Genomic DNA, 102,780 nt, shown 5'->3' with positions numbered 1-102,780 from the left:
GAAGGCGTGCTGCGTATTCTACTGATTTCGCCAACAGTGTCAAACACTTTTTGCATTTTTTTAAAAAAATGTGATATTTGTTGTAGTTCCACTCGAGAGAGAACTATATATTAATGAATAGAATATTATGAATTTCATTATAACGAGGATTCATATTTTTACTTATGCGAATTAATGTTTGTTATTTTCTTCTCATTTCTAAAGCACAGACGCCTACATGCTATTTAACAATAATTTTAATAAGCTTAATGTATCGTCATTCACCGATAGATGCATCTGTCTAAATTCTTTCTCATGCGATAGCTCAGGGATGAAATTAAAGACAGCTTAAACGTCAGAGATATAAATTCGCCGAGTAAATTAAGATTTACTGGACTCAATATGAATAGAACGCTTAATTTTTAAAGTTAAGATATTATTGTTATGTTTTATCCGAATATCTCGTGCACAAGAATTATTGATAAATTATTTTTTGCCAAGTCTGGCTATCCCCTCTTTTTTTTGTTAATCTTCGCCATTCAACTATGGTGGCTCTATTGGTCCCTTCGCGGCGATAGATCGTGAACCCCGTCAGGCCCGGAAGGGAGCAGCGGTAGCGATTGATTCGAGCGCCGGAGTGTGGCTCTTAGAGCTGCCGCCCAACTCGTGAAAACATGTATGAGCTATCTGGCACTTGCCCGTAAATGGCGACCACGCACATTTTCCCAACTGGTTGGCCAAGACCACATAAACAAGGCATTGATCAACGCGCTGAATCAACAGCGATTACACCATGCCTACCTTTTTACCGGCACTCGCGGTGTAGGTAAGACCAGTATCGCTCGCATTTTAGCTAAATCACTGAATTGTGAGAAAGGCATTAGTTCAGAACCCTGTTTACAGTGCACTATCTGTAATGCAATAGAGCAGGGCCGATTCATTGATTTAATCGAAATTGATGGCGCATCTAAAACTCGGGTTGAAGATACTCGCGATGTATTAGATAACGTCCAATATGCACCCGCTATTGGTCGTTTTAAAATCTATTTAATTGATGAAGTACATATGCTCTCGCAGCATAGTTTTAATGCGCTGCTCAAAACACTGGAAGAACCGCCAGATCATGTTAAATTTATTTTAGCTACAACAGATCCACAAAAGCTTCCTGTCACCGTCTTATCTCGTTGCTTACAATTTAATCTGAAGCATTTAGCGAAAGAGTTGATCAGCCAGCATTTGCAACTGATTCTTAAAGAGGAACAACTTGGTTTTGAAATTGAGGCTGTTGATATATTGGCTCAAGCTGCTCGAGGCAGCATGCGCGATGCCTTAAGCCTTTTGGATCAAGCGATTACAGGCTGCGATACCCAATTACGCGCAAATGATGTCAAAATGATCCTGGGATATACCCAACAAGATTATGCCTTGCAATTAATATATGCCATGGCAGAACAAAATGCCGCTGCTGTATTAAAAATTAGCCAATGCATTTCAATTGAAGGCGGACATTTTCAATATGTATTGGATGAATTACTTAACTATTTCCATCAACTAGCCGTATATCATGCCATTGGAGATAATAATCCTCTAATTAGCCCTCCATCACAAATAAAAACTCTAGCGCAACACATTTCTGCCGAAGACACCCAACTGTTTTATCAAATTGGACTTAAAGGGCGTGAAGAAATTCATCTTGCTCCTACGTTAATCATCGGCTTCAATATGACCATATTGCGCATGCTAACGTTTAGACCAGCACCTAAAGAAGCCCTTCCTCCTTTAGCATCCTATAAAACGCTGTTACCATCTGAACAACCATCTCTTGCATTGCAAGAGGTACCTGAGCAGGCTCCAGAAATGCCAGCTCGAGAGTTATCGAATCCAACAGCAAATTTAGATGATGAAGAACAAGAAGAACAACCGCAGGTTGTTAATCAAGAAGCGAGCGACTGGGCAAGCATTATCCCTCATCTCAAACTCACTGGTTTAGCGCTCAACGCAGCAGAAAATGCTGAATTACTCGCCAAAGATGGACGAGAGGTTACTTTACGTGTGGCCAAAGGGCATCAATCTCTATTTACGCCAACAATACTCTCGCGCATTGAAACAGCCTTGAGTCAATATTACCAAAATCAAGTAAAAATTACGTTAAACAGTGATGAATCAGTTCAATGTTCTCCGGCACAGCAAAAAGAGCAGGCAACTCAACAGAAACAACTGAAAGCAGAAGCCGCGTTAAAAAGTGATCCTATGTTCCAACAACTTCAACAAGAATTTTCAGCAGAATTGGTCAAAAATTCTATTGTCCCGCTGAAAGATGACTTATAATATATCGAATTTAAATCTAAACATATGAGGCCTTAATAATGGATATGAATCAAAATCTTGGCAACCTGATGAAAGAAGCGCAAAAAATGCAACAACGTATGCAAGAAGCGCAACAACAATTAAGTCAATTAGTTGTTACAGGTGAAGCTGGTGGTGGCATGGTAGTTATTAAAATGAATGGCCGACATGATGCCACTGAAGTTAAAATTAAACCTACCATGATGGAAGAAGATGTAGAGATGTTGGAAGATTTGGTTGCTGCAGCAATTAATGATGCCGTACGAAAAATTGAAAAAGCATCTAAGGAAAAAATCAGTCAATTAACAGCAGGTCTAAACATTCCAACTGATTTAATGGGCGGTGATAAGGAATAATCCTAACGATGGATATGTTAAACCGCTTGGTAGAAGCGCTCCGCTGTCTACCAGGCGTAGGTCCAAAATCGGCACAACGTATGGTGTTTCATTTGCTTCAGCATCAAAGACAGAGAGGATTACACCTTGCATCATGTCTTGAGCAAGCAATGAATAATATTCACCATTGTGAACGTTGTGCTAACTATACAGAACAAAGAATTTGTACCCTTTGCCAAAATCCAAATAGGGACTCTTCCTTGCTATGTGTTGTGGAAAGCCCAGCTGATGTATCTGCTATAGAACAAAGCAATGCTTTTCAAGGTAAGTATTTTGTTCTCATGGGAAAAATATCCCCACTTGATGGCTTAGGCCCTGAGGACATAGGGTTACCTCGACTTAAAAATCTCATCATTCAAGAAGAAATCAAAGAAGTGATATTAGCGTTAAGCCCTAGCGTAGAAGGGCAAACTACCATTCATTTTATCCATCAGCTTTTGTGTGATTTATCAATTAACATTACTCAATTGGCGCACGGAATTCCCTCTGGAGGAGAATTAGAGTTTTTGGATGGCAATACTATAGGGAACGCCCTTCGCAATAGAGCAATAATTCATGTTTAAAATAATGTACCGCAATAAATACATTCTCATATTAATGCTTCTCATTTCAGGACTAGCAAACGCCTCATTTTACAAAAGTTTATGGCCCAAATGGGAAGTCAATAACCCGTTATCAAAAGAAGTTATTTCACATCAACTTTGGCAAAATTTTCTTAATCGCCGCATTGTCACCAATGAAGAAAATATCAATTTGGTTGATTATGCACATATGACACAAATAGATTTAAACTTGCTTAAAGAGTATTTAAAAAGCATGGCAGAAATCGATATTAATAATTACAATCGTAATGAGCAATTGGCATATTGGATTAATTTATACAACGCTTTAACCGTGCAGATTATAGCCAATTATTATCCAGTTACTACAATTCAAGAAATTAATATTTCCCCAGGATTATTCAGCATAGGCCCATGGGGCGCGAACCTCATTACTATTAAAGATACATCTTTAACTTTAGACGACATTAATAATCGCATTATTAGAGCGATTTGGAATGATCCCCGCACTCATTATGCCATAAGCAACGGCACTATTGGCGCTCCCAATCTTAGTAGAAAAGTCTACCAGGGAAAACTTCTTGAAGAACAATTAAACCAAGCTGCCACAAATTACATTAACTCCCTGAGAGGAGTAAGCGTTATCGAGGGAAAACTGATCATCTCTAAATTATACGATTGGTTTGAAGAGGATTTTGGCGGGACCAAGCAGGATATTATTTTTCATTTATTACAATTTGCAAAAGAGCCATTGCAAAGCCAACTTAAGCACATAAATACCATCGACAGTTACATCTATAATTGGCATATCAATAGCCCTTCCACTGATCACGAATAAACGCATTATAAAAAATTGTTTGAACTCCTTCACACCGAGAAAAACAATAGTATACTCGCCCTATTTATCATAAGGGTTAGAATAATGAATCGTGGTGGATTTTCATGGAAAAGACTTATTGGGATCTCTGCTTTAAAAGCTAAGATTTCGCGAAAAATAGGCATTCCACTCACGCAATCGGGAAGAGAAAGAAAACTCGGTGCCTTAATCATTAAGCAGTTACGCTCGTTCTTCTTGGAAGCGAAAAAGAAAGAGCGCTAGTTACTCAATTATTCTTCGATAGACTGGAATAATTGTTCAATAACATCGTCGTGGATTGTATTAATGTGCTTATAAATTTTAAGCACTCTATATACTGCATCACGATTACGATTGTCTATTTCCAGATTTGAGTCCGCTAAATCATACGTATAAGGTTCAGTGAGGAAATGTCTATTTCCCAATTCGATACGCAAAGCATTCATAACACTACATAAGGCATCAAAAACCTCAACTACCGCGGCTTGTTCTTCATTATTAAGTAACGGCAACCAATCAAAAGTGCCTCTGTGAGTGATGTTAAAGAAGGTATAGAGTAAAGACTGTGTATCATTATTAGCAAAGTAGCCATATAAATCCACACATTCGGAAGTAGTTAGTTGGCTATACAATGACACCAATTTTTCTTGAAAAAGAATTGGGCCCTTTTCTGGCTCTATACCCCCTGACAACAAATTTTGTTTTAATACCATCACCGCATCTATTAAACGATTTGGGTTAAACCAAAATTTATACGCCTTCCTCAGATCTGATACGTAATCAATGGTCTCTCCGTTTACGTGAGTTGAATTAGAGTTGAGTTTTAACCGCTTAACTGCTGATTGAATCATTTGTCTATATTCTTCACTTGTCTTGACTCTAATACCTTGAGGTAAGTCCTCATCATGCAAAAAATAGTCGATCCCTAGGGTTAATCCTTTTTGAAAAGCAATCTCATACAATTTTTGTTGCATTAATTCGATATAATAATGCAATAACCCTAGACGCATCTGTACCGAAATTAACTTTTGAGGATGAATCACATCAGCAAATAATTTATCCGGGTGTATCTTATAGAAGAAAATTGCATTCACCAAACCAGCGAATGTGGGATTAGCAAGGTTATCCAATGCGACTTGCTGTTGTTCAATACTCCAGTCATAATATACAGCTCCCAACTCCCTATGATTCGTATCACTTTTATTCCAAAAATCAACAAATCCTTCCAACCATAAATTATACCTATCAAGATCATTTTTCGTCATTTTAAGTTCGCTTTTGACCAAAGCCTTTGCTCGCTCATTGTCTGTTACAAACCAACTTGAAAACTGAGTTCTATTTTGTGTCATCCCTTCTCCTCAAGCATCGCCCTGATATAACTGTACCAGCTGGAAAAAATGTAACATGCTACTTTTGAGGATCCAGTAAGATTTTAAGATAAGCAGCATCCCAGCGAGACGTAGAAAATAGAGCCAATAACTCCTAGAATAATATCGAAAATAATTGCAAGTCGATACTAATCTTGCCAAAATTACGACGAATACAGCTTAAAAACAATGGGAATAAATTAATGCCGCAACCCAGTTATCTTTTATTCATCGATAACGATCCTGTGAGTGAGGATCTCAAGAAATACTTTGCACAATTTAATATTAAAATTGTACAGCAAAAGCAATTATTTGCTCCCATTCAAAGTGGAGTAGGAAAACCTATGGCCATTTTAATTCATTGGTCTATTTTGCAAAATGACCTCCAAGCAATTCATCAATTTTATACAAACTATCCTGTGCCTTTATTGATTTTAAACGATACTCCAGATGAAGATGCCTGTATTAAAGTACTCGAAGCGGGAGCAGATGATTTTATTGTAAAACCATTATTACCAAGAGAGCTCCATGCACGAGTCAGCGCAATTAACCGACGTGTCTTACGTGCACGCCAACAATCTGAGCAGGAAAAAGAAGTTCTAGTTTTTTCCAATTGGCGACTCTATCCTGCTTCCAGGCAAGTATTTCGTGATAATACCAATGAAGAATTACTGTTAAGTGCTGGGGAATATGATTTATTACTTACCTTTGTACTGCAACCCCAACGCATCCTGGACCGGGAGCTCCTGCTGCAAATCACCAAAAATAGTGATCTAAATCCTTTTGACCGAAGAATTGATGTGCAAATAAGCCGACTACGCCAGAAAATTGAAGTTGATGCAAAAAAACCGGCATTAATCAAAACCATTCGCAATGGTGGTTATATGTTTACGGCACAAGTGATCACTTTAAAAGAAAGTGATACAAAATAGCTTCATTATTTGCGCCTCTTGCTTATTTTGAACATTTTTACACTTTTAATTGTATTGTCGCCGACTCTTAGTATTTCCATCCGATAGTTCTCTATAGTTAAACATGAATCAGCTGGAGGAATATAGCCAAGATGCTCGACAATTAATCCGCTTAACGTTTTTGGCCCTATCATCGGTAATTGCCATCCCATTAATCGGTTTAGATGACGTAATGTTATGCTTGCATCAACAATAACTGAGCCATCGCTTTGCGGAGTAATATCTCGACTTAGTGCAGCCACATCTGTAGTAAATTCACCTACAATTTCTTCAAGTATATCTTCCATTGTGACTAAGCCCTGAATATCTCCATATTCATCAACTACAAAGGAACTTCGTCTCTTCATTTTTCTGAAATTTAATATTTGAATATTAAGCGAAGTAGCCTCAGGAATATAATATGGCTCATCCGCTGCTTTCAGTAGACTTTTAAGATCCAACTCATTATCTATAGCCAAATTTAATACATCACGCACATGGATCATTCCTACCAGATCATCAATGGAATTGCGGTATAAAGGCAAACGGGTATGTTTTGCTGTTTCTAATTGATACAGAATTTCCGACCAAGGCTCTTCGATATCGATACCAACAATATCCGATTTAGGAATCATAATATCTTCTACCGTAGCTTGCTCCAAATCTAGAAGACTAATCAACATACTCTTATGCTCAACTGGTAATAGCCCCCCTGCTTCATGTACCACTGAGCGTAATTCTTCATTCGTCAAGAATTCCTTTTGTATTTTGTCAATTGAGATCCGAAATAAACGTAATACACCGTTAGACATAGAGCTGCTGATGTATACCAAGGGGGCAAAAATCAATTGAAGTATTTGTAGTGGCAATGAAGTAGCAAATGCAACTTTTTGTGGATAAATTGCTGCGAATGTCTTGGGTATCATTTCAGCAAATACTAAAATCACCAGCGTTAAAATGATGGTTGCTATAGCAATACCCGCATCACCATAAACACGCTGACCAATCAAAGTTGCTATGGTTGATGCAAGGATATTAGCCAGAGTATTACCGATTAAGACAACGCTCAATAGTCGATCGGGTCGAGAGAGTATTTGATTCACTCGCGTTGCTTGTTTATTCTCTTTCTTGACTAGATGTTTTAACTTATAGCGATTAATCGACATCATACCAATTTCAGTGGCAGCAAAAAATGCAGCCAAGAGAATTAAAAAAAGCAATATAAGAAACAATGTAGAAAGATGGTATGTCACCGAATTACCTCATGCTTTTATAACACGAAATAAAGTATCATATGGCTTCAAAGAAAGCGAGATTCAATATTTGATTCAACCTTATTAGCATTGAGGGTAGGGCATTGCTATACGATTCTAAAGTTGATTCTTATATCACTATATTAATTTTTTCTAAAATAAATGTTACACGTTGTTCAACAGATAGCTTCGGTACTTCAATTAAATCGTAGTTTGCACTAATAAGTGCTTCTTTGACTATGTCATAAGCCAAAACAGCTTGTTCAAAGGTATGCACCCGTTCTTCATCGGTTGTATATATTTCTTGCCATGGAGGAAATATAAATACGCGTTGATTATATCTATATTGTTTATTTACAAGCACAATATCTTTAATCAGGTTATCCCAAGCTGCTCCACTGGCGATTGACTGATAACCTAATAAATCAGGTAGTCCTCGGTCAAAAAAGACGGGGGAAACGAACTCGGAATACTCCAAAAAATCGTGCAAACATTGTTGCAGCATTAATTGACAAAATTTAAATCGATTATCAACTTGTATCGCATTGTGTCCCTGCTGTTTTTGCTCTTTTATAATTGTTCTTGCTGCTTCACTAACTACGGTGAATGAATTCATTTGTAACAATTTTATAACAGAACTTTTGCCTACGCCTGGACCACCTGTTATTAAATAAAAATTGGATTTTAACAATTTTTGCTCCATTTGATTCAGCTTAAAAGTTGTCTCTTATCTTCATGCCACAACTTAGAGCATCAATTGATAGTAAGGGTGAGCAGACCGATAAATGCAACACTTCCGTTTTAATGCTGTGTAACCCAACACTAAAGTCGCACTATATTATGTTTCAGGGGTCTTGACCGTATGTCTTCGCCCAAACCCCACGAATATTTCTTTCATCGGAAAAAATAAATTTCAACTAATTTTGCTCATTATTATATCGAGCTACGCTGGCCTTAATCTCTTCGAACGCCGCGTCTGGACCAACCCAACCATCCAGTTTAACCCATTTACCTTCTTCCAAATCTTTATAATGACTGAAAAAATGTTCCAAAGAGTTTAATAGATGCTGCGGCAGATCTTCATATGATTGAATCGATTCATAAATTTTAGTTAGCTTATTCGTAGGAACCGCTAAGATTTTAGCATCTACGCCTGACTCATCAGTCATTTTTAACATACCTACGGGTCGACATGGAATAACCGATCCACCTACAAGAGGAACTGGAGTCACAACGAGAACGTCAACTGGATCCCCGTCTTCTGATAAAGTGTGCGGAACATAACCGTAATTGACTGGATAAAACATGGGAGTCGTTAAAAAGCGGTCAACAAATAATACTCCGGACTCTTTATTTACTTCATACTTTACAGGCTCACTATGCATAGGGATTTCAATAATTACATTAATTTCCTTTGGTAAATCACGACCACTGCTAATTCTCATTAAACTCATTTATTCTTCTCCCCTCTTAATAGAATAAAAATACAGTAAAACGATAAGACATAATATATCCTTGATAATTCGACAAACGCCGTCCTTTAGGGCGCAAGCCGGTTCTAACAGGAATAAGTACTCTCACCATTATGGGTTTACTTTAAATAAAAATCTTGGTACGAATGCAAATTTGCAACATAAAGCGGCTATTATGCGAAAAAACACGTTAAAAGGCAAAGAGAAGCTGTCGCATTATAAGTAATGCAATGTATAATAGTCTTTTTTAATCACAATGAGATTGCTTATGAATTGCTTGTTTTGCAAAATTGCACAAGGTGCAATTCCTGCATCAGTAGTTTTTGAAGACGATGAGATAATGGCTTTTCGTGATCTCAACCCGCAAGCTCCTAAACATCTGCTGATTATTCCGAAGCAACATATTGCTACGCTGAATGACGCCAGCGATGAAAACCAGGCCCTGTTGGGAAAAATGATTTTAGGGGCAAAAAAAATTGCTCAAACTGAAGGAATAAGTGACGCAGGATATCGATTAGTTTTTAACATTAATCCCGACGGTGGCCAAACAGTATATCACATTCATTTACATTTGCTGGGCGGACGTCATATGACTTGGCCCCCTGGGTAGGAAAGAACAATGGAAAAACTATATAAAGAACTGCTAATACAATTAGGTGAAGACATAAGTCGCCAAGGGTTGATTGACACTCCTACGCGTGCGGCCAATGCCATGCGTTATTTGACTAAAGGCTATAATGAGAGCCTGGATGATATTATTAATGACGCACTTTTTGATTCTGATATGAGTGAAATGGTTATAGTCAAGGATATTGAAATGTATTCCATGTGCGAGCACCATTTACTTCCATTTCTTGGCAAATGTCATGTTGGATACATTCCTAATGGAAAAGTAATAGGTTTATCGAAAGTAGCCCGAATTGTTGATTACTTTGCGCGACGCTTGCAAATACAGGAACGGCTAACTTCAGAAATAGCGAACTGCTTAGAGTCAATTACCGGTGCACGAGGTGTAGCTGTAGTAATTGAAGCCAAACATCTGTGTATGATGATGCGCGGCGTCGAAAAGCAAAACTCAGTAATGACCACTTCAGTAATGCTTGGTGATATGCGAAATAGCCCAACAAGTCGAGCCGAATTCTTAACCTTGACTCACAATAAGTAATCCTGCTTTCCATCTCCATTTTCTAGCATTATAACCTGGGTGAAGCAAAGCGTAACCCGGGAGGCTATATTAGTCATATTTTTGCTTCACTCGGGTTACAACTAAAAATCTTTCTTCCACACCTATATATGCGGAAGAATGGATAGTTTCTTATTCTTCTTCTCCTTCACTAATACCTTCATTTGCTGCTTCACTAGGCTCTTTTTCATGATGAGCTTCTTCAGCAGGAGTGGCTGTTACTTCTTCTGCTTGTGGTCTATCTTTCCACTCAAGCTTTACACGACCTTGCTTATCAATTCCCGCAACAAATACTACAATATCTTGTCCTTCTTGCAGTACTGCTTCGACTTTTTGTGAACGATCGCTACAAATTTGAGAAATATGGAGTAATCCATCTTTACCAGGTAAAAGATTGATAAAGGCGCCAAAATCAACGATCTTACTTACTTTACCATGATAAGTTTGGCCAACCTCTATTTCAGCAATTAATGCCTTAATTTGCTTTTGTGCTTCTTCCAATGCATTCATATCTGGAGAAAATAATTGAACAACACCTGTATCATCGATATCTATAGAAACACCGGTACTGTCAATTAATCCTTTAATTGTTGCACCACCTTTACCGATAATAGTGCGGATCTTGTCTTCAGCAACTTTCATTGTAGTAATGCGAGGTGCATGCTGAGATAATTCGTCCCGATGCTCTGATAATGCATTATTCATTACGCCTAGGATATGCAAGCGACCAGCTAAGGCTTGGTCTAAAGCTTGTTCCATAATTTCATTGGTAATACCATGGATTTTAATATCCATTTGTAATGCTGTGATTCCATGTTCAGTACCTGCTACCTTGAAATCCATATCACCTAAATGGTCTTCATCACCTAATATATCAGTTAATACTGCGTAACGATCCCCCTCTTTAATCAAGCCCATCGCGACTCCAGCTACAGGTGCTTTTAAGGGAACACCTGCATCCATCAGCGCAAGACTAGTGCCACATACTGTAGCCATCGAACTTGAACCATTAGATTCAGTAATTTCAGAAACAACTCTTAAAACATAGGGAAATTCATTTGCCTCGGGCAAAACAGCCATGATTGCACGTTTTGCTAGGCGACCATGTCCAATCTCTCTACGTTTGGGACTGCCAACCATACCGGTTTCCCCAACCGAATAAGGAGGGAAATTATAATGCAGCATAAAGCGGTCTTTCGATTCACCGGTAATATTATCTAGGATTTGTGCATCACGCTCATTACCCAAAGTAGCAACAACAATAGCTTGGGTTTCACCACGAGTGAACAAAACGGAACCGTGTGTTCTTTCTAGCAGTTTTGTACGAATCGCAATTGGACGGACAGTTTTGTGGTCACGACCGTCGATTCGTGGCTCACCATCAAGAATGCGATTACGTACAGTAGCACGTTCTATTTCGACAAACATATTGCCAATTACATCGGCTTTTAACTCATCATTCTCTGCTTGCAGTGCTGATATTGTTTGTTCTTTTAACTCATTCAAACGTTGGTAACGCTCTTGTTTATCTTTAATCAGATACGCTGCTTCAACATCTTGTTTCACCATATCTGAAACTCGTTCTTGTAAAGAAGTATCCACTTCAGGAGCTGTCCACTCCCAACGAGTTTTTCCACCTTGTGCTGCAAGCTCTTCTATTGCTTTGATCACATTTTTCATCATTTCATGACCAAACATAATTGCGCCGCGCATAATGTCTTCACTTAATTCTTTAGCTTCTGACTCGACCATTAAAATCGCATCTTTAGTTCCTGCAACTACTAAATCAAGTTTGGATTGCTCCAGGTCTTTGCGGCTTGGATTCAATAAGTAAATACCGTCCTTATAACCTACACGAGCAGCGCCAATTGGACCGTTAAAAGGAACCCCAGACAGAGCTAATGCTGCAGAAGAGGCGACCATTGCAACAATATCTGCAGAAACTTCGGGGTTTAGAGAAAGTACCGTAACAATGACTTGTACTTCATTGCAAAAACCTTCAGGAAATAATGGACGAATAGGGCGATCAATGAGTCGTGAAGTTAGAGTTTCATTATCTGATGGTCTGCCTTCGCGTTTATTAAATCCACCAGGTATTTTACCTACTGCGTAAAATTTTTCCTGGTAATTTACTGTTAATGGGAAAAAACCATTTTCTTCACCACCTTCTTTTTTACCAACTACTGTAGCTAATACTTGAGTGCCATTCATACTGGCTAATACAGCTCCATCCGCTTGTCGCGCAATTTCACCAGTTTCCAATATAAGCGTGTGGTCACCAAATGCTATTTCTTTTGTAAACTTAGCCACGTAATCTTCCTCTTTAAGTAATTATAACGAAAAAAAGGCGCAGAAAAATGCGCCTTTATTTAAAGTATTTTTTGTAAAGTACATTCGTAAAGAAATGTATTTGCTCAGCAATCAATAAGAATCTCTCAGTTCCAGACTTTGGATCAATGTTTGATAGCGAGCTTCATCGTTACGCTTTAAATATTTCAACAGCTTACGACGCTTATTAACAAGTTCTTGCAGTCCACGTCGAGAATGAAAATCTTTTTTGTGTTCTTTAAAGTGCTCAGTTAAATATTTAATACGGCCAGTAATAATAGAAACCTGAACTTCAGGCGAACCAGTATCTTTATCGGTACGCTTGTATTCATTAACAATTGCTGCTTTATCTGCGCTGCTTAGCGACATTATACACTCCTGGAACTACTAAGTATTCATTTAAAGGCGAACATTCTACCAAGGCATGTCCAACGAAACAAGTACTGAAAATTATTTTTGTGCAAAAAATTTCATATTTAGCGGTAATCACTCTTTTAATATATAAAAAGAATTAAAAAGAAAGTAATCGTTTCGCTTTAATATCACCTTGGATATTTCGTTCACCTAACCCAATAAACTGTGCATTCTCATCATAAAGACGAACACAATCTTCTCTTTCTACACCTATTTTATTTGTAACTACTCTACCTTGACGAATTATAACAATTTCTTCGCTCAAAAGAGTCACTTTTTCCAAATGACTAATTGCTCTATCCATAGGAATTAAGCAAGCTTTTCGTTCTGAAATAGTCATTTCCTCTAATTCATCCAGAGAATACATAGGCATATTTTCTAAACCTGACGTATAAACCCGATGTAACCGAGTTACATGAGCCCCAACACCTAAAGCATCACCAATATCTTCAACTAAATTGCGAATATAGGTTCCTTTACTGCAAGTTACGGTTAATGAAAATTGATTACTGTCAAATGCATTAAGTTGCAAATTACTAATCAGGATCTCACGTGCTTTTCTCTCGATATGAATCCCTTCTCTGGCCAAACGATAAAGAGGTGTTCCATTATGTTTTAAAGCGGAAAACATCGAAGGCACCTGCTTTATATGACCTGTATGTTGCATTAATACATCAAGCAAATTAGCCTCTGAAATTTCAAATACTTCAGTACGAGCGATTATGTCACCTGTTGCATCAGCAGTATTAGTTTTAATGCCTAATAAACCCGTAGTTTGGTAACATTTATCTGCATCAAGCAAAAATTGACATACTTTGGTCGCTTCGCCGAAACAAAGAGGCAACATACCCGTGGCGAGTGGATCTAAACTTCCAGTATGGCCAGCTTTCTTTGCACCTATCAGCCTCTTTGCTTTCTGCAACGCAGTGTTCGAGGTCATTCCTTCTGATTTATTCAGCAATAAAATTCCATCTAATGCTGAAGGATTAATTGCTTTCATCATCTTCGGAACTTGGCGGATTCACTTTATCGATAAGACGGCTTAAACGTTCTCCATACTCTATTGATTCATCATATACAAAATGAAGTTGAGGAACTGTACGCAAAGTAATACTGCGTGCCAATGCACTACGTAAATAACTAGCAGCCGCATTTAAAATAGTCGCCGTTGTTTCTTTATCGTCATTAAGAACGGTAAAATATACTTTGGCATGTCCCAAATCAGCAGCAACTTTTACTGCTGATATGGTAACAAACCCTGTCAAGCGCGGGTCTTTTACTTCCATAGGAATTATCTGCGCTAACTTTCGCTGAATCATCTCAGCGACTCGATCTGTACGTTTAAAATTATGACCCATCTTTATAAATCACGCTTAATTTCAACTGTTTCATATACTTCTATTAGGTCACCTGGTTTTACATCGTTGTAATTTTTGACCCCAATACCACATTCAAACCCTTGGCGAACCTCGACCACATCATCTTTAAATCTTCGCAGAGATTCCAAAGTTCCCTCATAGATAACCACATTGGCACGCAGTACGCGAATAGGATTGTTACGTTTAATAACACCTTCGATAACCATACAACCTGCAATCGCACCAATTTTAGGTGATTTAAACACATCTCGAACTTCAGCGATACCAATAATTTCTTCTTTAAATTGCGGAGCAAGCATGCCAGTTAAAGCGCCTTTAATCTGATCGACAATGTCGTAGATGACGCTGTAATAATGTAGCTGAACTGATTCATGCTCTGCCAATTTCTTCGCACTGCTATCGGCTCTCACATTAAAGCCCACCAAAATTGCACTAGATGCTATCGCCAAGTGAACATCTGATTCAGTAATACCACCCACACCACTTGAAATAACTTCAACTTTGACTTCATCAGTAGATAACTTAACTAAAGCATCTGAAATTGCTTCAAGAGAACCTTGAACGTCAGCTTTAAGTACCACATTAAGGACCTTAGATTCTCCAGCAGCCATATTCTCCATAATGCCTTCAATCGTTGATTTCTGGCGTCTTGCAAGTTTTACATCGCGGAATTTACCCTGACGGAACAAAGCAACCTCTCTTGCCTTTTTCTCATCAGGAACAACAACTGCTTCATCTCCAGCATGAGGAATAGCTGATAAGCCAAGCACTTCAACTGGAATCGATGGTCCAGCAGAATCAACCATATCTCCATTATCACCAACAAGGGCACGTACGCGACCGTACTGGAATCCAGCAAGCAAAATATCGCCTTTATTTAGTGTTCCACTTTGTACTAATACGGTTGCTACAGGACCTCTTCCTTTATCCAAGCGTGACTCGATGACTACCCCTTTTGCAGCACCATCAGTTACTGCCGTTAGTTCTAAAACTTCGGATTGCAGTAATATTGCATCAAGAAGATCGTCAATACCCATACCGGATTTAGCAGAGATATTGATAAACATCGTATCACCACCCCAAGCTTCTGGAATGACTTCATGTGTCGTCAATTCGTTCATGACACGCTCAGGATCTGCATCTGGCTTATCCATTTTATTAATTGCAACAATAATTGGTACTTTTGCTGCTTTCGCATGTTGAATTGCTTCTATAGTTTGTGGTTTAACACCATCATCAGCAGCAACGATCAACACAACAATATCAGTGGCCTGTGCTCCACGAGCTCTCATTGCTGTAAATGCAGCGTGGCCAGGGGTATCTAAGAATGTAATATCACCTTTAGGGGTACTTACGTGGTATGCACCAATATGTTGTGTAATACCACCTGCCTCACCAATAGCTACTTTGGTTCGACGAATGTAGTCCAGTAAAGAAGTCTTACCATGATCTACGTGCCCCATAATCGTAACTACAGGTGCTCTGGACTCAGTACGACTACCTTTAGTAATCGACTCACCTAATCCCACTTCAATCGCATCTTCTTTAATAACGCGTGCTTTATGACCCATTTCTTCAACCACGATAACCGCAGTTTCTTGGTCTATAACCTGGTTAATAGTTGCCATTGCACCAAGAGACATCATTACCTTAATTACTTCTGCAGCTTTTACAGACATTCTTTTTGCCAATTCAGCAACAGTAATCGTTTCTGGTATTAAAACCTCTTTTACTACAGGAGAAGTTGGTAATGCAAAACCATGTTTTAGTGACTCTTCAGCTTCTTTAAGTTTTTCGGACTTCTCTACACCTTTACGCTTTTTGAATTTACTGCGCCCACCACGTCTATGACCTTCTTGATCTTCGTCATCACGCTCAAAAGATGCTTGTTGATATTTGGGCTTTTTCTTAACCTTTCTAAAGTCTGCTGCATCAGGTTCAATTGCTGGCTCTACATGCTTCTTTTTAGCCTGCTTTTCCAATTTATGCTCTTCTTTTATGGAAATATCTTCCATATTTTCAATCGCATTTGTACTTTCAAGAACTTCAGGTGTTACGTTTTCAAGAATCTCTTCGCTTTTTTCACCCTGTAGCGTTTCTTCTACCACAGGTTCTTCGTTTGTTTCCGCAGTTGTTTCAACAGGTTCAGCAGTTTGCTCAGCTGATTCAATGGGTGTTTCAGACACTGGTGGAATCTCAGAAGCAACTTCAGCGGGATGCTGTTCAGGTATCGCCTGATTTTCTTCCGGCATAACAGGTTCTTCAGCCTCAGGAAGCTCTACTATTGGGGCACGTTTTACAAAAACCTTTTTCTTCCGTACTTCAACGTTTACAGTTTTACCGCTATGAGCATCATGACCAACGGTGACTTGTGATAAGCTTTTTCGTCTTAAAGTAATTCTTTCAGGCGAAACATTCACATCACGCAGAGAGGTTCTCTTCAAATGATTGAGTAAGATCCGCTTTTGCTCTTCATTCACAGTCTGTTGGTCATCAGTAAAAGATAACCCTGCTTCCTGTAACTGGTTCAATAAGCGTTCAACCGGAATACCAACGACTTGAGCTAATTGTTTAACCGTCACATCCGCCATATTTTAATCCCCTTTCAGCAGCTGTATTCTTTACCTAAAAAGAAACTGCATATTTGCACTACATTAATTTATAATAAATCCATGGCTTTATAAAAACCATGGTTCTCTGGCCTTCATAATTAAAGCCCCGGCCTTTTCTTCAGTCATTCCTTCAATTTCTAACAACTCATCTACAGATTGCTCAGCTAAATCTTCCATGGAAGTAATTCCTTTTGCAGCTAATATATTAGCTAACTCTTCGGTCATACCATCCATTGAGAGTAATGATTCGTCAGGTGTACCAGATAGCTCTTTACCAGAAGAAAGAGCCATTGTGAGTAATTTATCGTTTGCTCTATTTCTTAGTTCTTCTACAATTTCTTCGTCGAACTCCTCAATAGCTAGTAATTCTTCTTTGGGAACATAAGCGATTTCTTCAAGAGAAGAAAATCCATGCGCTACTAGTAATGTAGCAATTTCTTCATCAATTTCCAGTGCCGAAGTAAATAATTTAACAATTTTACTTGATTCTTCCAAATTTTTATTTTCGAACTCATCCGTAGTCATGACATTCAAAGTCCAGCCTGTTAATTGGCTTGCTAAACGAACGTTTTGACCATTACGACCAATTGCCTGCGATAATTGATCCTTTTCTACTGCCAGATCCATAGTATGAGTATCTTCATCAACAACAATAGAAGAAATTTCTGCAGGGGCCATCGCATTAATAACTAATTGAGCAGGATTATCATCCCATAAAATAATATCCACACGCTCGCCACCAAGTTCGCTAGAAACGGCTTGAACCCGAGCCCCGCGCATACCAACACAAGCTCCGACAGGATCAATTCGTCCATCGTTTGTTTTAACAGCGATTTTGGCTCTATTTCCTGGATCCCGTGCAGCAGCTTTCACTTCAATTACATTCTCACCAATTTCAGGTACTTCAATGCGGAAAAGCTCGATGAGCATTTCATTACGAGTACGGCTTACAAATAGTTGTGGTCCACGTGCTTGGGGTGTGATTTCATATAAATAAGCACGGACTCTGTCATTCGGTCGAAACATTTCATGTGGAAGCATTTCTGTGCGTGGCAAGAATGCTTCTGCTTTACCACCTAAGTCAATAATAATATTATCTCGGGTTACTTTCTTAACCGTTCCATAAATCAATTGACCTAGCTTGCTTCTGAATTGATCAATTACCAGCTCACGCTCTGCTTCTCTAACTTTTTGCATAATCACTTGACGAGCGGCTTGTGCTTCAATTCTCCCAAATTCAATCGAAGGAATTGACTCTTCTATACGATCATTAATGTTTGCAGATGGATTACGCTCTTTTGCTTGTTCAACAGTTAATTGGCGTTCTGGGTGCTCTATCTCATCCTCGTTGACTACATCCCAATATCTAAAGGTTTCATAGTCACCTGTACGTGGATCTAATTTAATTCGTACCCCTATATCTAAACCAAAGATTTTGCGAGTTGCGGACTCCAATGCAGCCTGAATGGCAAGTATAATAACATCCTTACTTACACCTCTTTCGTTTGATAACGCTTCTGCAACCAGTAACAATTCTTTGCTCATTGTTCGCCTCTCTATACTGTCAAACTTGCTTTCACAATATTTGAAAAAAGTAATTCTTTATCTTCATTATTTATTTTGAGTACTAAAGCGTTCTCAGATACTGAGACAATAGTGCCTAGTAATTTACGTTTACCCTCAATTGGCTTAAAAGTTTTTATTTGTACTTCATGGCCTATATAACGTTGATATTGCCAATTTTTAAATAAAGGTCTTGGAATGCCAGGTGATGATACTTCCAAGCTATAATTCCCAGAAATTGGATCTTCAACATCCAGAAGAGCACTGACTTGATGACTTACTGCTTCGCAGTCTTCAATCCCTATTCCATCAGCCTTATCAATGTATATACGCAATAAAGAATGCTTACCTTGCGAAAGGTACTCGCATCCCCAAAGCTCATAGCCCATATCATTAATTGTAGGAGCTAATAAATGTTCCAATTCATCTTGTATCATAGTATTAACAAACAAAAAAGGGCACGAATGCCTAATACAAATACGATATAGTAACCTAAGTTCGGGAAAGAGCTAGGCTCTGGAAGTGATTTCTCTAAAACAATTATTTCCGAGCTGATCTTTGCTTCACTGGCTACTACTGATTTTAGTGCAGTTACAAATTGTACATAATAAAAAACCCCATAAATGGGGTTCTTAATAAGTGGTAGCGGGGGCAGGATTTGAACCTACGACCTTCGGGTTATGAGCCCGACGAGCTACCAGGCTGCTCCACCCCGCGTCAACTGATGGCAAGTATACTGAGAGTCTGTACTCTTAGCAAGTACTTTCGTTCAAGAATGTAAATAAATATGTATTCTGCATCAAAAAAATGGTTTTTTATCTAATGCAGAACAAAGTTTGAACAATTTTAAGAGCCGAAAGCATTCATACAAGCTACAATTAAGGTACCTGGAAAAATACCTAAATAAATTAATGATAAACAATTCAGTGAAAGCACTAAGACATTTCCTTTATTCATAACCACAGGGTCAGTGTGTGTCGGTTTATCAAAATACATGATTTTAACAATTCTTAAATAGTAATAAGCTCCAATTACTGTAAAAAATAGCCCTACTACCGCAACCCATGTCATTTGAGCATCGACCAACGCCTTCAGCACAAGCAATTTTGTAAAGAAACCAACCGTAGGCGGAACTCCTGCTAGAGAAAACATAATAATTAGCATCATAAATGCGAGCCAAGGATTTCTTTTGTTAAGCCCTTTTAAGTCATCAACGTTATCTATTTCCATCCCGTGGTTAGACATTAATACAATTAAACCAAAGGCTGCAGCTGAAGTAATTGAGTAAACTAAAATATAATAAAGAGCAGAGGAATATCCTGATGCAGTCGCTGCCAAAATACCAAATAAAGCGTATCCAATATGCGATATAGCAGAATAAGCTAATAAACGTTTAATACTGGTTTGGACTACTGCAAATAAATTTCCCAAACCTGTGGAGAGTAAAGTAATTACCAACAAAATTTGTTGCCACTGTGAACTAATATCTACTAGGCCAATTGTCAGTAATCTAAAAGCCATACCAAGTGCAGCGACTTTGGGTGCAGCACTAATAAATAAAGTAACTGAAGTCGGTGCTCCCTGGTATACATCTGGTGCCCACATATGAAAGGGAACTGCTGCTAATTTAAAAGCAACCCCGCAGAGGATAAAAACCATCGCAAAAGCGAGCAGCGTACTTTGTTGTTGCCAGTTCGCGGCAATAACATTAGCCACTTCGAGTAAATCCAGTTTTCCAGTTGCCCCGTAAATTAGGGAAATACCATATAAAAGCATTGCGGAAGCAATCGACCCCATTACAAAGTACTTCATTGCTGCTTCAGAAGCATCACTATCTGTTCTGCGAATAGCAGTCATTGCATATAAGGGCAATGATAATAATTCCAAACCAAGGAAAATCGTAAGCAGCGAATGTGCTGAAACAAGAAGCATCATCCCTAAAGTAGAAAACAATCCTAAAATATAGTAATCACCAGAAGGCATCTGACGCTCATCTATATAATTTTTTGAATAGATAAAGCTCAGCAACACACTAATGTATATAAAAAATTTCATTAAATTGGCAATATCATCACTAATGAATAAGCCATTGAGTGTAATAATTTTATACATACCAATATAAAGAAAACTAACAACAGCAGCTAAAACTAAACCTACACAGGAGATGAAATAAGAAACTGATTTATACCGATGCCGTAAAAATAGATCAGCAAGCAATGCAATGCATGCGGTGGCGAGCACAATCATTTCCGGAATGGCTACATGGATATTTTCAAGTAATGCTGTCATATTGGTTAACCTTGATTACAATTTTGATTGACTTGCTAATGCCAGAGTATGGCTTACTGTTTGATGGATGTACTCTAGAAACGGCTTGGGATAAACACCCATGGCGATAACCATCAAAGCAAGTAAGATATAAGCACTTAACTCATAGCCCGAAAGATCTTTTAGTTCTGCAACTTTTTCATTTGCTATAGGTCCAAAAATTACTCTTTTATACATCCAAAGATTATAACCTGCTGCAGTTATAAGTGTGGTTGCAGCCCAAAATGTTACCCAAAAACCGGCTTTAAGTGACCCTAGAATTACCATAAATTCACCAACAAAACCGGAGGTTCCTGGTAAACCCGCATTTGCCATACAGAACAGCATGAAAAAAGATGCAAATATTGGCATTGTATTCACAATCCCTCCGAAATCTGCTAAACGTCGGGTATGCATACGATCATAGATAAAACCAACACCAGCGAAAAGTGCACTTGAGACAAACGCATGTGAAATCATGACTACAATTGCACCCTCTAAGATTAGGCCAGCTGCGCTTAATCCAGATTGTTTTGCAATCGCAAAAATAGCAAAACTGCCCAATGTCACAAATCCCATGTGTGAAATTGAAGAATATGCAATTAATCGCTTCATATCTTTTTGAATAATTGCGACCAATGCAATATAAACAATCGCGATTAAAGATAAGGCAATCATAATCCCTGCATAGCGACTACATGCATCTGGAACAATGGGTAAAGAGAATCGGATAAATCCGTAAGCTCCGAGTTTTAACAAAATAGCAGCCAATACAACCGAGCCGCCCGCCGGAGCCTCAGTATGGGCATCAGGCAACCAAGTATGTACTGGAAACATCGGGATTTTGATTGCAAAACCAAGGAAAAATGCAATGAAGATCAATGTTTGAGCTGTCATACTTAGTTTAATTGCATAAAACGCTTCTATACTAAATGAGCCCGCGATATAGCCCATGTATAAAAAGCTAGCTAACATAAGTACGGAACCTAAAAAGGTATATAGGAAAAATTTAATCGCTGCATAAACTCGATTCTCTGATCCCCAAATACCAATAATCAGATACATAGGTATTAGCGTTGCTTCCCAGAAGATGTAAAATAAAATCGCATCTAATGCAGAGAAAACTCCAACTAAAAGTCCCTGCATAATCAAAAATGCAGCTAAATATTGAGAGACGCGGTTAGTAATACTTTCCCAAGTTGCCAGTATCACCACTAAATTCGTAAATATACTAAGCACTATTAGGAGTAAGGACATACCATCGATACCTAAGCTATAGCTAATGCCTAGTGCTGGCATCCATGAGAATTCCTCCAAATATTGCATTCCTAATACTTTAGGATCAAAGCCTGCAACAAGAGGGATACACAGTAGCAAACAAAGTATTACGGTAAACAATGCCAAATAACGCGAAATATTCGGGCTACGATCATCTCCAGCGAGAAGAACAAAAACACCGCCTATTACTGGCAACCAAATTAGTAAATTGAGCAAATAATGCATACCTTCACCCTATATTCAGCCGAGTATCAACCAGCATAAAAATCCAAGCAATCCAAAAATCATTACTGCAGCATAATGATACAGATAACCACTTTGTATAGCGCGACCTTTAGCTGATAACCATCTAACGAGTCGACTGCTGCCATTCACAACCATCCCATCGATCAATTTCTGATCACCCACACTGTAAAATACAGTTCCTATCCCCTTAGAACCTTTTACAAAAACTAAATTGTTAAATGCATCAAATCCATATTTATTAACGAGTATTTTATAGATGAGTGAAAAACGACGTGCTAAATAGCCTGGAATCGATGGTACAGCTATATAACAGAGCCAGGCAATCGCAATTCCCGCCAAAGTAATCCAAAAAGTGAGCGAGTATATCGAATGCATCATACTTGCAAAAGGTGATGTAATTTCGTGCGCAAGCTCTGCCAACACATTATGTTGAGGAAGTATAAATAAAGATGAGCTTAAAATGGATGGATTATCAAATAGCATAGGCATATACAATATGTAGCCTAAAATAATTGAAGGAATAGCAAGTAGAACAAGTGGCAACCAAACTACCCATGGTGATTCATGAACATGACTTAAAGTATGTTCATCCATGCGAGGTTTACCATGAAACGTCATAAACAAAGATCTAAAGGTATACATCGCAGTAACACCCGCGCCAAGAACAACACAGAAATAGGAATAACCACTTCCTGGAATCTGTGACAATTGTACCGCTTCAATAATTGTATCCTTTGAATAAAACCCTGCTAGTGGAGGAATAGCGCACAGAGCTAGAGAACCAATAACAAAGGTTACATAAGTAATTGGCATTTTTTTCCATAAACCACCCATTTTCCGCATGTCTTGTTCATGATGCATTCCGATAATTACAGAACCAGCACCTAAGAATAAAAGTGCTTTAAAACATGCATGAGTAAGAAGATGAAACATCCCTGCACTATATGCTGAAGCACCCATTCCAACCATCATATATCCTAATTGAGATAGTGTTGAATAGGCGACTACACGTTTAATATCGTTCATTGTAAGTGCCAGGATTCCTGTAAAGAGTGCTCCTGTTGCGCCAATAACCAAAACTACGCTCAATGCTGTTGTGGAAAATTCGATCAGAGGTGAAATACGTGCAATCATAAATACCCCAGCAGTAACCATGGTTGCAGCATGAATCAATGCAGAAATAGGTGTCGGACCTTCCATCGATTCAGGTAACCATACATGCAGCGGTACTTGTGCCGATTTACCCATAGCACCAACATATAAAGCCAAACAAATTACCGTGACTAAAGACCAAGGGTGGCCTTGAAATAGCTCAATATTTTGACTTGCAAGATAATTAACACTCTTGAATACAGTTTCATAATCGATACTTCCAGTGTAAGCAAATACCAGTGCAATACCTATTAGGAAACCGAAGTCGCCCACACGGTTGACGATAAATGCTTTAAGGCTACCTTCAATAGCTGATTCCTTTTGATACCAAAAACCGATAAGCAAATAAGAAACGAGACCGACACCTTCCCAGCCAAAGAATAATTGCAAGAAATTATTGGCACTGACTAACATCAGCATCATAAAAGTAAACAGCGAAATATAGCTAAAAAAGCGCTGGTACCCATCGTCATCAGCCATATAGCCAATACTGTAAATATGCACCAACAAAGAGACAAAATTTACAGTCACGAGCATCACGACACTTAAAGGATCGATCAGAAAACCAATATTAAATTCAAATGGAAGGATTAAACCACCAGTTGCCCAATGATATAGAACTGTGCTCTCAGTTGGCATGGCGCCAGTAAAGACTTGCCAAGCTACATAGAGCGAGGCAATAAACGATATTGTAACGCCTAAGATAGTAGCTGAATGTGCTCCGGCTCGTCCTATTTGATTACGGAAAAAACCAGCAATGATGGAGCCAGCCAAGGGAGTTAAAACGATTATTAGACAAAGTTGTTGGATACTCACAATGTTAACCTTTTAAATGATTCATCTTATCTACGTCAATGTTACCTCTATTTCTAAAAAGCAACATCACTATGGCTAATCCTATTGCTGCCTCTGCTGCAGCAACCGTTAAAATAAAAAAGACATAAACTTGACCGCTAATTTCGTTATAATAATGTGAAAATGCGACAAAATTAGTATTCACTGCAAGTAACATCAATTCGATGCATACCAGCAATAAGATGATATTTCTACGATTCATCATTATGCCAATAAGACCAAAACCGAATAAAATTGCCCCCAGAATTAGGTAATTATTAACAGGTATCATATAGAATTCCCCAACATTATTTTTCTGCTTTCATATTAATTAATTCAACCCGATCATTTCTACTTGTCAGAATCTGTTGTTTCACATCCTGTCTTTTCGATTTTCTGGGACCTCTATGTACTAGGGTAATTGCTGAAATAATTGCAATTAATAACAGAACAGCTGCAATCTCAAAAGCCAGTAAATAATCAGTATATAGAACCATGCCCAAGGCTTCAGTATTTGAGCGAGTTGCATCAGGATTGTTTTGTGTTACCTCAAATAACTGTGTACTTATTGTAGTGTTGCTCTGAGTTTCAACATTCGACTTAAACGTACCTGCAGGAATAGATACCATTAAAAGTCCCGTTAACAAAGCAACAAGAATTAAACCGAATGGTAAATAGCGTCTATAATGGTTTTTAATTACTTCAACATCAATGTTAAGCATCATCACGACGAACAGGAACAGTGTCATGACCGCCCCTACATATACCAGTACCAAAATCAGTGCCAGAAACTCCGCCTCGGCAAGTATCCATAATACGGCACTTGCAAAGAATGTAAGTACAAGAAATAAAACGCTGCGTACTGGATTATCTTGAATAATGACCATAAAGGCAGCGCCTACGGCTATAGCCGCAAAAATATAGAAAATAGTTTGAACTAATAATTCATGCATACTGCACCCCGTTATCGGTATTTTTCATCAGCAGCTCTATCTGCCGCAAGTTTAGGCTCCAACAAATCGCCAAGTGCCAAGAGCTTTTCTTTTGTCATAATATTTTGACCGCGTTCACTAACATGATAATGATGCACCGGTGTCACTACGATGGAATCTACAGGACATGATTCTTCACATAAGCCGCAATTAATGCATTTAAATACATCAATATCATACCTTGTTGTGCGACGAGATCCGTCTTCACGTGGTTCTGACTCTATGGTTATAGCCAGTGCAGGACAAACTGCTTCACATAATTTACAAGCAATGCATCGTTCTTCACCATTAGGATAACGGCGTAACGCAAGTGCTCCTCTAAAGCGAGGTGAAATTGGAGTCTGTTCCTCTGGAAACTGTACGGTTATTTTTTTCTTAAAAAAATATTTACCAGTTAACTTTAAACCCTGCAATAATTCTATTAAAAGAAAACTGCGTACGTAGTATTTAATAAGTTGATATGCTTTTTTCATCGGCTTCTCTATTAATCATTAAAACCAAGGTTTAACATGTGTAACAACCATTAGTGCAGTTACAATAATCCAAACAATGGTGACCGGAATAAGTACCTTCCAGCCTAAACGCATAAGCTGGTCATAACGATAACGAGGAAAAGTGGCTCTTATCCATAAATATACATATAAGAAAAAGCAGACTTTTACGATTAACCAAACAAACCCGGGTACAATAAAAAATATGTTTTGTAAAAATGGGACACCTTCAAATGGCGACATCCAACCACCCACAAACAGGATACTGAGTAGTACAGAGATAAGAATCATACTCGCATATTCTGATAAGAAGAATAATGCGAAGCCTATTCCAGAATACTCCACATGGAATCCAGCAACAATTTCGGACTCTCCTTCGGCTAAGTCGAATGGCGCACGGTTGGTTTCAGCGATTCCTGCAATCCAAAACACAAAAAACAGTGGCAATAGAGGAATAAACCACCAATGTAAAACTCCACCTCTTTGTGAATTAACAATGTCTGTGAGATTCATACTTCCTGCAGCCAACAGCACGCCTACTAAAGCAAAGCCCATTGCAATTTCATAGGATACGGTCTGCGCTGTACTTCTTAATGCACCAAACATTGCATATTTGGAGTTAGATGCCCATCCAGCAATTAGCACTCCATAAACGCCAAGGGAACTCATTGCAAAAATATAAAGAACCCCTGCATTAATATTTGCTAAAACCATTCCTTCCTGAAAAGGAATTACTGCCCAGCCTGCCAAAGCCGGAACTAAAGCAAATAATGGAGCAGCAATAAAAAGATATTTATTAGAACGCGTCGGAATAATAATTTCTTTAGTAATTAGCTTGATCAAATCTGCGATAGGCTGAAGTAATCCTCGCACCCCCACGCGGTTGGGTCCTATACGTGCTTGTATATACCCAATGACTTTACGCTCCGCATAAATTAAATATGCAACACATAATAGTAATGGCACTACGATTACTAATATTTTAATGATGACCCAAATTAATATGCTAATATCTTGCAGCATTTTCTTACCTGCCTAGCGCTTAATAGTTATTGCAGCAAATGAATGGCCTAAATCTACGGTTTCAGGCATCGCGTTTGCTACCCATACAACATCCGCCGCAATGCGTTCATCACGTTTAAGCGGCAATGTTATCTCAATATCTCCCTGAGATACAGTAGCAACATCGTCTAATTTCAATCGGTCAGCTGTTGTAGGATTGATGCGGATGCATACTGATTCAGCAGCAGCACATAATTGCAATTCTTTAGCATTCCTAACAATTGCATCGCTACGATAAAGTGGCCACTCGCCAACGCGAATCAATGATTGATTAATTAGAGGCAAGCTCTCAGGATAATAGGGCTTATAGTCTTGCTCCATAGTGATTGCAACACTATTTTTAATTTCTGACAAAATATCTTCAGTTGATAAATATTCAAAGCCATCACAATGCAATAAATTACCAAGTACTCTTAATACTTTCCATGCAGGTCGGGATTCGCCGTGAGGCGATAACGCGCCCTTTACTGTTTGCCAAGTATTATCAACATTAATATACGTTCCTGAAGTCTCAGCATATGGAGCAATTGGTAAAATAACATCAGCATAATCATGCATTGACTCATGATTGAAAGCTGACATTAAGACAACAAACTCAGCACCGAGCATTGATTGTCTTGCACCATAAGGATTAGCAAAATCAAAACCAGGCTCTACTCCCATTAAAAAATATGCTTTAAGTTTGGCATTTAGTGCTGCTTGTACATCCATTCCTGGTGTTGAATCTGTTTTGCCTGCAGTTGTTCGATGGGGAACCATCCCTGCGACCCAAGCACCTGCAGTGTTTGCACCATGAGTCAATCGCAATGCTTTCGCACCACTTAGTTTTTCAATATGGAACACCAAGGTACGCAATAAAGCCGCTTCAGGGTGATTTTCACAAAGAGCACCGGTAATTAAGCATGCATTTTCCTCTTTTAATGCTTTGGCAACTCGTTGAGTTGCTGCATCCAGCTCAAGACCTATTACTAATTTTTGTACTTCCGCTGGTAAGTTTTTTATGTCACCAGTCAGTGCTAAAGCAATCTTGGCAAGTTGCATTGGCATTTCTAAAGGTGAAACAATGAAGCGCTCATCAAGATCAAAGCAATAATCGAAATCTACTGGACTTATTGCGTAAATTTTTGCCCCATTACGGAATGCCTTACGAACCCGAACACCAGCAAGAGGGACTTCCCGATCAATATTGCATCCGATCAAGACGAGTACATTTTGATGTTCTACTTCTGCATAGGGTAAGGAACTTACTGGTGTAGTTCCTTGATGTTCTTGATCTCTAAAATCAACTTGTTGCAATCTGTGGTCGAGATTATGAACACCAATTTGGCGCATTAATTTTTGCAGTAAATACAGTTCTTCTAATGTAGAAGAACTTGAGGCAAAAGCGGCTACCTGCTCTGCACCATTTTGTTTTATAACTCGCGCTAGACCCTCTGCTGTAAATTTTAAAGCAGTCTCCCAATCCACAACTTCCCATTGTCCGTTGCGCTTAATCTGTGGCTGACTTGCTCTTAATGGGCTATTCAGTCCTAGATAACTAAATCGATCTCTGTCCGCCAACCAGGTTTCGTTAATTGCTTCATTCTCTTTTGGAACAACACGCATTAGCTTATTTCGACGTGTATGCAGATAGATATTTGATCCGAGGCAATCATGTGGTGCTACACCATCATGTTGAGTAAGTTCCCATGCTCGAGCGGTAAATCGGAACGGTTTTGAAGTTAATGCACCTACAGGGCATAAATCAATAATATTACCGGAGACTTCTGACTTCATGCTGTGTTGAACATAAGTACCTATTTGCATATGCTCACCACGACCAGTCGCACCTAACTCTCTTAATCCTGCGATTTCTTCGCCAAAGCGGACACAACGAGTACAATGGATGCAGCGAGTCATTTCAGTTGAAATCAGTGTGCCTAAATCGTCATCATCAACTGAACGTTTGCTTTCTGTATACTGAGATTCGTCTGCCCCATATCCCATGGATATGTCTTGTAATTCACATTCCCCACCCTGATCGCAGATCGGACAGTCAAGCGGATGGTTAATAAGAAGGAACTCCATAACTACCTTTTGTGAATGTAATGCTTCCTTCGATTTGGTAAATACCTTCATACCATTGGTAATTGGAGTTGCACATGCAGGAACCGGCTTACGGCCGTTTTCTACCTCAACTAAACACATGCGACAATTTGCAGCCACTGATAATTTTTTATGATAACAAAAACGTGGGATATGAATACCCGCTTCATCGGCAACTTCGATGATCATTTTACCGTTTTCTGCTTCAAACCTTTTACCGTCGATTTCAATAGTAGTAGTCATGGGTCAAACCTTTTAATTATGCTGCGACGATTGAGCGTTTATGCTTAACGAAATATTCAAATTCATCGCGGAAATGCTTAACAAAACTTTGTACCGGCCAAGCTGCTGCCTCACCTAATGCACAAATAGTGCGTCCTTCGATATTATTCGCAACATTGACTAATTTCTCTACATCCCCAGGTTCACCATGGCCTTCCTTAATGCGGTGTAGCAAACGGACTAACCAGCCGGTACCCTCGCGACATGGAGTGCATTGCCCACAAGACTCCTCCATATAAAACTCGGAAATGCGATAAAGTGCATCGACCATACAGGTTGTTTCATCCATAATAATCACAGCACCGGAGCCTAATCCTGAACCTGCCTTTTGTATGCTGTCATAATCCATATTGAGCCCCATCATTACCTCACCAGGTAAAACGGGCATGGATGTACCCCCAGGAATTACTGCTTTAATTTTTCGGCCTTTTGTAACGCCACCTGCCAATTCAAGAAGAGTTTTAAATGGTGTTCCCAAGGGGATTTCGAAATTTCCAGGCTTATTAACGTGTCCACTAACACTAAAACACTTGGCTCCGCCATTATTGGGTTTGCCTATTTTTAAGAACCATTCACCACCTTTTTCCATAATGACCGGAACAGAAGCAAAAGTCTCGGTATTATTTATCGTTGTGGGTTTTCCATATAAACCATAGTTGGCAGGAAATGGGGGTTTAAATCTTGGTTGACCTTTTTTTCCCTCAAGGGAATTAAGCAATGCGGTCTCTTCACCGCAAATATATGCGCCAGCCCCTAAATGATTATATAAATCAAAGTCGATGCCTGTACCTAAAATATTCTTACCTAATAAACCTGCCGCATAAGCTTCTTTTATTGCTGCTTCTGTACGCTCATAGGGCAACCAAAATTCACCGCGAATATAGTTATATCCAACAGTAGCACCCATGGTATATCCAGCAATTGCCATGCCTTCAATGAGTTGATGTGGATTTAATGTAAGTATTTCGCGGTCTTTACACGTACCTGGCTCACCTTCGTCGGAGTTACAAACTACATATTTCTGTACTGGAGTATTACGGTTCATAAAACTCCATTTTAATCCTGTTGGGAATCCAGCTCCCCCTCGACCACGCAGGGCAGATGTCTTTAACTCATCAATAATTAATTGTGGAGAAGTTTGCTCTTTTAATATTTTTCTCCATGCACTGTATCCACCAACACTTTCATAAGCAGATAGTGTCCAAGGCTCTGGTAGATGAAATGTTCGATAACAAACTTGATTTAATTCAACCACGGCAACCACCTCTATCTTTTATTGGTATTGTTCCAACACTTTATCTATAGATTCAGGAGTCAGATTCTCATGATAATCCTTGTCCACCTGCATCATCGGTGCATTAACACAGGCACCTAAACACTCAACAGATCTTAAAGTAAAGCGCCCATCATCTGTGGTTTCACCTAATTTTATACCCAGCTTTTTTTCCAAGTGTTCAACAACCGCAGCTGAATCACGCAGCATACAAGAAATATTGGTACATACATTGATTGAATGTCTGCCAACCTGTTTGTGTTCGTACATTGTATAGAAACTCGCTACCTCATATACGGCAATAGGAGGCATCTCTAGATATTCAGCAACAGCGTCCATTAATTCGGTAGTCAGGTGACCATGCTCTTCCTGGACTATTCGTAGTGCGCTCATTACAGCTGATTGCTTTTGATCTTTTGGATATTTTGCAATCCAGTGATCGATGTCCTTTATTCTTTGAGCTGACACCAATTGATTTAATATTTTTGCTGAATTATCAGACATTTCTAAACCTTTATTAATTTAAATTGCAATTTTATGGGATGTCACTTTAACGTTCGTAAACTGACCGCCCCCAAAATTAACGATCAATTTCACCAAATACTATATCCTGACTCGCTAAAATCGCGACACCATCAGCGATCATATGTCCTCTGGTCATTGCATCATAGCTAGACAAATGAGCAAATCCAGGAGCACGAATTTTCAATCTGTAGGGCTTATTGGCCCCATCAGATACCATATAAATACCAAACTCACCTTTAGGGGCTTCAACAGCACTATATACTTCCCCTCGTGGCAAACAAAAACCTTCTGTAAACAATTTAAAATGATGAATCAATGCTTCCATATCTTCTTTCATTTCTACGCGGCGTGGAGGTGTAATCTTGTGATCATCAATACGAACTGGGCCAGGATTTGCTCTGAGCCATTCGATGCATTGTTTAATAATTCGATTTGATTGTCTTAATTCTTCAACACGAACCAAATAACGATCGTAACAATCTCCAGTTTTACCCACGGGAATATCGAAATCCACACGATCATATGCTGCATAACTTTGTTTTTTACGTAAGTCCCAAGCAACTCCGGAACCACGAAGCATTGGTCCTGTAAAACCCCATTGCAATGCTTCTTCGGGTGAAACAATACCGATATCTACTGTGCGTTGTTTCCAAATTCTATTATCAGTTAATAACGTTTCATATTCATCAACACATCGAGTAAAACGTCCTGTGAATGCCTCGAGGAAATCAAGCAGACTACCGCTGCGCTCTTCGTTAAGCTTTTCAACCTCACGTTCATTATGCCATCTAGATGCTTTATACTTGGGCATAGTATCAGGCAAGTCTCGTGCAACACCACCAGGTCTATAATAGGTAGCATGCATCCGTGCTCCAGATACTGCCTCATAGCAATCGAATAAATCTTCGCGCTCTCTGAAGCAATATAAAAATACGGTCATCGCACCAATATCCAGAGCTATAGCCCCTAACCACAACAGATGATTCAAAATACGAGTTACTTCATCAAACATAGTACGGATATATTGAGCTCGAATAGGCGCTTCTATACCTAAAAGTTTCTCTATTGCGCGTACATAGGCATGCTCGTTGCACATCATGGATACGTAGTCGAGTCTATCCATATAACCGATGCTTTGAATATAAGGTTTTGTTTCTGCTAATTTTTCTGTTGCTCTATGCAGCAATCCTATATGTGGGTCTGCGCGAACTATGGTTTCACCTTCAAGCTCAAGAACTAAACGTAATACTCCATGTGCTGCAGGATGTTGTGGACCAAAATTTAAAGTGTAATTCTTTAATTCAATCATTATTCGCCCCTTTTATCACCAATATACCGGTTATCATTACGAATAACCTTGGGCACCAAAACTCTTGGTTCAATATCTACTGGAGCGTATATGACTTTTTCTAATTTTGCGTCATAGCGCATTTCAACATGACCACTGAGTGGGAAATCTTTACGGAATGGATGTCCGATAAATCCATAATCAGTCAAAATACGTCTTAGGTCTGGATGGCCTTCAAATAAAATACCATATAAATCATAAGCCTCGCGCTCAAACCAATTTGCGCCTTTCCACAAATGATGCACTGAAGGGACAATTAAATGAGACTCATCAACAAATACCTTAACACGTAAACGATGATTCATTTTTGTTGAGAGTAAATGATAAACTACGGCAAAACGGGGTTTATCCAGAGCATAAACTTTAGCTTCTTGACACTCAACACCGCGCGAGAACCCACTTTCTGTTGCTGAATCGGTTTCCCAATCACACTCACCATAAAGCAAATAATCCACGGCGCAAAGATCAATGAGCTGATCAAAACGAAATGCTTCCAGATCACGTAGTTCCAACATCATTGCTTTTAAATTTGATACGTCACACTCAATAGTTACTTCATCATAAGCAACACTTATATCTTTAAATTGGCTTGCCAATTCATGTTTGAGTTGTTCAACCAAATAATCATTTTTTGTTGTCATCTATTTGCACCTTTGATGATCTTAAGCTTCTAGGATTTTTTTATGCCTGATTTTGTTCTGCAATTGAATAATGCCATACAGCAGTGCTTCTGCAGTTGGAGGGCAACCTGGTACATATACATCTACTGGGACAATACGATCACACCCACGAACTACGGAGTAAGAGTAATGATAATACCCACCGCCATTCGCACAAGATCCCATAGAGATAACCCATCGAGGATCAGGCATTTGATCATAAACTTTGCGCAAAGCAGGAGCCATTTTATTGCACAGGGTACCAGCAACTATCATTACGTCTGATTGACGGGGACTTGGACGAAAAATAATTCCGAACCGGTCCAAATCATAACGTGCAGCACCCACGTGCATCATTTCTACAGCACAACATGCCAATCCAAAAGTCATAGGCCACATAGAACCACTACGTGCCCATCCGAGAAGTTTCTCGACTGAAGTCGTTACAAAGCCACTTTTTTGCAATTCTGCAACCGCCATAGTTAGCCTCTAAGCAGTTAAAATATTAATAAAAAAGGTACCACCTCTAATTGTTTTCTTCGTTTGAAGTGACAATCAGAAGTGAGTTATTACGCACATTTAAATTATTCCCACTCTAGTGCGCCTCGTTTCCATTCATAAATAAAACCAATAACTAATAACCCTAAAAACAACATCATTCCAGCAAAACCAAACCAACCAATTTTGCGTAAAGCTAAAGCCCATGGAAAGAAAAATGCAGTTTCCAAATCAAAGATAATAAATAGGATGGCAACTAGATAAAAGCGAACATCAAATGGGATATGAGAACTTTCGAATGCACCAAATCCACATTCGTAGGGAGAATTTTTAGCGCTATCAGGGTTGTGCTTTGACAAAAGAGAACCAGCCCCTATCATTGCCAAGCCCAATGCCAATCCGATAATTATGAAAATTAGAACAGGTAAATATTGAGATAGCATTTTTTCACCTTGCACGGATTAAAATGGTGCCGAAGGCCGGACTCGAACCGGCACGGCTTTCGCCACCGCCCCCTCAAGACGGCGTGTCTACCAATTCCACCACTTCGGCATATTCTTTTTATTAGTAATTACTTACTTTCCTAATCTTCTCTCTGTACTTAAGTCCGGAGAAAAAATTCTTATTTATTACTTCTTACTGTTGTCAACTGGTACTGGAATTGAACTCGCAGGTACACTAGTTTGTTGAGGAATTATTTGTTGATCTGCTTTTTGATATTGAACAGACACCAAATATGACAGCAATAAGCTGGTGATAAAAAAGGTTATCGCCAAACCACCAGTTAATTTAAATAAAAAACCACCTGTCCCTTGGCTTCCAAATATAGTATTCGAAGCGCCCGATCCAAAAGCAGCACCAATATCAGCACCTTTACCATGTTGGATAAGAACTAAGCCTATTAAGGCTACAGCTACGATTACATGAATCATTAATATCAATTGATACATTTCACAATTTCCACAAACTGTTTCGCGTTCAACGATGCACCTCCTACCAAGCCACCATCAACATCTGGCATGGTAAACAATGCTCTGGCATTGTTTTCGTTCACGCTCCCTCCATATAAAAGAGGTAGCCGTTCCGCATCGCTATGATTTATCTCTGCAACCAGCTTTCTAATAAACTGATGTACTTCCTGTGCTTGTTCGGGTGACGCAGTTTTCCCTGTTCCTATTGCCCAAACAGGTTCGTAAGCTACAACACAATCACGAAAACAATTTTTGTCTCGTTCACTTACTGCGAGCAATTGTTTGGCAATTACTTGCTCTGTTTGCCCCTTTTCACGTTCAACCAGCGTTTCACCGACGCAAAGAACCGGTATCATATCATGTTCTTTCACATGGTGGAATTTTTGCGCTACAAAATTTTCATCTTCATGAAAACAATGTCTGCGTTCAGAATGCCCCACCAAAACATAGCGACAGTCGAAATCTTTTAACATAGGCGCAGATATCTCTCCGGTATAAGCTCCAGAGTCCTTCGGATATACATTCTGGGCACCTATTTCAATTTTACATTCAGCAATTATACCCCTAACTTGTGGAATATAAATTGCTGGAGGCATTACTATAACTTGGACATCATTAATAGAGTTAAGCAATTCTTTAAGTTCACTACTTAATTGAATCACTTGCTGCAGCTGGCCATTCATTTTCCAGTTGCCGGCAACTATCTTGTGTCTCATCAGCACACCCCCTCGCTTCAACTGCGGACTATACCCAATCTCATAGCCGATGTGTAGTCTTATCGCGTTTTTTTTATTAAAAGCTACTATATATTAACTACCGTGAGTTTTAATTTTTTACTAAAAACTCAAATTTCTCTCAATTTGACTTATATGATCACACAGCTTTTGTGCATGCTGTTTTACTATAGTTTCATCCATACCTTCTACCATAACACGTAATAAGGGTTCAGTACCTGAAGGTCGAAGTAACACTCTTCCTTCTCCATTTAAGCTTGTTTCTAAAGCCCTAACTATTTCGATTACCTGTGTATGCTCAGCAAGCAAGGCCGCGTAATTGGTTTTTAAATTCATCAAGCTTTGTGGTAATAAATTAATCCCTTCAACTAATTGCTTTAAAGTTTTTCCTTGCTTGACCATAATTGACAATACTTGCAGCGCAGCAACAATCCCATCACCTGTTGTAGTTTTATCCAGACAAACAATATGCCCTGAGGTTTCACCACCTATCTTCCAATCTCTTTCTCGTAGGGCCTCTAAAACGTATCGATCACCTACGCGTGTTCGCACAAAAGGGATACCCAAATTTTTTATTGCGATTTCCAGGCCATAATTGCTCATTTGCGTACCAACTACACCGCCATTTAAGACCCCTCGTTGATGCCTGTCTTTTGCAATAATATAAAGGATTTGATCCCCATCAATTAAACGACCATCTGAATCAATTAATATAACACGATCCCCATCACCATCGAGACCGATACCAATATCCGCGCCTGTACTTATGACCTTCTGTCTTAGCAGCTCTGGAGATGTTGAGCCACAATCTTCATTAATATTAAATCCATCAGGATGATTGCCAATGGATATCACTTCGGCCCCAAGTTCAGAAAATACATTAGGGGCAATATGGTAGGTCGCACCATTTGCGCAATCAACTACAATTTTTAAACCAGATAATCGTGTTAATGAAGGAATCGTTGACTTACAAAATTCTATATAACGTCCACTTGCATCATTAATTCGTGTTGCCTTACCCAAATTTTGCGAAGGCACTGTTTGCATTTTCTTTTCCAGCTCTGCTTCGATTGCTAATTCAACGCTGTCAGGTAATTTACCCCCTTCTGAGGAGAAAAACTTGATTCCATTATCCTGAAACAGATTGTGCGATGCACTAATCACGATACCTGCATTAGCCCTCAGCGTTTGAGTCAAATAGGCAATGGCCGGTGTTGGCATAGGTCCTAACAAAGCAACATCAACACCAGCAGCGGATAGTCCTGCCTCCAGAGCGGATTCCAGCATATAACCTGATACTCTGGTGTCTTTACCAATTACTACTTTTTTGCGATGGCAATTAGCTAGTACTCGACCAACTGCCCAACCCAACTTCAACACAAATTCAGGGTTGATATTAGATAAACCCACATGTCCTCTTATACCATCAGTACCAAAATATTTACGTTGACTCATCCTTAACCACCTCTATCAAGAATTTTAGCTTGCGTGAGCTGATATACATCGGCCTGACTAATCATGGTAATCATATGCAACGCTTGACTTGTTTCATCTACATCATGCGTTCTGATGATCCCCACGCCTTTCAGTGCTGCATAAACAGCAGTCGCGATACTTCCTATCAAACGCTCACCCACCTCTTTATTAAGTACCATCCCTATAGTACTTTTACGTGATACTCCTAAAAGTAGGGGCATCCCAAATGTTGCAAAGCTATCAAGATTTTTGACCAAGAGCAAATTATCTTGTACTTGTTTTCCAAATCCAAAGCCCGGATCCAGAATTATATTGTTTCTTTTAATGCCTTCACGCTCACACTCAACAATGCGTTCCATAAAAAAACGCATCACTTCCGTAAGTACGCCATCTGAATAATATGGGTCATGTTGCATATTGTGTGGCTCTCCTTGCATGTGCATTAAGCAAATAGGAACTGCAAGTTTTGCAGCCATCTCAAGAGCACCTTCTGTGCGTAAAGCATAAATATCATTAATTACATTAGCACCTGCACTTACAGCAGCTTGCATGACCTCCGGTTTATTTGTATCAATTGAAATACAAATATCTGAATTAGCTCGGATTTGTTCAATAACAGGTATGACTCGACTCAATTCCACATCGAGTGGAACATGTTGTGCGCCGGGTCGGGTTGATTGCCCTCCAATATCAATTAAATCAGCTCCTTGACTGATTAAGCGATATGCTTGCTCGCAGGCCATATCCAAGGATAAAAATTTGCCGCCATCAGAAAACGAATCTGGAGTGACATTCAATATCCCCATAATTAAAGGTTTTTGGATCGAGTTATCTGGAGAAGGTTGGCATTGATGCTCAAGCCAACCTGAAAATTGCGTTGGATTCACCTGCTTTTCTCACTAATAATCTCAGTGCTCTTCAGCAGGATTTACGATAACCTCATGCTCTGTTGACTTCTCTGATGGCTGATTAGTCACTTCAGCTCCATCAAGAGGTTTTGATGAGTTCCAATCCTCTGGTGGAGAAGGTTCCTTTCCAGACATAATCTCTTTTATTTGATTGAGATCTATCGTTTCGTATTTAATCAAACTCTGTGCCATTAAATGCAATTTATCCATATTTGAGACCAGAATTTCTTTTGCTCGTTTATAGTTTCGGTCAATAATCGCACGTACTTCATCATCAATTTGCTGCGCCGTTCTGTCTGACATTTCTTTATGCTTATTCATTGAGCGCCCTAGAAATACTTCCTCTTCTTCTTCACCAAAAGTAAGTGGCCCCAGGGTTGAAAGTCCCCAGGTCGTAACCATTTTTCGCGCTATTTCAGTAGAACGCATGATGTCATTCGATGCACCTGTGGTCACGCTTTCGGGTCCAAAAATCAGTTCCTCAGCAATACGACCACCAAACAAACTGGATAATTGGCTTTCCAGACGGCGCTTACTATGGCTGTAGCGATCCTGCTCTGGCAGAAACATCGTCACACCAAGAGCACGCCCTCGTGGGATAATAGATACTTTGTAAACCGGATCATGTTCTGGTACACATAATCCAACAATCGCATGACCTGCTTCATGATAAGCAGTCAACTTTTTCTCATTATCATCCATTACCATGGAGCGTCGTTCAGCTCCCATCATAATTTTATCTTTTGCTTTGTCCAACTCGATCATGTTGACTTTGCGTTTATTGGCACGCGCAGCAAATAAAGCTGCTTCGTTAACCAAATTGGCAAGATCTGCTCCAGAAAACCCTGGAGTTCCCCGAGCAATTGCCATGATGTCTACATTGTTATCTACAGGAACTTTTTGCAAATGCACCCTTAGTATTTGTTCACGGCCGCGAATATCCGGTAAAGGAACTACAACTTGACGATCAAAACGACCTGGCCGTAATAATGCAGGATCTAAAACATCTGGACGGTTCGTTGCTGCAACAACAATAACTCCTTCACTCCCTTCAAAACCATCCATTTCTACAAGCAATTGGTTTAACGTTTGTTCACGCTCATCATGACCGCCCCCAAGACCCGCACCTCGATGACGACCTACCGCATCAATTTCATCGATAAAAATAATACAAGGAGCGTGTTTTTTTGCTTGTTCAAACATATCGCGGACACGAGATGCACCAACACCGACAAACATTTCAACAAAATCAGAACCCGAAATTGTGAAAAATGGCACTTTTGCTTCACCAGCAACTGCTCGAGCCAAAAGGGTTTTACCTGTTCCGGGAGAACCAACTAATAATACACCGCGGGGAATACGTCCCCCAAGATTTTGGAATTTGGTGGGATCACGTAAAAAGTCGACTAGCTCCTTAACCTCTTCTTTAGCCTCATCTACCCCTGCAACATCCGCAAAAGTCACTTTCACTTGATCTTCGCCGAGCAAGCGTGCGCGTGAACGACCAAAAGACATAGCACCTCGGCCACCCCCGCCTTGCATCTGACGCATAAAAAATACCCAAACCCCGATTAAAAGCAGCATTGGGAACCAATTGATAAATAAATGGAGGAGGAAACTTTCTTGTTGTTTCTCTTGACCGCTTACATCGACTTTGCTTTTTAATAACTCACCTAATAAAGCATTATCTTGCATAGGCATGTATGTTACAAAGCGCTTGTTATTTTTAGTCATCCCTTTGATGATTTTATCATCCTCAATGGTGACTGAATTAACCATACCTTGATCGACTTCTTTCAAAAATTGGCTGTAAGAAAGCTTCTCAGCAACCGAGTTTCGAGGGCCGAAATTACTGAAAACTGAAACAAGCACGATCGCTATAATCAGCCATAAAAATAAATTCTTAACCATGTCGTTCAAAGTATTAACCTCGTTAGTGACGTACAGCTTTTATATTATGATCGAATTCTTAAATCATAAAGTTACTATAAATTGTATCCCTTTGCCAGCAAATAGGTTTCTTTTGAGCGAGAGCGAGAAGCTGAAGGCTTTCGAATCACGACTTTCTCAAAAGAAGCTCTTGCTTGTTTTACTAAATCATCAAAACCAGCCCCATGAAAAATTTTAATCAGCATGGAACCACCTGGTTTTAACATTTTTTCTGCAAAATCGAAAGCCAACTCCACCAAATACATAGCTCGTGGGATATCAATTGCAGTAGTACCACTCATATTTGGGGCCATATCTGATAATAACAAGTCAACACTGTGTTCTGGAATTAAATCTTTTAACTTTTGCAGCACTTCATCTTCCCGAAAATCACCAAGAATAAAATCGACATCAGGTAAGGCATCCATGGGCAAAATATCGAGGGCAATTATACGTCCTCGACCTTGCAACCGTTCGGAAACATACTGTGTCCACCCCCCAGGAGCTGCTCCCAGATCAACTACCGTCATCCCTGGTTTGAGCAAGGACTCTTTCTCGTCTACTTCTTTTAACTTGTATATAGCACGGCTGCGATAGCCCTCTGCTTGTGCTTTCTTTACATAAACATCATCAAAGTGCTCTTGCAACCATCGCTTACTGCTTTTAGTACGTTTCATAAATTTATATAGAGTATCAATTTGAACTATGATACTGAATTTCACTACCTTTTCCCAGCAAAACGTGCAATAATTTACCATTTTATCATTGAGCCTCCAAAATAATTGCATTATTGGAGTGAATTTAAGGAACATTACAGTGGATACTGCACTCAAAAAATCGCTTAAAGCCCAAGCACACCATTTAAAACCTGTCGTGCTTCTTGGAGCGAAAGGATTAACTGAAGCCGTTATTGCAGAAACAGATATTGCATTGCTTTCACATGAGCTAATAAAAGTGAAAATTAACGGTGCAGAAAAGGAAGATCGAATCATTATGGCAGATGAGTTATGCCAGCAATTACATGCCGAACTCGTACAAATGATTGGTAATACAGTGATTATGTATCGTAAAAATGAAGAGAAACATAAGTGACAGAACTACGAGTATTGTATAAACTAGAATTTACAGTTTAGCAAAACATATATTCCCTTCAAAAACCAATCTTGATATTAAAAGGTGCTGGTCAAATAAGGGTAAATAAATTATCGTATGGCCCTATGATACTAAAACACATACCAAATGCTCTAACTTTATTGCGTCTCATATTAATCGCGCCTTTTCTATTTTATTTATACAATCACGAGTACGTTATTGCTTTTTATTTATTTATATTTGCTGGATTGAGTGATGGATTGGATGGTTTTTTAGCTCGTAGTTTTAACTGGCAAAGCTTTTTTGGATCTTTTGTTGACCCTCTGGCGGATAAATTATTAATTGCTTCCAGCTTCATCTCTTTGGCCTTAATTGGTGTACTTCCCTGGTGGCTCGTCATTTTGGTTTTCCTCAGAGATGTAACAATTTCCTTAGGAGTAGTTGCCTGGTATCAATTTGTTCGCCGCAAGCTGGATTTTCAACCCACACTGCTCAGTAAAATTAATACTGCATTACAGCTCATTCTAGTTACTTCCTGTTTGTTTGAATTAGCCTATTTTGAATTTTCGCCCTATCTGCTCAATGTTCTGATCATTTTGACGACATTTACTACAGCGATTACTTATATAGATTATATATGGACCTGGGGCAGAAAAGCGTGGTCCAATAAAGAACTATCATAATGAATAAGCAGTTGGCATTAGCGATAAAATTAAACGATGAAGCAACCCTTGTTGATTTCAATTGGGGAAGTAACAAACTGCTGCAACAGCAATTACAGCACATGCTCACTCAGAAAGAAGACCGATTGCTTTACCTTTGGGGAAATTCGGGTAGTGGCAAAACTCATTTATTACAAGCGTGTTGTCAAGCCATTGATTCTCAATCTGCAATCTATCTTCCTTTGACTCTTCTCAAGGAATGGGGTCCACAAGCCATAGAAGGAGTCGAAGAGCAAGAATTAATCTGTATTGATGATATAGATGTTATCGCCAAAGATCCCGAGTGGGAGGAAGCGTTATTCCATTTATATAATAAAATCAAAGATATGGAAAAAAGTATTTTGATCATTTCCGGGAATCAATCACCAACCACAATTCCCATCCAACTTGCTGACTTACGTTCTAGGTTAAGTTGGGGGTTGGTAATTCAATTGATGGAATTAAGTGACGAAGATAAAATTAATACTTTAAAACTGCATGCATTAAAAAGAGGATTCGACTTACCAGAAAGTGTAGGTCAATTCCTTCTCAATAGATGCTCTCGAAATATGCATGACCTGCACAATTTACTCAATCGATTGGATGATGCCTCTCTGGCAGCACAGCGAAAAATAACGATCCCGTTTGTAAAAGATACCCTAAATATTTAACTTTAAACGTTCAATGCAAACCATGGATCATGCGCATTGAAGATTATCGATATAGTATATAAATTACATAAAACAGCACGACTGGTCTATAGGTTCTTGCTCCAAAGAAATTTTCGGTAATAAATCCGCAGGTTCCTGAGGTTTAAGAAAAGAATAATAACTACCACTTGTTCGTATATCAATCACAGTCCGCTCATGAACTGAGCCATCAATGAGCAGTTCATCATGAGCATCAACAGCCTGCTCTGCTTGAGTCACTCTTTTAGCTAATCGAGCCGCGCTAATTATTTTTCTTTTTAGACTCTCTAATTTGTGAATTTCTTTTTTTATCATACTTTTATCACATAACTTCTGTATATTCTCTTCATTGAGGCCAAACCAACTACTTACCAATTTGTCCAATCCAGGACGCTCAACATACCAATAAATGCTAAATGCCGCGAACCCTACTATGACACTAAAAAGTATTACAGGCCAAAATGCGGGTGTTAATGGATTTACAAGAAGACCTGACATAAAGAGGGCTACTGATTGGCCAGCAAAGAAACCACCACCAAAAAACAGAATTCCGGACACGCCGGAAATAAGCGTTTTAGCCATTTTCATGTTCTCACTTTCGAGTGCCATCCCAAATTGCTGACTTGCCTCGGTGAGCAAGCTAAAACGCTTTTGCAACATGGAAATAATACATTCCAGCTGTTTTAAATTATCTTGAGACAAATCCGAAAGATTATATTCATTTATTTTTTTTCTAATGGATTTAATCATTTGTAATTGCAACAAGTATGCATCTAATAACTTATAAGCATCACTCAGTTTAACCCCTAAAGCCTTCGAGACTTTTACCAAGTCAAATCCACAAAAAACAATTACAGAAAGGAAGGAAAATGCAAATCCAGCTGCAAGAATCATTGAGGAGGATAGATTAAAAATACTTAGCATCGTCACAATACCATCAAACCCCTGACATGCGGCGACCAAAATACCTGCGATAGTGAGTAATGTGAATTTGATTTTGTCTATCGGAGTATTGTGTTCTTCCTCTTTGGGTAGCTTAATGTCATCCCCTTTCATCGAAAGGAATAAATCGTGCAACAACGCAGTCCGTAAGGATACAAGAATAAACTCAATTTTTTGCTGTTGCTTCTTTGATTTCCTGGGGTATTTTTGCTCTTTATTTAACCAAGATATCAACGCCGCAAGATCAGCGGATGTAGTAATAGAGCTAAGCTCATGTGAATGGACGTGAGACTCTAATAAATATTTCTTTATTAATTTTTGAGAATGCAGACTGAGTTGGATATTCATTTTTTCATAACAGCTTTCAACGTTACTCCGTAATTACACTGCATAGTACAATAGAACCCCTCGATATGAACATGGTTTATCCAAGTTATCTTAAAAAATGCCTTAATTAATAAACAAATTACTAACAATCTGCAATAGGATTTGTTTTGATCAATTTGCAACCATGGAGTATAATTAATGTGCGAACATTGAGTAAGGAAGCGATTATGAAAAAGCTTATTATCGCAGTATTAGTGTTTGTTCCTACACTTCTTTTAAGCGGTTGTTATGTTACTGCTTATCCTAATAATGGCTATTATTATTCAAGCTATTATCCAAGCTACTCTTATTACTCAGGCTATTATCCAAGCCGTTACTATTATTCTGGCCTAGGCTATTGGGGTAACCGTGGTTGGTATAGAGGTTGGCACGGAGCTGGTTGGCATGGTGGCGGTTGGCATGGTGGTCACTGGAGATAAAACAAATTGAGTCAAGCTAAATTCTGCTATGAATTTAGCTTGACTCATCTTCAATGACTAGGCTCGGTTGACAATTGCTTCATTAGCCTACGCATAAAGGGGCGGAATTAAATGAAATGTCAACTGACTCTAAGGTTTAGATAAAATACATTCTTTTAAAGCTCTATCTCCCTTAATTATGTGTTTTAATTAAGGGATATCTGAATGATGTTCAAATCCGGACTGAAACATATAGCATTTAGATACAGAGTATTCTGCTTCTTTTGTCTCTTGCTGCAAGTCTGTTTTTTTTCCTGAAATATAACGACTTAATCGTGGTGACATTAACCACATGAAGAACGCAATAATTAACGTGACGATGCCAATACAAGCAAATACATGCGTATAAATCATTAAAGATCCGACCCCGGGTTTAATTTGTTCAGGGAGTGCCGTATAAGATGCAACTGTAGCACCAATAAATCCAGCAATTGCGGAAGTTAAAAACCACATTCCCATTACAAACCCGGCAATTTGGGGAGGTACTAATTCCGCAACCATAGCCACTCCAAGCGCCGATACCAATAATTCGCCAATACTTTGAAATAAATAGCTTATGATTAACCACCAGGAAGAAACCATGCCCTGATCTGTGTAAAAATAGCGAGCAAAAAAGAGCATTAAAAAACTTATCCCACACATCGTCATCCCTAAAGAAAATTTATAAGGGATAGAAAACTCTACGCCTTTTTTATGAAGAACGTCATAACAATAAGCCAAAACAGGGCTCATCAATACAATCCAAATAGGATTTAGCGCTTGGAAACTTTGTGCATCAATCGTGATTCCAAAGAAAACTGGGATTACATTATGTACTGCAAATAAATTCAAAGATGTTGGCATTTGTTGATATAAAGTAAAGAAAATGATAGCTTCCAGCATCAATGCCAAAGCAACCAACATACGCATTTTGATAATTTTGCTTTCTTTACGGATCATGAAGAGGTAATAAACAATTACCGTAATGGTAATAAACCAAAACAAGTTTTTTGTAAGCATCACATGCTGTAATAAATACGCAGAACTCGCTGTGAGACAGACTATCCCAATCAGTATCATAAGCCACTGGAACAACGAGATTATTCGTTTGTCCGCATCAGTATTGATATGGGCAACAAATTGATGTTGAAGCCAATAATTTGCCAAGCCAATTAATAAACCGATTGCGCTCATCATATAAGCATAAGAATAACCATAGCGACTTGAGATTGCTGGGCCAGCAAATAATGCAATCATACTTCCCAAATTGATTGCCATATAATACAAGGTAAAACCACCATGCAAACGCGGATCATTTGCTTCGTAACACTTAGCAAGTAAATTCGATGGATTTGCTTTAAACAAACCATTCCCTACACAAATTAATCCCAGTGCAAAAAATACATGTTCCTTGTCGGTAAGAGCTAAAGAAAAATACCCCGCTGCCAAAACAATAAGCCCTAGAACGATGGTACGTTTGGTGCCTAATACTCTGTCCCCTAAATACCCACCAATAACCACCATACCGTAAACCAAAGCCGAATAAGCACCAAATGTATAATAAGAAATCGTATCGCTATACCCCAAATGACGAATAAAAAATAAAGTTAAAATCCCTTGAACAGTGTAAAACCCGAACCGCTCCCATAATTCCAACATAAAAATCATGTGAAATGCACGGGGTTGCTCGCGAAGTATATTCACCATGAGTTTCTTCCTTTAGAGGGTAAGTTTTTAAGTTAAAGGAGTTTTTAATTTTTTGCAATGAGCGATAGACTAAAAAAACAGATGCGCGAAAATAAAGTAATTTTTTTCCAATATAAACGAGAACTTGCTAATCGAGTATAAACTCAACTATATTTCTTCATAGAGACCAAATCAATGCGATAAAAAAAATCATTATGTCTAAAAAAGCCCTTTACTTGGCAGGTGGTGGTGCTCGAGGCGCTTATCAAGCCGGAGTTTTAAAAGCAATTGGCCACATATTACAAGTTAAAACATTACCTTTCGAAATGGTCAGCGGCGTAAGTGTGGGAAGTATGAATGCAGCGGTGCTTGCGGAAAATGCCGATGACTTTCCCACGGCGCTTGATAAGCTGGAGACTATTTGGAGTGAAATTCATTGCCAACAAGTCTATAAAGCCAGTAACCTTGCATTAAGTAAATCAGTAATGCGCAACATGAGCACAATGATGATTAAGCAACGGCAAGCGGCTCATTTACTTGATACTACGCCACTTAGAGAAATGATAGCAGATGGCCTTGATTTTAATAAAATTGCACAAAATATAAGTGGGGGCTATCTCGAGACTCTAGAAATAATCAGCAATTGCTACGAAACTCGCCAGACTATTTCTTTTTACGAGCACAATAATCCTGAATTTATGGACTGGAATTACCCGCGACACGGCAGCAAGCGTGTTAGTTTCCAGGCAGAGCATATCTTAGCATCCAGTGCCCTGCCTTTATTTTTTCCAACAGTATTACTTGATGGCTTTCATTATGGTGACGGTAGTGTGGGTCTGGCTGCGCCGCTTCGCGGATCTATTCGTTTTGAAGTCGACAAAATTCTAATTGTAGGAACCCGAGCACTACCTACATTTGTTGAGCAGGAAACGTTACGTAATCATGATGACATTCCTTTTTCTCATATTTTTGGGAACATGTTAAATGCTCTGTTTTTAGACAATCTTGATCGTGATATTGAAATGGTCAATCGAATGAATGAAATAGCGATGTTGCTGTCAATGTGGAAAAAACGTCGCTCTCCATGGCGCCCCATTACTACTTTGCATTTACGTCCTAGCAAAGACTTAGCTCCTTTAGCTCAAATACATTTTAAAGCCCTACCCACTTTGCTCCGCTACCTCCTCAATATTTTAGGAGAGAAAAAACATTCTGGAGATCTTTTAAGTTTTGTTCTTTTTGAACGAGACTACACGCGTGAATTGCTTGAGCTAGGTTTTCAAGACACCATCAATAACGCCAAAGAAGTTATGGCTTTTTTTGAGTAATCGCGCCATAAAACAATGTTTAACTCGGGTTCAGCTCTGCAACACCCGGGTTAGGGCTTTACCTTCGCAGGCTACATTGATGTACGTAATAATGTCAGAACCTCTTCAGTTTCCGGCATAATTCCGTGCCAGATAAAAAAGGACTCAGCAGCTTGTTCAACCAACATGCCTAAACCATCCACTGCCTCACAACCTAATCCTCGTGCATATTGAACAAAAGCCGTAATATCATTTTGCTTATAAGACAGATCATAACAAAATGGTTTTGCTGACATACATTCTGCAGGTAACGCTACAAACTCGCCTGCCAAACTGGCAGAAGTTGCATTAATCACCAATTCAAACGGTCCTTCAACCTCATGAAGACTCAAACATTTTGTTTGCGGGAAAGCACGCTGGAACTCCTCCGCTTTAGCTAAAGTTCGATTAGCGATGACAAGCTCCGCAGGATGATGTTCCAGTATAGGATAAACTATTCCACGAGCAGCCCCTCCAGCTCCTAATATTAATACCCTCTTGTTTTCCACAGCGATATACCGATGCAAATCACGAATAAATCCAACACCATCGGTATTGTCCGCATGCAATTGATTTGCTTCCATCCACAATGTATTCGCCGCTCCAGCTTTTGTACAGCGTAAGCTACATTGTTGTGCCATCGCAAAAGCTCTCTGTTTGAATGGCAAAGTAACATTAAGCCCCTTGCCATCCAGAGTAAAAAAATCAGATACTTGTTGCTCAAAAGTTGAATCATCGGCCTTAATTTTTTCATAAGTCAGTTGCACTTTCACTTGTTTGGCAAAATACTGATGAATTATCGGAGATAAACTATGCGCTATGGGATTACCAATAACTGCAAAACGCTGACTCATTATATGCTCCTACTCTGGTGAATTGTTACCTTATTGCCAATACGTTGACAGCAAAAAGCTTATCAATCAACTTTGAGCTGGCAAATTATCAAGTAGCCAGCCGTATTTCCAATAAAATAGTTCAAAAATTGATTTTTCTTGAAAAAACCTCTTCTCTCTACAAATAATTAAATTAACTGAGCTTTTTTGTCTATCAATATCTCCCAATGATACTGAAAAACAAAGAAGCATAATAAGATACTCTTGTTGAGTTAAGGAAAATTCAATGGGCGACTTTTCCGAAAATGAACAACATATTTTAAAAAACTGTCCGCTATTAAATCATTTATCTGATGAAAACTATCAAGCATTCATCGAGATCTCATCAAGGTCTACTTTTGGAAAAGGCCATATTTTGCTTAAAGAAGGAGAGCTAAATGATGACTTTTTCATTATTGTTTCTGGAACTGTCGGACTTTATAAAAAAGAAAATAAAACGTCTACTCCTGAATTGATAGGAACTCTGACCACAGGGGAAACAATTGATGAAATGAGAGTTATACAAAACCGCACCTGCGCCCTGACTGTAATTGCAATTGAGACAACCGTTGTACTGCAAACATCTATAAGCAAATTACATGCTTTGGAAAAGCATCAGTGCCATGGTGCAATTGTAGCGTCAGTCATAAAAATAATTAGCGACCGTTTGCTACACAGCAATGAAACCATTCTCAATAAGATACATGAAAAAAAGAGAAAAAATAAACAAATTCTTTATGTTTTGTTTGGTGCACTTGTTTTGTTTATTTTTTTATGTGAAGTAGGTTTAGGCCTGTATTACACGTTAAATCCTACTAATTTTTGTAATGATTTGAACTCAATTCCCGCTGAAAATACTAAAGTCGCATTATAGCCTGGGTTATGGCCTCGCCTAACCCAGACTAAAAAAAACTCGTTAACTCACCATCAAACTTTTAGAAACTACTTCAGCCAAATCGCGTGATAATTCCAACTTATCCAACTGTTCTAATTGATTTCGCATCAAAGCCTGCCTGGTTTTATCATAGCGCATCCAGCGAGTAAACGGATTAGCCAACCGTGCTGCAATTTGTGGGTTAATTTTGTCCAGGGTCACTAACATTTCAGCTAAGAAGGAATAGCCACTTCCATCCAAGGCATGAAAATTACGCGGATTTCCCATACAAAATGCACCAATCAAGGCTCGAACTTTATTAGGGTTCTTAATACAAAACGCAGGATGTTTTAATAACACTTTTACATGGGTTAAAGTTTCCGGTAACTCACAAGTCGCCTGAATAGTAAACCACTTATCTAAAACCAAATCATCTTTGGACCATTGCTTATAAAAATCATCAATTGCTTGTTCGCGTAACCCTTGATTCGTGCAATTAACTAATAATGAAAAACTGGCAATTTGATCAGTCATAGTTTGTGCAGCTATAAATTGCTGTTGGCATATGTCTAATGTTGAAGCTTCCTTAGCTTTCATCATCAGCCAAAGGCAGACATTGCGTAATTTTCTACGTCCATAAGCAGGGCCATTCATACGGTGATCTTCAATTTCCCACAACTTTTGATACAATGATTGGGCCGCTTCATACAAATACCAACCTAATTGTTGGTGGAAAAAATCACGGACGTTTTCTACAGCACTCACATCCACACATTCTAATCGCGTAGCAATATCCTCAAATCCTGGAGGAGTTAATAATTCTGCACGAAGATCGGCATCCAATGACTCATCAAGCAATACATGTTGCAAAGCAGAAATTAAATCAGACGGAATTTGCCATTTGCTCGATGGTTCATGCAAGCATTCCTTAATACAGTTCAGAATGAGGTTTTGGGCAGCATCCCATTTAGCATAGCCATCTACCTCATGTCGCAATAGAAAGAGCAACTCGTCCTGACTCAAATCGTGTTTCAATTTAATAGGGGCCGAGAACTCACGTAATAATGAAATGACCGGTTTTTCGCTCAAACCAGTAAAGGTAAAACTCTGCTCCACATCCTTTAACTCCAAAATGTCCCGCTCAACTGGCATTTGATGCCCATTAGAGTCAAATAAGGCAACTTGAATGGGGATATGGAATGGTTTTTTATCATGGCATTCAGGAGTTGCAGGACAACTTTGTTTCATTTTTAAGGTCAATTGCCCTTTCACATACTCACTGGTAACTGTTACTTCCGGAGTTCCTGCCTGGCTATACCATCGTTTAAATTGAGTCAAATCAATATCATTGGCATCTTCCATTGCAGCAACAAAATCATCAATAGTGACCGCCTGACCATCATGACGTTTAAAATATAAATCCATGCCACGTCGAAAGCCTTCCTTGCCAAGCAGCGTATGCTGCATGCGGATTACTTCAGCACCTTTATTGTAAACCGTTGCAGTATAAAAATTGTTTATTTCCTGATACGACTCAGGTCGCACCGGGTGTGCCATTGCTCCTGCATCTTCTGGAAATTGAGCGCTTCGCAATATTCTGACATCCATAATGCGATTCACGTCTCGTGAGTTCATATCCCGAGAGAATTCCTGATCCCGAAAAACTGTTAGTCCTTCTTTCAAACTTAACTGAAACCAGTCACGGCAAGTAACTCGATTACCGGTCCAATTATGAAAATATTCATGGGCAACCACACCTTCGACATCCGCAAAATCTTGATCCGTTGCAGTATCAGGGCGAGCAAGAATGTATTTGGAGTTAAAAATATTTAATCCCTTATTCTCCATCGCCCCCATATTGAAGTCACTAACCGCTACGATCATAAAAATATCAAGGTCATATTCACGACCATAGACTTCTTCATCCCAGCGCATAGATTTTTTCAAAGACTCCATTGCATGAGCACATTTATCTTCATTTCCTGGCTCAACATAAATACGCAAATCAATAGTTCGACCAGAACACGTAACAAACTGATCGTGAACACAAGCTAAATCCCCGGCAACTAAAGCAAATAAATACGATGGTTTTTTAAAAGGATCATTCCAAACCACCCAATGACGTCCATCCATAGTCGAACCGGATTCGATCAAATTTCCATTGGATAATAGGATAGGATATTGCTTTTTATCTGCAGAGATACGCGTAGTATAAGTGGCTAAAACATCCGGCCGGTCAAGGAAATAAGTGATGCGTCGGAAACCTTCTGCCTCGCATTGCGTACAAAATAGATGATTCGAGCGATAAAGTCCGGATAATTGCGTGTTATTTTGCGGGTAAATACGCGTTACTATATTCAATATAAGTTCATCAGGGCAATTTTCGATAATTAACCCATCATCGCGCACAGTATAAGCCGATGGTTCCAGCTTTTGGCCATTCATATGCACGCTAATCAATTCCAACTCATCTCCATATAAGTGCAAAGGACCTTTATGTTGACGGATTAATTTGAGTTCACTATGGACCAATGCGTGATCATCATACAAGTCAAAATTTAAATTCACAGTCTCCACTGTAAAAAAAGGGGGCTGGTAGTTTTTTAAAAAAACGGTTGTGTTAGGCATGATCATTACATCCTATGCAAAATGCGATTAAGTTTATTGAGTTATATAACAATTTTTCTAGTTTAGCCTATAATGATTATAAAGGGGTAACTTCTTAGGTCAATCTTTATAAATGGAACGAAGTTAGCTGAAAATTCATTTATTGCATTTACCAGTAAAATGCAATAAATGTAAAGTAACACTATATATCCTTATATTAAGGATAAAAGGGGATGGCACATGAATACTCAAGACTTTTTAACCGGTTATACCAAACGCTTTGTAGATAACAAAGAAGAAGAGATGAGTTTGGAGGAATACCTGGAGTTGTGTAAAAATGATCCGTCTGCCTATGCCAATCCAGCAGAACGCTTATTAATGGCTATAGGCGAACCAGAGATGATCGACACGCGCCATGATCCTGTTTTATCCAGAATTTTTTCCAATAAAATCATTCCTCGTTATACTGTATTTCAAGATTTTTATGGCATGGAAGAGCCCATTGAGCAAATTGTTGGTTTTCTTAAGCATGCAGCCCAAGGCTTGGAAGAAACCAAACAAGTACTTTATCTCTTGGGACCTGTTGGTGGGGGGAAATCTTCTATTGCTGAAAAATTAAAAGACTTGATGGAAAAAACACCATTTTATGCCATCAAAGGTTCGCCTGTCTTTGAATCTCCTCTGTCCTTATTTAATCCGGTTGAAGATGCTGAGTTACTTCAAGAGCGTTTCGGGATCCCGTCCCGATACTTGCGTTACTTAATGTCACCATGGGCGGTCAAACGATTACATGAATATAATGGCGATATCAGTAAATTTAGAGTAGTTAAAGTCAGACCTTCACGTTTAAAACAGATTGCCGTTGCCAAGACAGAACCAGGCGATGAAAACAATCAGGATATTTCCTCATTAGTTGGTAAAGTTGATATTCGTAAACTGGAAGAATTTTCTCAAGATGATCCAGACGCATACAGTTATTCTGGTGGCCTATGCCGAGCAAACCGCGGTCTTTTAGAGTTTGTTGAAATGTTTAAAGCGCCAATCAAGGTGCTACACCCCTTATTAACTGCTACTCAGGAAGGCAATTACAATGCGACTGAAGGATTATCTTCCATTCCATTTGAAGGAATTATTTTAGCGCATTCAAATGAATCAGAATGGCAATCATTTAGAAACAATAAAAATAATGAAGCGTTTATAGACCGTATCAACATTGTCAAAGTGCCTTATTGCCTCCGTGTTTCTGAAGAAACTAGAATTTATCAAAAACTCATTGATAACAGCTCTCTGACTCATGCGCAATGCGCCCCGGGTACTTTGGACATGCTGGCGCAATTTTCAGTCTTAACCCGTTTAAAAGAGCCACAAAACTCCAGCATTTATTCCAAAATGCGGGTGTACAATGGTGAGAGTTTAAAAGACACCGACCCCAAAGCAAAATCATATCAGGAATATCGTGACTTCGCCGGTGTTGATGAAGGAATGAGTGGCGTATCAACCCGCTTTGCTTTCAAAATTCTTTCCAAAGTGTTTAATTTTGATCATAGTGAAGTCGCCGCAAACCCCGTACACTTAATGTACGTTCTGGAACGTCAGATTGAACAAGAACAATTTCCACAAGAAGTACAAGAATCGTACTTGGCCTTTATTAAAGAATATTTGGCGCCCAAGTATGTTGAGTTTATTGGCAAGGAAATTCAAACCGCTTACTTGGAATCCTATTCTGAGTATGGTCAAAATATTTTTGACCGCTACATAACTTATGCTGATTTCTGGATTCAAGACCAGGATTATCGAGATCCAGATACCGGTGAAATTTTTGACCGTGCTTTATTAAACCAAGAACTGGAAAAAATAGAAAAGCCCGCAGGGATATCAAATCCAAAAGATTTTCGTAATGAAGTGGTGAATTTTGTTTTACGCGCTCGAGCTAATAATCGTGGCAAAAATCCTGTGTGGAACAGTTATGAAAAATTAAGATCCGTGATTGAGAAAAAAATGTTCACCAATACGGAAGATTTGTTACCTGTTATTTCTTTCAATGCTAAAGCATCTGAAGATGACAAGAAAAAACATGAAGAGTTCATTTCTCGAATGATCGATAAAGGTTATACACGCAAACAAGTACGCTTGCTTTGCGAATGGTATTTGCGAGTACGTAAGTCACAATAATAAAAACGGTTCTCTCGCACCTATGAGAGAAAGCTAATACTGGATATTTTGTAGTTTGAGCAAACGCGACGCTGTAGCTCAAGACCTATAATCAACGTGTCTTTGAGCTAAGGCTTTTGCCTCCGCCCAAACTACAAATAGGTGCAGAAATATTTTATGTGGGGCTAAATTATGTCGCAATTAATTGATAGACGACAAAATGCGGGAAAAAAAAGTACGGTTAATCGCCAACGCTTTCTTCGCCGCTATAAAAATCAGATCAAACGTGCTGTCTCTGATGCTGTAGGCAAGCGAAGTATTACCGAAATTGATCAAGGCGAACAAATCACCATTCCAGCCAAAGACATTTCTGAGCCAGTGTTTCACCGAGGCCAAGGTGGACACATAGAACGTGTATTACCAGGCAATGATAATTTTATAACCGGCGATAGAATAAGAAGGCCCAATGGCAGTTCTGGTAGTGGTGGTGATGGTTCTGAAGCCAGTGATAGTGGCGAAGGTGAAGATAATTTTGTTTTTGAATTATCTCGGGAAGAATTCCTGGATCTGTACTTTGAAGATCTGGAATTACCTGATTTAGTTAAAAAAGAGTTGGCGCGCATTAGCACCTTTAAAACAGTAAGGGCTGGAGTAACAACCAGCGGTATCCCGAACAATATTAATGTTCTTCGTTCGATGAAACAAGCAACTGGACGTCGAGTTGCTTTGGCGTCCCCTTATAAAAAACAATTAAAAGAAGCTGAAGAAGAACTCGAACAACTACATGCACAACCAGTTCCAGATACCGAAGCTTTGAAAAATCTGCAAAAGAGAGTTGAATATCTAAAGAAGAAAATACAAACCGTGCCATTTATTGATACCATTGATCTGCGCTATAACTTTCGCGTTCGAATCCCTTCACCATCAACTCAAGCAGTCATGTTTTGTATTATGGATGTATCCGGTTCAATGGACGAAGCGAAAAAAGACATTGCAAAACGCTTTTTTATCCTTCTTTATATGTTCCTTACCAAAAATTATGAAAAAATTGAATTAGTATTTATCCGGCACCATACTTCTGCCAAGGAAGTGAATGAAGAAGAATTCTTTTATTCTCGAGAAACCGGGGGTACTGTAGTTTCCAGCGCCTTGGAACTCCTGAGTGCCGTTATCGATGCGCGATATCCTCCCGAGGCATGGAATATTTATGTAGCCCAAGCATCAGATGGAGATAATTGGAATGCCGATTCACCCTATTGTCAGGAGCTATTGCAAGATAAAATTATGCCTTTGTTGCAATATTTTGCTTACATTGAAATCATGCCACGCCATCATCAAAGTCTATGGGAAGTCTATCAACTGGTAAAAGAGCGCTATCCTAATTTTGCTATGGAAAATATTGATACGGTAGCAGACATCTACCCGGTATTTCATGAGCTATTTAAAAGGAAAACTGCATGAAGAAGAAGCCATTATCCACGGGGGCAGAATGGACCTTTGAATTAATACAAGACTATGATCGTGAAATTGCACGCATAGCCAAAGACTTTAAGTTAGATACCTACCCCAATCAAATAGAAATTATTACTGCAGAACAAATGATGGATGCTTATGCTTCCGTAGGTATGCCTATAGGTTATCACCATTGGTCTTATGGCAAACATTTTGTCAGCGTTGAAAAAAGTTACAAACGGGGACAGATGGGGTTGGCTTATGAATTGGTCATTAATTCAAATCCTTGTATTTCCTATCTGATGGAAGAAAATACCATGGCTATGCAAGCTTTGGTAATTGCTCATGCCTGTTATGGTCATAACTCATTTTTTAAAAACAATTATTTATTTAAAATGTGGACTTCTGCTGATGCCATTATTGACTATTTAGTATTTGCAAAAAAATACATCAGTGAATGCGAACAACGTTATGGCATCAATGAAGTGGAAGCCATCCTGGATGCCTGCCATGCCCTGATGAACTATGGGGTAGATCGGTATAAACACCCTGCTCCTTTGTCCATCCAGGAAGAAAAAATTCGCCAACAAAATCGCGAAATCTATATGCAATCTCAAGTTAATGAATTATGGCGAACAATACCTCAGAGCCGACAAGTCACCGAACAAGCCAAGAAAAAACGCTTCCCCGAAGAACCCCAAGAAAATATTTTGTATTTCATCGAAAAAAATGCGCCCTTGTTAGAACCATGGCAGAGAGAAATCGTGCGTATTGTACGCAAGATGGCCCAATATTTTTATCCTCAAGGCCAAACCAAGGTCATGAATGAAGGATGGGCTTGCTTCTGGCACTATACCATTTTACATGCACTCTATGATGAAGGTTTGGTTACAGACGAATTTATGTTGGAAATCTTGCAAAGCCATACCAACGTCATTATGCAACCGTCTTATAACAGCCCTTATTATAGTGGCATTAATCCTTATACTTTGGGATATCATATGATGCAAGACATCAAGCGGATTTGTGAAAATCCTACCGAAGAGGATAAAGCATGGTTTCCTTATTTGGCAAATACCGATTGGTTAAGCAATTTGGATAATGCAATGCGCCATTTCAAAGACGAAAGTTTTATTGCCCAATATCTATCACCTAAATTGATTCGCGATTTAAAATTATTTCATATTGTGGATGATGATCGCAGTCCCGATCTTTACGTCAATGCAATTCATAATGAGTCAGGGTATCAGAGAATAAGAGAAGCCTTGTCACGACAATATAATTTAGGTTATCTGGAACCCGATATTCAAATTTACTCTGTTGACGTACAAGGTGATCGCTCCATGACCTTAAGGTATACCCAACAAAACAGAGTGCCTTTAGGAAAAACTACCGCGGACGTACTAAAACATCTCTATTCTTTATGGAAATTTCCTATTGTTTTGCAAGCAGTCAATCCCGAAAATGAGATCACCGAAGAGTATCATTGCCCACCGTTGCATAATACATCAACGTAACAAGGGCTCAGGAAAATTAAGTGTTCTTTTTTGGTGTTCTCGCAAAACTTGTACACAATGTCATCCGAAAGAATGGCGATGTGCATACAATGTTTAATTGGAAGATATAAATCAATAGTAGCTTACATCAAACGGGGGGAGCATGACTCTTCTCTAGCTTGGACGCCCTCACATTGCTCTTGTGAGCATTTAGGCAGTTTCTCAAATTCATTTTGAACATAATCAACATCGTTTATTAAACAATTCAGGCAATTGCGCGATGTTGATCCATGTGTACCAAGCTTAGAAAGTTTTAGAAGAACCTTTGCTGTTTCCAAATCGGGCGGATTTTTATTTAATTCCTTTGTAACCTGGTCTAATGCCTCATCTATAATTTTTTTATTTTCACTACCCATTCGAAGCTTAGAAAACCATTGTCCCCTTATATGGGCTGCATAGGCTTCTTTTATTCCTATAACTGCTTCTTTTAGGGTATTCAAGTCCCTTTGCACTTCACTGCTTCCCCCTATTTCTAAATTTTTTACCGACTCAGGAAGAACAGTTCTCATCGCCCTCAAAGGATGGGCTTCAAATCTACCTTTTTCGGTACAAAAAGAAAAGGTGTTTCCATAATATTGTTGAACCGGTGTTTGGCTGACTACGTCTTTGTCCAGTCTATAATTACAAAATTGACTCAAAATAGAAGGGTGTTTACTACTCAACCATCGTCCATGAGGTGAATCGATAGGTGCCGTATTAAACGTTCGAACATGTACGCTTCTTGATGTTATCAAGTTTGGATCTTCGGCATAAGCTATAGCTCCTACATGTTGAGCTAAGTGTCCTCCTAGAGAATGTCCTACTAATATTATTTCTCTACCGGGAAAATCTTTTTTTGTTTCTTTAAAAAAGAAAAAGCTTTTTTCTGTAATTTTCTTTCTACTGTTCCCGTTAAAAGTACATTGATATCAGAAAACACATCTCTAATAGAATCTGTCCCCCTAAAAGAAATGATAATAGGTGATTTATTATCGTTTGGTTCAAGACGAACGGCCGTTAATCCATTTGAATTTATTACATCAGCATTTGTTTTCTTAGTTATTCGATATCCTGACTTATCAATATCACATTCTAACTGCTCTGTAGTGACATAAGCATCACGCTTCTCATCTCGCAAATCATTGTCTTTTCCCACCACGCGATACGCAAGATGTGCAGCACTGAGTAATAATCCAATTGTACATTTTGGCTTAACAAAGGGCATAAGATCGTTCCGAATATATAACGCGAGATGGGTAAATAATTAACTGGCTGTATTTTCTATAGTCTATCACAATTTTATTATTAATTTATTAAAGAATGATATTTTGTCTTTTTTTTGATCGACTTTTTCAGCGCAAAGAGGCAAAACGATTAAAGACAAAAATAGTGATAAAATGATTCTTCGATTCATTATTTTTCAATAATCGCAGTAGATGCATATATTTTAATTGCATCTTCAGCAAAAGGATTTAAATTGAAAATGTCGCTAAACAATTTTGCTGCAATTTCATTACTATTAAGAAACCAATCACTAACATCATCTGAATAATATTGGATAATCTGAGGCTTAAAGACTGCATAAGCTGATTCAACATGCCCTCTTATTCCTATTCCTGCTTTTATAAAATATTCATTACCTTTCAGTGCTCGAGTAAGTAATTCAACAGACTCCTTAATACTGCTTGAAGCACTTGCTTCAACAGGAATTGAATCAGACGAATAAACTTTAACCGTCACTACTAATTGCTCTCCAAACTCATGAATTCGATTAACAAAAGAAGCTAATGCCTGAGCTTTATCTTCATTACACACCGTAATTTTAATTTCCATATCACGCCCTTCACCCGTTAAATTAGCGACATGAACACAAGGATCCGCATTTAACGCAGCGCTTAATCGGGTTTGTAATGTGTACCAAGGAGGAAGTAACATATTTCCAGCATTGGCTGTAGACGTCATACAGCTTAGGATCAAACAAAAAAATATGCCGAAAGAAAGCCCTACTTTACTTAGTACAGCGCGATACAACATGATTACCTCTATTTACAGTATGAAAAATAATGCCTCCATAAATTTTTATAGAGGCATTTAAAAATTACTCAGATGCCATTTCAATAGCAAAAGCCAACGCCAATTTAGAGAAATTAGTCATATGATCAAGACTTAATCTATCCATAGTATCTTGAGAACTATGAATGTACGGGTTGTGATCTTCAAAATTAGACTCACATGGGAATGCAGCTGGAATACCTACTTCATCCCATGAAGCATGGTCGCTACAACCATAGCCACACTCTGAATAAGCAACTGGAACCTGAACATAAGCGCTGATTAATTCTGCGACGAAATTACTTAAATTCTCATTGGTATAATCAGTAAAGACCCACATCGTTGGATCGTTGGCATCCACTCGATATCCAGTCATATCGAACTGAATGGCGGCTTTTACTGGAATTGAATTATCCATAAAATGCTCAACTACATATTGAGATCCTACTAAGCCTCGTTCTTCAGCTGCATACCAAATAATATAGATTGGGCGCTTAAACGTGGTTTTAGAGGACAACAAAATCCGAGCCATTTCCATAATCGATGCAGAACCACTGCCATCATCTCCAGCGCCTGGCATACGACCATCCAATGTATCCATATGCGCTCCAATTACGATACCTGGTGCATTGATGTCTTTACCAATAACCGTTACTAATGAGGGTTGCTTATAATAAGTGCCTGTTTTCACGAAAAATGTTGCTGTATCAGTGCGACCGCTTGCTTGAGCCATATCGTCAAAAGTCTTTTTTAGCCATCTTGCGGCATCGACGCCTGTATCTTTGGTGGCGGAGCGGTTATGGAATGAAGTAAGTTTTGTCAAAGTATTCCAAATATTTGCTGGAGTCACATCCTGCAATGCTGCATTGACTTCATCCTGGTGCTTAATCTCATAAACCGTGCTTTGTGATTGTACTGGTTTAATTGTTTTTTTCTGCAGAACTCTTTGCGCCGATTGTTTTTTTGCTTCCAGTAACGAACCGATAATATGGTGGCTTACATTCACAAAACGACCACAATTTGTCTCATCTGCCAAATGAGTCAGGGCATCTACATCGGCCGCAGCGATATCAATAATTTTAAATTGTTTATTTTCTGCTAAAACTTCATAAGGAGTAGCAATTTTTGCTGCAAGACATTGAGGTACTTGTAACTGCTCATGAACAGGGGCATTTGCTGCCAAAACATTAGCACTGGCCAACACTGAGCCCACTGCAATATAGGTCATCCATTGATTCAAACGCATTTCTACTCCTAAGTTAAATTAAATTTTAAATATATTTACATCGCGAAAATCACTTTACCTAAATTCGGCAGTTGAATCCACTGTTTAATTTAAGTTTTCTTCACTAAAAAAATAACCACATGTCTTTTTTTTAAACTTAACGCTATTGATAATCATTTTCATTTGGGATACAGTTGAACCCCAATCCATTAATTGAGCAAATAAATGGCAGTAACAAAAAAACGATTCAAAAAAATTCCTCATTACCTTGCTCTGGCATCCCTTACTGTAGGCGCTAGTTTAATTCTTGGTTTTTTAAGTTTTAGTGGGATGTATGCCTTATATCCCGCCTTATATTTAGCATTTGCTGCTTTTGGCCTCTCGGTAGCCTATGAAGGTGAAGTTTATTTACAAAATCTAAAAGGATCCTTCAAAAAATTATTTAAAAGTAATTATCTAGAGAATCATTTAGCTAAAGAGTATCTGCTTGAAAATTTCCCGGAAAATACAAACTCTGAAGAGTGTCCTCAGTTCTTCAAAGATTATGAAATCCAACTCAAACTGCTCAGTGAGTTCAATAACAAACCACTTGATAAAGAGAGCAGAAAACGCAAAAAACAAATAGAAAAAGCATTGTCGGATATGGAAAAATGGTTCGCTTTACAATTATTTGCGGCGAAGACAAAAGAATCGGAAAAACTATCACATTATACGCAACGCTTAAGAGATTGGCTTAAAAATCATGGTCAAAATCAATGGCAAGAGCGATTAGAACAACGCAAGTCCACTTTTAATTTTGTTAAAGGTTTTAGCCTGCTTGCGGCAACGTTTATGGGGCTTGGTAGCACCTATCTCATTGTTGAAGCCTTTAGCGTGATTCCGTTAATAGCCGCTATTCCCTTTGCTTTATGGCCAATTTTCGTTGTTCCTATGGCGGTAATTGCAGGGGCAGCTTATGGTATGTTGACGTATAATACGATTACCGATCTCATCAACAATGACACCATAAAAAAATGGTACACCAAACTAAGCAATGATTTGAGTCAGGGCTTAACTGCCCGTAACGTGCTTATAGCTTCCATAGCCATATTTTTAGTTAGTTTAGCTATTGCGCTTACAGTTTGTACTGCGGGTACCTGGTGGACTGTAGCAACCAGTGCCCGCCCTTTATTTGAATGGATGAAAAAAATTCCAAGTTTCGTTATGGGCCTTATTAATCCCATCATCACTGGCTTGTCCGCTATATTTTTTAATATACAAAACTCTTCCGAATCACTGGAAATGGTGTATGAGGCCACAGATAGTAATACTGGGAATATATTTCAACGCGCATACAAGACAATTTCCGAGGGGCTCACCCATGTATGGGATACTGAGAATTGGCTGCAGATGATTAACCCATTTCGCATTATATTAAAATTAACGGTTGCACCATTACGTATTTTACTTTTTTTGGGCCATTTAGTGAGTGTTGCGCTAACCTCAGATCGTATGCCTGGGATCCCTCAAATAATATCTGCATTAGTAGCAATTATTAGTGAAGGTTTTGAAGACGCCCACTATTTTATTGGTTCTAATAATCATAAACAGAAAACATTATTGGAAGAACGTCTGGGCTCTGAAGCAGGTCACGAACAAGGCACCGACATTCCGACTCAACTTCTTAAATTTATAGCCTCCCCTTTATATTTTCTTGCTGCCGGTTGGGATTACTTGGCAAGCAAAATGAACTCAGCTTCGCACGATGCAGTGCAAAAGTCTCAACCGAAGATGCTCAGTTTTTCTCAAGCATGGAATAAGCAATTAGGAATTCCAGAGGAGATTAATGTTTCATTGGCAAAAGATGCAAAACAGCCATCAAAAGAATGGAAAGTTGAGCATACTTTGTCGCTCATTGAAAAATATGAGCGAAAGCATTTGGACTCCGTCCGGGTTAACACTACAGTAGCAGATGATAAAAAAGACCAACTAGAACAATTAAAAAATAAAGTTCGTGCAACCCTTTCTGATAATTCTGCAATATATGCAGTGCTTACAGAAGAAAAAGATAATCCTATTTATAATCAACCTCGACTATTTGCTCTGCGGAAAGATGAAAAAACTACAACACAAGAATTCATTGAAGCACTACCTGAACGGGTTAATGCAATCTAATAATTAGTTGATTCATGAGGAACCATACTGCGCAAGCGCCCTCTCTACCATAGATAGGGTTGCTCACCAGATCTCATATTAGCTATTGGAACTATCACATTTCTATGCAAACATAGGCAACCCTGTAATCAAATTAGAATTTAACAACGAACAATACCATGTTACCAACACCATGTTTGGAGTGATATTTTGAAAAAAATTCGGTACCTTGCTTTTGCTTTCTTTTTTCTATTGGTTGGTATCTGTCATGCAGAACAACGGAATATTGCAATTACCATTGATGACTTACCTCTTATTAGTACGTCTGATGAAGCGTTTGAAAAAATCGTTAATAGCCTTGTAAAACATCAAGTTCCGGCAATAGGTTTTATCATTGGCAATCGAATTAACAATGAAACCATCAAGCAATTTCAGGTATTTAAACAAAATGGATTTGAATTAGGAAACCATAGTTATTCTCATCTGAGATTAAAACGTGTTTCTTATGAAGAATACATCAACGATCTGAGTAAGGCAGAAACAGTGCTTGCACCATTTATGTCACAGCCAAAATATTTTCGTTATCCCTATCTTTCCGAAGGAAGATTTTGGAAAAAAAGTATTGTTCGTGACTATTTACGTAAAAATAATTACATTATTGCCCCAGTGACCATTGATAGCAGAGATTTCGAGTTTAACTCGAAATTATTAACGTTCATGAAGCAAAATCCAAATGCATCATTAACTGATTTTAAACAACGCTATCTTGAATATGTTTGGCAGCGCACATTAACTGCCGAAAAAGATACCCCTGGAAAGCAAATTTTACTCATCCATGCTAATTTACTGAATGGTTATTTTTTAGATGATTTGCTACACATGTTTGAAGAACATGGCTATCACTTTATTTCACTTGCTGAGGCATTAAAAACTTAATAAAGAGATAAAACAGCGCGAAATCTGGAAATATATTAGCCCAGGTTCACTGGGCGTCAACTTGCGATTGTAGTCCTGTTGAAGGGAACCCTGTAGTATGGTCACCTTTTAAAGGCTAGAGTTTTTAATATTCAATGCCAACATTAATAATTCATTCTACTCTAAATTGATGTCATTTCCGCGCTGGCGAAAATCCATCTCGCAAACAAAGTCATGAACAAGCTTGATGGATAGATTCTCGCCTGCGCGGGAATGACACGATACATGAGCAATTTGCTCATTAATGACTCTTAAACCATTCAAAAAAGAGTAACGATACCTCAGAAAGCGAAATCTGATTTTTCCTAATAAAGATTTCCCGGGTTATGGCTTACGCCTTCATTCAGGATACGAAGCTTTAACAAATTAGGAAATTTAACACCCTCTAATTACTTTGCAGCAACAGTTCTTTGGCATGAGAACGAGTTTGTTCTGTAATTTTCAATCCTCCCAACATGCGTGCAATTTCATCGATTTTTTCAGTAGATTGCAGTAGGGAGATATGGGTAAACGTCTCTTTATTATCACTTCGCTTTTCAACCATGAAATGGTTATGCGCTGCAGCAGCAACCTGAGGTTGGTGTGTCACACAAAATACTTGCAACCGCTCACCTAATTTACGAAGCATTTGCCCCACAAGAGCAGCTGTCGCGCCACCAATACCTACATCCACCTCATCGAACAATAAGGTAGGCGTTGTACCTTGCTGAGCAGTAATCATTTGAATGGACAAGCTAATTCGCGAAAGCTCACCACCTGATGCCACTTTACTTAGAGAATCAAGCTCCATACCCGGATTGGTGCACACCTTATATTCCACTTTATCCATTCCATGGGGTTGCATTTTTTCTAAGGGAGATAGTTCTATCTCCACCCGTCCCTTAGGCATGCCAAGCTTTTGTATACTGGCTGTGATTTCTTTTGCCAGTTTTTTTGCCTGTGCTTGTCGTATCTCTCTTAATTTAAATGCGGCTGTTTCATAAGTTGCAACCAATTGGCAATGCTGAGCTTTTAATTGCGCTAGTCTGCTTTCGCTGTCTTGCAGATGGTCTAGTTCGTTTTGCAAGTTTCGTCCATGCTCATGGAGTTGGCTGCTATCAATATGATATTTACGCGCAAGCTGGTGTATGACACTCATACGTGTTTCAATTTCATGCAATCGTTCTGGATCCAAATAAACACGTTCGGCGAATTGTTGCATTTCATCAATTGCTTCTTCGCATTGAATCAGTGCCCCATTGATCAACTCCGCAGTATTTTTGATCTGAGCTTGCTCCTGCGGTAATTGACTCAATAAGTGCAAAATCTGGTTTAAACTGGTACAAATATTGGGCTCATCTTCAGAATTTAATAATCCATGGATCTGCTGACTTTTTTGCAAATAATCTTTTGCATGATGCAACATTTGATGTTCTTGATATAAAGTTTCAATTTCATTTTCATGCAGATTCAACGCAGATAACTCATCAATTTGAAACTGCAATAATGCAATTTTATCTGCCTGTTGCTCCTGGCTTTGCAATGTTTCTATCTCTTGATGAATTTTATGACATTGTTTGTAGAGTTGCGCAACCTCTTCAAGTAACGCCTGGTTTTTGCCATATTGATCCAATTGTTGACGATGCGTTGCATGCTGCATCAGTGTTTGATGTTGATGCTGTCCGTGAATATGGACCAGTTTTTCGCTGAGTTCTTTTACTTTTTGTAACGGGAATGGTTGGCCATTAATATAGGATTTGGAGCGACCTTCGGCATAAATCACCCGTCGCAAATAAATTTCACCGTCATCGCAAGCAATATCATGTTCTGCAAGCCATTGCGCAGGCTCCGATCCTTGTCCCACAAAAAATCCAGCAGTGATATCACATTTTTCCTGGCCAGGCCGGATAACTGAAGCATCTGCCCGATCACCTAAAGCCAACATTAAAGCATCGATCATGATTGACTTGCCTGCCCCCGTTTCACCAGTAAAAGCAGTCATCCCTTGAGTAAAATCCAACTCTAGGTGTTGTACAATCGCAAACTGTTCAATGCACAAAGTGGTGAGCATGTTCTATCCTATCCCTGATGTTTAGATTCCCAACCAAGTTTTGATCGTAATGTATCATAATAATGATAATCAAGAGGATGCAACAGCCGTAATTGATGGCCATTTTTTTGAATAGCAACTTTTTGTCCGGGTTTGACCATTCTTGATTCATGTCCATCACAACTCACTCGCAAATCAGCTTCATTAAACTTACTGATATGCAGTTCAATTTTAGCTTCACCGTCGATCACCAATGGACGTGAGCTCAAGCTATGAGAAAACATAGGTACAAGAACAATCGCATTCAATTGTGGATGCATGATTGGCCCCCCTGCGGATAAAGCATAGGCAGTAGAGCCGGTGGGTGTCGATAAAATCATACCGTCAGAGCGATAATGACTCACCAGTTGCTTATTGACATGCACGGAAAACTCAATGAGATGTGTTTCTTTTCCGCGCCCCAATACTACATCATTAAGCGCATCTCCCTCAAAATAAATATGATTTTCATCATAAATTCGAGTATGTAAAAGAAAGCGCTTTTCTTCTTCATAATCACCTCTAAGAACAGCACCCAGTTGCTTTTCCAGTTCATGAGGCAAAATATCGGTAAGGAACCCCAGCCGCCCGCGGTTAATTCCAATTACCGGTGTATCCACTTTAATCGCCATCCGGGCAGCTGAAAGCAAACTTCCATCACCACCAACAACGATGATCAAATCATTTTTTTTACCCATATCGTCTCTGGCCAATATGGGAATGTTCGCATCAAAGCCTGAAGCTGTATCAATATCTTGATAAACTTGCACTTCTTGCTGTTCCAGAAAGTCAATCAAACGGTATAAACTTTCGTTTACCCCTTGATTGGCTCGGTGCTGGCGTGCATACAAGACAATTCGTTTAAATTTAACTTTATTCTTCAATGCTTGCTGTTCTTGATGCTTTTTTTCGTTCATGTTCTTTCAATGATTTTTTTCTTATTCGAATCGAATCAGGAGTTACTTCAACTAATTCATCATCATCAATAAATTCTAATGCCTGCTCCAACGTTAACTTGACAGCAGGAGTTAATATAATGTTTTCGTCTGTACCCGAAGCGCGCATATTAGTTAATTGCTTTTCTTTAGTCACATTCACAACTAAATCATTATCGCGAGCATGAATCCCAACGATCATCCCTTCATAACACACGGTTTGCGGCTCAACAAATAATCTACCTCGGTCTTGCAAGTTAAATAAAGCAAAACCGCGAGCCATTCCTTGACAATTGGCAATCAGCACCCCGTTAGCTCGCTTTCCTATGCGTCCTTTAATTGCCGGACCATAATGATCATAGACATGATACATTAAACCGGTACCTGAGGTAGATGACAAGAATTCATTGTGAAATCCAATCAGGCCGCGGGTAGGAATCATATAGTCAAGACGCACTCTTCCTTTGCCATCTGGAACCATATTTTGTAATTCACCACGACGCTCACCCAATTTTTCCATAATGGAACCTTGATGATTTTCTTCCACATCGACAGTCAGATGTTCATAAGGTTCTTGTTGCTCACCATCTACTTCACGAATAATCACTTCAGGTTTACTAATCGCTAATTCATAACCTTCACGACGCATCGTCTCAATAAGAATGGATAAGTGTAATTCACCACGACCAGACACGCGAAACTTGTCAGGATCGTCGCAGTCGTCAACCCGTAAAGCCACGTTATGTAATAATTCTGTTTCTAAACGTTCACGAATTCTTCTCGAGGTCACGAATTTTCCTTCCTGGCCTGCAAAAGGTGAATCATTCACCTGGAAGGTCATGCTAATTGTTGGCTCATCAACCGAAAGAACTGGCAAACCTTCAACCATATTGGGATCACAAATCGTATCGGAAATTTTAATGCCATCAATACCGGTAATCGCGATAATATTACCTGCACCGGCCTCTTCAACTTCAACGCGATCCAGTCCTTTAAAGCCTAATAATTGCAATAATCTGCCTGAACGAATATTGCCATCTTTATCAATAATCTTCACTGCGGATTTTGCTTTAATTTGTCCACGAGTGATACGGCCGATACCAATAGTCCCTACATAAGATGAATAATCTAAAGAACTGATTTGCATTTGGAAAGGGCCTTCCGCATCCACTTTAGGTGCTTCAACTTTATCGATAATGGTCTGTAATAAAGCGCTCATATCGGTCGCTTCATCTTCCAAATTTAACTTGGCATAACCGTTTAATGCAGATGCATAAACAACAGGGAAATCCAATTGCGCATCGGTTGCGCCCAAGTTATCAAAAAGATCGAATACTTGATCCATAACCCAATGAGGCCGTGCCCCAGGGCGATCGATTTTATTAATCACCACAATAGGATTTAATCCGCGAGCAAACGCTTTTTGCGTCACAAAACGTGTTTGTGGCATAGGCCCGTCAACTGCGTCCACCAGCAACAATACACTATCAACCATCGATAAAATACGCTCGACTTCCCCACCAAAATCAGCATGTCCTGGGGTATCAACAATATTAATTTGATGATTTTTCCAATACACACAAGTATTTTTGGCAAGAATGGTAATTCCTCGCTCTTTTTCTAAAGCATTGGAATCCATCACGCGCTCAACTTTGGGCGCTCTCTCATTTAATGTACCGGTTTGTTGCAGTAATTTATCTACTAACGTGGTTTTACCGTGGTCAACGTGGGCGATAATGGCAATATTGCGAATCTGATCAATCATAAATAACCTTTGAAGGAAAAAGCAGAGTATTTGTTCATAGATTTGACATTATACATCATTAAGCAGCTAAAACCTATCTGCTTCTCATATTTTATAGCATTACCCACTATGTTTTAGACAGGGTGCAAGTGAACGAGGCGAAGGAGTGTACCTAATTGTACATGACTGAAACCGAGTGAACTTGTAACGCCGTATTAAACTTAGTGGGTATTACTATGGTATAGCAAATTGAATTTGCTGTCTGGTGATTTGAAACATGGTGTACAAAGTACTGCTCAATAACTCGTTTTCTAGCCTACCAATTATTTTTTAACTGCTAAAATAAAAGAGAGGGGTAAAAAAATAGGGAGTAATTATGAAACAACTAATTTTACATCCCACTGACATTAGCCAATGGCATGCATTGGTTAATGAAGCTCAAGCTGCGACACAGCTTATGCTCACTGAAAATACTGAAAGTTATCTGGTATTTTTATTAATGCGTTTTTCTCAGGGACCTAAACTCATCGAATCCATTATCGCACTCGATTTTCTTGAGTCCATACATAGGCCGAAAACCCTGCAAATGGAATTACTACGCGATATAGGAGATAAAAGCTTACTCTGTTGCGGACTATTTCCGGGAATGGCAAAAAAGCGACACGTCAGTCTTGAGTATTTTTCTGAAATGGGACAAGCCGCTTATTTGACTATTGGTGAGTTAGAAGGAAAACATACGGCGGATCTATACACACAACTCAGCGAGCAATTTCTTAGATTGCAACAAGTATTACAAGCCATGCGTGGAGAGTGCGTACAGCTCATTCAATCGGATAAAGGAATCGTATCTTCTATAAAATTTATTTTACAATAAATAACGTTCTATAGCCTGGGTGAAGCGTAGCAGTATCTGGGGATGCAGAGGAACATTTTCTCAGTTATTGCTTTGCCTTCCCCCCAGATTATGCCATCTCATCCTTTATGAAATAACATCGTTACATCAATTGGATCAAACGTATACTTCGTATTGCAAAAATCACATCGAATCGCAACTTCCCCTTCTTCCTGTAACAATGCTTTTGCATCATCCTCGCCTAAAACAGTTAACACTTGTTTCATTTTCTCCAAACTGCAGCGACATTTGAATTGAGTTTTACGGCTATCAAATAACCTCAGTTCTGTTTCATGATAAAGGCGATAAAGCAATGTTTCATTATCTAAAGTAAGTAATTCATGTTCACTCACCGTTTGGCCTAAATGCACCGCATACTCCCAAAATTGCTCTCTTTGTACTGTATCTTGGCCAGGCATTAACTGCAGTAGCATTCCAGCCGCGGCATTATCATTCACGGCTAACCAAACTTGCGTGGATACCTGCTCGGATTGAGCAAAATAACTCATTAAATTTTCACTCATGGATGTCGACTGAATGGGAACCATACTTTGATATGAGTTTGTTTGATTATATTGGTTAATAGTAATTACCATCTGTCCTTCAAGAAAAGCTGCGGCATATTCTTCAGTTTCCAAATGTTCAATAAACTGGGCAAAAGCTCTCACATTAAACTCATGGTCACACTGAACCAATAATAAAGGTAGCCGATTATCCCCCTGAAATTGCAAATTTAAACTGCCCTGAAATTTAATACTGGATGCTAAAAGAAGACAAGAAACGATCGCTTCTCCCAACAAATTTTTAACCATTGGCGGATAATTCCGTTGGTTCATAATAGTTTGGTACGTATTTTCAATATGAACAATTTCACCACGAATATTGGCATGTTCAAAAATAAAACGCTGAAGGGTGTCGGATTCTTTCATAATGGACTCATATAAAATTACGGCAAACAGGACCTGCTTTACACCTCACCAGATTGAATCCCCTCTTTATTTTTGAGCATCGAAGCGAAGCATGCATACACAGTATGTGAGTATGGGAGCACAAAAAGTCGAGGGATGAGTCAAACTAGTAGATTGCAAGACCCTAAAGAAAATCTCGTGATTGTGCAAAGTATATCATAATTTTTTTGTAATTTTCCTGGAGAAAAAATGATTTTGAACTATGCTTTTAAAATCTCCCTCAGGAAAAATTAAAGGACTAATCATGATAGATAAAAACATTCTTACACCTTTATTCAAAACAATTGACAAAGTCGTTTTTGGTATCAAAGAACCAAATGAACCAGAAACTAAACCTGAATTTATTGAAATTGATACTGAAGAAGAATTTGATGTCGAACGTTCTATTAATTAGTAGTTGATTCACAATGCCTAAGCGGGCAATAATTGCGCTTTTTTGAGCGAGTCCCTTTAAGATGTTGAATAGCCAACAAATGGCAGCGGTACGTTATATAGACGGACCATTATTAGTTCTTGCTGGAGCTGGAAGCGGTAAAACACGAGTAATAACGCAAAAAATAGGCTATTTGATTAACACGTGCGGCTATGCCGCCAATACAGTATGTGCCGTAACATTTACGAACAAAACAGCCAACGAAATGCGTGCTCGGGTTGCCGCCGTTCTGCCGGCAGCTAATCGTCGAGGTTTAAAAATAGCAACATTCCATACTTTGGGATTAAGCATTCTCAAGCGTGATTATGCTTTATGCGAGCTGAAAAAAGGGTTTTCAATTTTTGACAGTGAAGATTGTTTACAAATTTTACGCAATTTCTTACCTGCAAATAAAGCAACTGAACGAGAATTTATTTTCCAAATCCAGCAGCACATTTCACGCTGGAAAAATGATCTTCTTACGCCAGAGCAAGTAATTAAAAACAGCTCAAATATGCCTTTTTATGAAGAAGCCGCACTATTATACCCACGTTATCAGCAAGCACTTAAGGCATACAATGCCGTTGACTTTGACGACTTAATTCGTATTCCTGTCAGCCTTTTAAATGAACATTCTTCCGTATTGGACTATTGGCAAAACAAAATTCGCCATTTATTGGTGGATGAATACCAAGACTCAAATACAAGCCAATATCTTTTGGTAAAAAAATTAACTGGAATTCAGGCTCGCTTCACGGTGGTAGGAGATGATGATCAGTCTATTTACGCCTGGCGAGGCGCTAAACCGGAAAATTTGAAGCAATTGCAGCAAGATTACCCTCAACTAAAAATAATAAAATTAGAGCAAAATTATCGCTCAACCAATATTATTCTAAATACGGCCAATCACCTTATCGCCAATAATCCGCATCTGTTTGAAAAAAAATTATGGAGTGAATTTGGTCATGGAGAACTCTTGCGAGTGATTCGTTGTAAAGATGAAAATGATGAAGCAGAACAGGTGGTGGCTGATTTAATAAGCCACAAACTACGCACCAGAACCCAATATGGTGACTATGCGATTTTATATCGCGGCAATCATCAGTCACGTGTATTTGAAAAAGTACTCCGTCATTATGGTATTCCTTATACTATTAGCGGAGGACAATCATGGTTCGCTAAAGCAGAAGTTAAAGATGTGTTTGCCTATTTAAAACTACTATGTAATGAGGCTGATGATGCTGCTTTTTTAAGGGTAATAAACACCCCCAAGCGTGGCATAGGCGAAGCCAGTCTTGACTCCCTAGGACACTATGCGCAAAGCCGCGGGATTAGTCTTTACGCTTCCGCAGACCATCTCGCGCTTAGTGAACATGTTGCAGAAAAACCTCGTGCGGCATTACTTGCTTTTAAATCATGGATAGAACAAACAAAAAAACGCTTAACCGTAGGCTCGATTGTAGAGCATTTAAAACAGATGGTTGAGGACAGCGGTTATGAAGCCCATATTTATGAACAATGCGATACTCCCGCAAAAGCACAAAAAAAGATGGACAATGTTTGGGAGTTATTAGAGTGGGTCGGGCGTTTATTAGCCAAAAAGCCCGAACAAACATTAGCAGAAGTTATTAATAAATTAATTTTGATCGATATTCTTGAGCAAGCAGATGAGCAGGATAACGAGTCCTTACAACTGATGACCTTACACGCATCCAAGGGCCTGGAGTTTCCTTATGTTTATCTGGTCGGCATGGAAGAAGAATTATTGCCACATCGAGTGAGTATTGATGAAGACCAAATTGAAGAAGAAAGACGCTTGGCGTATGTTGGGATTACTCGCGCCCAAAAAGGATTATGCTTTACCTTGGCCAAACAAAGACGACGTGGAGGTGAATTACAAGATTGTTTACCAAGCAGATTCCTGGATGAATTGCCGCCAGAACATTTGGAATGGTTTGGTAAAAACGTAGAACGTTCTGAGGAACAATCAAAAAACCTGGCTAAATCTCATTTAGCAGGATTAAAAAATTTGTTGGCTGAATCATAAATTAAACTCAAGTCTGGGTTTCGCGGCATCCGCCCAGGCTACATTAGAAGTACAACTATATGCATGATTGATGCCTGTTGCTATACTGAACTTATGAAGAAAAATATCATCTTGTTCATTATTTCTTTCGCCATGTTTATGGAAGCGGTTGATACCACCATTATTAATACCGCAATTCCAGTGATGGCACAGAGTTTAAATGTCAATCCCATTGACTTGAAATTAGCACTAATCAGTTATCTTTTGAGTTTAGCGATCTTTATCCCGATTAGCGGTTGGATTGCCGATAAATTTGGGATGAAAACTGTTTTTATCGTGGCCATCTCTGTATTCACCTTAAGTTCAATTTGGTGCGGGTTTACTAACAATTTAGGGCAATTAATTTGTGCGCGCATCATTCAGGGCTTGGGGGGGGCGCTAACTATACCTATTGGCAGGCTCATTATTTTACGAACTTGTGAACGACATGAATTAATCACCAAGATGAGTATCGTGGTGATGGTTGCCTCTTTGGGAATGATGCTTGGACCATTGCTAGGTGGAATTATTACCTATCGCTTTTCTTGGCGTTGGATCTTTTGGGTCAATATTCCTTTCGGAGTACTTGCTGTAATTTTATCAAGCAAATTATTACCTTCTATGCCCCCTCGCCCAGTTCCTCCGCTTGATAAACTGGGTTTTATTTTTTTCGGCAGTGGGTTAGCTACCTTAACTTTTGGTTTGTCCATGGTTAGTGAGTCAACTGCTTCAACCATAGAAATCCTTAGTACCTTCATGGTTGCCTTGCTTTTATTGGGTGGATATACCAAACACTCCCATAAAAGAAAACACCCTATTGTTAAAGTGGAGCTCTTGCGTACACGTACATTTTGTATTTCAGTTGTAGGGAATATATTAGCACGCCTAGGATTTGGCGGCGTCCCCTTTTTATTACCCTTGCTGTTACAAATTGGATTGGGCTATTCGCCTCGTCTATCAGGGTTGTTGCTCGCTCCAATTGCTTTAGGAGTTTTTTTAGTCAAACCTTTATCCTTCTCTATATTACGGTGGTTTGGTTATAAAAATTTATTAATTATAAATACAATCCTCGTAAGTATCTCTCTCTGGTCCTTTTTTTCCATCAATCAACATTCTTCCGTATACAGTATCGCATTTTTAACTTTTATGTATGGATTTCTCATTGCGCTACAGTACACAGGCATGAATTCTTTGGCCTATGCCAACATTACAGAAAACAATATGAGTGCCGCAACCAGTATTATGAGTACCATTCAACAATTGGCTCAAAGTTTTGGTGTTGCCGTATCAGCAATCTTACTTAGCATTTTCACTACCATGTATTCTGGGGGCCATGCGCTATCGGTTCAAATATTTCATGATACATTTCTAATGCTAGGGATTCTTACTTTTTTTTCAGGAATTATTTTTACTTTTCTAAAAAAAGAAGATGGTCTTGAGCTAATTCAGCTCCCTGAACATTGATCGCCTCTAATTTTTTAAAATACTTAAGTCACTTTGCTGCGTTATAGAAGTCCTTCACCCTCAGCTAAGACTTCCGGAATTAAGATACGATGATTTCATTTCTTACTACCCAATAAATAAGTAAATGCTTTCCAGTTCTAGAGGTGAAATTCCACTGACAAACATCAAAAGGCTAAAAGATTGTAAAGTATTAGAGTTTTTAATCAAAATACTCTATGATATGGAAGCGTTATTTTATGTTTTTGCATTAAATGTAAAAAAATTTAAAAATATTTAATAAAAAAACAGCACAATTAATAAAATAATGCTACAATGTCCTGGTAACAATTTAGGAAATTAACATGTCAGAAAAAATTCGTGGTACAGTAAAGTGGTTTAATGAGTCCAAAGGTTTCGGTTTTTTAGAAAGTGGCGGTAAAGATTATTTTGTGCATTTCAGTGCAATTCTAGGTACAGGGTTCAAAACTCTTGCTGAGGGTGCAACAGTAACGTTCAAACCAAGCAACGGACAAAAAGGTCCTCAAGCTGAAGAAGTTGAAGTAGTCTAATTCATTTCCTGAAACTTCCTATTCACTTAAATATGAGAGTATTTTAGAGGATAGGGAGTTTTTTATTTGTAAAATTAACATTCATAATGTCAAACTCATCCTCAATAATCAATCATCATCTACTTCGATTTTAAGCTATCAATCCAATTGCATAACCTCGATTTGCGCTGTCTCGATTTATCAATACTTAATTTTATTCATGTTGAATTAAATCATTGCAATTTACGTTTAACCAATATCGCGCACACCTCGACTTTTATAGAGCATCATCTTGCCAACAACAACGTAGATTACACTTAAAACGATCATTTACTGTTGCGATGGCTGTATGGACATTTTAATCAAAATCATGCCATCGACGTGGCTGGCATTATTAAAAACATAAACAATAATAAAATTGGAAACCCGAATCAGTGCTTAAGTGAATGAAAAATCTAACGAGGCTCACATAATCAGGACTTACGGAAAAACCCAAGGTCGAGGCAAAATTATGTTCATTAAAGAATGCAATAAGCCAGCCCTGAAGTTTTCCTGTTTAAAAAGAACTTAGGGTTGTTTTGGATAACCCATCCAGTATAACCTATATAGAGTCTTATAATACAAGGAACCGTATAAATGAGTAAAAAAATCGCAGTTATTGTAGGAAGCTTACGCAAAGAGTCCTACAATAGAAAAATGGCAAAAGTGCTTATTTCTCTAGCGCCTAAATCTCTAGACCTACACATTGTTGAAATTGGTGATTTGCCATTATACAACCAGGATCTTGATGACGACAATAGACCTCCTGCGGCTTGGGTTCAATTTCGTGAACAAATGAAAACATATCAGGGCGTGCTCTTTGTTACACCTGAATACAACCGTTCAGTTCCTGGGGTACTTAAAAATGCAGTTGATGTGGGCTCTCGCCCTTATGGCAAAAGTATTTGGAGCAAGCTTCCTGGCGCTGTGATAAGTGTTTCTCCTGGTGCTATTGGAGGATTTGGAGCAAACCATCATTTAAGACAATCATTTGTCTTTTTAGATATTCCAACGCTGCAACAACCCGAAACATACATAGGAATGGCAGGAGATTTGTTTGATGCGCAAGGAAATATTACAAAAGAAGACACTCAAAAATTCTTGCAAAAATTTATGGAAGCTTACGCCAATTGGGTTGAACTAAACCCCAAAGGGTAATCACAATAAAATACATTGTGCCTGGATACGGCATGAATTTTTTTGGCAGAGCGTTATCCCTGCCAACGTGTTACTATTCCTACATCAATATTAAAAAGGTCAAGTATTCGACCTACGCTGTGATTGATAATATCATCAATCGTTTCCGGATTGGTATAGAATGCAGGCGTTGCAGGACATATGATCGCCCCCTGTTGGGTCAGTGAAACCATATTTTGTAAATGCCCCAAATGCAAGGGAGATTCACGAGGCATGAGTACCAATCTCCTACGCTCTTTTAAGGTCACATCCGCTGCCCGACCTATAAGATTATCACCCGTTCCATGCGCAATTTCTGCCAAAGTTTTCATTGAACAGGGAGCAATGATCATTCCCATTGTCTGAAAAGAACCACTGGCTATACTTGCACCGACATCATTCCAGGAATGATAAACATCGGCCAGTGCTTTTACTTCGGCCAATGACAAGTTAGTTTCATATTTGCGTGTCAATTGAGCCGATTTACTAACTATTAAATGAGTTTCAATGGATGTAGTACGTAATAGCTCTAAAAGACGTATTCCATAAATCATGCCTGAGGCACCAGTAATTCCAACAATTATTCGCGGTGTGCTCATGAGTAGTTCCTCGTGATTGAATCCAATTAGGTTCTCAGACATAAAAATAGTATAATTATTTCACATAATAGATTACTTCACAAAGTAAAATAAGTGGAAAATACAGGCATAAAGAGGTACATTGCAGAGGCTCCCATTCTTTTTGGTGTATTTACTACAGATAACGAAGCAGGCATATAATCCATGACGAATAATTATGAACAGTTTGAGCAACGCAAACAAGATCACATCAAATTAGCCTTAATGCCTGAAAATCAAACCGCAGAACTCAGTACGTTCGAAAGCATCAATCTAATTCATGATGCTCTGCCTGATTTAAATTTTGATGAAATCAGTATTAAAAGCTCCCGATTTGGCCAAGTAGTAGAAAAACCCTTCCTCATTAGCTCTATGACTGCAGGTCATCGTCGAGCAAAGCACATCAATCATAATCTTATTGAAGCATGTGCATTGAATGGATGGGCAATGGGAGTTGGCTCACAAAGACGAGAGCTCACGGATCCCAAAGCAGCTTTTGAATGGCAAGATTTACGTCGTGACTTCCCTCAAGTCAACTTATACAGCAATCTAGGAATAGCACAATTAATCACAACATCGCTAAGTGAAATACAACGCTTAACCGATGCTTTGCAGGCTAATGGTTTAATTATTCACTGCAATCCCTTACAAGAGTGCATGCAACCTGAAGGAACAACAACCTATAAGGGAGGTTGGCAAGCCTTAGCTGATTTAGTTAAAAAGCTGCCTTTACCGATTATCGTTAAAGAAACTGGTTGTGGATTTTCTCGAGCAACGATGTCACGTTTAAATGATATTGGCATTGCCGCAATTGATGTAGGTGGTTTGGGAGGCACTCACTGGGGACGAATTGAAGGACATAGAGCAATCAATGACCCTATTCGCCAACAGGCAGCGATTACATTTCGCAACTGGGGAATTGATACGGTAACCGCTGTCAAACAAGCTGCAGCACTAAAACCCTCTTTCGAAATTTGGGGTTCAGGAGGCGTTACTAATGGCTTAAACGCCGCCAAGCTTTTTGCACTTGGAGCAACAACTGTTGGTTATGCAAGACCCCTGCTCGAAGCCGCATTGGAATCGTCTGAACATGTTAGCCTATGCATGCAGACAATTGAGTATGAATTAAAAGTGGCTATGTTTTGTACCGGAAGTCAGAACTTAAGTGATTTGCCCCAAAAATTGGGGTAATTCAAAGTGATTTATATTCTGATTACAATCCATATGCGATTAAACACATGGTCTTTATCAATATTCTTGAGCAATGCTTCATTGTCAGCTAGATAAGATAAAACATAACTCCAAACAAAAATCTTTTATTAGTTAAGCCTTGTAAGAAATAGTTCAAAATTTTATGATCTATTGACCCTTCTAAGTATAGGACTACTGGAGAGATTATTGTGCTGAAACGTATTTTCGATATTATCTTATCAGGTACATTATTAATAATGTTGATGCCTGTATTGATTATTGTTGCATTATTAATACGTTATTATTTAGGCTCACCGATCTTTTTTTATCAAAATCGCCCAGGATTACATGGCAAAACCTTCCGTCTGATTAAATTTAGAACAATGAAGGATTCATTTAATAAACACGGGGATTTATTACCTGATAAAGATCGCATCACTCGCCTGGGCCATGTTTTAAGAGCGTGTAGTTTGGATGAGTTACCCCAGTTATGGAATGTTTTTAAAGGTGAAATGAGCTTCGTAGGCCCTAGACCTCTATTAATCGAATACCTCTCCCTTTATAATAGCGAGCAAAAAAGACGGCATGATGTCAAACCTGGCATTACTGGTTTAGCTCAAGTTAATGGCCGAAACGCCCTAAATTGGGAAGGAAAGTTTGCATTAGACTTATGGTATGTGGATCATCAGTCTTTTTATTTGGATATTAAAATCTTAATGTTAACCATTAAAAAAGTGTTGATTCGAGAAGGAATTACAGGTCAAGGAAGTGTCACTAACGAAAAATTTACAGGTAATAATCCATGAAGTCTCTTGCTGTTATTGGTGCAGGTGGGCATGCAAAAGTTGTTGCTGATGCAGCACTCTGTTCTGGTTGGCAAAATATTGTTCTTTTTGATGACCGATGGCCAAATATTAACCAAGTTGGGGCGTGGAAGGTTAGTGGAACGACGCAATCCTTTCTGGAACAAGCATCTGAATTTGATGGCCTCGTTGTTGCAATTGGCAATAATTCTATTCGCATGGAAAAAATGACGTACTTTTTAAATGAAAAAATTCCATTAGCAACAATTATTCATCCCTCAGCAATAATAAGTCCTTCAGCTAAAATAGCCGAAGGCTCTGTTGTTTTTGCCAGAGCCGTATTAAATCCTGATTGCACAATTGGTGCAGGTACGATTATTAACACGGGTGCAATTATTGAGCATGACTGTACTATTGGGCACGCGGTACATATTTCTCCAGGAGTCAGTTTAGCAGGAAATGTAAGTGTAGGTAATTTAAGTTGGGTTGGTATTGGCTCTTGTGTACGTCAATGTATTAAAATTGGTGCCGAAGTGATGGTAGGAGCAGGTTCGGTTGTTGTTAATGACTTACCAGACTATTGTACCGCTTTTGGCGTACCCGCAAAAATTTATAAAAAAAATTCAAAGGATTAAATATGTTAAATACAGCATTTTCACCTTGGCCTAATTACTCTGAAGAAGAAGCAGAGCGAATACATCAAGTGCTGCTATCGAATAAGGTAAATTATTGGACTGGAAATGAATGCCGGGAATTTGAAAATGAATTTGCAGCGTGGGTAGGTACAAAATATGCCGTAGCATTAGCAAATGGCACTATTGCACTTGATGTCGCATTAAAAGCGATTGGAATAAAAGCAGGGGATGAAGTCATTGTGACCTCACGGACGTTCATCGCTTCTGCTTCATCTATAGTGACTTGCGGCGGCACTCCTGTATTTGCTGATGTCGATGAAAACAGTCAAAATATTACCGCCGAGACCATTCGCGCCGTGGTAACCCCTAATACTAAAGCAATAATCTGCGTTCATCTTGCTGGCTGGCCTTGTGATATGGATCCCATTCTAGCATTGGCAGAAGAATTAAATTTATATGTCATTGAAGATTGTGCCCAAGCCCATGGCGCTCAATACAAAGGTCGTTCAGTTGGCTCAATAGGTCATATAGGAGCCTGGTCATTCTGCCAGGATAAAATTATGACCACCGGAGGCGAAGGAGGCATGGTCACGACTAATGATGAACAACTCTGGTCGTCCATGTGGTCTTATAAGGATCATGGAAAATCCTGGGATGCCATATATAATGAACCCATTGAACCTGGTTTTCGTTGGCTACATCGAAGCTTTGGTATGAATGGAAGGATGATTGAAATTCAAGCCGTAATTGGCCGCATACAACTTAAAAAAATGCCCACTTGGCATCAACAACGACTAGGCAATCTAAAACAAATTTATGAAGTTGCCTCAACTTTAAAAGGCCTTAGAGTTCCCCAAATTCCTGATGAAATTGTGCATGCCGCTTACAAATGTTATGTATTTGTAGAAGAAAGCCAACTGGCAGCAGGCTGGGATCGTAATCGTATTTTAAAAGAAATTAATGATCGTGGCGTCCCTTGTTATCAAGGCTCCTGCTCTGAAGTATATTTAGAAAAAGCATTTGATAATACTGGCTGGCGTCCGCATAATAGACTTCCAGTTGCATCCAAACTTGGAGAAACCAGCTTGATGTTTTTAGTTCATCCAAGTTTATTAAAATCAGAAATTGATAAAACCTGCCAAGTTCTTACAGAAGTAATGCTTCAAGCAACCCAGGTGTAAGGTACATGAACGAATTAACTGAGACTATTGATATTAATATACCCACTCAAGAAATAAGAAACAGTCAATCTAAGCTTGCTGTTATTGACTTATTCGACTCAATAAAAAAGTGGAAGCTATGGACCTATCTAGGCTGGAATGACATAAAAATTCGTTATCGCGGATCAGTATTAGGTCCATTTTGGATCACGGCCAGTATGCTTGTTATTATTGTCGCCTTTTCAGTTGTGTACAGTCGATTGTTTCATCAATCAATAGCAGAATATGTCCCTTTTTTTACAACCGGTTACTTAGTGTGGGTCTTGATTTCAGCAGCACTGGCAGAGAGTTGTAATACATTTGTTGAAGCCTCCCTACTTATTAATGAAATCAAGTTGCCCTATATTTTATATGTATTCAGGTTGACTTGGCGTCATGTCATCATATTTTTTCATAATGCCTTAGTCTATGGTGCTGTTGCGCTTTATTTTCAAGTACCGCTCAATTGGGCAATCTTTTATGTAATTCCTGGTTTATTTCTAATTATTTTAAATTTAATTTCAGCAGGCTTAATCTTGTCGATATTAGGTACAAAATATCGTGATATTCCTCCCATCATTAATAGCTTAATTCAAGTGATGTTTTTTATTACTCCCATTTCTTGGAATGCAAATTTGCTGCCAAACTCTGCCATTATCATATTCAATCCATTAAATTATTTTATTGATCTAATTAGAATGCCTTTGTTAGGACAAGTTCCCGATCTGATGACATGGAATACCTGCATTTCAATAACGATAGTTTCATCGTGCATTTCATTCGTCCTGTTTGCACGATTTAGAAGAAATATTCCTTTTTGGATTTAATTACGGAGTGCGTTGTGTCTTACATTGTTTGTAAAAATCTTTCACTTACATATCCTGTTTATGATATTGATGCGCGTTCTTTAAAAAGAGGAATCGCCAATATCGCAACCGGTGGTCTTTTAAGTAATGGGAAAAGTGGCAAATTACAAGTACAGGCTTTAAATAATATCTCTCTGCACTTAAAAAATGGGGATCGTTTAGGATTAATAGGCCATAATGGCGCCGGAAAATCCACTTTACTTCGTGTTCTCTCTGGTGTTTATGAACCACTACAAGGAAATATATACATTAAGGGAAATATCGTTTCTTTAATTAATATCAGTGTAGGCATGCAGCCCACGCTTACGGGTTATGAAAACATCCGCATGCGAGGACTAATTCTTGGCTTATCAAACGGTCAAATAAAGAGCATTATCAAAAATGTTGAGGAATTTACAGAACTTGGTGATTTTCTTTCAATGCCTGTTAAAACCTACTCTAGTGGGATGATGATTCGCTTAGCATTTGGTTTATCTACTGCATTAGTTCCCGATATTCTTCTTGTAGATGAAGTAATTGGGGTAGGTGATGCAAGTTTTATTGAAAAAGCAAAAAACCGCATGAATGAATATGTAAATCAATCGAATATTATGGTGCTTGCATCTCATTCAAATGAAATCATCAAACAATTTTGCAATTGCGTACTTTGGCTAGAGCACGGGAGCGTAAAAATGTTTGGTGACGTTAATTCGGTGATGGATGTTTACGAAGGAAAAGTACAACCAGCTTAACTAAGTATCATTGCGTTTGGCGCCAGGAGCAAAAGTAACCTACTGATGTTCACTTTCCTCGTTTGGAAATTACAATATAAAAGTGCTTTTGAGGCTTTTCTAAGATTTTAACTTCCTATTTTTCTAGCCAAAAATCTTTCATTTTTTACACTCGCGAAAATTAGGAAAATCAATTATGTCCTACTGTTTTGAGAATGATAAAAAATTGCTATTCAAATTCAATAGAGTATGGTATTTATTATGCTGCTTAACAGAAAGCAGTAAAGTTGAAACTACTAAGTAAGCGATGAAACATTCGTAGATTCTGAGTTGTTTGTGATATAGATTTTGACAAAATTTAAATGGATTTTCATGACTGTTAATACTTTTTGCAATTTTAGAGCCCCTCCTGAAGCCATCAAAATGCTCCCTTTGGTTCAAACATTGGAAACATCAAGAGTTATTCAAAATATAATATGCATCATGGATCAATATCGACAATTTCTAGATCTGCAGTCGGCATTGTTTCAGTTAAATGGTAAGGAAATAAATTATGTTGGATGAAAATTCTAAGAAACTGCAGGCAATTAATCCCCAATATTTGCTTGTACATGACCAAACAGATACCAGTCAATCTATTGATTTTTTTGATTTATTATCAGTTCTGTTCAAAAAAAGAGCTTTTATAGCCGCTGTTACTGGCCTTTGCACTTTATGTGCTATATCGATTGCTTTTTTACTTCCGAAGACTTATGAGGCTAAATCAAATTTAATTGAGCCGTACCCAAATCAATTTCAAAAACTAATACTAAATGCTGATTTAAATGCACAGGGACCTGTTTTATTTAATAAATTTATCAAGCTATTATCGAAAAAAAGTAATATTATTTCTTTTTTACGCGAAAATAATTTAGTAATCCCTAAAGATCAAAAAGCCCAGCTATCTCAAGAGAAACTTTCTCACTTATTGAATGTTGCATCAAAACATTTCCAAATAGTTGTTATTAATCATTTTAAAGGCGATACAAAAGACAGCTTTAATGATAGTGGTAAAGAAGCTGAATTGATCACTTTTTTCCCTACACTTGATCTACAAGCTACTGCTAATAAAGCGTATCTGGCCTATACAAATCAAAAAGTGTTAAAAAATCTTATTTCAGCGCAACGAGAAATTATTCAAAGTAAAATAACCAAATTAACAGAACAAATACAGATACGTATCGCCACTGTTACTGCAAATCGGGGCAATGAAATCAAACAACTGATTGATAAACAGAACTTATCCATTGCACAATTAAACAACAGCATTGAGGCTCTCACGAAACGAGACCAACGCGATCGACAAATTCGCTTACAGGAATTAGATCAAGCGCTACAAGTCGCCCAACTTTTGGGAATTACATACCCCAACCAAGTTCAGAAAATAAAAAGTCAAAATATAGTGGTGGATGTAAATCAAAATCATAATGATCTTTATTTAAAAGGAACTACCTACCTCAAGAAAGAAATCGCTCTTCTGAAAGCAACCCCCCATACTTTAGCATATAATAAACAGATCTCTGCACTACAAGAAAAGCTCCACATTGTACAAAATGACAAAAAAATTATCGCGTTACGTGAGCGAAAAGATGATAGACCCTATACAAAAAATATCGAACAGTTACAACTTGAGCTTAAACGTCTAAAGACATTATCCTTCGATGTGAATGGAGTCACTCTGTTTGCAATGGACGGCCAGCCTTTGGTTGACTCCAAACCAATTAAACCTAAAAAGGGATTAATTATTGTATTAGGGTTAATTTTAGGGTTTCTATTGTCGTGTATGATTGTACTTTTCCAAGACGCAATGAACAAACGTAATAGCATGGTACTACAATCCTAGTTCATCGCAACGGCCAGCAAGTTAACCACTGTGATGCAGTAGTTAACTTGCAATAATCTCGCTCTATTAAGTATCAGGCATCATCTTAAATGGAATCTCACCCCTATCTACTAGGCATTATTGGGCCTAATCCTTAGATTTAAGGGAAATCTTTGCCGCCACTCGCCCAACAAGGGAATAAAATCGATAGAGCAACATCTTGGGGCGAGTAACCATAAGGGACCAAAATCGATAAAACAACATCTTGGAACGGATGATTATCTGTTTCCATGGGCGCCACCCCATATCCCATCGAGGAAGAAACCAAATATCTAAAATAAAAAAACGTAAGGAAACAAAAAATCCTAAGACACTGAGTAAAAGAAAACGATAAATCGTTTTATAAAATCGATAGCCGACAGGTGTTGTCTTTATGTAATGTTGATAAAGCTTATCTAAATCACTAACCGTGGAATTAAGAGTAAACTTCTCAAGCATGTAGGCACGCCCTGCTTCTCCAAGTTTCTTTGCTGCTTTAGGATCTCGCAACAAGCGTAAAACGCCCTCGGCTAAATCTGCAGGATCAGCAACATTGACTTGCACACCTGTTACTCCATCAATTACTGTATCTACTAAACCACCTACTCGGGTTACAACGGTAGGACACTCCATTAATAAAGCCTCGATTGTTCCACCGAGATTCTCATTGAGTGAGGCTTGTATCGATACATCCAGATCCCGATAAATGCGGGGGATATCCTGACGATGCCCTGTGAAAATCACACTATCTTGCAGCCCAAGCTCTGCAACCAAAGCCTGCATGGATTGCATTACTTCCTGCCCTGCGTCGCCCCAGCCACTGCCGATTAGAAGCAATTTTGCATTTGGAAACTCCTTAAGAATGGTCGGAGCTGCTCGAATTACATCCTCATGACCTTTAATTGCTTTTCCATGCAAAAATGGTGGAGTCCATCTATTTTTTCCCAATTTTGGATAAAAATAAGCAATCATCCCAATTAATGGCGTGCCTGCAGGCCATCCAAATTCCTCCCTCAAGCCTGCAGGAAGGGTATTCTCTGCATCAAAACGTCGTTCATCCGGGCTATAATAAATGACATGAAGTCGATGTTCTGGAACGCCCATTTTCAAATAAAGTTGTTTCGAATAATTGCAGGAAGGTATCACTGCCACATCCATCCAGCTGGTTGTTTTATCAATCCATTGTGGTGTATCTGCTTCAAGATGAAATGGGCCTGCAATCATTGAAAGACGAATCGGCACATCGGCAATCCAGCTCGCAATCCGACCAATAACCATAGATGGAAAAAGATGCGTTTGTATTACATCAAATCGCTTTTGGCGCAGTAACTTAACTAGCCTTAAGATCTTTTGCGGTAAAAAGAACAAGTCTGTCGGACGCATAAAATCGAAATCCGCAGTATAAACAGGAATATTTTCTGCTCTAAAACGATCAACTAAAGTTCCGGAAGTCCCACTTAATATAACTGAAACATCATACCGATAAGTATTTCTAAGCTCCCGTAATTGTTCAAAAGCCCATGTCCCTCCTTCTGTAGTTGAGAGTATGTAGCATATTTTTAGAGAAGACATTATAAATTTACCTTTTGTTCTTATAGCAAATGAACCCAATTATTGATTATAATCATCTCTTTTGCAAAAATTTTTAGCATTAACACACCTAATAATTACCCTCTAACTCACTGAACAGAAAGCCGTAGTAACGAATTCTATAAACGCTGCAGGCCAGAAGATAATCATTATATAATAATCGCTTTTTCCAGGAAAAGTTTTGCAATAAACCCTCATAATTTATCCACTTGATTTCATAAAAATTCTTTATCCAGAGATGGACTAAATTGAATCTCCAATCATGAATAAATTTGTTCTTTGAATTTGCATATGGGTATTGTAGAATCCGTACATTGGGGCAAAAGTTATATAGAAAAATAACTTATAGTTCTTATACGTTCTTACATGTAGGAATGGTTTAAACGAACTATTTACCCTACGAGGACTACTGTTGTTAATAAAAGGAGTTAACGTTGAAACAACAAATAAATCACGCCTCCTCTTATGAGGAAATAGATTCTCTTGGGCTATTACACTCCTTGTGGCAGCAAAAGTGGTTAATCATTATAAGCGTTCTGACGGCGAGCGCATATATCGCATTCACCAAGCCTGCATACGAAGTTCAAGCATGGATTTTACCTGCAGATACACCGAATATTGATACTTTTAATTATGAACGTGAGGTAAGGTTTAGTCATTTACCAAAACCATTTGGTATAGATACAACTTACAATATATTTCCCCACGATTTATTCGCAGAATCAACAAAATATAATTTAGCTCGTACGTTTATACCTCTTCTACAAAGCAAGTATGATTTTTATAAAAACGACATAGAAAATCTGGATAAATTTCAGCTGTTTTATCCGGATGGAGTGATTAAGCCATCTGATTTGTCTAAAAAGCTATGGTTTTAATTACTAGGCTAATTTTGGGGCCCTTGGGAGGCATCTTTATTGGGATGCTAAAACATTGGGCCAGGGAATAAAATTATAAAACTTAAAGAGTTCTTTATGTCATTTAATACCTTATCAATTTTTGGTACGCGCCCAGAGGCGATAAAAATGGCGCCCTTGATTCGCGAACTTCAGTGCATAGAAACAGTTTGTAGCAAAGTTTGTGTAACAGGACAGCATCAACAAATGCTTGACTCCGTACTGGATTTATTTGAAATAACCCCTGATTTTAACTTGCAGGTTATGGAAGTTAATCAAGATCTTAGCAGTTTAACTGCAAAAATATTACTTGGGTTGTCAGATATATTTAAAACATACAAACCTGATCTTATTCTGGTTCATGGTGATACGACAACAACTTTGGCCGCTTCTTTATCGGCCTATTATCACCGTATCCCTGTAGCTCATGTTGAGGCGGGCCTTAGATCTGGAAATATGAACTCACCTTGGCCGGAAGAAGCTAATCGCAAATTAGCAGGAGGATTGGCCTCAATGCATTTTGTACCAACAGAGCTAGCACGATTAAATCTTTTAAATGAAGGAGTTAATTCAGATAGTATTTATCTCACCGGGAATACTGTTGTAGATGCGTTATATTCCATTCTTGATAAAATTGAAATACAACCTGACGTTGTTCGTAAACTGCATGAAAAATATCCTTTTTTTGCGCCTGAAAAAAGAATGATTCTCGTAACTGGGCATAGACGAGAAAATTTTGGACAAGGCTTTCAAAATATTTGTTGTGCATTAAAAGAAATTGCCCAGCTTTTTCCCGATGTTGATATTGTCTATCCTGTTCATCTTAATCCTAATGTACAGAAACCGGTCAATGAATTGTTGGGGGCCATTAGTAATATTCATTTGATAGCGCCCATCGATTACTTACCTTTTGTATATTTTATGAAATCGGCTTACATAATCCTTACTGACTCAGGAGGGATTCAAGAAGAAGCTCCTTCTCTAGGCAAACCTGTTTTAGTGATGCGTGAAACTACAGAACGACCAGAAGCTGTTAATTCTGGGGTAGTAAAGCTTGTTGGCACTAATACCCAAGAAATAGTTGCGCATGTCAAAGAGCTTTTAATAAATACAGAAGCATATCAACGTATGAGCCAAGTAAAAAATCCTTATGGTGATGGCTTCGCTGCGGTACGCATTGGCCAAATTATTTATCAACTGTCAAATAAAAATGCTCTTGAAAATAAATTGAGCGACAAAGAAATATTTATAGATTAGGGAAAATGGAAATGACTTCAATAAATATGCCAAGCACTATGCCTTTTCATAAAATAGCAGTGATTGGTCTTGGATATATTGGATTACCTACAGCAGCTATTTTAGCAGCTCGGAAAATACACGTTGTTGGTGTTGATATTAACCAAAATGCAGTTGATGTTATAAACTCCGGAAATGTTCATATTGTAGAACCTGAATTAGATATTATAGTTCGAGCAGTAGTAACTGAAGGATATTTGAGGGCAACTAACAGGCCTGAACCTGCAGATGTATTTTTAATTGCGGTTCCAACTCCTTTTAAAGAAAACTATAAGCCCGATTTAAGTTATGTTAAAGCAGCTAGTATGTCATTGGCCCCTTTTTTAAAAAAGGGAGATCTGGTTATATTAGAGTCGACCTCACCAGTAGGCACCACAGAGCAAATGGCATCTTGGCTCTCTCAAGAACGACCTGATTTAATGTTCCCTCATCTTCATGGAGAACATGCTGACATTCAAATTGCCTATTGTCCTGAGCGAGTACTGCCAGGGCACGTATTACATGAATTGGTACAAAATGACCGGGTGATTGGAGGTATTTCTCCAAAATGCTCAGAAAAGGCCGCATTATTCTATAAAACCTTTGTTGAGGGTGAATGCATTCTTACTAATTCTCGTACTGCAGAAATGTGTAAACTGGCTGAAAATAGTTTTAGAGATGTAAATATTGCATTTGCAAATGAATTATCAATTATATGTGATCAATTACAGATTAATGTCTGGGAACTTATCCGTTTAGCAAACCGTCATCCACGTGTTCGCATTTTACAGCCAGGTCCTGGTGTTGGTGGTCATTGTATTGCAGTTGATCCTTGGTTTATAGTCAATTCCTGTCCAGAACATGCTAAATTAATTCGGACTGCGAGAGAAGTGAATGATGGTAAACCTGAATGGGTAATTGAAAAAGTTAAGACCGCAGTGGCTGATTTCTTACAAAACAATCCAGAAAAAACAATCAAGGACGTCACCATCGCATGTTGGGGACTATCCTTTAAAGCAGATATTGATGATTTAAGAGAAAGTCCTGCGTTACAGATAGTAAGTCAAATTAGTGCAATGCATAAGGGATATACAATGGTTGTCGAGCCCAATATAAGCTTGTTGCCTGAAGTATTGAGTGGTAATGTCATGCTAAGTACTATGGAGCATGCCTATACAGAGGCTGATATTATTTTGTTATTAGTCGATCATCGGCAGTTTAGAGAATTGCCACCAGAACGGGTTCGTGATCGTATTGTTCTTGATCTGCGCGGGATATGGTTTCAATAAATTATAATGGAGATGTAATGTTTAATGGTAAGTCAATATTAATTACTGGAGGAACAGGTTCCTTCGGAAAACAATACGTACAAACTCTTTTGGAGCGTTACCAGCCCAAAAAATTAATTATTTTTTCGCGTGACGAATTGAAGCAGTTTGAAATGCAGCAAATTTATAATCATGCGTGTATGCGTTATTTTATTGGCGATATTCGCGATCAGCAGCGACTAACTCAAGCGATGAGAGATGTAGATTTTGTCATTCATGCCGCTGCATTAAAACAAGTTCCTGCAGCTGAATATAATCCTATGGAGTGTATTAAAACCAATGTCCATGGTGCAGAACATGTAATTCAGGCTGCATTACAAAGTAATGTAGAGAAGGTTATTGCACTTTCAACAGATAAAGCAGCAAACCCCATCAACTTATATGGTGCTACCAAACTTGCTTCAGATAAGCTATTTGTCGCCGCAAATAATATCTCAGGAGGGCATAGAACCCGATTTGCGGTAGTAAGATATGGTAATGTAGTAGGTTCCCGTGGTTCGGTAGTTCCTTATTTCAAAAAGTTAATTGATGAGAAGGCAAGTTATTTACCTATTACTGATGAACGAATGACTCGATTTTGGATTACCCTACAACAGGGCGTTGATTTTGTGATAAATAATTTTGCCCGCATGCACGGTGGAGAAATTTTTGTTCCTAAAATCCCCTCTATCCGTATTGTTGATTTAGCAACAGCAATGGCTCCCGAACTTCCTATTGAAATAATGGGCATTAGGCCAGGTGAAAAATTACATGAAATAATGTGCCCTGCGGATGACTCTCATCTTACTTTAGAGTTTAGAGATCATTATGTTTTAAGACCTACTATCACTTTTTTTGGACGTGAAAATGATTTTGTAGTAAATCAGTTAGGTGAAAAAGGAACTCCAGTACAACAAGGTTTTGAATATAATTCAGGAACAAATGAGAAGTTCCTAGATATTCATGAAATAAAACAATTTAATCATTTATCGGGTATTTACTAATGATTCCATACGGGCGCCAAAATATAACACAAGATGATATTGATGCGGTTGTTGAAGTATTAAAATCGGATTATTTAACTCAAGGACCAGCCGTTTCTATATTTGAAAAAGAAATTAGTAATTACTGCGGCGCTGAGTATGCGATAGCACTTAATAGTGCAACGTCTGCCTTGCATCTTGCTTGTCTTGCTTTAGATTTGGGGCCCGGTGATTGGTTATGGACTAGCCCGATTACTTTTGTTGCTTCCGCAAATTGTGCCCTTTATTGTGGGGCGCAAGTAGATTTTATAGATATAGATCCCAACACTTATAACATCAGCATTCATGCCTTAGAAAATAAATTAATTCAGGCTGAATTAGACGGATGTTTACCCAAAATTGTGGTTCCCGTACATTTTTCTGGTCAACCTTGTGAGATGGAAACTATTTATCGGTTGAGTCAGCGCTATGGTTTTAAGATCATAGAAGATGCTTCTCATGCTATAGGAGGACGTTATAAAAATGAGACGATAGGAAACTGTCGTTATAGTGATATTACTATTTTCAGTTTTCATCCTGTTAAAATTATTACCACCGGAGAAGGTGGTATGGTGCTGACGAATAATCCTGTATATGCAGAATATATTAATTTGTTGCGAAGTCATGGGATTACCCGCGATGAGGGTAAAATGACGCAACAGTCTGATGGTCCATGGTATTATCAGCAGTTGAATTTGGGCTTTAATTACAGAATGACAGACATTCAGGCGGCTCTAGGATTTAGTCAAATGCAGCGATTAGAGCAGTTTATAACCCAACGCCATGTATTGGCTGCTCGTTATAATCAGTCTTTAGATGGGTTACCTTTAATTTGCCCTTTTCAGGATGCTAACAGTTATTCGTCATGGCATCTTTATGTGATCCGTTTGCAGCTAGATCGTATCAAATTAACGCATAGACAGGTTTTTGATGCTTTAAGGCAGAATAACATTGGGGTGAACTTACACTACATTCCAGTTTATCGTCAGCCATATTACCAAAAAATGGGCTTTAAAAAAGAGCATTTTCCAGAGGCAGAAGATTATTATTCAGAAGCTATTAGTTTACCTATGTACTCATCGATGACTCTCGAACAGCACGATACAGTAATTGATGCTTTGCAAAGAATATTAAACGAGTAAACATCACATTTCTTGTAACATTTTATAATGAATTTCTGCCATGACCCAATCATCTGATGTGTCTATATCATGAACTCGGTAATGTGGAAGCAATAAGGGGGTTGAGTGTTGAGAAAAAATAGGGAGCTTTTTTTTGAACGCCTCATAAGTTCCCCAATAAAACATACCGGCATCGTGGTATATTTTATCTAAATCTTGAGAGCGTTGCTCATAATTCTCAGGCCAAAGCATTTGAATGGTACGGTTCTCAGTTAATTTGAATGCTCTAGTGACTGGATAAGCATACTCTGTCGCAGCAAATACATAATGAACACCTTTAGTTAAAAGATTATAAGACTCCTCGAGATATTCTTTTTGCAAAAAAGGTGCCGTTGGGTATATACAGCATAGATTCTTGATATAATAGTTATTGGAGTCTAGCCAGTTTAGGGCATGTTCTATAACATCTAACGTTGTCGCATAATCATCAGCGATTTCTAGCGGCCTTATAAAAGGGGTTTCTGCTCCATATTGATTGGCTATTGCCGCTATTTCTTTGTCATCAGTAGAAACAATTATTTTGTCAAACAAATTGGTCCTTAATGCCGCCTCAATAGAGTACGCAATAATAGGTTTGCCATGAAAATTTTTTATATTTTTTCTTGGGATGCGTTTACTGCCGCCACGAGCAGGGATAATTGCTATGTTCATGATATTTTATGTTGAAGAAAAATTTTATTATACACCTAAGTAAACTCTCGAAGGTATACTTCGTTCAATGACCTGTTACGTCAAAATTGAATATGATATATTTCTGCTCAGCGCCACAAAATAATTAAAATTTATGAATGTTGCATTTAGAGTTGATGCTTCTTTGATGATTGGCAATGGTCATGTTATGCGGTGTTTAACCTTAGCTAATGCATTACGTATCCATGGTCACTATTGTGTATTTATCTGCGCTGATCTGCCAGGTAATCTCATATCAAGTATTATACAGCAAGATTACAAAGTACATATTTTACCGCGACAGAAAGATAAAAATAATTCATTAACGAAGCAAGAAAGCAATCCAAGCGATTATGATGCATGGTTGGGATGTACCTGGAATCTTGATGCAGGACAAACTGCCGCTGCAATTAAATCATCCAAAATTGATTGGTTGGTAGTAGATCATTACGCTCTTGATGTATCTTGGGAAGAAGTATTGAAGCCATTTTGTAAACATCTAATGGTAATCGATGATTTGGCAAACCGAAGTCATATGTGCGATTTATTATTAGATCAAACATTAAATAGACCAAACAGAGATTATAGCCCTTGGGTTCCAGCATCTTGCTCCTTATTAACAGGCACTAATTTTGCAATAATTCGACCTGAGTTTGCCGCAATTCGAGAGTATAGTTTAGGCCGACGTTCTGTGGCAGCTCTTAACAAAATTTTGATCTCTATGGGCGGAGTTGATCAATTTAATGTAACAGAAAAAATTTTAGACTTGCTGCTCTTAACTGAACTACCAGGCAGTTGTCAATTAGGCGTAGTATTAGGAGCTAATGCCCCTTTTGCAGCCTCAGTTCATACTAAAGCTAAAACATTACCTTGGGCAACAGAAGTTCTTCAAGGGATTAGTACTATGGAGCAATTAATGGCTGAAGCTGATTTGGCTATTGGTGCCGCGGGAAGTACTTCTTGGGAACGGTGTTGTTTGGGGCTTCCTACCATTATGGTAACCTTGGCTGATAATCAAAAGTCTATTGCTTCTGAATTAAGTGCAATGGGTGCAGCGATCGATGTAGGTACTCCTTCTGCATCAGCTTTTTCAAAGTTTTTTGTGCAAACTTTTATGGACATCATGAAAGATATTGCTTTATTAAATACAATCAGTTATCGTGCCCAAAGTCTTGTTGATGGCTATGGTGTGGCTCGGGTTGTACGAGCAATGGAATGTAATCCTAATATTTCCTAATGATAACCATCAATATAACTTGATCAAGTTGATGGATAGTTCAAAGGTTTTCAGTGTTTTTTAGCAGGTAGGGAGAATAAATGCTAGTTAATCTGGAACAGAAAAGATATGGTATTCGTCCCATGATTCGTGATGATTTGCGGATGGTATTAAATTGGCGCAATCACCCCGATATTCGGCAGTATATGTATACTAATCATGAAATTAGTTTAGACGAACATATAGTTTGGTTTGAAAAAGAATCAATAAATGATAAGAAAAAATTATTAATTTTTGAAGAGAATAATATCCCCGTAGGTTTTGTAAATTTTGCTCGGTCTTGCTCAACACTGCCTGTCGAATGGGGATTTTATATAGCGCCTGATGCTCCTAAAGGTACGGGCCGTGCTTTAGGTAAGCATGCATTAGATTATGCATTTTCCACATTTGGTACACACAAAGTGATGGGATATGTTATTGCTTCTAATGTAAGATCACTGCAGTTCCATGAAAAATTAGGATTTCGACAGGAAGGTATTTTACGAGATCAATATTTTGACGGAACAAATTATCAAGCAGTCATTTGTTTGGGCTTATTAAAGAACGAATGGAATAATTAAGAAGGACGGTTTAAACGGAATGAATAATAATCCTGAAATAATAATAGATGGTAGACGCATTTCTGCAGAACAACCACCATACATCATTGCAGAAATTTCTGCTAACCATAATGGTCGTATAGAGAATGCGCGAACTTTGATTAAAGCAGCAAAACATGCAGGAGCTCATGCAGTTAAGCTACAAACTTATAAGCCAGACACCATTACTATAAATTGCCAATCAGATGAATTTCTTATTCGTGAAGGATTGTGGCAGGGAACTACATTATACCAGTTATATGAAAAAGCGCATATGCCGTGGGATTGGCATAAAGAGCTATTTGATTACGCTCATGATATAGGGATCACTATATTTAGTTCGCCATTTGATAATACAGCTGTAGACCTTTTAGAATCATTAAATGCCCCTGCTTATAAGATTGCATCGTTTGAGGCAATTGATTTGCCGCTCATCAAATATGTGGCAAGTACAGGTAAGCCTATGATTATATCTACTGGACTAGCAGACGCACTTGAGATTGAAGAAGCTATTAATGCTGCTAAAGAAGGCGGATGTAAACAACTCGCTATTTTACATTGTGTAAGTGGTTATCCAGCCCCTGCTGCAGATTATAATTTGCGAACATTACCAAACCTGAGGGAACGATTCGGTTTAGTTACTGGCTTATCCGATCATACATTAGATAATGTAACAGCAATTACCAGCGTCGCTTTAGGCGCATGTATTATCGAAAAGCATTTTACGTTAGATAGAACCGCGGGGGGGCCTGATGATAGTTTTTCATTGGAACCCGATGAACTCGCTGCTCTTTGCAGAGATAGTCAGGTGGCATGGTCTGCGTTGGGACAGGTTACTTATGCAAGAAAACAAAGTGAACAAGATAATATTAAATTTCGCCGTTCGTTGTACGTTGTGAAGCCCATGAAGGCCGGAGATGTTTTTACATCAGAAAATATCCGCTCCATTCGACCTGGTTATGGGTTAAAACCTAAGTTTTATGAAGAAATTTTAGGAAAACGAGCTACAAAAAATATTGCTATAGGTACCGCATTAACCTCCGAGCTATTTAACTAAGAAATAGCTAATTAATGGTGATATCGATCACCATCTCTTTAAGGGGTTGTGACAATTCATCGTGGTCCACATTCCGCGACCTGTTCGCGGAATCCAGAAATGGAGGATAAAGTTGAAATGTTTGGATATTAATCAGATCAATTGTCACGAACAAGTAACGGAACCTAGACAGTGAAGATGAATAGTCGACAACTTTAGAATATAATTTTTTTCGCCTCTAAAAAGCATGATTCGGAGTAATTAAGGCAATGGCAATTAGAAAAAAAGGACTAATTTTAGTAGAAACCCCATTTCAATTATTGTGTGCATATGAATATCTGAATCAATATCCAGGATATTATGATTTTTTTGTGCGAAACAGTGGAGTAGGAACCAATGATGAGCAAATGCGCGTTATGCTTGAAGCCCTTGGTGTTCATGTAAAAAAAACATTCTTTGTTAAACCCCAAAATTGGAAGAGTATTTTATTTTCTACGATAAATTTTCTTCTTTTAACACGTCGATCTTACAATCATGTCGTTTTGGGGAGTTATTTTTCAGGTGTCTTAAAGTTTTTTTCAAATATAGTAGTAAAAAAGGAAGTTGTATTACTCGATGATGGAGTGGCTACGCTTTTAGCGGATAGGATCATAAAAAATAAGGAAATAAAAAAATATCTTGCCTTCAGTATTTTTCAACTAGAGAAAGAAAATTATAAACAGGTTTATTTAAATAGTTTTAATTCGTTGGCGAATAAATTTATGTGTTCAATCCATCCGGATAATTGCATTTTTTTTATAGGTCAAATATTAGTAGACATGTCTGCTATTGAATTAGATGCTTATGTCCGTCTCGTTGAGTTTGCAGTACATAACTCACCTGATGTGACTGTACATTATATCCCACATAGGGCAGAAAGTAGCGAGGTTATTCAACGCATTGCGTCAATCCCACGTGTTCATATTTTACGTGCGGATGTAGCTATAGAATATTATTTACTTAAAAACCAGTGGTATCCAGAGAAATTATACTCTGTAATATCAACAGCGTTATATTCATTATCATGCATTTTTCCAAAGACACAATGTATTGCCTTAAGAACCACAGCATTAAAAACCGAGCTCTTTCAACATTATAATTTGATTATTGATGCATTTTCTAAACGTGAAAATATAATGTTTCAAACGGTTGAGTAACGATGTGAAAAAAATTGTAAATATAATTTGCTTTTTCATGGTATTTCTTGGTGCAGTAGGTTTTTCTTTGGCAATATATTGCTCGCGCGTATTTTTTAATAATCATGGATTAATAAATTTAATTTATTTGCAAACAACTACTGCATTCTTAGCGTTTTTGATTCAAGCAGGTATGAGAGCTGGTTTAAGAAAAGAATTTTTATGTGGCCGCCAGCGAATAGTAAATGTAGTAGAAAATTATATTATAGGAATATGGGTTTTTATTTTTCCGCCCCTGTCTATTGTTTCACTGCTTGTAATGAAAAATTATTATTTCCCAATAATTAGCGCCTTAAATGCAATTTTAACTCTGTTAATTGGATTGCGCTTGGTACAAAAGAATATAGTTGAGGCGTGTTTTTATTCGGTGGTATTGTTTTTTATAAATTTTATTGCTGGAGGATGGTGCATATATGCTGATTATCATTCAGAAACAGCAAGCAATGTGATGATTGAAGTTTGTGCTTTAGTTATTGGCATGTTCTTTATCAAACGACCATCGAGCAAGCTTAATTATTCCAAAGGAATGAAGTTGTTTGTCAAAATATCTAAAAAATATTGGGGTATGCAGGTTTCTTCTTTTTTAATTGTGTTCTCCGGATATATTTTTTCCCAATTGATACTCAATATTGCTCAGACCCAGAAAGAGATTATTATTATATATTCTGATGCTATTTTGATCTCTGGAATTTTTACGATGATATTATCACGTGTTATGTTGCTTTTTGAACAAAGAGTGGTTAAATCTGGGCGAGTTGAATTTTATTTATGGATAATACATGGGGCATTATTATTGCTTGCTTTATTAAGTTGCTTTGTTAGAGGTGGGAATAATAATGAAATGGGGCTATTTTTCCTGTTATTGCTAGGATTGCTGGGAGGATATGCGATCGCATTAATTTCTAGTTTTATCAATGAAAATACTCGTAACATATTTTTACTATGGATGAACGTTATTGTTGTTTTCCAATGTATTATGTTTTTACTAAAATATAGCGGTATTTGGAGCGATAACTGGTTGTATTTTGTGGTACTTGTTAATCTGTTTAGCTTGTCTTGTTTACTGCTGATAATTTATAGTTTTAAAGGCACTGCGTATATTGTCAATGCAGGGAGTAACAGTGAAAATTACTAAAATAGGAATCAAAATTGCACTGGGAGATCTCTTTTTTTCCCTTATTGCTCCTTTGTTTATTTATGGATTGATCCAAGGTGATTTACGCAATGAGTTTGTTTATCCTCAAGTAACACTTGAGTTTGTAACAGTTTTGATTAGTACCTTATTGCTTTTGATAATTTTTGCTGAACCCTTAACTAAAATTATAGCCTCATGGGTTCGAATTTGGTTTAGGCTATTTCCACGAATAAGTAGACATTTTTTTTTACTGTTTGCTATCGGATATTTTATTGCAGCAATTGTTTATTTTAGTTCCGGGCTTCATTTTAATCGTTATGATGGTATCTCAGCATCAAGTAATCTCTCTAGAACATTTTTGGTTGAAATCATTTTTTTGGGTAACGCCGTACTATGTGCACAAGTATTTTACATGATTGTCGCAAGGAAGACCGGCATTTTTTCTGCTCAGTGTACGTTTGGAAAATCATATTGGATGTTGATTACAATAGCATTATTGTTAACAATTGATGGGATGGCACAAGTAATATTAGTTGGGATTATTCTATGGTATATATACTTTCCAGCAATGTTTGCAAAATTTATTAATACACCCCTTTTAAATGGACTGAAATATAAGTTTTTCGCTTTAATACTTGCTTTCCTGTTATTTGTTCTTGGTATCGCATTTAAGGAAAGAGGGCTCCCATCGGATCCAGCCCTATTATTAGACTATTATATCAGTAAAATCATATGGTTAATCGATCGATTGTCTACCATTTATTTTTCAACTGGTTTTGCAATTAATAGTCATAGTGATAATCCTGAAATACTACAAAAAGCCTGGGAAATTATTAGCAACGAGATTAACTTCCGCTTTTGTGTCATTTTTAATGATGGAAATTGTGGTATATTTAAGGACTCATTTGGCTCCATATCGCGATTTAATTTTTCAAATATTTTAATCAATGACTCCGGACGTGGAGGGGCATCACCTGGAGTGCTGGGCGCTACTGCATATTTATTTCCTTTGTATTTAGTGCCGCTGATAACTGTTTTTTATTATAGTATTGTTGCTGCAATAATGGATGTAGTTGTTGGAATAAATCGTCCAATAACAGTAACGGTAGTTGGTGTCGTTGTTTATGGTTACTTATTAAGAGGACTATATTTGAACCCGGCAGCGTTGATAAACCCCTTGTCATCACCAATGATTGCAATGGTTGTATTTGTCATTGTGTCATTATATTTCTACCAAAATCGAAGGAATATTCCATGAGTATAGATATCAAAAGAACCGCATTTTTTCATTCTTTTGCGTTAATTTTTGCGCATTCAATAGCTAAAATTGGCAAAAATCCTTTTTCAGAGAAGGCGCTTGTTGGCGAAATTAGAGAAAATGGGTATGCCGTTTTAGATTCCTTTCTTCCTGCGGATATCTGTGACCGACTGATCACAATTTTTAATTCATTGGAAAGTACGGCTCAAATAATAGACAACGATCGTAGAATTTTTTCGATACAAAAAATGAGTGCGGATCATCGTCATTTGTTTTCTGATTCAGCATTTTTAAAAATCATTGGTGAGCAATATATTAAAACCCCACAGCTCTTAACTACAACAATGGCGGCCAAAATATATTCTGATGCTAAAGCATTTGGATCTGGGGGAGGATGGCATAGGGATTCATTTTTATCACAATTTAAGGCAATTTGTTATTTGTCAGATGTTTCCGAATTAAATGGTCCTTTTGAATACATCACGGGCTCTCATAAACTACGCAATAAAATACTCTTTGAATTACGCTCCAAAACGCGAAAACATGCTAATAATCCACGTTATGACCAAGAAAATATTGATGAATATTTGCAGATAATGGATGTATCACCAAAAGTTTTTTTAGCTCCAAAAGGAACTGTAATTTTATGTGATACAAGTGGCTTGCATCGAGGACAACCTATTATCGATGGTGTACGCTACGCCATAACAAATTATTATGCATCTTCACGACGTTTTTTAGATAAAAATATAAAGAAGAATCAAATTCAATATACGAACATGAACTAATCATTTCTTACAGTTTAAGTTGATACCATTAATTGCTTAAACTATTTTTTAAGATTTGATCATGTCAGAAGCTTATATCCAAAGGATATTTTTTTAAAAGGTATTTTTATGTGTGGCATAGCTGGAGTTGTTACAAATTTTGCGGATAAAGATATTGTATCTTGCTTAAAACGAGCTGAGATAGCTCAAAAGCATCGTGGTCCGGATATTCAAGATATAGCACATTTTAAATGTGAGCATTGGCAGCTAGGATTTGCTCATCAACGGTTGTCAATATTAGATTTGTCTGATGCAGGTGCACAACCTATGTCTTCTGCGTCTTCATGCATTATATATAATGGTGAGGTTTATAATTATTTAACTCTTAAGTCCTCGTTACAGACAACACATTTTCATAGTGAAACTGATACTGAGGTGGTGCTTTGTGCGCTGGATGAGCAAGGCATTGATACGGCTGTACGTGCTTTTAATGGTATGTGGGCTTTTGCATGGCTCAATCAAAAAACAAATAAATTGTATTTATGCCGTGATCGCGCTGGTGTAAAACCTTTGTATTATTATTTGAAAGATAATCAGCTTTACTTTGCCTCAGAGGTTAAAGCGATTTTAGAAATGTCCGGTGAGCAATTTCATTTGGATTATCAAGCTGTTGGTGAGTATTTAATTCAGTCGATACAGGACACATCTAATAATACTTTTTTTGAGGCAATTAAAGCTGTTCCGGCAGGCCACTACATAGAAATTGATTTGAAAAATCAACAGCTGCAACTTAATCTCGTACCCTATTGGAATGTTTTAGATGCCGAGCCTTTTGAGGGAGATAATTTGCATGAGCATGTTGCCTCTTTGTTCCAAGATGCTGTGAACATTCGTATGAAAAGTGATGTCCCAATTGGTGTGACACTTTCTGGAGGGCTTGATTCATCGAGTATCGCAGCGATGATGCAGCAACACTTGGGAAGTGCGGCAAATTTAAATATTTTATCAGTTGTATCGCCTGGGAGTAAGTTAGATGAGTCCGTTTTTATTGATAAAATGGCTCATTTCTTAGGCGCTAAAGTACATAAATTAGAACTATCATGGTCGCCGACAGATGCTATTGATTTGTTAAAAAAAGCTACTTGGCATAATGATGCGCCACTTGGAAGTTTTTCTAATGTTGCACATTATTTAATGATGCAGAAAGCGCATGAGCTGGGAATTACTGTCATATTAAGTGGGCAAGGGGCTGATGAATTGCTGTGTGGTTATAAGAAATATCTTGGTTTTTATATTCAATCACTAATACGGCAAAAAAAAATCTGGCGTGCATTTTCATTAGGATGGAGTTTTTTAATTAATCGTAGTGTTGTAACTCAATTTAATTGGAAAGAAGCAAAGCGTTATCTTCCAAAACGCTGGATTAAACGGCGAGATATTGATATTTCTGGTGCTATGATACGTAAAAATTATCGGTCCAAAGCACTTGGTTTGAAACAACATCAAACAATTACTGATCGACAAATTGAAGATCTTAGTCAGTTTTCGGTTCCTTTTTTAACACACTATGAAGACAGAATGTCTATGGCCTGGTCAAGAGAGATTCGCTTGCCATTCCTTGATTATCGTTTGATGGAGTTATTCATTAATTTGCCGCCTCACAAGAAACTAGGCAAGGGTTGGACTAAATTGATATTTAGAGAATCAATAAAAGCCTATCTGCCTAAGAAAATTGTTTGGAGAAAAGACAAACAAGGTTTTGTGAATCCACAAGAGGAATGGCTAAGAAATGAATTGGTTGAAACGGTATTAAGTTATTTTAATGAAAGTGCACTTATATTTAAATATCAATTAGTTGAACGGAACGAGTTATTAGAAAAATATCGAATTTATTGCGCTAATAAATCAAAAAGTTCCACAGTTTGGTACCGTGACATTTTTAATCCTTTAGCCCTAGAAATTTGGCTACAATTGAATAAAAAATATTTGGCTTCTTAAGTGAGAAAATATAGTTTTGATTATAGGGCTGATATTGATGGGTTAAGAGCAATTGCTGTTCTCGCCGTAATTGTATTCCATTTGAATGTGAGCTTGCTTCCTGGTGGTTTTGTTGGCGTTGATATATTTTTTGTAATCTCTGGTTTTTTGATTACAAGAATTATTATTCAAAAATTGAATCATAACTCATTTTCAATGAGACAGTTCTTTTGGCGTAGGGTACAACGCATATTACCTGCAACACTCTGCATGATTGCAATGGTAATGTTGGTTGCCTACTTCATTATGTTGCCACAGGATTTATCTCGCTTGTCTAAAACAGCGATAACAGCAGTTTTTTCTGTTACAAATATTTATTATTGGTACTTTTTAGATGCAAATTATTTTGCAGATTCTTCATTATTATTTCCATTACTGCATTTATGGTCATTAGGAGTTGAAGAGCAATTTTATTTAATATGGCCAGTCCTTTTAATGGTGGCTTACAAAGGGCTAAAGCCCAAATCCATAAAATGGATATTGGTCTTTTTAGCACTGTTATCACTGTGTTTAAGTATTGAGATAACCGCCTCCCACCCCCTATTTGCTTACTATATGTTGCCGACAAGAGCTTTTGAGTTAATTATCGGCGGCTTAGCTTTTTTGCTAGCAGAATATTTTAATACTCGAGAAAAAGTTAGATTTGTAAATGGTATCGCGATATTAAGTTTTTTCCTGATTATAGCAGCCATGTTTTTGTTAAACGAAAATATGGCTTTCCCAGGATGGCTTGTTAGTATTCCAACTTTAGCGGCAGCAACTTTACTTATTGCTAATGGGATATCTAGCAATATTATTTCGCATTTATTATCGTATAAGTTACTAGTATCTATTGGTTTAATTTCATTCTCACTCTATTTATGGCATTGGCCCATTCTTTCCTTCTATCGCTATGTCTATGTGGAATTAAACAGTTTAGATATGGTGAGCTGTATGGTTCTTATATTAACTATTTCAATCTGCTCATATTTTTTTGTAGAAAAGAGATTCCGGTATAGTACCGGCCGGACTTTGACAAAATTAGTTCAGATTGCATGTTTGTTTTTGGTCAATTTAATGCCAGCACTTTGGTTTATTCATCAGGGCGGATTTCTTAATCAAGATGCAGGTAGGGACTATTTAATTGCCATGCGTAAGGTTTTGGCACAGCAAGCCCCTTCGTCTACAGCATCGTATACATGCCAGGTGGATAAATATAAAAAGGAATTATTCTCAGAACAACGATGTATTTTAGGTGATGCATCCAAACAATCTAAAATTCTCATGTGGGGTGACTCTCACTCTGCTCATTATGTTGGTTTTATGAAAGAACTTGCAGAACATTGGGAAATAAGTATTACTAATTTTTCCCATTCACAATGCTTACCTTTTTTTACTGAAGTCGATAAATATCTTCGATATGATGTAGTAGACTCGTGCAGGACATTTAATAGGCGTATTGCGCAATTGATTGACGGCTATGATATTTTAATAGTTGCTGCAAATTGGGAAATGTATGGTAATAGACATAAAACGCTAGATGAGGATCTGGATAACTTCGTTAGAAAATTATCAGAAGCACGCAAAAAAGTTATTTTGACTTTGGATGTTCCTCATTTTCCTAAGTATGATAAGGTTTGTAAATTTAAAAAACTCAAAGTACCTTCACTTGATTGTAATTCTCAAAGCGAATATGAATGGAATGGTGAAACTAGGTGGAATCGAATGGTGCAAGAGATATCTCAGCGCTACTCAAATGTTTATGTTCTTTCTATTAATGATTTGATTTGTAAGGATCATCGATGCTCAGCTTATATGCATGGCAAAGCACTTTATTTTGATAAAGAACATTTAAGCCTTTATGGATCCCATGCTCTAGGGAAGTATGCTATTGCAAAGAAACGTATTCCACCCGTTTTGGCTGATATTATTGCGCAACAAAAGCAAGATGTAGCTGCTCTCTAATTGAGGGGATTAATTTTATGACCATTTCCTTAGATAAATGGTCATCATCACGAAATACCATCACACCATCTTCAATATTATGGCAAAACTTATGTGGACATACTACGTCGAAGATATAATATTTAACCCAGCTATATATTTATGTTACACCAAAAAAAGAGAACGAATATTATCTGGGATAATGTGTTTCTTGAGGGATGTTTCGCCTAATGATGTAGACCCAGCCATACTCAAATGGCCTGTATCGAAATAAATCGGATTACCACCAAAATAAACCGAACAAGTATTTTTTTTACAGATCAATTGGCGTAATGAAAATGTTGAGACATTCTTATATTTTGAGGCTAATTGAACGATATATTTATTAATTTCATAGTCTTCTTTTAAAATAATTTGGCCCATTTTTTCACAGTCTAACCGAGGTATTTTTGTTGATTTTAATTCACAACTCTGGTCATACTTTGGAAATTTTGGAACATCCAATGCAATAATAACATTCT

The 102,780-nt window shown here is 38.2% G+C and carries 93 protein-coding genes, 2 tRNA genes, 1 other RNA gene and 2 pseudogenes (1 of these 98 running past the window's edge); 48 read left to right on the top strand and 50 right to left on the bottom strand.

Translation table 11 applies throughout. The features are described from left to right. Positions 1-534 precede the first annotated feature (534 nt). From ffs to DGG96_RS20765, 6 genes are all read left to right on the top strand, one after another. An RNA gene (ffs, locus tag DGG96_RS06045) (signal recognition particle sRNA small type) lies at positions 535-631 on the top strand. 26 nt (positions 632-657) lie between these two features. Beyond that, positions 658-2,307: a DNA polymerase III subunit gamma/tau gene (gene dnaX / locus DGG96_RS06040; RefSeq protein WP_110142062.1), complete on the top strand. Its 1,650-nt coding sequence runs from the start codon at positions 658-660 to the stop codon at positions 2,305-2,307. Positions 2,308-2,345: 38 nt separating this feature from the next. After that, positions 2,346-2,681, top strand: coding sequence for a YbaB/EbfC family nucleoid-associated protein (locus tag DGG96_RS06035; RefSeq protein WP_028381768.1), 336 nt, complete (start codon positions 2,346-2,348; stop codon positions 2,679-2,681). Positions 2,682-2,689: 8 nt separating this feature from the next. After that, entirely contained in the window at positions 2,690-3,283 is a 594-nt protein-coding gene (gene recR / locus DGG96_RS06030; RefSeq protein ID WP_110142052.1) for a recombination mediator RecR, read from the top strand. Continuing rightward, positions 3,276-4,118, top strand: a complete 843-nt coding sequence (locus DGG96_RS06025; RefSeq protein WP_110142051.1) for a DUF547 domain-containing protein — start codon at positions 3,276-3,278, stop codon at positions 4,116-4,118. Before recR ends, DGG96_RS06025 begins: the two co-directional genes overlap by 8 nt. 84 nt (positions 4,119-4,202) lie before the next feature. Continuing rightward, positions 4,203-4,379 (top strand): hypothetical protein, encoded by a 177-nt coding sequence (locus DGG96_RS20765; RefSeq protein WP_165831585.1) that lies wholly within the window; start codon positions 4,203-4,205, stop codon positions 4,377-4,379. 8 nt (positions 4,380-4,387) lie between these two features. Here DGG96_RS20765 and DGG96_RS06020 read toward each other — a convergent pair whose 3' ends face one another. Further along, positions 4,388-5,485, bottom strand: coding sequence for a hypothetical protein (locus tag DGG96_RS06020; protein WP_110142050.1), 1,098 nt, complete (start codon positions 5,483-5,485; stop codon positions 4,388-4,390). Between the two features lie 221 nt (positions 5,486-5,706). Here DGG96_RS06020 and DGG96_RS06015 point away from each other — a divergent pair, with 221 nt between their 5' ends. After that, positions 5,707-6,435: a winged helix-turn-helix domain-containing protein gene (locus DGG96_RS06015; protein ID WP_110142049.1), complete on the top strand. Its 729-nt coding sequence runs from the start codon at positions 5,707-5,709 to the stop codon at positions 6,433-6,435. A 5-nt stretch (positions 6,436-6,440) separates the two neighbouring features. Here the strand turns inward: DGG96_RS06015 and DGG96_RS06010 are convergent, their stop codons facing one another. From DGG96_RS06010 to ppa, 3 genes are all read right to left on the bottom strand, one after another. Continuing rightward, the gene (locus DGG96_RS06010) at positions 6,441-7,706 is read right to left on the bottom strand and encodes an HlyC/CorC family transporter (protein ID WP_110142048.1); all 1,266 of its coding nucleotides are present in this window, start codon (positions 7,704-7,706) and stop codon (positions 6,441-6,443) included. 130 nt (positions 7,707-7,836) lie between these two features. Continuing rightward, positions 7,837-8,409: an AAA family ATPase gene (locus tag DGG96_RS06005; RefSeq protein ID WP_110142047.1), complete on the bottom strand. Its 573-nt coding sequence runs from the start codon at positions 8,407-8,409 to the stop codon at positions 7,837-7,839. A 214-nt stretch (positions 8,410-8,623) separates the two neighbouring features. Continuing rightward, positions 8,624-9,160: an inorganic diphosphatase gene (ppa, locus tag DGG96_RS06000; RefSeq protein WP_110142046.1), complete on the bottom strand. Its 537-nt coding sequence runs from the start codon at positions 9,158-9,160 to the stop codon at positions 8,624-8,626. Between the two features lie 286 nt (positions 9,161-9,446). On the opposite strand from ppa, the gene DGG96_RS05995 reads away from it, so the two are divergent. Further along, positions 9,447-9,788 carry a histidine triad nucleotide-binding protein gene (locus DGG96_RS05995; RefSeq protein ID WP_110142045.1) on the top strand — a complete coding sequence of 114 codons (342 nt, stop codon included), beginning with the start codon at positions 9,447-9,449 and terminating at the stop codon, positions 9,786-9,788. Positions 9,789-9,797: 9 nt separating this feature from the next. After that, a complete protein-coding gene (gene folE, locus DGG96_RS05990; RefSeq protein WP_110142044.1) occupies positions 9,798-10,343 on the top strand; it encodes a GTP cyclohydrolase I FolE in 546 nt (181 codons plus the stop codon). A gap of 150 nt (positions 10,344-10,493) precedes the next feature. On the opposite strand, the gene pnp is transcribed toward folE, so the two are convergent. The 30 genes and pseudogenes from pnp to rlmE form a co-directional block, all read right to left on the bottom strand. Then, entirely contained in the window at positions 10,494-12,671 is a 2,178-nt protein-coding gene (pnp, locus tag DGG96_RS05985) for a polyribonucleotide nucleotidyltransferase (RefSeq protein WP_110142043.1), read from the bottom strand. 111 nt (positions 12,672-12,782) lie between these two features. Further along, positions 12,783-13,058, bottom strand: a complete 276-nt coding sequence (gene rpsO, locus DGG96_RS05980; protein ID WP_110142042.1) for a 30S ribosomal protein S15 — start codon at positions 13,056-13,058, stop codon at positions 12,783-12,785. Positions 13,059-13,200: 142 nt separating this feature from the next. Continuing rightward, positions 13,201-14,103 (bottom strand): tRNA pseudouridine(55) synthase TruB, encoded by a 903-nt coding sequence (gene truB / locus DGG96_RS05975; protein WP_110142061.1) that lies wholly within the window; start codon positions 14,101-14,103, stop codon positions 13,201-13,203. Continuing rightward, positions 14,090-14,461, bottom strand: a complete 372-nt coding sequence (gene rbfA, locus DGG96_RS05970) for a 30S ribosome-binding factor RbfA (RefSeq protein ID WP_110142041.1) — start codon at positions 14,459-14,461, stop codon at positions 14,090-14,092. The genes truB and rbfA overlap by 14 nt, the downstream gene beginning before the upstream one ends. Before the next feature lie 2 nt (positions 14,462-14,463). Next, positions 14,464-16,485, bottom strand: a pseudogene (infB, locus tag DGG96_RS05965) (translation initiation factor IF-2); the annotation flags it as partial. A gap of 242 nt (positions 16,486-16,727) precedes the next feature. Beyond that, positions 16,728-17,073: pseudogene (locus DGG96_RS21380) on the bottom strand (translation initiation factor IF-2 associated domain-containing protein); the annotation flags it as partial. Between the two features lie 87 nt (positions 17,074-17,160). Beyond that, positions 17,161-18,639 (bottom strand): transcription termination factor NusA, encoded by a 1,479-nt coding sequence (gene nusA / locus DGG96_RS05960; RefSeq protein WP_110142039.1) that lies wholly within the window; start codon positions 18,637-18,639, stop codon positions 17,161-17,163. An 11-nt stretch (positions 18,640-18,650) separates the two neighbouring features. After that, the gene (rimP, locus tag DGG96_RS05955; RefSeq protein WP_110142038.1) at positions 18,651-19,094 is read right to left on the bottom strand and encodes a ribosome maturation factor RimP; all 444 of its coding nucleotides are present in this window, start codon (positions 19,092-19,094) and stop codon (positions 18,651-18,653) included. Positions 19,095-19,297: 203 nt separating this feature from the next. After that, positions 19,298-19,374, bottom strand: a tRNA-Met gene (locus tag DGG96_RS05950). Positions 19,375-19,503: 129 nt separating this feature from the next. Continuing rightward, the gene (gene nuoN / locus DGG96_RS05945) at positions 19,504-20,946 is read right to left on the bottom strand and encodes an NADH-quinone oxidoreductase subunit NuoN (protein ID WP_110142037.1); all 1,443 of its coding nucleotides are present in this window, start codon (positions 20,944-20,946) and stop codon (positions 19,504-19,506) included. Positions 20,947-20,961: 15 nt separating this feature from the next. Further along, a complete protein-coding gene (locus DGG96_RS05940) occupies positions 20,962-22,467 on the bottom strand; it encodes a complex I subunit 4 family protein (RefSeq protein WP_110142036.1) in 1,506 nt (501 codons plus the stop codon). Between the two features lie 15 nt (positions 22,468-22,482). Continuing rightward, positions 22,483-24,456 carry an NADH-quinone oxidoreductase subunit L gene (gene nuoL, locus DGG96_RS05935; RefSeq protein WP_110142035.1) on the bottom strand — a complete coding sequence of 658 codons (1,974 nt, stop codon included), beginning with the start codon at positions 24,454-24,456 and terminating at the stop codon, positions 22,483-22,485. A 4-nt stretch (positions 24,457-24,460) separates the two neighbouring features. Continuing rightward, positions 24,461-24,766: an NADH-quinone oxidoreductase subunit NuoK gene (nuoK, locus tag DGG96_RS05930; RefSeq protein WP_058467423.1), complete on the bottom strand. Its 306-nt coding sequence runs from the start codon at positions 24,764-24,766 to the stop codon at positions 24,461-24,463. 16 nt (positions 24,767-24,782) lie between these two features. Then, the gene (locus DGG96_RS05925; protein WP_110142034.1) at positions 24,783-25,427 is read right to left on the bottom strand and encodes an NADH-quinone oxidoreductase subunit J; all 645 of its coding nucleotides are present in this window, start codon (positions 25,425-25,427) and stop codon (positions 24,783-24,785) included. An 11-nt stretch (positions 25,428-25,438) separates the two neighbouring features. Continuing rightward, positions 25,439-25,939, bottom strand: coding sequence for an NADH-quinone oxidoreductase subunit NuoI (gene nuoI / locus DGG96_RS05920; RefSeq protein ID WP_110142033.1), 501 nt, complete (start codon positions 25,937-25,939; stop codon positions 25,439-25,441). Between the two features lie 18 nt (positions 25,940-25,957). Then, entirely contained in the window at positions 25,958-26,980 is a 1,023-nt protein-coding gene (gene nuoH, locus DGG96_RS05915) for an NADH-quinone oxidoreductase subunit NuoH (RefSeq protein WP_110142032.1), read from the bottom strand. A 12-nt stretch (positions 26,981-26,992) separates the two neighbouring features. Next, positions 26,993-29,347 carry an NADH-quinone oxidoreductase subunit NuoG gene (gene nuoG, locus DGG96_RS05910; RefSeq protein WP_110142031.1) on the bottom strand — a complete coding sequence of 785 codons (2,355 nt, stop codon included), beginning with the start codon at positions 29,345-29,347 and terminating at the stop codon, positions 26,993-26,995. Positions 29,348-29,363: 16 nt separating this feature from the next. Next, on the bottom strand, positions 29,364-30,641 hold the full coding sequence (gene nuoF / locus DGG96_RS05905; protein ID WP_165831584.1) for an NADH-quinone oxidoreductase subunit NuoF: 1,278 nt from the start codon (positions 30,639-30,641) through the stop codon (positions 29,364-29,366). Between the two features lie 18 nt (positions 30,642-30,659). Beyond that, the gene (gene nuoE, locus DGG96_RS05900) at positions 30,660-31,163 is read right to left on the bottom strand and encodes an NADH-quinone oxidoreductase subunit NuoE (RefSeq protein WP_110142029.1); all 504 of its coding nucleotides are present in this window, start codon (positions 31,161-31,163) and stop codon (positions 30,660-30,662) included. Between the two features lie 76 nt (positions 31,164-31,239). After that, a complete protein-coding gene (locus DGG96_RS05895; RefSeq protein WP_110142028.1) occupies positions 31,240-32,493 on the bottom strand; it encodes an NADH-quinone oxidoreductase subunit D in 1,254 nt (417 codons plus the stop codon). Further along, the gene (locus DGG96_RS05890) at positions 32,493-33,173 is read right to left on the bottom strand and encodes an NADH-quinone oxidoreductase subunit C (RefSeq protein ID WP_110142027.1); all 681 of its coding nucleotides are present in this window, start codon (positions 33,171-33,173) and stop codon (positions 32,493-32,495) included. Before DGG96_RS05890 ends, DGG96_RS05895 begins: the two co-directional genes overlap by 1 nt. A gap of 21 nt (positions 33,174-33,194) precedes the next feature. Next, on the bottom strand, positions 33,195-33,671 hold the full coding sequence (locus tag DGG96_RS05885; protein WP_058467432.1) for a NuoB/complex I 20 kDa subunit family protein: 477 nt from the start codon (positions 33,669-33,671) through the stop codon (positions 33,195-33,197). 104 nt (positions 33,672-33,775) lie between these two features. Further along, positions 33,776-34,132 carry an NADH-quinone oxidoreductase subunit A gene (locus tag DGG96_RS05880; RefSeq protein ID WP_110142026.1) on the bottom strand — a complete coding sequence of 119 codons (357 nt, stop codon included), beginning with the start codon at positions 34,130-34,132 and terminating at the stop codon, positions 33,776-33,778. Positions 34,133-34,156: 24 nt separating this feature from the next. Continuing rightward, positions 34,157-34,241: transfer RNA gene (locus DGG96_RS05875), tRNA-Leu, on the bottom strand. 77 nt (positions 34,242-34,318) lie between these two features. Beyond that, a complete protein-coding gene (gene secG / locus DGG96_RS05870; protein ID WP_110142025.1) occupies positions 34,319-34,639 on the bottom strand; it encodes a preprotein translocase subunit SecG in 321 nt (106 codons plus the stop codon). Continuing rightward, complete coding sequence (gene tpiA / locus DGG96_RS05865) at positions 34,627-35,376, bottom strand: triose-phosphate isomerase (protein ID WP_110142024.1); 750 nt, start codon at positions 35,374-35,376, stop codon at positions 34,627-34,629. The genes secG and tpiA overlap by 13 nt, the downstream gene beginning before the upstream one ends. Before the next feature lie 120 nt (positions 35,377-35,496). Next, on the bottom strand, positions 35,497-36,849 hold the full coding sequence (gene glmM, locus DGG96_RS05860) for a phosphoglucosamine mutase (RefSeq protein ID WP_110142023.1): 1,353 nt from the start codon (positions 36,847-36,849) through the stop codon (positions 35,497-35,499). A 2-nt stretch (positions 36,850-36,851) separates the two neighbouring features. Then, positions 36,852-37,757, bottom strand: a complete 906-nt coding sequence (folP, locus tag DGG96_RS05855; protein ID WP_110142022.1) for a dihydropteroate synthase — start codon at positions 37,755-37,757, stop codon at positions 36,852-36,854. Between the two features lie 21 nt (positions 37,758-37,778). Further along, positions 37,779-39,689, bottom strand: coding sequence for an ATP-dependent zinc metalloprotease FtsH (ftsH, locus tag DGG96_RS05850; protein WP_165831586.1), 1,911 nt, complete (start codon positions 39,687-39,689; stop codon positions 37,779-37,781). 74 nt (positions 39,690-39,763) lie between these two features. Continuing rightward, positions 39,764-40,384 carry a 23S rRNA (uridine(2552)-2'-O)-methyltransferase RlmE gene (rlmE, locus tag DGG96_RS05845; RefSeq protein WP_110142060.1) on the bottom strand — a complete coding sequence of 207 codons (621 nt, stop codon included), beginning with the start codon at positions 40,382-40,384 and terminating at the stop codon, positions 39,764-39,766. Between the two features lie 139 nt (positions 40,385-40,523). Between rlmE and yhbY the strand changes: the two genes are divergently transcribed. The 3 genes from yhbY to hda all read left to right on the top strand — a co-directional run bounded on the left by yhbY (position 40,524) and on the right by hda (position 42,171). After that, positions 40,524-40,799 (top strand): ribosome assembly RNA-binding protein YhbY, encoded by a 276-nt coding sequence (gene yhbY / locus DGG96_RS05840; protein ID WP_110142020.1) that lies wholly within the window; start codon positions 40,524-40,526, stop codon positions 40,797-40,799. Between the two features lie 125 nt (positions 40,800-40,924). Next, the gene (locus DGG96_RS05835) at positions 40,925-41,482 is read left to right on the top strand and encodes a CDP-alcohol phosphatidyltransferase family protein (RefSeq protein ID WP_110142019.1); all 558 of its coding nucleotides are present in this window, start codon (positions 40,925-40,927) and stop codon (positions 41,480-41,482) included. Next, positions 41,482-42,171: a DnaA regulatory inactivator Hda gene (gene hda / locus DGG96_RS05830; RefSeq protein WP_110142018.1), complete on the top strand. Its 690-nt coding sequence runs from the start codon at positions 41,482-41,484 to the stop codon at positions 42,169-42,171. The genes DGG96_RS05835 and hda overlap by 1 nt, the downstream gene beginning before the upstream one ends. A gap of 63 nt (positions 42,172-42,234) precedes the next feature. Here hda and DGG96_RS05825 read toward each other — a convergent pair whose 3' ends face one another. Beyond that, entirely contained in the window at positions 42,235-43,479 is a 1,245-nt protein-coding gene (locus DGG96_RS05825; RefSeq protein WP_110142017.1) for a hypothetical protein, read from the bottom strand. A gap of 206 nt (positions 43,480-43,685) precedes the next feature. Here DGG96_RS05825 and DGG96_RS05820 point away from each other — a divergent pair, with 206 nt between their 5' ends. Next, entirely contained in the window at positions 43,686-43,937 is a 252-nt protein-coding gene (locus tag DGG96_RS05820) for a hypothetical protein (protein ID WP_110142016.1), read from the top strand. A 189-nt stretch (positions 43,938-44,126) separates the two neighbouring features. On the opposite strand, the gene DGG96_RS05815 is transcribed toward DGG96_RS05820, so the two are convergent. Further along, positions 44,127-45,662 (bottom strand): oligopeptide:H+ symporter, encoded by a 1,536-nt coding sequence (locus DGG96_RS05815; RefSeq protein WP_110142015.1) that lies wholly within the window; start codon positions 45,660-45,662, stop codon positions 44,127-44,129. Positions 45,663-45,856: 194 nt separating this feature from the next. On the opposite strand from DGG96_RS05815, the gene DGG96_RS05810 reads away from it, so the two are divergent. Continuing rightward, positions 45,857-46,969: a patatin-like phospholipase family protein gene (locus DGG96_RS05810; RefSeq protein ID WP_110142014.1), complete on the top strand. Its 1,113-nt coding sequence runs from the start codon at positions 45,857-45,859 to the stop codon at positions 46,967-46,969. A 71-nt stretch (positions 46,970-47,040) separates the two neighbouring features. On the opposite strand, the gene aroE is transcribed toward DGG96_RS05810, so the two are convergent. Further along, positions 47,041-47,841, bottom strand: a complete 801-nt coding sequence (aroE, locus tag DGG96_RS05805; protein WP_110142013.1) for a shikimate dehydrogenase — start codon at positions 47,839-47,841, stop codon at positions 47,041-47,043. A 265-nt stretch (positions 47,842-48,106) separates the two neighbouring features. On the opposite strand from aroE, the gene DGG96_RS05800 reads away from it, so the two are divergent. Next, positions 48,107-48,733: a Crp/Fnr family transcriptional regulator gene (locus DGG96_RS05800; protein WP_110142012.1), complete on the top strand. Its 627-nt coding sequence runs from the start codon at positions 48,107-48,109 to the stop codon at positions 48,731-48,733. 42 nt (positions 48,734-48,775) lie between these two features. Here DGG96_RS05800 and pepN read toward each other — a convergent pair whose 3' ends face one another. Then, on the bottom strand, positions 48,776-51,361 hold the full coding sequence (gene pepN, locus DGG96_RS05795; RefSeq protein ID WP_165831583.1) for an aminopeptidase N: 2,586 nt from the start codon (positions 51,359-51,361) through the stop codon (positions 48,776-48,778). Between the two features lie 219 nt (positions 51,362-51,580). Here pepN and DGG96_RS05790 point away from each other — a divergent pair, with 219 nt between their 5' ends. From DGG96_RS05790 to DGG96_RS05780, 3 genes are all read left to right on the top strand, one after another. Continuing rightward, positions 51,581-53,512, top strand: coding sequence for a PrkA family serine protein kinase (locus DGG96_RS05790; protein WP_110142010.1), 1,932 nt, complete (start codon positions 51,581-51,583; stop codon positions 53,510-53,512). 171 nt (positions 53,513-53,683) lie between these two features. After that, positions 53,684-54,952 carry a YeaH/YhbH family protein gene (locus DGG96_RS05785; RefSeq protein WP_110142009.1) on the top strand — a complete coding sequence of 423 codons (1,269 nt, stop codon included), beginning with the start codon at positions 53,684-53,686 and terminating at the stop codon, positions 54,950-54,952. After that, positions 54,949-56,460, top strand: a complete 1,512-nt coding sequence (locus tag DGG96_RS05780) for a SpoVR family protein (RefSeq protein ID WP_110142008.1) — start codon at positions 54,949-54,951, stop codon at positions 56,458-56,460. The genes DGG96_RS05785 and DGG96_RS05780 overlap by 4 nt, the downstream gene beginning before the upstream one ends. Positions 56,461-56,582: 122 nt before the next feature. On the opposite strand, the gene DGG96_RS05775 is transcribed toward DGG96_RS05780, so the two are convergent. The 4 genes from DGG96_RS05775 to lapA form a co-directional block, all read right to left on the bottom strand. After that, on the bottom strand, positions 56,583-57,308 hold the full coding sequence (locus DGG96_RS05775) for a hypothetical protein (protein ID WP_233590522.1): 726 nt from the start codon (positions 57,306-57,308) through the stop codon (positions 56,583-56,585). Further along, positions 57,308-57,703, bottom strand: a complete 396-nt coding sequence (locus tag DGG96_RS05770) for an alpha/beta hydrolase family protein (RefSeq protein WP_110142006.1) — start codon at positions 57,701-57,703, stop codon at positions 57,308-57,310. The genes DGG96_RS05775 and DGG96_RS05770 overlap by 1 nt, the downstream gene beginning before the upstream one ends. 188 nt (positions 57,704-57,891) lie before the next feature. Continuing rightward, on the bottom strand, positions 57,892-58,512 hold the full coding sequence (locus tag DGG96_RS05765) for a group-specific protein (RefSeq protein WP_110142005.1): 621 nt from the start codon (positions 58,510-58,512) through the stop codon (positions 57,892-57,894). Positions 58,513-58,576: 64 nt separating this feature from the next. Next, positions 58,577-59,776: an aminopeptidase LapA gene (gene lapA, locus DGG96_RS05760; protein ID WP_110142004.1), complete on the bottom strand. Its 1,200-nt coding sequence runs from the start codon at positions 59,774-59,776 to the stop codon at positions 58,577-58,579. 204 nt (positions 59,777-59,980) lie between these two features. On the opposite strand from lapA, the gene DGG96_RS05755 reads away from it, so the two are divergent. Next, on the top strand, positions 59,981-61,909 hold the full coding sequence (locus DGG96_RS05755; protein ID WP_110142003.1) for a hypothetical protein: 1,929 nt from the start codon (positions 59,981-59,983) through the stop codon (positions 61,907-61,909). Positions 61,910-62,098: 189 nt separating this feature from the next. Beyond that, positions 62,099-62,824 (top strand): polysaccharide deacetylase family protein, encoded by a 726-nt coding sequence (locus DGG96_RS05750; RefSeq protein WP_110142002.1) that lies wholly within the window; start codon positions 62,099-62,101, stop codon positions 62,822-62,824. Between the two features lie 424 nt (positions 62,825-63,248). On the opposite strand, the gene recN is transcribed toward DGG96_RS05750, so the two are convergent. From recN to typA, 3 genes are read right to left on the bottom strand one after another with little or no spacing between them, the layout of a single operon-like run. Continuing rightward, positions 63,249-64,913 (bottom strand): DNA repair protein RecN, encoded by a 1,665-nt coding sequence (gene recN / locus DGG96_RS05745; protein WP_110142001.1) that lies wholly within the window; start codon positions 64,911-64,913, stop codon positions 63,249-63,251. Between the two features lie 8 nt (positions 64,914-64,921). Continuing rightward, the gene (locus DGG96_RS05740; protein ID WP_110142000.1) at positions 64,922-65,848 is read right to left on the bottom strand and encodes an NAD(+) kinase; all 927 of its coding nucleotides are present in this window, start codon (positions 65,846-65,848) and stop codon (positions 64,922-64,924) included. Then, positions 65,805-67,631, bottom strand: a complete 1,827-nt coding sequence (gene typA, locus DGG96_RS05735) for a translational GTPase TypA (RefSeq protein WP_110141999.1) — start codon at positions 67,629-67,631, stop codon at positions 65,805-65,807. The genes DGG96_RS05740 and typA overlap by 44 nt, the downstream gene beginning before the upstream one ends. 355 nt (positions 67,632-67,986) lie before the next feature. On the opposite strand from typA, the gene DGG96_RS05730 reads away from it, so the two are divergent. Next, positions 67,987-68,484, top strand: a complete 498-nt coding sequence (locus tag DGG96_RS05730; protein ID WP_110141998.1) for a hypothetical protein — start codon at positions 67,987-67,989, stop codon at positions 68,482-68,484. Between the two features lie 98 nt (positions 68,485-68,582). Here the strand turns inward: DGG96_RS05730 and hslO are convergent, their stop codons facing one another. Beyond that, complete coding sequence (gene hslO / locus DGG96_RS05725) at positions 68,583-69,431, bottom strand: Hsp33 family molecular chaperone HslO (protein WP_110141997.1); 849 nt, start codon at positions 69,429-69,431, stop codon at positions 68,583-68,585. Between the two features lie 241 nt (positions 69,432-69,672). On the opposite strand from hslO, the gene DGG96_RS20760 reads away from it, so the two are divergent. From DGG96_RS20760 to DGG96_RS05700, 5 genes are all read left to right on the top strand, one after another. Next, positions 69,673-69,864 carry a hypothetical protein gene (locus DGG96_RS20760; RefSeq protein ID WP_110141996.1) on the top strand — a complete coding sequence of 64 codons (192 nt, stop codon included), beginning with the start codon at positions 69,673-69,675 and terminating at the stop codon, positions 69,862-69,864. A 61-nt stretch (positions 69,865-69,925) separates the two neighbouring features. After that, on the top strand, positions 69,926-71,929 hold the full coding sequence (locus DGG96_RS05715; protein WP_110141995.1) for a UvrD-helicase domain-containing protein: 2,004 nt from the start codon (positions 69,926-69,928) through the stop codon (positions 71,927-71,929). Positions 71,930-72,022: 93 nt separating this feature from the next. Next, entirely contained in the window at positions 72,023-73,411 is a 1,389-nt protein-coding gene (locus DGG96_RS05710) for a DHA2 family efflux MFS transporter permease subunit (RefSeq protein ID WP_110142059.1), read from the top strand. A 341-nt stretch (positions 73,412-73,752) separates the two neighbouring features. Beyond that, on the top strand, positions 73,753-73,959 hold the full coding sequence (locus DGG96_RS05705; protein ID WP_058467466.1) for a cold-shock protein: 207 nt from the start codon (positions 73,753-73,755) through the stop codon (positions 73,957-73,959). Positions 73,960-74,574: 615 nt separating this feature from the next. Beyond that, the gene (locus DGG96_RS05700) at positions 74,575-75,135 is read left to right on the top strand and encodes an NADPH-dependent FMN reductase (RefSeq protein ID WP_110141994.1); all 561 of its coding nucleotides are present in this window, start codon (positions 74,575-74,577) and stop codon (positions 75,133-75,135) included. A gap of 53 nt (positions 75,136-75,188) precedes the next feature. Here DGG96_RS05700 and DGG96_RS05695 read toward each other — a convergent pair whose 3' ends face one another. After that, complete coding sequence (locus DGG96_RS05695) at positions 75,189-75,752, bottom strand: UbiX family flavin prenyltransferase (RefSeq protein ID WP_110141993.1); 564 nt, start codon at positions 75,750-75,752, stop codon at positions 75,189-75,191. 183 nt (positions 75,753-75,935) lie between these two features. Here DGG96_RS05695 and fni point away from each other — a divergent pair, with 183 nt between their 5' ends. The 8 genes from fni to DGG96_RS05655 all read left to right on the top strand — a co-directional run bounded on the left by fni (position 75,936) and on the right by DGG96_RS05655 (position 83,056). Next, positions 75,936-76,961: a type 2 isopentenyl-diphosphate Delta-isomerase gene (gene fni, locus DGG96_RS05690; RefSeq protein ID WP_110141992.1), complete on the top strand. Its 1,026-nt coding sequence runs from the start codon at positions 75,936-75,938 to the stop codon at positions 76,959-76,961. Between the two features lie 209 nt (positions 76,962-77,170). After that, positions 77,171-77,767, top strand: a complete 597-nt coding sequence (locus DGG96_RS05685; RefSeq protein WP_276309314.1) for a sugar transferase — start codon at positions 77,171-77,173, stop codon at positions 77,765-77,767. Further along, positions 77,764-78,399: an acetyltransferase gene (locus DGG96_RS05680; RefSeq protein ID WP_110141991.1), complete on the top strand. Its 636-nt coding sequence runs from the start codon at positions 77,764-77,766 to the stop codon at positions 78,397-78,399. Before DGG96_RS05685 ends, DGG96_RS05680 begins: the two co-directional genes overlap by 4 nt. A gap of 2 nt (positions 78,400-78,401) precedes the next feature. Next, positions 78,402-79,580 carry a DegT/DnrJ/EryC1/StrS family aminotransferase gene (locus tag DGG96_RS05675; RefSeq protein WP_110141990.1) on the top strand — a complete coding sequence of 393 codons (1,179 nt, stop codon included), beginning with the start codon at positions 78,402-78,404 and terminating at the stop codon, positions 79,578-79,580. 5 nt (positions 79,581-79,585) lie between these two features. Then, positions 79,586-80,425, top strand: a complete 840-nt coding sequence (locus tag DGG96_RS05670) for an ABC transporter permease (RefSeq protein ID WP_110141989.1) — start codon at positions 79,586-79,588, stop codon at positions 80,423-80,425. Between the two features lie 14 nt (positions 80,426-80,439). Beyond that, positions 80,440-81,195: an ABC transporter ATP-binding protein gene (locus DGG96_RS05665; protein ID WP_110141988.1), complete on the top strand. Its 756-nt coding sequence runs from the start codon at positions 80,440-80,442 to the stop codon at positions 81,193-81,195. 351 nt (positions 81,196-81,546) lie between these two features. Beyond that, positions 81,547-81,738 carry a hypothetical protein gene (locus DGG96_RS05660; RefSeq protein ID WP_110141987.1) on the top strand — a complete coding sequence of 64 codons (192 nt, stop codon included), beginning with the start codon at positions 81,547-81,549 and terminating at the stop codon, positions 81,736-81,738. Beyond that, positions 81,728-83,056, top strand: coding sequence for a Wzz/FepE/Etk N-terminal domain-containing protein (locus tag DGG96_RS05655; protein WP_110141986.1), 1,329 nt, complete (start codon positions 81,728-81,730; stop codon positions 83,054-83,056). Before DGG96_RS05660 ends, DGG96_RS05655 begins: the two co-directional genes overlap by 11 nt. Positions 83,057-83,182: 126 nt before the next feature. Here the strand turns inward: DGG96_RS05655 and DGG96_RS05650 are convergent, their stop codons facing one another. Continuing rightward, entirely contained in the window at positions 83,183-84,646 is a 1,464-nt protein-coding gene (locus DGG96_RS05650) for a glycosyltransferase family 4 protein (protein ID WP_110141985.1), read from the bottom strand. A 452-nt stretch (positions 84,647-85,098) separates the two neighbouring features. On the opposite strand from DGG96_RS05650, the gene DGG96_RS05645 reads away from it, so the two are divergent. The 5 genes from DGG96_RS05645 (at position 85,099) to pseC (ending at position 90,306) form a co-directional block, all read left to right on the top strand. Then, positions 85,099-85,542: a Wzz/FepE/Etk N-terminal domain-containing protein gene (locus DGG96_RS05645; protein ID WP_110141984.1), complete on the top strand. Its 444-nt coding sequence runs from the start codon at positions 85,099-85,101 to the stop codon at positions 85,540-85,542. A gap of 96 nt (positions 85,543-85,638) precedes the next feature. Continuing rightward, entirely contained in the window at positions 85,639-86,817 is a 1,179-nt protein-coding gene (wecB, locus tag DGG96_RS05640; RefSeq protein WP_110141983.1) for a non-hydrolyzing UDP-N-acetylglucosamine 2-epimerase, read from the top strand. Between the two features lie 11 nt (positions 86,818-86,828). Beyond that, positions 86,829-88,124, top strand: a complete 1,296-nt coding sequence (wecC, locus tag DGG96_RS05635) for a UDP-N-acetyl-D-mannosamine dehydrogenase (protein WP_325049823.1) — start codon at positions 86,829-86,831, stop codon at positions 88,122-88,124. A 17-nt stretch (positions 88,125-88,141) separates the two neighbouring features. Then, positions 88,142-89,146 carry a UDP-N-acetylglucosamine 4,6-dehydratase (inverting) gene (gene pseB, locus DGG96_RS05630; protein ID WP_110141982.1) on the top strand — a complete coding sequence of 335 codons (1,005 nt, stop codon included), beginning with the start codon at positions 88,142-88,144 and terminating at the stop codon, positions 89,144-89,146. After that, positions 89,146-90,306 carry a UDP-4-amino-4,6-dideoxy-N-acetyl-beta-L-altrosamine transaminase gene (gene pseC / locus DGG96_RS05625; RefSeq protein ID WP_110141981.1) on the top strand — a complete coding sequence of 387 codons (1,161 nt, stop codon included), beginning with the start codon at positions 89,146-89,148 and terminating at the stop codon, positions 90,304-90,306. The genes pseB and pseC overlap by 1 nt, the downstream gene beginning before the upstream one ends. A gap of 3 nt (positions 90,307-90,309) precedes the next feature. Here pseC and pseF read toward each other — a convergent pair whose 3' ends face one another. After that, positions 90,310-90,996 carry a pseudaminic acid cytidylyltransferase gene (pseF, locus tag DGG96_RS05620; protein WP_110141980.1) on the bottom strand — a complete coding sequence of 229 codons (687 nt, stop codon included), beginning with the start codon at positions 90,994-90,996 and terminating at the stop codon, positions 90,310-90,312. Positions 90,997-91,129: 133 nt separating this feature from the next. On the opposite strand from pseF, the gene pseG reads away from it, so the two are divergent. From pseG to DGG96_RS05575, 9 genes are all read left to right on the top strand, one after another. Beyond that, positions 91,130-92,251 (top strand): UDP-2,4-diacetamido-2,4,6-trideoxy-beta-L-altropyranose hydrolase, encoded by a 1,122-nt coding sequence (gene pseG, locus DGG96_RS05615; RefSeq protein ID WP_110141979.1) that lies wholly within the window; start codon positions 91,130-91,132, stop codon positions 92,249-92,251. Positions 92,252-92,331: 80 nt separating this feature from the next. Beyond that, the gene (gene pseH, locus DGG96_RS05610) at positions 92,332-92,850 is read left to right on the top strand and encodes a UDP-4-amino-4,6-dideoxy-N-acetyl-beta-L-altrosamine N-acetyltransferase (RefSeq protein ID WP_199739220.1); all 519 of its coding nucleotides are present in this window, start codon (positions 92,332-92,334) and stop codon (positions 92,848-92,850) included. Positions 92,851-92,869: 19 nt separating this feature from the next. Further along, positions 92,870-93,925 carry a pseudaminic acid synthase gene (pseI, locus tag DGG96_RS05605; protein ID WP_110141978.1) on the top strand — a complete coding sequence of 352 codons (1,056 nt, stop codon included), beginning with the start codon at positions 92,870-92,872 and terminating at the stop codon, positions 93,923-93,925. 248 nt (positions 93,926-94,173) lie between these two features. Further along, positions 94,174-95,100, top strand: a complete 927-nt coding sequence (locus tag DGG96_RS05600; protein ID WP_110141977.1) for a hypothetical protein — start codon at positions 94,174-94,176, stop codon at positions 95,098-95,100. A gap of 4 nt (positions 95,101-95,104) precedes the next feature. After that, positions 95,105-96,274 carry a hypothetical protein gene (locus DGG96_RS05595; protein WP_110141976.1) on the top strand — a complete coding sequence of 390 codons (1,170 nt, stop codon included), beginning with the start codon at positions 95,105-95,107 and terminating at the stop codon, positions 96,272-96,274. After that, on the top strand, positions 96,261-97,532 hold the full coding sequence (locus DGG96_RS05590; RefSeq protein WP_110141975.1) for a hypothetical protein: 1,272 nt from the start codon (positions 96,261-96,263) through the stop codon (positions 97,530-97,532). The genes DGG96_RS05595 and DGG96_RS05590 overlap by 14 nt, the downstream gene beginning before the upstream one ends. Beyond that, positions 97,529-98,320, top strand: coding sequence for a phytanoyl-CoA dioxygenase family protein (locus tag DGG96_RS05585; protein ID WP_110141974.1), 792 nt, complete (start codon positions 97,529-97,531; stop codon positions 98,318-98,320). Before DGG96_RS05590 ends, DGG96_RS05585 begins: the two co-directional genes overlap by 4 nt. A 108-nt stretch (positions 98,321-98,428) precedes the next feature. Beyond that, positions 98,429-100,297: an asparagine synthase (glutamine-hydrolyzing) gene (gene asnB / locus DGG96_RS05580; protein ID WP_110141973.1), complete on the top strand. Its 1,869-nt coding sequence runs from the start codon at positions 98,429-98,431 to the stop codon at positions 100,295-100,297. Further along, positions 100,298-102,280, top strand: a complete 1,983-nt coding sequence (locus DGG96_RS05575) for an acyltransferase family protein (protein WP_110141972.1) — start codon at positions 100,298-100,300, stop codon at positions 102,278-102,280. Between the two features lie 144 nt (positions 102,281-102,424). Here the strand turns inward: DGG96_RS05575 and DGG96_RS05570 are convergent, their stop codons facing one another. Further along, a protein-coding gene (locus DGG96_RS05570) for an acyltransferase family protein (protein WP_158618869.1) crosses the window boundary here: on the bottom strand, positions 102,425-102,780 show its end. It continues 1,609 nt past the right edge of the window; only the last 356 of its 1,965 coding nucleotides appear in the window; the start codon falls outside the window, past its right edge — the gene reads right to left on this strand; its stop codon occupies positions 102,425-102,427.

The organism is Legionella qingyii, assembly GCF_003184185.1.
The sequence above is the reverse complement of the archived record's forward strand: the minus strand, read 5'-3'. Positions and strand labels throughout refer to the sequence as shown.

Excerpts from the sequence above, each read along its gene's own strand:
- DGG96_RS05825 (WP_110142017.1), bottom strand. The coding sequence starts at position 43,479 with ATGAATATCCAACTCAGTCTGCATTCTCAAAAATTAATAAAGAAATAT.
- DGG96_RS05995 (WP_110142045.1), top strand. The coding sequence starts at position 9,447 with ATGAATTGCTTGTTTTGCAAAATTGCACAAGGTGCAATTCCTGCATCA.
- nuoH (WP_110142032.1), bottom strand. The coding sequence starts at position 26,980 with ATGCTGCAAGATATTAGCATATTAATTTGGGTCATCATTAAAATATTA.
- DGG96_RS05820 (WP_110142016.1), top strand. The coding sequence starts at position 43,686 with ATGAAAAAGCTTATTATCGCAGTATTAGTGTTTGTTCCTACACTTCTT.
- nuoK (WP_058467423.1), bottom strand. The coding sequence starts at position 24,766 with ATGATACCTGTTAATAATTACCTAATTCTGGGGGCAATTTTATTCGGT.
- DGG96_RS05810 (WP_110142014.1), top strand. The coding sequence starts at position 45,857 with ATGTCTAAAAAAGCCCTTTACTTGGCAGGTGGTGGTGCTCGAGGCGCT.
- DGG96_RS05755 (WP_110142003.1), top strand. The coding sequence starts at position 59,981 with ATGGCAGTAACAAAAAAACGATTCAAAAAAATTCCTCATTACCTTGCT.
- pseB (WP_110141982.1), top strand. The coding sequence starts at position 88,142 with ATGTTTAATGGTAAGTCAATATTAATTACTGGAGGAACAGGTTCCTTC.
- DGG96_RS05655 (WP_110141986.1), top strand. The coding sequence starts at position 81,728 with ATGTTGGATGAAAATTCTAAGAAACTGCAGGCAATTAATCCCCAATAT.
- wecB (WP_110141983.1), top strand. The coding sequence starts at position 85,639 with ATGTCATTTAATACCTTATCAATTTTTGGTACGCGCCCAGAGGCGATA.
- DGG96_RS05940 (WP_110142036.1), bottom strand. The coding sequence starts at position 22,467 with ATGCATTATTTGCTCAATTTACTAATTTGGTTGCCAGTAATAGGCGGT.
- DGG96_RS20765 (WP_165831585.1), top strand. The coding sequence starts at position 4,203 with ATGAATCGTGGTGGATTTTCATGGAAAAGACTTATTGGGATCTCTGCT.
- nuoE (WP_110142029.1), bottom strand. The coding sequence starts at position 31,163 with ATGTCTGATAATTCAGCAAAAATATTAAATCAATTGGTGTCAGCTCAA.
- lapA (WP_110142004.1), bottom strand. The coding sequence starts at position 59,776 with ATGCGTTTGAATCAATGGATGACCTATATTGCAGTGGGCTCAGTGTTG.
- nusA (WP_110142039.1), bottom strand. The coding sequence starts at position 18,639 with ATGAGCAAAGAATTGTTACTGGTTGCAGAAGCGTTATCAAACGAAAGA.
- pseG (WP_110141979.1), top strand. The coding sequence starts at position 91,130 with ATGAATGTTGCATTTAGAGTTGATGCTTCTTTGATGATTGGCAATGGT.
- rlmE (WP_110142060.1), bottom strand. The coding sequence starts at position 40,384 with ATGAAACGTACTAAAAGCAGTAAGCGATGGTTGCAAGAGCACTTTGAT.
- rbfA (WP_110142041.1), bottom strand. The coding sequence starts at position 14,461 with ATGGGTCATAATTTTAAACGTACAGATCGAGTCGCTGAGATGATTCAG.
- pseH (WP_199739220.1), top strand. The coding sequence starts at position 92,332 with ATGCTAGTTAATCTGGAACAGAAAAGATATGGTATTCGTCCCATGATT.
- DGG96_RS05835 (WP_110142019.1), top strand. The coding sequence starts at position 40,925 with ATGATACTAAAACACATACCAAATGCTCTAACTTTATTGCGTCTCATA.
- pepN (WP_165831583.1), bottom strand. The coding sequence starts at position 51,361 with ATGCCTAACACAACCGTTTTTTTAAAAAACTACCAGCCCCCTTTTTTT.
- DGG96_RS05700 (WP_110141994.1), top strand. The coding sequence starts at position 74,575 with ATGAGTAAAAAAATCGCAGTTATTGTAGGAAGCTTACGCAAAGAGTCC.
- ftsH (WP_165831586.1), bottom strand. The coding sequence starts at position 39,689 with ATGGTTAAGAATTTATTTTTATGGCTGATTATAGCGATCGTGCTTGTT.
- DGG96_RS05730 (WP_110141998.1), top strand. The coding sequence starts at position 67,987 with ATGAAACAACTAATTTTACATCCCACTGACATTAGCCAATGGCATGCA.
- DGG96_RS05740 (WP_110142000.1), bottom strand. The coding sequence starts at position 65,848 with ATGAACGAAAAAAAGCATCAAGAACAGCAAGCATTGAAGAATAAAGTT.
- DGG96_RS05710 (WP_110142059.1), top strand. The coding sequence starts at position 72,023 with ATGAAGAAAAATATCATCTTGTTCATTATTTCTTTCGCCATGTTTATG.
- DGG96_RS05885 (WP_058467432.1), bottom strand. The coding sequence starts at position 33,671 with ATGGCGGTTGCAGAATTGCAAAAAAGTGGCTTTGTAACGACTTCAGTC.
- typA (WP_110141999.1), bottom strand. The coding sequence starts at position 67,631 with ATGATTGATCAGATTCGCAATATTGCCATTATCGCCCACGTTGACCAC.
- DGG96_RS05880 (WP_110142026.1), bottom strand. The coding sequence starts at position 34,132 with ATGCTATCTCAATATTTACCTGTTCTAATTTTCATAATTATCGGATTG.
- hda (WP_110142018.1), top strand. The coding sequence starts at position 41,482 with ATGAATAAGCAGTTGGCATTAGCGATAAAATTAAACGATGAAGCAACC.
- secG (WP_110142025.1), bottom strand. The coding sequence starts at position 34,639 with ATGTATCAATTGATATTAATGATTCATGTAATCGTAGCTGTAGCCTTA.
- tpiA (WP_110142024.1), bottom strand. The coding sequence starts at position 35,376 with ATGAGACACAAGATAGTTGCCGGCAACTGGAAAATGAATGGCCAGCTG.
- DGG96_RS05770 (WP_110142006.1), bottom strand. The coding sequence starts at position 57,703 with ATGCCCTTTGTTAAGCCAAAATGTACAATTGGATTATTACTCAGTGCT.
- DGG96_RS05670 (WP_110141989.1), top strand. The coding sequence starts at position 79,586 with ATGAACGAATTAACTGAGACTATTGATATTAATATACCCACTCAAGAA.
- DGG96_RS06015 (WP_110142049.1), top strand. The coding sequence starts at position 5,707 with ATGCCGCAACCCAGTTATCTTTTATTCATCGATAACGATCCTGTGAGT.
- DGG96_RS05890 (WP_110142027.1), bottom strand. The coding sequence starts at position 33,173 with ATGACAACAAAAAATGATTATTTGGTTGAACAACTCAAACATGAATTG.
- DGG96_RS06035 (WP_028381768.1), top strand. The coding sequence starts at position 2,346 with ATGGATATGAATCAAAATCTTGGCAACCTGATGAAAGAAGCGCAAAAA.
- DGG96_RS05785 (WP_110142009.1), top strand. The coding sequence starts at position 53,684 with ATGTCGCAATTAATTGATAGACGACAAAATGCGGGAAAAAAAAGTACG.
- DGG96_RS05790 (WP_110142010.1), top strand. The coding sequence starts at position 51,581 with ATGAATACTCAAGACTTTTTAACCGGTTATACCAAACGCTTTGTAGAT.
- rimP (WP_110142038.1), bottom strand. The coding sequence starts at position 19,094 with ATGATACAAGATGAATTGGAACATTTATTAGCTCCTACAATTAATGAT.
- glmM (WP_110142023.1), bottom strand. The coding sequence starts at position 36,849 with ATGAGTCAACGTAAATATTTTGGTACTGATGGTATAAGAGGACATGTG.
- DGG96_RS05925 (WP_110142034.1), bottom strand. The coding sequence starts at position 25,427 with ATGCATGAATTATTAGTTCAAACTATTTTCTATATTTTTGCGGCTATA.
- DGG96_RS06020 (WP_110142050.1), bottom strand. The coding sequence starts at position 5,485 with ATGACACAAAATAGAACTCAGTTTTCAAGTTGGTTTGTAACAGACAAT.
- DGG96_RS05680 (WP_110141991.1), top strand. The coding sequence starts at position 77,764 with ATGAAGTCTCTTGCTGTTATTGGTGCAGGTGGGCATGCAAAAGTTGTT.
- ppa (WP_110142046.1), bottom strand. The coding sequence starts at position 9,160 with ATGAGTTTAATGAGAATTAGCAGTGGTCGTGATTTACCAAAGGAAATT.
- dnaX (WP_110142062.1), top strand. The coding sequence starts at position 658 with ATGAGCTATCTGGCACTTGCCCGTAAATGGCGACCACGCACATTTTCC.
- pseC (WP_110141981.1), top strand. The coding sequence starts at position 89,146 with ATGATTCCATACGGGCGCCAAAATATAACACAAGATGATATTGATGCG.
- DGG96_RS06025 (WP_110142051.1), top strand. The coding sequence starts at position 3,276 with ATGTTTAAAATAATGTACCGCAATAAATACATTCTCATATTAATGCTT.
- rpsO (WP_110142042.1), bottom strand. The coding sequence starts at position 13,058 with ATGTCGCTAAGCAGCGCAGATAAAGCAGCAATTGTTAATGAATACAAG.
- recN (WP_110142001.1), bottom strand. The coding sequence starts at position 64,913 with ATGCTCACCACTTTGTGCATTGAACAGTTTGCGATTGTACAACACCTA.
- DGG96_RS05675 (WP_110141990.1), top strand. The coding sequence starts at position 78,402 with ATGTTAAATACAGCATTTTCACCTTGGCCTAATTACTCTGAAGAAGAA.
- DGG96_RS05705 (WP_058467466.1), top strand. The coding sequence starts at position 73,753 with ATGTCAGAAAAAATTCGTGGTACAGTAAAGTGGTTTAATGAGTCCAAA.
- DGG96_RS05600 (WP_110141977.1), top strand. The coding sequence starts at position 94,174 with ATGGCAATTAGAAAAAAAGGACTAATTTTAGTAGAAACCCCATTTCAA.
- DGG96_RS05780 (WP_110142008.1), top strand. The coding sequence starts at position 54,949 with ATGAAGAAGAAGCCATTATCCACGGGGGCAGAATGGACCTTTGAATTA.
- DGG96_RS05895 (WP_110142028.1), bottom strand. The coding sequence starts at position 32,493 with ATGATTGAATTAAAGAATTACACTTTAAATTTTGGTCCACAACATCCT.
- nuoN (WP_110142037.1), bottom strand. The coding sequence starts at position 20,946 with ATGACAGCATTACTTGAAAATATCCATGTAGCCATTCCGGAAATGATT.
- hslO (WP_110141997.1), bottom strand. The coding sequence starts at position 69,431 with ATGAAAGAATCCGACACCCTTCAGCGTTTTATTTTTGAACATGCCAAT.
- DGG96_RS05585 (WP_110141974.1), top strand. The coding sequence starts at position 97,529 with ATGAGTATAGATATCAAAAGAACCGCATTTTTTCATTCTTTTGCGTTA.
- DGG96_RS20760 (WP_110141996.1), top strand. The coding sequence starts at position 69,673 with ATGCTTTTAAAATCTCCCTCAGGAAAAATTAAAGGACTAATCATGATA.
- aroE (WP_110142013.1), bottom strand. The coding sequence starts at position 47,841 with ATGAGTCAGCGTTTTGCAGTTATTGGTAATCCCATAGCGCATAGTTTA.
- folE (WP_110142044.1), top strand. The coding sequence starts at position 9,798 with ATGGAAAAACTATATAAAGAACTGCTAATACAATTAGGTGAAGACATA.
- DGG96_RS05765 (WP_110142005.1), bottom strand. The coding sequence starts at position 58,512 with ATGTTGTATCGCGCTGTACTAAGTAAAGTAGGGCTTTCTTTCGGCATA.
- pseI (WP_110141978.1), top strand. The coding sequence starts at position 92,870 with ATGAATAATAATCCTGAAATAATAATAGATGGTAGACGCATTTCTGCA.
- recR (WP_110142052.1), top strand. The coding sequence starts at position 2,690 with ATGGATATGTTAAACCGCTTGGTAGAAGCGCTCCGCTGTCTACCAGGC.
- DGG96_RS06005 (WP_110142047.1), bottom strand. The coding sequence starts at position 8,409 with ATGGAGCAAAAATTGTTAAAATCCAATTTTTATTTAATAACAGGTGGT.
- nuoI (WP_110142033.1), bottom strand. The coding sequence starts at position 25,939 with ATGAAAAAAGCATATCAACTTATTAAATACTACGTACGCAGTTTTCTT.
- DGG96_RS05695 (WP_110141993.1), bottom strand. The coding sequence starts at position 75,752 with ATGAGCACACCGCGAATAATTGTTGGAATTACTGGTGCCTCAGGCATG.
- DGG96_RS05715 (WP_110141995.1), top strand. The coding sequence starts at position 69,926 with ATGTTGAATAGCCAACAAATGGCAGCGGTACGTTATATAGACGGACCA.
- asnB (WP_110141973.1), top strand. The coding sequence starts at position 98,429 with ATGTGTGGCATAGCTGGAGTTGTTACAAATTTTGCGGATAAAGATATT.
- truB (WP_110142061.1), bottom strand. The coding sequence starts at position 14,103 with ATGAAAGCAATTAATCCTTCAGCATTAGATGGAATTTTATTGCTGAAT.
- DGG96_RS05815 (WP_110142015.1), bottom strand. The coding sequence starts at position 45,662 with ATGGTGAATATACTTCGCGAGCAACCCCGTGCATTTCACATGATTTTT.
- fni (WP_110141992.1), top strand. The coding sequence starts at position 75,936 with ATGACGAATAATTATGAACAGTTTGAGCAACGCAAACAAGATCACATC.
- DGG96_RS05660 (WP_110141987.1), top strand. The coding sequence starts at position 81,547 with ATGACTGTTAATACTTTTTGCAATTTTAGAGCCCCTCCTGAAGCCATC.
- nuoG (WP_110142031.1), bottom strand. The coding sequence starts at position 29,347 with ATGACTACTACTATTGAAATCGACGGTAAAAGGTTTGAAGCAGAAAAC.
- pseF (WP_110141980.1), bottom strand. The coding sequence starts at position 90,996 with ATGAACATAGCAATTATCCCTGCTCGTGGCGGCAGTAAACGCATCCCA.
- DGG96_RS05800 (WP_110142012.1), top strand. The coding sequence starts at position 48,107 with ATGGGCGACTTTTCCGAAAATGAACAACATATTTTAAAAAACTGTCCG.
- wecC (WP_325049823.1), top strand. The coding sequence starts at position 86,829 with ATGACTTCAATAAATATGCCAAGCACTATGCCTTTTCATAAAATAGCA.
- DGG96_RS05650 (WP_110141985.1), bottom strand. The coding sequence starts at position 84,646 with ATGTCTTCTCTAAAAATATGCTACATACTCTCAACTACAGAAGGAGGG.